This is a genomic window from Micromonospora sp. NPDC023956, from assembly GCF_040639195.1.
Lineage (GTDB): Bacteria > Actinomycetota > Actinomycetes > Mycobacteriales > Micromonosporaceae > Micromonospora.
Genome location: NZ_JBEZZN010000005.1, coordinates 285,139 through 367,876, shown reverse-complemented (window position 1 = coordinate 367,876; position 82,738 = coordinate 285,139). Strand labels below are relative to the sequence as shown.

Below are 82,738 nucleotides of genomic sequence, written 5' to 3'. Positions count from 1 at the left end.
TTTATTTTCGGGCGGGGGGTCGCTGGGCCCTGGGGGCTGCCTGTGGTGGCTATCTCGGTTTTTTTGGGGTTTTTGGTGCTTTTATTTTTGGGTTGGGTGGGCGTGGGTTTGTGGGGGGGCGGCGGGGGCGCGCCCCTCGGGGGGGTGGGCGCGGCGGGGCGGGGGCCCCGCGGGGGTCATCGACCGTCGGTCAGCCGGCCTGCTCGGCGAGCTGGAGGAACTGCCGCTTGGACGCGAGCGCCTGCTCGGCCTCCCGGATCCGCTTGGCGTCCCCGGCGGCCTGGGCACGGGTCAGCCGCTCCTCGGCCTCGGCCACCTGCGCACGCATCTGCGCCAGCAGCGGGTTGTCCTGCGGCGCGGTACGCCGCCACGCGGAGTCCATCGCCTCGCGGACCCGGTCGTCCACCGCCCGCATCCGCCGCTCCAGGCTGGCCGCCGCGTCCCGGGGCACCCGTCCGGCCTCGTGCCACTGTGCCTGGATATCGCGCAGCTTCGCCTGGGTCCCGCGCGGGTCGGCGTTGACGTCCAGCGCCTCGGCCTCGGCCAGCAGGGCCTGCTTGCGCTCCAGGTTGGCGCGCTGCTCGTTGTCCCGGGCCGAGAAGACCTCGCTGCGCCGGGTGAAGAACTCGTCCTGAGCCGCCCGGAACCGTTCCCAGAGCTTCTGCTCGGCCTCCTTGGAGGCGCGCGGCGCGGCCTTCCACTCGGCCATCAGCTCCTTGAGCCGGTTGGCGGTGGCCGCCCACTCGGTCGAGCCCTTGATCGACTCGGCCTCGGCGACCAGCTGCTCCTTGGCGGTCTGCGCCTGCTTGCGCTGCGAGTCCAGGGTGGCGAAGTGCGCGCCCCGGCGCCGGGTGAACCCGTCCCGGGCGGCGGCGAACCGCTTCCACAGCTCACCGTCGGTCTTCTTGTCGACCCCGCGAATGGTCTTCCACTCGTCGAGGATCTCCTTGAGGCGGTCGCCCGCGGTCTTCCAGCCGGTGGACTCGGCGCCGAGCTTCTCGGCCTCCTCGACCAGGGCGGTCTTGCGGGCCACGGCCTCGACCCGCGCCGCGTCGCGGGCGGCCCGTGCCTCCCCGGCCTTCTCCTCGGCGAGCGCGGCGAGCTTGTCCAGCCGGGCGGCGAGCGCGTCGAGGTCCCCGACCACGTGCGCCTCGGCCAGGGAATCCCGGAGCCGGCGGATCGTGGTCAACGATCCGCTGGCGTCGGCCGCACCCGAGTTGAGTCGGGCCGCGGCCAGGTCGACCTCGGTCACCAGGTCGGCGAAGCGGCGGGCGAAGTGGGCCAGCCCCTCCTCCGGTGCTCCGGCCTGCCAGGATCCGACCACCCGCTCGCCCTCGGCGGTCTTGACGTACACGGTGCCGTCCGCGTCCACCCGTCCGAAGGCAGTCCAGTCACTCATGTGCCCATCCTCGTTCTCCCGGCGTCGACGGGGACAGTCCCGTGATCGCCGCCACGGCGCAGCAAGTTTCTCCTCCGGCATTGTCACAGGTCCCACCGGGTCCGCGTCGAGCGCCTATCGCCGACCGTGACCATACGGTGTCCTACCCCGGACCGTCGTCTGTCGACGGTCGGCTTGTCGGTTGTTGACGTACGCTGTACGGTACGGCGTACTACAGCGGCCCGGCGACATCGACCGGGCCCGGCAGGAGGAGGACCGAATGACCCAGGCCCGTTCCCGGATCGTCCCGCCGGCCGATCGGGGTTACGCGCCGGACGCGGAGGACCTCGCCGCGCTGGACGCCTGGTTCCGCCGCTACGACGCGTACGCGGCGGCCGGCGACGTCGCCGGCACGGCGGACATGGCCCTGTTCCCGCTGAACACCGTGACCGACGACTCCTCGGGCGAGGGTTCCGCCCGGCAGCTCGACCGGGAGGAGTACCTGCGGGTGATGGGCGGGGCGCTCGGTGACCCGGGCGACCTGACGATGAACTCCACCCGGACGCCGTACCTGCTCACCCCCGGCCTCGCGGTGGTCTTCACCGAGGCGGAGTTCACCGTCGACGGGCGGTCCCAGCGGGTCCGCTACGCCGACGTGCTGGTCCGGACCGGCGGCGAGTGGCGGTTCCAGACGATGGTCCAGGGCGGTTGGGGCGACCAGGCCGCCTAGCCCGCCCGGACCGTGGCGCGGCCGGTGTTCCCGCGGGCCCCGGGACGCCGACCGCGTGCCGGCCGCTACGGTTGCCGGGTGCCCCTGGTCGCCGCCGCCGTCTGCCCGCACCCGCCGCTGCTCGTGCCCGAGGTCGCCGGAGCCGCCGCCGGTGAACTCGACGGTCTCCGCGCGGCCTGCGACGCGGCGGTCGCCCGACTGCTCGACGCCCGCCCGGAGCAACTCCTGCTGATCGGCTCCGGGCCCCGGACCACCCGGTTCAACCCCGCCGACCACGGCACGCTGCGGCCGTACGGGCTCGACCGGGAGGTCCGGCTGTGGAAGGTGAACTGTGCCGGCGGCCCCCACCTCCCGCTCAGCCTGACCATCGGCGCGTGGCTGGTCGGCCGGTCCGGCACCGGGCTGCCCCGCTTCGCCCACGCGATCGCCGTCGACGCCCCACCCGACGAGTGCGACCGGCTCGGGGCGGAGCTGGCCGGGGCCGCCACCGGACCGAGGACCGCGTTGCTGGTGCTCGGGGACGGTTCGGCGACCCGGGGACGGCAGGCACCCGGCTACGACGACCCACGGGCGCAGCCGTACGACGACCGGGTCGCCACGGCCCTGGCCGACGCGGACACCGCCGCCCTGCGGGACCTGGACCCGGGGCTCTCGACGCAGTTGCGGGCCGCCGGTCGGGCCCCCTGGCAGGTGCTGGCCGGCGCGGTGCGGGCAACCGGCGGTGACTGGCGGGGCGAGCTGACCCACCACACCGCCCCGTACGGCGTGGCCTACCTCGTGGCGACCTGGGAGCGGGTGTGACGGTCGTCGCGGTGGTCGGGCCGACCGCCGCCGGCAAGTCCGCGCTGAGCATCGCCCTCGCCCACGCCCTCGACGGCGAGGTGGTCAACGCCGACTCGATGCAGCTCTACCGGGGCATGGACATCGGCACCGCGAAGCTGACCCCGACCGAGCGCGAGGGGGTGCCGCACCACCTGCTCGACATCTGGCCGGTGACCGAGCCGGCCAGCGTCGCGGAGTACCAGCGGCTCGCCCGCGCGGCGGTCGACGACATCCTCGCCCGGGGAAAGGTGCCGCTGCTGGTCGGCGGTTCCGGCCTCTACGTACGGGCGGTGCTCGAACGGTTCGAGTTCCCCGGCACCGACCCGGAGCTGCGCGGGCGGCTGGAGGCCGAGCTGGCCGCCCTCGGTCCGGCCCCGCTGTACGAACGGCTGCGTGCCACCGACCCGGCCGCCGCCGCCGGCATCCTGCCCGGCAACGGCCGACGGATCGTCCGGGCGCTGGAGGTCGTCGAGCTGACCGGCGCGCCGTTCGCCGCGTCGCTGCCCGAGCCGACCCCGTTCTACCCGTCGGTGCAGCTCGGCGTCGACCTGGACACCGCCGTCCTGGACGAGCGGATCGCCCGGCGGGTGGACCGGATGTGGGCCGACGGGCTGGTCGCCGAGACCCGCGCGCTGGTCGGGGCGGGCCTCCCCGAGGGGCGTACCGCCAGCCGGGCGCTCGGCTACCAGCAGGTGCTCCGGTTCCTGGCCGGTGAGTCGACCGAGGCCGCGGCGCACGACGAGACGATCCGGGCGACCCGGCGGTTCGTCCGGCGGCAGCGCTCCTGGTTCCGCCGCGACCCCCGGGTGCACTGGCTGGACGCCACCGCCCCGGACCTGGCCGAACGCGCCCTGACGGTGGTGCGGGCCGCAGCGCGGTGAGAGCACTGCGGCTCGCCGGGGCGGCTGCGCGATGATGGGGGCGTGGAGTTCACCAAGGGCCATGGCACCGGCAACGACTTCGTGATCCTGCCCGACCCCGACGGGCAGCTGGCGCTGACCCCCGAGCGGGTCGCCGCGCTCTGCGACCGGCGATGCGGCATCGGCGGCGACGGGGTGCTGCGGGTGGTCCGGGCCGCGAAGCATCCGGACGGTGCCGGGCAGGCCGCCGAGGCCGAGTGGTTCATGGACTACTGGAACGCCGACGGTTCCTTCGCCGAGATGTGCGGCAACGGAGCCCGGGTCTTCGTCCGCTACCTCGTCGCCCGGGGGCTCGCCGTCCCGACCGACGGCCTGCTGCCGGTGGCGACCCGGGCCGGCCTGGTCCGGGCCCGCCTCGACGGGGAGACCGTCGCCGTCGAGATGCGCCGCCCGCACCGGTACGACGCCGGGGTGGCCACCCTCGGCGGGCTGACCCTGCCCGGCACCGCCGTCGACGTCGGCAATCCGCACCTGGTCTGCCCGCTGCCGGCCGGGCTGGACCTGGCCGCGCTCGACCTCACCCGGGCGCCCGGGGTCGACCCGGCGCTCTTCCCGGCCGGGGTGAACGTCGAGTTCACCAGCCCGGGTGAGCCGGTCGACGACACCGACGGACACGTGCTGATGCGGGTGTACGAGCGTGGCTCGGCCGAGACGCTCTCCTGCGGCACCGGAGCCTGTGCGGTGGCGGCGGTGGCGCTGCACGACGCCGGTCGGGAGACCGGCGTGGTGGCGGTCGACGTCCCCGGCGGTCGGCTGACGGTCACCATCGAGCCGGACTCCTGCTGGCTCGCCGGCCCCGCCCTCCTGGTGGCCACCGGCACCCTCTGCTGACCCGGCCCTTCCCCCGCCGGTCGACCATGACGTCGACCAGCGGGGGCCGCGGTGGTCAGGGGGTGGCGGAGGAGGCGGCGGCGATCCCGGACAGGTCGGCGGGGCCGGGGTCGGAGCTGGCCGGGGGAGCGGCGGCACCGGGGTTCTGGGCGGCGGCGCGGACGGCGGCGGCCACCGCGGGCGCCACCCGGGAGTCGAACACGCTCGGCACGATCACCGTCGGGTTGATCTTCTCCTCGCCGACCACGTCCGCGATGGCCCGTGCGGCGGCGATCGCCATCTCCTCGGTGAACTCCTCGGCGTGCGCGTCCAGCATGCCCCGGAACACGCCGGGGAAGGCGAGCACGTTGTTGATCTGGTTCGGCTGGTCGGAGCGGCCGGTGGCAACCACGGCGGCGTGCTTGCGGGCCTCCCGGGGGTCGACCTCCGGGTCCGGGTTGGCCAACGCGAAGACGATCGCGTCCTTGGCCATGGTGGCGATGTCCTCGCCGGTGAGCAGGTTCGGCGCGCTCACCCCGATGAAGACGTCCGCGCCGGCGATCGCCCCCCGCAGGTCACCGGAGTAGTTCTCCCGGTTGGTGTTCTCGGCCAGCCACTGCCAGGCCGGGTTGAGGTCGGGCAGCCCACGGTGCAGCGCGCCCTGCCGGTCGTACGCGACGATGTCGCCCACGCCCTGACGCAGCAGCAGCTTCATGATCGCGGTACCCGCCGCGCCGGCGCCGGAGACCACCACCCGGACGTCCGAGAGTTGCTTGCCCACCACGCGCAGGGCGTTGGTCAGCGCGGCGAGCACGCAGATCGCCGTGCCGTGCTGGTCGTCGTGGAAGACCGGGATGTCCAGCAGGTCCCGCAGTCGGGACTCGATCTCGAAGCAGCGCGGCGCGGCGATGTCCTCCAGGTTGATCCCGCCGTACGCCGGCGCGATCGCCCGGACGATGCTGACGATCTCGTCGGTGTCCTGGGTGTCCAGCACCACCGGCCAGGCGTCTACCCCGCCGAACCGCTTGAAGAGCGCGGCCTTGCCCTCCATCACCGGCAGCGAGGCGGCCGGGCCCAGGTTGCCGAGGCCCAGCACGGCGGAGCCGTCGGTCACCACGGCCACCGTGTTGCGCTTGATGGTCAGCCGGCGCGCGTCGGCCGGGTTCTCCGCGATCGCCTGGCAGACCCGGGCCACCCCCGGCGTGTACGCCCGGGACAGCTCGTCCCGGTTGCGCAGCGCCACCTTGGGGGTCACCTCGATCTTGCCGCCCAGGTGCAGGAGGAACGTCCGGTCGGAGACCTTGCGGACGTCCACCCCGTCCAGCGCGCTCAGCGCCGACACCACCTGGTCGGCGTGGCCGGCGTCGGCGGTGTCGCAGGTCAGGTCGACTACCACGTGGGTCGGGTCGGAGTCGACCACGTCCAGCGCGGTGACGATGGCCCCGGCCTCCCCGACGCAGGTGGTGAGCCGCCCGATCGACGACGCGTCGGCGGGCACGGCGATCCGGATGGTGATCGAGAATCCGGCGCTCGGCAGTCGGGTGATGGCCACAGGGTCCCTCCGGTCACGGCTCGGCGGCCCCGAGGCGACGCCGCCCCCGCATTTCTACCGGTTCGCCGGATCGCACCGACACGCGGCCCGGAGGGTGGTGACGCGGGCCGCGCGTGATCGACCGCTGAGCGGGCAAATAGCAGGTGCGGCGGGGCCGTACGCGTGACACGATTGCTTCGTACCGATCAAAACGGACAGGAGAGCGGTTTGCGAGAGCAGCAGGGCTTCGTCCCGGTCGAGGACGAGGAACTCGACGCCACCACCGGCGAGCTGGAACTGGAGGAGCGTCAGGCGCTGCGGCGGGTGCCCGGTCTCTCCACCGAGCTCAGTGACGTCACCGAGGTCGAGTACCGGCAGCTCCGGCTGGAGCGGGTGGTGCTGGTCGGCGTCTGGACCGAGGGCACGGTGACCGACGCGGAGAACTCCCTCACCGAGTTGGCCGCGCTCGCCGAGACCGCCGGCTCCCAGGTGCTGGAGGGGCTGATCCAGCGACGCAACCGCCCGGACCCGGCCACCTACGTCGGGCGGGGCAAGGTCGACGCACTCGGCGCGGTGGTCCTCTCCACCGGGGCCGACACGGTGATCTGCGACGGGGAACTCTCCCCGTCCCAGTTGCGCAACCTGGAACAGCGCACCAAGGTCAAAGTGGTCGACCGGACCGCGTTGATCCTCGACATCTTCGCCCAGCACGCCAAGAGTCGGGAGGGCAAGGCGCAGGTCGAGCTGGCCCAGCTCGAATACCTCCTGCCCCGGCTGCGCGGCTGGGGTGAAACCCTCTCCCGGCAGACCGGTGGTAGCGGTCGCGGTGGCGGTGCCGGCGGCGGCGTGGGCCTGCGTGGTCCCGGTGAGACCAAGCTGGAGACCGACCGGCGGCGGATCCGGCACCGGATCTCCCGGCTGCGCCGCGAGATCAAGGCCATGCGGACGGTACGCCAGACCAAGCGAGCCCGCCGCACCCGCAACGCGGTGCCCGCGGTGGCCATCGCCGGCTACACCAACGCCGGCAAGTCCAGCCTGCTCAACCGGCTGACCGGCGCGGGGGTGCTGGTCGAGAACGCGCTCTTCGCCACCCTCGACCCGACCACCCGGCGGGCCACCGCCGCCGACGGTCGCCTCTACACCCTCTCCGACACGGTCGGCTTCGTCCGGCACCTGCCGCACCAGATCGTCGAGGCGTTCCGCTCGACGCTGGAGGAGGTGGCCGAATCGGACCTGGTGGTGCACGTGGTCGACGGCACCCACCCCGACCCGGAGGAGCAGGTGCGGGCGGTTCGCGAGGTGCTCGCCGAGGTCGGCGCCGACCGGCTCCCCGAACTGCTGGCGGTCAACAAGACCGACGCCGCCGACGAGGAGACGCTGCTGCGACTCAAGCGTGCCTGGCCGGACGCGATCTTCGTCTCCGCCCACTCCGGGCGGGGGATCGAGGAACTGCGCGCCGCCATCGAGGCGCGGCTGCCCCATCCGGCGGTCGAGATCCGGGCGGTGCTGCCGTACGACCGGGGTGACCTGGTCGCCCGGGTGCACCGGCAGGGCGAGGTGCTCAGCACGGCCCACCTTCCGGAGGGGACGTTGCTGCACGTCCGGGTGGATGCGGCACTCGCCGCCGAGCTGGCCCCGTTCGAGTCGGCGGAGAAGACGGTCGCCGCACGTCGTCCGTAAGGGGCCGGCGGGTCGTCCGAATGGTGAGCGGAACATGCGACACTGAGCCCATGCGGCGCGCGGTTTCCTCGATCACGGTTGCCTTCGGCCTGCTCACGGTCACCGTGGGAATCGCCGGGGCGGCGGTCGCCGCCCCGGCCCCGTCCGCCCCGGACACCGCACCGGCGGCTGGCAAGAAGCGTTGCGCGGTCACCGACGAGAAGCTCCGCGAACTCTCCGGGCTGGTCGTGACCAAGAACGGCTACATCGTGGTCAACGACAGCACGGAGATCGACAGCCACAAGCGGGTCTTCTACCTGAACGCGACGTGTGAGGTCACCAAGGGCGTCCGGTACTCCGGCCAGGGGCCACTGGACCCGGAGGACCTGGCCCTCTCCCCGGACGGCAAGACGCTCTGGATCGCCGACATCGGTGACAACGTCACCAGCACCAAGCGGCGCGAGCGGGTGGCGCTGTGGAGCATGCCGGCCAGCGGCTCGGAGGAGCCCGAACTGCACCGGGTCGCCTACCCGGAGCGCAAGCCGCACGACGCCGAGGCACTGCTGATCGGGGACGACGGCAAGCCCCTGATCATCACGAAGACGCTCAGCGGCAAGGCGGAGATCTTCACCCCGACGGCGGCGCTCAGGACCAACAATGCCGAGCCGGTGCCGATGCAGAAGGTCGGCGAGGTCGCTCTGCCCAGGACCACCACCGCCAACGTGCTCCAGGGGCCCGGCCGGATCGCGATCACCGGGGCGGCCCGCTCACCCGACGGCAGCCGGGTGGTGCTGCGCACCTATGCCGACGCCTTCGAGTACGACGTGGCCGGCGGCGACCTCGTGGCCGCCCTGACCAAGGGCGAACCCCGGGTCACCCCGCTGGCCGACCCGTTCGGCGAGGCGATCTCCTACACCCCCGACGGCAAGCTCTTCGTCACCGTCTCCGACGCCGGCGAGCTGGGCGAGGACGCGAACGTCGACATCCTGGCGTACCCGCCGTCGACCAAGGGCGCCACGCCGGTGGCCGGGAAGCCGAAGGCCAAGGAGGCGGCCGGGGGCTCCCTGTTGGACGGGCTCAGCCTGGACGACATCACGTATCTGATCGCGGCGGTCGGTGCACTCGGCGCGCTGCTGGTCGGGGCGGGGATCGTCGGCATCGTCCGGGCCCGGCGCCGGCCACCGGCGGCGTCCCGGCGCGATCCGCAGGTCAGTGGCGAACTGCCCGCCCGTGACGAGGTCGACCGCCGTGACGGCGGCCGACCCGGTGTCCCGCCGCCGGGTCGGGAGCCGCAGCGGGGCGCGGTCTACGGTGGCCCGCCGGCCGCCACCGGTGGTCGTCCGGCCGGTCGGGCCGGCGGGGGGAACGTCTACGGCGGTGCCGCCCCACCGGCCGGGGGCGCGGTCTACGGTGGCCAGGGCGGTGCGAACGTGTACGGCGGCCCCCCCGGCGCCCCGCCCGGCGGCGGACGCGGCGGCTACCGGGACGGCGGTGGCCGGGGCCCCTCGGGCGGTCGGGGCGGTTACGGCGGCGAGGGTGCGTACGGTGGCGGCGGGTACGGCGGGGGTCGGGCCGAGCCGCCGCGCCGGGGTGCGCCCGGTCGACGACGGGACGAGCCGGACGAGTACCGTCGCCGGGGCGGACCCGACCCGGAGGGACACGGTCGCGCCAACGGTCCGGGCCACGACTACCGGGGCACCCGGTACTGACACACCGACGGCGCGGTTCTGGTGGTCGGCCACCGCTGACCGGGGCACCGCGCGGTGCCCCGGAAGCACCCGGACGACGGCGGCGACCAGTGCCGCAGCCGTCCGACCGGGGTCAGATGCGCCGGAGCACCGCCACGACGCGCCCCATGATGGTGGCGTCGTCGCCGGGAATCGGGTCGAAGGCCGGGTTCTGCGGCATCAGCCAGACGTGGCCGTCGCGTCGGCGGTAGGTCTTGACGGTCGCCTCGCCGTCGAGCATGGCGGCCACGATCTCGCCGCTGTCGGCGGTCGGCTGCTGCCGGACCACGACCCAGTCGCCGTCACAGATGGCGGCGTCGAGCATCGAGTCGCCCTTGACCTGGAGCATGAAGACCTCGCCCTCGCCCACCAGCTCGCGGGGGAGGGGGAAGATGTCCTCGACGGCCTGCTCGGCGAGGATCGGCCCACCGGCGGCGATCCGGCCCAGCATCGGCACGTACGCCGGCGTGGGACGCTGCGAGCGGGTCGCCTCGTCGTCGATCATGTCGCTGGGCGGGCGGACGTCCACCGCGCGGGGGCGGTTCGGGTCGCGCCGCAGGAAACCCTTCCGCTCCAACTCCTTGAGCTGGTACGCGACGCTGGACGGGGAGACCAGCCCGACCGCCTCGCCGATCTCCCGCACGCTGGGTGGGTAACCGTGGCGGTCCACCCAGTCCCGGATGAACTCCAGGATCCGCCGCTGGCGGGCGGTCAGGTCGACGGTGGCCGGGTCGGGGAAGGCGCTGACCACCGGCGTGACCGGGCGCACGGCGGGCTGCCCCGTCCGGCTGCGCGCGGCCCGACGGCGGGTGGCCGGTGGCCCCGCCTCGGCGATCTGCTGCGGGGGCTTCGGCCGGCTGGCCCGGTCCTCGGTCGACACGTCCGTCCTCCCTGGTCGGCGCTGGGTGCCTCGGCGGCTCGTGGTGCGTACGGACGAGCGGGGCCGCCTCGACGGCAGGCCCGCGCCCGGTTGTTCCCGACCGTATAGGTGGGATGGGTCATTTTCAAACGTCTGTACGACCTGATTCCGGCGTGTCGCCGGGAAATCCGTCCCTCCGGCGGGTCGGTTTCTGTTTAATGGTACGCCCAGTCGAACTCATGTTCGATTCTCGAGTGGTTCGGGGGTAACCGACGGCGCGTCCGGGCGTTGGACGTGGGGAGTCCCGCGTGACGCGCCGGACACCCCGGTCCAACTTGACCACCGTCGGTCCGCAGCATACGGTCGACCCCTAGATGTAGTAGTCACATGGGTGTAAGTCGCCTATAGGTTGGGTTCGACTACCGACCGCACTTCTCGTTCGCGCCCACGGCGGCCGGCCATCGACCGATGGTTCCGCCGTGATCACGCGTGTCCGGGAACGGGGCGCGACCGCGATCGATGAAGGAGGTGCGGCGATGCGGTGCCCGTACTGCCGGCACGCCGACTCCCGGGTGGTCGACTCGCGGGAGGCCGACGACGGCCAGCTGATCCGGCGTCGCCGGGCCTGCCCGGAATGTGGCAAGCGGTTCACCACGGTCGAGGAGGCAGTCCTCGCCGTGGTGAAACGGAGCGGGGTGACCGAGCCGTTCAGCCGCACGAAGATCATCGGTGGGGTCCGCAAGGCCTGCCAGGGGCGGCCGGTCGACGAGGACTCGATCGCCCTGCTGGCGCAGAAGGTCGAGGAGACCGTGCGGGCCAAGGGCGCGGCGGAGCTGCCGAGTCACGAGGTGGGGCTGGCGATCCTGGGCCCGCTGCGGGACCTGGACGAGGTGGCCTACCTCCGCTTCGCCAGCGTCTACCGGTCGTTCGACTCGCTGGCCGACTTCGAGCGCGAGATCGAGACGCTGCGGGCGGCGGCGCGCGCCCGGACCGGCGTCGGGGGCGACCCGGACGGGGCCACCGCCGCGGCCGGGGCGGGCGACCGCACCAACTGATTTTTTTCCAACGGGTACGTGACGACGCGCGGTCGGGTGGCCGCGCAGACGAGGGGGCGGATGAGATGGCGGGGGACGGCGTGACAGCGAGTCGGACGCGGACGGCGAAGAGCGGCGGGGCGGCGACCGGGCTGAAGGTCGACCGGGTGTGGACCACCGAGGGGGTGCACCCGTACGACGAGGTGACCTGGGAGCGCCGGGACGTCGTGATGACGAACTGGCGGGACGGCTCGATCAACTTCGAGCAGCGCGGGGTCGAGTACCCGGAGTCCTGGAGCGTCAACGCGGCCAACATCGTGACCACGAAGTACTTCCGGGGCGCGGTGGGCACGCAGGAGCGGGAGTGGTCGCTCAAGCAGCTCATCGACCGGGTGGTCGGCAGCTACCGGGCCGCCGGTGAGAAGTACGGCTACTTCGCGAGCCCGGCCGACGCCGAGGTCTTCGCCCACGAGCTGACCTGGATGCTGCTGCACCAGGTGTTCAGCTTCAACTCGCCGGTCTGGTTCAACGTCGGCACGCCGTCGCCGCAGCAGGTCAGCGCGTGCTTCATCCTGGCCGTCGACGACTCGATGGACTCGATCCTCGACTGGTACAAGGAGGAGGGGCTGATCTTCAAGGGCGGCTCCGGTTCCGGGGTGAACCTCTCCCGGATCCGCTCCTCCCGGGAGCTGCTCTCCTCCGGTGGCAACGCCTCCGGCCCGGTCAGCTTCATGCGCGGCGCGGACGCCTCGGCCGGCACCATCAAGTCCGGCGGCGCCACCCGGCGCGCGGCGAAGATGGTCATCCTCGACGTGGACCACCCGGACATCCAGGAGTTCGTGGTCACCAAGGCGCGCGAGGAGGACAAGATCCGCGCGCTGCGGGACGCCGGGTTCGACATGGACCTCGGCGGCGCCGACATCGTCAGCGTGCAGTACCAGAACGCCAACAACTCGGTCCGGGTCTCCGACGAGTTCATGACTGCGGTGGAGAACGACGGCGGGTTCGACCTGCGGGGCCGGCTGGACGGGGCGACGATCGAGACGGTCGAGGCGAAGCAGCTCTTCCGGTCCATCGCCCACGCCGCCTGGGAGTGCGCCGACCCCGGCCTCCAGTACGACGACACGATCAACGACTGGCACACCTGCCCGGAGACCGGGCGGATCACCGCCTCGAACCCGTGCTCGGAGTACCTGCACCTGGACAACTCGTCCTGCAACCTGGCCTCGCTGAACCTGATGAAGTTCCTCCGCGCGGACGGGGGCTTCGAGGTGGAGAAGTTCGTCCGCTCGGTCGAGCTGGTCATCACCGCGATGGACATCTCGATCTGCTTCGCCGACTTCCCCACCGAGAAGATCGGCGAGACCACCCGCGCCTACCGTCAGCTCGGCATCGGGTACGCCAACCTCGGCGCCCTGCTGATGGCCTCCGGCATGCCGTACGACTCGGACCAGGGGCGCTCGCTGGCCGCCGCGATCACCTCGCTGATGACCGGCACGGCGTACCGCCGCTCGGCCGAGCTGGCCGGCATCGTCGGCCCGTACGACGGCTACGCCCGCAACGCCGAGCCGCACAAGCGGGTGATGCGCAAGCACGCCGCCGCCAACGACGAGATCAAGCCGAGCGGCACCGTCGCCACCGCGGTCGTCCGGGAGGCGACCCGGCAGTGGACCCAGGGCAACAAGGTCGGCGACCGGAACGGCTGGCGGAACGCGCAGGCCAGCGTGCTCGCCCCCACCGGCACCATCGGCCTGATGATGGACTGCGACACCACCGGCGTCGAGCCCGACCTGGCGCTGGTGAAGTTCAAGAAGCTGGTCGGCGGCGGCTCGATGCAGATCGTCAACCAGACGGTCCCCCGCGCCCTGCGCAGCCTCGGCTACCCGGAGGAGCAGGTCGAGGCGATCGTCGAGCACATCGCCGACCACGGTCACGTGGTGGACGCCCCCGGCCTCAAGCCGGAGCACTACCCGGTCTTCGACTGCGCCATGGGCGAGCGCTCCATCGCCCCGATGGGGCACGTACGGATGATGGCGGCCGTCCAGCCGTTCATCTCCGGCGCGATCTCCAAGACGGTGAACATGCCGGAGGCGGCCACCGTCGAGGACGTCGAGAAGATCTACTTCGAGGGCTGGAAGCTCGGCCTCAAGGCGCTGGCGATCTACCGGGACAACTGCAAGGTCGGCCAGCCGCTCTCGGTGGCCAAGCCGAACAAGGGTGCCGAGGCCGCGTCGACCGAGGTCGAGAAGGTCGTGGAGAAGGTCGTCGAGTACCGCCCGGTGCGCAAGCGGCTGCCGAAGAAGCGTCCGTCCCAGACGGTCAGCTTCTCCGTCGGCGGCGCCGAGGGGTACCTCACCGCGTCGTCGTACCCGGACGACGGCCTGGGCGAGGTCTTCCTCAAGATGTCCAAGCAGGGTTCCACGCTGGCCGGGGTGATGGACGCCTTCTCGGTGGCCATCTCCATCGGCCTCCAGTACGGCGTCCCGCTGGAGACGTACGTCAGCAAGTTCACCAACATGCGGTTCGAGCCGGCCGGGATGACCGACGACCCGGACGTGCGGATCGCCGCCTCGGTGATGGACTACATCTTCCGTCGCCTGGCGCTGGACTTCCTGCCCTACGACAACCGCGCCGAGCTGGGCATCTTCACCGCCGCCGAGCGGACCGCCCAGATGCGGGCCGAGGCGGAGGCGGCCGAGGGCGGTGCGGACCTCACCGCGATGGCCGCCTCCGCCCCGGTCGAGAACCGGCCCGAGCCGGCGGCCGGGCCGGTCGCCGAGGCCGCCGTCGCCAAGCCGGCGCCGTCGGTCGGTTCCTCCACCGAGCTGCTGGAGGCCGTGATCGGCAAGGCCGCCGACGCGCCGCTCTGCTTCACCTGCGGTACGAAGATGCGCCCCGCCGGCAGCTGCTACGTCTGCGAGGGCTGCGGCTCCACCAGCGGCTGTAGCTGACAGGGCCGCGAGTTGCCTTCAATGCACCATTCGGCCTGAGTGGCAACATGACGTAGTCGCACGTCAGGAGGGGGGTCCGGAGATGTCCGGGATCCCCCTCCTGCGTCCTTGAGTAGGGAAAACGCGACGGTCAAGCCGTGTGTGCAGTTGTGCGGCGGCTGGTTTCTGTCTTGCCGACGATGAGACCCGCTGGTTAAGTCGGCTATGGCTGGGTTGTTTCTCTTACGTAACTCACGGGTAGGTGATTCTGATCATAGGGTGCCCTCTGAACTCCAAGCGGAGCTGCGAAGTTGCCAATGGGTCGGCTCTGGCCAGGTCTTTCCTCGTCTGCATGGAAAACTAACTATTTGTTGGTGGTGTCAGCGGCTGTCCATGCCTCGGTACCATCGCCCAATGGGCAAGCGCAGCCGTCCTCGGCGATCGGGGCGGAAAGCCTTCAGTCGCACTCGTGCATCTCGCCTTGTCAACGCTGCCGCCGGATCAAAAGATGGTTCCGATGCGAGTGCCGTTGGCGTCGATGGATCGTCGGCTGGCAAGCGATCCAACAGGCTCACTGCCTGGATGGCCGTGGGGACACTTGTTGTCAACGCCCTGATGCTTCACGTGGCCTGTAGTAATGGTCGGAGCACTGAGCGGTCCGCCACTGTCAGCGAGCGGGCTCTTCGTGACCAGCAGGCCGCGACGAGGGACCAGGTCGACACGAACCGCGTTGAGCGGGAGCGCAACGAGCGTGAGTTGCGTGAGGTGAGCCAGAAGGACGCTGCGCTCATATCTGTCGAGATATCTGGATATCGGCAGATGGACCGCCTTGTTGTTGATAACAACACCCAGATCGTGCTCGTCAACCGCTCAAAGGCTGACGCTTTCCACGTTACGCTGACAATTGAACACGACGATCAGCGCGATGATGACGGGGTGCCGAAGGGCCACGCCCGATTCGGTGTTCCCGGCATCGTTTCCGCCTGTAGCGTCCGAACGTTCAACCTGCCAGTTGACCTGCACCGCAGCGAGCAGCATCCCGGGCTCCGCGGTCAGGTGCTCCATGCCATCGACCCGCTGGTCTATTTCATTCAGGCGGGCTCCCGGTGGCAGTACCATCAGAAGTCCGGTGGGTACCGTTTGAAGCTTACCCCTGGCGTGCAGGCCGATGATCGAGATCGGGACGCTAACGATGTCGGCGATCTGGTAGAGATTGGCTCGCGTCGGCTGTCGGATTGTCAGAAATAGCCGATCCTGCTGTAGTGACGCGGTCGCTGGACAGGAAGATCAGGCTGTAAGTGACACCTGGCTCCCGGATCGCCGAGTGTCGGGGTACTTCCCGCGCAGACAGTTGGTAGCTCAATGCGCGCCCGGAGTTTTCATCCACCGTGAGAACATGTCGGTTCTTGCCTTCGTCGCCGGTGGTGATGGCGAGGCCAGAGCGCCCGAGCGGGTCGCTCGCACTCCGACAGATCCCGAGCGCGGTGCTGTCGGCGACGACCTGGAGCAGACTGGATCGTTGCCGGGGCCGTAGCGTGTGGTATCTGTACATCTCGGACGCTGCCGACAGGACGGCGTGCGGGCCGTTCTCGACCGGGTCCTGGGCGGCCAGCTGTCGGGCGAGCTTCTCAGGCTCCTCGCTTGGATCGGGTACCGGTATGGCTAGCTCTCCCGGCTCGTATCGCACTGAACGGGGTGGGACGGCGGCGAAGCTGGTCAACCATCCCGACGTCTGGAGTGCGTCAAGGGACAGCGAGGGCAGGGTGCGGATCTCGCGCCGTCCCGAGCGGTCGGACGCCCACCAGGTCTGCTCCTCGAGCATCTGTGGCGGTGGATCCGGTACTGGACTTGTCGTGTCCCTGAACCAGACGAGTGATCGGATGTGAGCGTAGCGGCCTCCGCCTGTCGGTTCTTTGATCTGGCCCACCCGACTCGCCAACTGCCGCAGGTGGCTCTGAGCTGTCGCGTCGGTCAGCGGGGCGCACTGCTCCGACGGGGCGGCCGAGGAACCGGGTGGCGAGTGCCTGTCGGCCTCGACACGAGGGTGGCCCGGAGAGCCGCAACCGCTCAGCGTTCCGGTCGATGCCAGAGCGAGCATGGTGGCCAGCAGCGTGGCGTGGTGAGGGCGGACCAGGCGCCGGTCGCCCGAAACATTCGCCACCTTCGTCCCCCCGGTAGTCGGCAGCTCGTCTGCACACCCTGTCCTACCCGATCGCCAACTGTCAATCATCGGAAGGTGTTACGCCAGTAGACGTCCACCTGGTCCGGGGGTGTCGCACCGCCGGTCCGATGCTGCGAGGTGGAGCCGTGGATCTTTCTGTTCAGGGGCATCGGGGAGACGTCCTCAGATCGTTGATCTTCCGGCGTCGTGGGCCTGGAGATGAATGAACAAACTTCATCCGGAAGTGCAAAGCGCAGCTGGGCGACGATTGACGGGCGTCGGTATAGTCAGAACATCGGCTGTTACCGTTCTGATCTACAATAGGTGATCACGGTGCCGCAGTCTGGTCGAGTCCTGCAACATTCCGAGATTGGTATTGGAGTGTGGTGGAAGAATGTCCAGAACACCCAGGTGGCCAAATGCCGCTACTCTCGCGATCGTGCTGTTGCTTTCCTTCGGTACCGCGTCTCCGTCAGCACTGGCCAGCCCCTCCGACCAGGCCCGGCAGCAGAGAATCGAGGCGCATCTGAAGGCGTATCCGGGTGGAATCCAGATCAATGCAAACGAGATCAGCTACGCCGGACGATCGTTCGTCATGTCCTTCGAGCGGTCAGTGCGGTCGCTGCAGGGTGCTGATTGCCCGTCGGGCATGGTGTGTTACTACGAAGGTAGGAACTTCGGCTACCCCCGGGGTCGATACTCCGGCTGCTCCTGGCTGGATTTGGCTAGTCTCGGCTGGAACGATCGAATGGAGTCGGTGCACTACAACGCTCCGACGGGGACGGCGTACTTCTGGAACCATGGATCGGTGGATAGTCACGCCTACGACTCGTTGCTCTTTCGATACGGCACTGGCAATCGAATCGACGCCGACCTCAGCCCCAACTTGAACAAGGCTGATCATGTCGAGAGAAGATGCTGAAGCACGCAGGGAAGGCCCCCGTTGTCGTGGAGCCCGTCAGCGTCGTGCGGGCCCGGTAACCGGCGCTCCCGGTGGTACGGGCGACCGGCCCGCCGCTGGCGTCAGGTGCCCCGACCGACCGGCGGCGGCCCCTACACTCGCCACGTGCCTGGGAAGCCACTACCTCTGGCGGCGCGGTCGTTGACCGAGCCGCACCCGGCGCGGCTGGCGCCTGACCATCCGGACCGGGAACGGATCCTCGCCGCGCACGCCGCCGCACTGGCCGCCGGTGCGGCCGGCTACCCCGACCCGTCGACCGGGCTCTTCGTGCTCACCGCCGGGTTCCTCGCCCGGCGCGGCACCTGCTGTGGGCGCGGCTGCCGGCACTGCCCGTACGTCACCGACTGACCCGGACGGCCCGCCACGCGCCGACCGTCCGGAATGCGACGACTCAGCCGGCGGCGACGAACACCCGGGAGGCGACCTCACGGGGGAGGCGGATCTTCTCACCCGAGCGGTCGATGGTGACCGCGTCCCGTTCCTGGGCGACGGTGACCCTGGCGCCCGGGTCCACCCCGGCGGCGTGCAGTTGGCGCAGCACGTCCGCGTCGGTCTGCACGCTCTCGCAGATCCGCCGCACGGTCACCGTGCCGACCAGACCGGGGAAGGCCAGGTTGCGTTCGCCCTCGGCCACCTCGACGGTGGGCTGCTCCGGCGGACCCAGCTCATCCAACCCCGGAATGGGGTTGCCGTAAGGGGAGCGGGTGGGGCGGTTGAGCAGGTCGTACACCCGCTTCTCCACCGCGTCGCTCATCACGTGCTCCCACCGGCAGGCCTCCTGGTGGGCCTCCTCGTAGGGCATACCGATCACGTTGACCAGCAGCAGTTCGGCGAGGCGGTGCTTGCGCATCACCGACACCGCCGTGTTGCGCCCCAGCGCGGTCAGCGTGAGATGCCGGTCGCCCTCGACGGTGAGCAGCCCGTCGCGTTCCATCCGGGCGACGGTCTGGCTGACGGTCGGACCGCTCTGGTGCAGCCGCTCGGCGATCCGCGCGCGCAGCGGCGGCACCCCCTCCTCCTCGAGTTCGAGAATGGTGCGTAGGTACATTTCGGTCGTGTCGACCAGGTCGTGCCGGCCCATCTACCTCCACCTCTCCTCGGAGGTAGCCACGCCCTTGGTCGTGTCGACCGGATCATGTTTCACGTCGCAGGTCCTCCCGAAGACCGATGCTACCTCGGTAACCGGCCGACGACCGCTGGCGAACCGCCGGTCAGGACGACGCGATGGGGTTAACTGGACGCCATGTCCGGTACCGATGATCTGCTGGTCGAGGCGGCGGAGCTGGCCGTCGAGATCGGTCACGACCGCCCGCCCGTCCTGCTCGACGTCCGCTGGCGGCTCGCCGGCCCGCCCGGCCGGGCCGACCACGCCGCCGGGCACCTACCCGGCGCGGTCTTCGTCGACCTGGACACCGAGCTCTGCGGCCCGCCCGGTCCCGCCGGGCGGCACCCGCTGCCCGACCCGGCCGTGCTCCAGGTGGCGCTGCGTCGGGCCGGCGTCCGGCAGGGGCACCCGGTGGTGGTGTACGACGGCGGTGACGGGATGGCCGCCGCGCGGGCCTGGTGGACGCTGCGCTGGGCCGGACACCGTCCGGTCCGGCTGCTGCACGGGGGCTTCCCGGCCTGGGTGGCCGCCGGCCTGCCGGTCGACACCGACGTCCCCGTCCCCACGCCCGGTGACGTCACCGTCCGTCCCGGTGGGCTGCCGGTGCTCGACGCCGACGCCGCCGCCCGACTGGCCGCCACCGACCGGGCGGTGCTGCTCGACGTGCGCGCCGCCCCCCGCTACCGGGGCGAGACCGAGCCGATCGACCCGGTGGCCGGGCACGTCCCCGGCGCGACGAACCTGCCCGCCCCGGAGTACGTCACCGAGGGGCGCTTCCCCGCCGCCGCCGCGCTGCGGGACCGGTTCACCGCCGCCGGGGTGACCGACGGCTGGCCGGTCGGCGCGTACTGCGGTTCCGGGGTGACCGCCGCCCAGACGGTGCTGGCGCTGCACCTCGCCGGCCGGACCGACGCGGCCCTGTACGTCGGCTCGTGGAGCGACTGGGTGGCCGACCCGGACCGACCGGTCGCCACCGGGGCGCAACCGGGACGGTGACCGCCCCACCACCGGCGGCGGGGGCCGCCCCGCCCGCGTGCGACGATGGCCGCATGGCCGACGACACGGTGGTGGTCTGGGACGAGGCGCTGCTCGCCTACGACCTCGGTGACCATCCCCTCGATCCGGTACGGGTGGAGTTGACCGTCGCCCTCGCCCGCGAACTGGGCGTGCTGGACCGGCCCGGGGTGCGTCTGGTGCGCCCCGCGCCGGCCGACGAGGCGCTGCTGACCCGGGTGCACCGGGCGGACTACCTGGACGCGGTCCGGGCGGCCCCGCACGACCCGTTCTTCTCCGGGTACGGCCTGGGCACCTCCGATAATCCGGTCTTCGAGGGCATGCACGAGTCCAGCGCGCTGGTGGCCGGCGCGACCGTGGCCGCCGCCGAGGCGGTCTGGCGCGGCGAGGCCCGGCGCGCGGTCAACGTGGCCGGCGGGCTGCATCACGCCATGGCCGGGCGGGCCGCCGGTTTCTGCGTCTACAACGACCCGGCGGTGGCCATCGCCCGCCTGCTCGACCTCGGCGCGGAGCGGATCGCCTACGTCGACGTGGACGTGCACCACGGCGACGGGGTGCAGCAGATCTTCTGGGACGAGCCCCGGGTGTTGACGGTCAGCCTGCACGAGACGCCGCTCGCGCTCTTCCCCGGTACCGGTTTCCCCGACGAGACGGGTGGCCCGGCGGCGCCGGGCAGCGCGGTGAACCTGCCACTGCCGCCGGGCACCGACGACGCCGGTTGGCAGCGGGCGTTCCACGCGGTCGTGCCGTCGGTGCTGCGCACGTTCCGCCCCCAGGTGCTCGTCAGCCAGTGCGGTGCCGACGGGCACCGGCTCGACCCCCTGGCCGACCTGCGGCTCAGCGTCGACGGGCAACGGGCCACCTACCTGGCGCTGCGGGCGCTCGCCGACGAGCTGTGCGAGGGCCGCTGGGTGGCCACCGGCGGCGGGGGTTACGCCCTGGTCGAGGTGGTGCCCCGGGCCTGGACTCACCTGCTGGCGGTGGCCACCGGCGACCCGGTCGACCCGGCCACCCCCACCCCACCGGCCTGGCGGGCACTGGCCGCCGCCCGCCGTCCGGGCCGGGAGGTGCCGTTACGGATGGGCGACGGCGTGGACCCGTCGCACGAGCCGTGGCAACCGACCGGTGAGCCCGACGCCGTGGACCGGGCCGTCGCCGCCACCCGCCGCGCGGTCTTCCCGCTGTTCGGGCTCGACCCGCACGACCCGAGAGACTGACCGCGCGACCCGCGCGACCGGGCGTGCGACCGAGAGACTGAACCACCCGGGGAGGTACCGGACGTGACCACGGTGGACCCGCCGGTGGACGTGCTGCTCAGCGACGGTACGACCGTCCAGTTGCGGCCTATCCACCCGGACGACGCGCCGGGCATCGTGGCGATGCACTCCCGCTTCTCCGAGCGCACCCGCTACCTGCGCTACTTCTCCCCGTACCCGCGCATCCCGGACCGGGACCTGCGCCGTTTCGTGTACGTCGACCACCACGACCGGGAGGCGTTCGTGGTGCTGGCCGGCGACCGGATCGTCGCGGTCGGCCGGTACGAGCGGCTCGGCCCCCGCTCACCCGACGCCGAGGTGGCGTTCGTGGTGGAGGACGCCTACCAGGGCCGGGGCATCGGTTCGGTGCTGCTGGAGCATCTCGCCGAGGCGGCCGGACGGGCCGGCATCACCTCCTTCGTCGCCGAGGTGCTCCCGGCCAACGGGGCGATGCTGCGGGTCTTCGCCGATTTCGGCTACCAGGTGCAGCGGCAGTTCGCCGACGGCGTGGTGCACCTGAGTTTCCCGATCGCCCCGACCGAGCAGACCCTCCAGGTGCAGCGGGGCCGGGAACAGCGCACCGAGGCCCGGTCGATCGCCCGGCTGCTCGCCCCGCGCGGGGTGGCCGTCTACGGCGCCAGCGCCACCGGGCAGGGCGTCGGCGCGGCGGTGCTCGGCCACCTGCGTGACCTCGGGTTCGTCGGGGCGGTCGTCCCGGTGCACCCCGGTGCCGCCACGGTCGCCGGGCTGCCCGCGTACCCGTCGGCGGCCGACGCCGGTCAGCCGGTGGACCTGGCGGTCGTCGCGGTCGCCCCGGAGGCGGTGCCGGCCGTGGTGGCCGACGCGGCCCTCGCCGGGGCGCACGGCCTGGTGGTGATCTCCGCCGGATTCGCCGAGGCCGGCGCGGCGGGGGCGGCGGCGCAGCGGGCCCTGGTCCGCCAGGCACACGCGGCGGGAATGCGGGTGGTCGGCCCGAACTGCCTGGGCATCGCCAACACCGACCCGGCGGTACGCCTCAACGCCACCCTCGCCCCGGTCCTGCCGCCGGCCGGGCGGGTCGGCTTCTTCAGCCAGTCCGGCGCGTTCGGGGTGGCCCTGCTCGCCGAGGCGGACCGGCGCGGCCTGGGGCTGTCCAGCTTCGTCTCCGCCGGCAACCGGGCCGACGTCTCCGGCAACGACCTGCTCCAGTACTGGCAGGACGACCCGGCCACCGACGTGATCATGCTCTACCTGGAGACCTTCGGGAACCCGCGCAAGTTCGCCCGGCTGACCCGACGGATCGGCCGGTCCAAGCCGGTGGTGGCGCTCGCCTCCCCGGCCCGCCCGGCCGCCCTGCCCAATGGTCCGGACGCGGTGGCGGTCAGTGCGCTCTTCGCCCAGTCCGGTGTGATCCGGGTGGACACCGTGGCCGAACTCCTCGACGTCGGGGTGCTGTTGGCCAAGCAGCCGCTGCCCGCCGGTCGACGGGTCGGCGTGGTCGGCAACTCCTCCGCGCTGACCGTGCTCGCCGCCACCGCCTGCGCGGCGCACGGGCTCGACGTCGCGGTCGGCTACCCGCGCCACGTCGGACCGCAGGCGGGGGCGAGCGAGTTCGCCCTGGCCCTGACCCGTACCGCCGCCGACGAGCGGGTCGACGCGCTGGTCGCGGCCTTCGCCCCACCGCTGCCCGGACAGCTGGCCGACAGCGACGCCGACTTCGCCGCCGCGCTCTCCGCCGTGTTGGACGCGGGCAAACCGGTGGTGGCGACGTTCCTGGCCGGCGGACTCCCCGCCGACGTGCCGGCCTACTCCGGGGTGGAGGAGGCGGTCCGGGCGCTGGCCCGGGTCACCACGTACGCGGACTGGCTGCGCCGGCCACCGGGCACCCTGCCCGCACTGCCCGACGTCGACACCGCCGCAGCCGAGGTGGCGATCCGCGCCGACGGCTCCGACCAGGCCGCCCGGCTGCTCGCCGCGTACGGCGTCGAGGTGGTCGACTCGGTGCCGGTGCGCTCCGCCGACGAGGCCGTCGAGGCCGCCGGACGGCTCGGCCTCCCGGTGGCGCTGAAGGCGGCGGCCGCCGGGCTGCGGCACCGTCTCGACCTCGGTGCGGTCCGCCTCGACCTGGCCGACCCGGTCGCGGTACGCCGGGCGTACGACGAACTGGCGGCGGTCTTCGGCGCGGACGCCCTGGTGCAGGCGATGGTGCCGCCGGGGGTGGCGTGTGTGGTGGAGCTGGTGGAGGATCCGACGTTCGGGCCGCTGGTCGGCTTCGGCCTGGGCGGGGTCGCCACCGAGTTGCTCGGTGACCGGGCCTGGCGCGCGGTCCCGCTGACCGATCGGGACGCCCGCGAGCTGGTCGACGAGCCGCGCGCGGCCCCGCTGCTGCGCGGCTACCGGGGTGCCGAGCCGGTCGACCGGGACGCCCTGGTCGACCTGCTGCTCCGGGTCGGCCGGCTCGCCGACGACCAGCCCCGGCTCCGGGCGCTCACCCTGAATCCGGTGCTGGTCCGCGCCGACGGCATCTCGGTGCTGCACGCCACCGCCCGGATCGGTGCCGCCACCACCCGCCCCGACACCGGCCCCCGCCGGATCTGACCGGGCCGGCGCCGCCGGCCTCCCTCGCATCGACGTCCGGTTCGGCGGTCGCGGTCATTCCCCGCCGGGCACGGCCGAGGGCCCCGGCGAACCGCCGGGGCCCTCGTGTGGTGCCGATTCAGCTCGCGTACGCCTCCAGCCGCTGCGCCCGCTCCGGGTCGCGGAGCTTGAGCAGGGTCACCTTCTCGATCTGCCGGATGCGCTCCCGGGAGAGACCGAACTCCCGGCCGACCTCGTCGAGGGTGCGCTGCCGGCCGTCGTCGAGGCCGAACCGGAGCCGGATCACCGCCTCCTCCCGCTGCGAGAGGGTGGCCAGCACGATCCGGACCTCCTGGCGGAGCTGCCCGTTGGCGATCTGGTCGCCGGGCTCCTGCCGAGGGTCGACGGCGGCGACGAAGTCACCGAGGGCGCTCTCGCCGTCCTCGCCGACGGCCTGGTCCAGGCTGACCGGCTCCCGGTCGTACGAGATCAGCTCGATGACCTGGAACTCCGGCACGCCGAGGGTGACCGCGACCTCGGCGACGGTGGGCTCGCGACCCAGCGAGACCGACAGCTCACGGCGGACCCGGACCATCCGGTTGACCTGCTCGACCATGTGCACCGGGATGCGGATGGTGCGGGCCTGGTCGGCCATGGCGCGGGTGATGGCCTGGCGGATCCACCAGGTGGCGTAGGTGGAGAACTTGTAGCCCTTGGTGTAGTCGAACTTCTCGACGGCGCGGATCAGGCCGAGGTTGCCCTCCTGGATGAGGTCGAGGAAGGCCATGCCCCGCCCGGTGTACCGCTTGGCGATGCTGACCACCAGCCGCAGGTTCGCCTCCAGCAGGTGATCCTTGGCGGCGCGGCCCTCGGCCGCGACGACCTTCAGGTCCGCCCGGAGTTGGGCGGAGACCGGAGTGCAGGTGGCGAGCTTCTCCTCGGCGAAGAGGCCGGCCTCGATCCGCTTGGAGAGCTCGACCTCCTGGGCGGCGGTGAGCAGCTTGGTCCGTCCGATGCCGTTGAGGTACGCCCGGACCAGGTCGGTCGACGTGCCGCGCTCGTCGGTGGCGTCCAGGTCCACCAGGGTCTCCACGGACGCGTGGTCGTCGGTGTCGGTCGTGGCCGGGGTCATCGGGTGCTCGCTCATCTGCAGAACCATCTCTGTCGCCTCCCCGCGTCAACTTCGCGCGTACCGGGCCAGTGGCGCCGGTGACACACAGCTTGCCGTGAGGCGCGTGAAACGGGAGTGAGGCGATCGGGGAACCGACAGGAACAGCCGACGAACGTGTGGCGGTGATTGCGCTGGCCGGTTACGTTGCCACCGGTCGGCCAGTCGGGCGACCACGACAAGGTAACCGGAGGTCGGTGTGGTCTTCAAGAAACTCATGCAGGCGATGGGCGTGGGCGGTCCGTCGGTCGAGACGGTGCTCGCCAACCCCAACTGCCGGCCGGGCGGCCACCTGGAGGGGCGGATCCAGGTGCTCGGTGGGGACCATGCGACGGACGTCGAGTACCTGGCGCTCGGACTGGTCACCCGGGTCGAGGTGGAGAGCGGCGACAGCGAGTACGAAACCACCCAGGAGTTCCACCGCCAGCAGGTCACCGGCCCGTTCCGGCTGGAGGCCGGGCAGCGGTACGACGTGCCGTTCCGCTTCGAGGTGCCGTGGGAGACCCCGCTCACCACCCTCTACGGGCAGCACCTGCACGGCATGACCATGGGCCTGCGTACCGAGCTGGAGGTGGCTCGGGCGGTCGACAAGGGCGACCTGGACGCGGTGGCGGTGCACCCGCTGCCGGCCCAGGAGCAGATCCTCCAGGCGCTGCTGCGGCTGGGCTTCCGGTTCGCCCGCGCCGACGTGGAACGGGGCCGGATCTACGGCGTGCAGCAGCACCTGCCGTTCTACCAGGAGATCGAGTTCTACCCCGCGCCGCAGTACGCCAGCGGGATGAACCAGCTCGAACTGACCTTCGTCACCACCCCGCAGCACATCCAGGTGGTCCTGGAGATGGACAAGCGGGGTGGCCTGTTCACCGAGGGACGGGACGCGTTCGGCCGGTTCACCGTCGACCACGCGACCGCCGGGCAGACCGACTGGCCCGCCCAGATCGACGGTTGGCTCCGCCAGTCCCTCCAGCGGCGCGGTCTCTTCTTCTGACCGACGGCGGGGCGGCGCAGGTTCGCGACGCCAGGTCCGACTGGGCGGGGTCACGCCGTGGCGTGACCCCGCCAGCCGTACCGACGCCCCGGGTGCCGCTGACCGGGTGCACCCGGTCAGAGGTCGAGGAGGATCGTGCGGGGGCCGACGTTGACGCTCTCGACCAGCATGTGGGCGCGGAAGCGGCCGGTGGCGACCGTGGCACCCCTCGACCGCAGCGCCTCGACGACCTCGGTGACGAGCGGCTCGGCCACCTCGGCGGGGGCGGCGGCGGTCCAACTGGGCCGGCGGCCCTTGCGGGCGTCGCCGTAGAGGGTGAACTGACTGACCACCAGGACCGGTGCCCCGGTCTCCGCCGCGGACCGCTCCTCGTCGAGGATGCGCAGCTCGTGGAGCTTGCGGGCCATCGTCCGGGCGGTCTCCGGGGTGTCGGTGTGGGTCACCCCGAGCAGCACCAGCAGGCCGTCGGTGACCGCCCCGACCACCTCGCCGTCCACCGTGACGCTGGCCCGGCCGACCGTCTGCACCACCGCCCGCATCAGGCGGTCACCGGCTCGACGAAGCCCCGCTCGACCAGGTGCGCCACGAGCGGGCCGGCCGCCTCGGCCAACTCGTCGGTGGCGACGTCGTGCGCGGCGGCCAGCAGGGCGAGCTGGTCGCGCAGCGGCAGCCGGCCGTCCGCGCCCCCGACCAGGGCCAGCACCAGGGGGTCGATCTCCTCGCTCCACCGCAGCCCGTGCGGTGCGGCCAGCACCTGCCGGTCCACCGCCCAGCCCTCGTCGCCCATGGTCGCCTCCTGCCGCAGCTGCAACCCCTCGGCCGCCCGGTACCGGTGCGCGAGCAGCCCTGCGGCGTCGTGGGCGCGCAGCCAGTCCTGCCGGTCGAACCAACCGGCGACGTGGTCACCCATCGGTGGCTCGACCCGCTGCCGCAGGTCCTCCACCCGGACCACCGGATCGTCGTGGCCGCCGTTGCGCAGGCTGACGATGCCGAAGCCGACCGCCTCGACCCGGTGCGCGTCGAACCAGTCCAGCCAGGCGGCCATCCGGTGCGGGTCGGGGGTCTCGCCGACGTCGGTCAGCCACAGGTTGACGTACGCCATCGGGTCGGCCACCTCGCGCTGGACCACCCAGGCGTCCAGCCCGGTGCCGGCGAACCAACCGGTGACCCGTTCACCCCAGTCCTCGCCGGTGACGTGCACCCAGTTCGCCAGGTACTGCATCGTGCCGCCCTCGGTGAGCAGCCCGGGGGCAGCGGCGGCCAGCTCCGCGCCGACCGCGTCGCCGACCCGGCCGGAGTCCCGGTAGACGTGGGTGGTCGTACCCGGCCCGACCACGAACGGGGGGTTGCTCACCACCAGGTCGAAGCGGCGACCGGCGACCGGGGCCACCAGGTCACCCCGGAGCAGTTCCCAGTCCAGCCCGTTGAGCGCGGCGGTGGTGGCCGCGAAGCGCAGCGCCCGTGCCGAGAGGTCGGTGGCGGTGACCCGGCGGGCGTGGGTGGACAGGTGCAGGGCCTGGACGCCGGAACCGGTGCCGAGGTCGAGGGCGGTCTCCACCGGCCGACGGACCGTCGCGCCGAGCAGGGTCTGCGTCGCCCCACCCACGCCGAGCACGTGCTCGGCGTGCAACGGACCGGGCCGGGCGCTGGCCGGCAGGTCGGCGAGCACCCACCAGTCGTCCCCGTACGGCTCCAGGTCGATGCCGGCGCGCAGGCCGCCGCCGGACCGCTCGACCAGGCCGGCGGCGAGGGCCTCGGCCACGGTCAGTGGGGCGAGGGCGGCGGCGACCGGCCCCTCCGGCTCGACCTGTTCGCAGATGAACAGGCGGACCAGCGTGCCGAGCCGGTCCCGGTCCTCGGTCGCGCGCAGGGCGGCCCGGTGGTCGTTGCGGCCCATCGCCGCGGTGGCCTGCGGTCCGAGCCGGGCGGCGACACCGGCGGCGGTGAAACCGGCGCTGGTCAGCGCGGTGCGCAACCGGTCGATCCCGGCGGGGGAGAGCAGCATGTCGTCTTCGTCCACCTCGCCATCCTGCCTGCCCGGCGGGACGGCACCGGCACCACCCACGACATCCGGTGGGAACCGTCGCTTCCGTCGCGGGCCGGTCCGGTAGGTCGCGCCGGTCGGCGGGGCCCGGCCGGGCAGGATGAGCCGTATGACGCTCTCGCTGCCCATCGACCCCGAGGCCAACCGGCTGCTCAACCACGATCCGCTGGCCCTGCTCGTCGGCATGGTCCTGGACCAGCAGATTCCGCTGGAGAAGGCGTTCACCTCGCCGTACGTGCTGGCGCAGCGGCTGGGGCACCCGCCGGACGCCCGGGAGCTGGCGGCGTACGACCCGGAGGGGCTGGTCGAGGTCTTCGCCCGCCCGCCGGCGCTGCACCGGTTCCCGAAGGCCATGGCGACCCGGGTGCAGGAGGTGTGCCGGGTGCTCGTCGAGCGGTACGACGGGGACGCCGCCCGGATCTGGACCGACGTCGCGGACGGTGGCGAGCTGCTCCGCCGCCTCACCGACCTGCCCGGGTTCGGCCGGCAGAAGGCACAGATCTTCCTGGCCCTGCTCGGCAAGCGCCTCGACGTCCACCCGACGGGCTGGCGGGAGGCGGCCGGCGGGTACGGCGACGCGGACGCGTACCGGTCGGTGGCCGACATCACCGACGAGGTGTCCCTGCGCCGGGTGCGGGAGTACAAGCAGCAGCAGAAGGCGGCGGTCCGGGCGGCGAAGGACTGACCCGCCCCCGCCCTCGGGCAGGGCCGACCCGATCGCGGCCCGGGGCGGCGGGGCAATCCCTTGCGTCGATTGTCGCCGTCACCGGTGGCGAGGTGACAGGATGGATCGAATCCCTCGAGGAGGTCGTGTGAAGCGACAGGCGTACGAGCCGATCCTGATCACCGACGCCCCGCGCAGCCAGGACGACCAGCTCACCAGCCGTCAGCGACGGTACGTCGCGATGATGTCCGTCCGGGCGGCCTGCCTGGTCGTGGGGGCCGTCCTGGTCGGGGCACAGGCCCCGCTGCTCTGGCTGTGGCTGCCGCTCTGCGGCGTCGGCATGGTGCTCATCCCCTGGCTGGCGGTGCTGATCGCCAACGACCGGCCGCCGAAGGAGGAGCACCGGTTGTTCCACCGGCCGTCGCGCCGCGAGGCACCCCCGCCGCGCAGCCTCGCCGCCACCGAGGAGCGCCCGCACCGGGTCATCGACGCCGAACTCTGAGGTCCGGCCTCATCGGGTCGGCCGCGCGCCGATCCCGCTGACCGCCCGAGCGCCCAGGTCCCCGGCGCGGGCCAGCGCCGCCGTCGGGGTCGCCCCGGTCAGCCAGCCGGCGAGCAGCCCGGCCGCGAAGGCGTCCCCGGCTCCGGTGACGTCGACCACCGTCACCCGCCGGGCCGGTGCCGATGTCACCGTGCCGTCCGGTCCGGCCCACACCGCCCCCGCCGACCCGCACTTGACCACCACGTGCCGGGCCGTGGCGGCCAGCGTCCGGGCCCGCTCGGCCGGATCGGCGCCGCCGGCGAGCACCTCCGCCTCGTCCGAGTTGACCAGGAGCAGGTCGACGTCGCGTACCCAGTCGAGGAAGACCGCCGCACCGATCCGCCGCAGCGGCGCCGCGGACGCCGCGTCGACGCTGGTGGTGAGTCCGGCCGCGCGCGCGGCGGCCAGCGCCGTTCGTCCCGCGTCGCGGGTGGCGGCGTCCAGCAGGGGGTACGCCGACAGGTGCAGGTGCCGCGCGTCCGGCACCCCGGCCAGGGCGGCGCGCACCCACGCGCCGGTCAGCTCCTCGTTCGCCCCGCGCTCGGTGAGCATGGTCCGCTCCTCGTCCGAGGCGAGCACCACCACGCTGCCGGTCGGTCGGTCGCCGTGTGCGGTGACCGCGCAGTCCACCCCGACGCGGGTCAGCTCGACGACGCGCGCCCGCCCGGCCTCGTCGTCGCCGACCGCCCCGACCAGGGTGACCGGTACGCCCACCTCGGCCAGCCAGGCGGCGGTGTTGGCGCCCTGCCCGCCCCCGGTGACCCGGATCGCGGCCGGGGTGTCCGAACCGGTCGCCAGCGGACCGGCGACCACCGCGACCACGTCGGTCACGATGTCGCCGACCACGACCACCCGACCCGCACGGCTCATCCGGCGACGGTCCCGGCGGCGGCCACCGCGATCCGTCCGGCCAGGTCCGCGTTGCGCAGGATGATCCGGACGTTCACCGCCAGGCTCGCCCCCTCGGTGGCCGCGTGGAAGTGGGCGAGCAGGTACGGGGTGACCGCCTTGCCGGTCACCCCGTCCCGGTCGAGCAGGGCCAGTCCGTCGGCGAGGGTGCGGTCGTGCAGGTCCCGGTCGAGTTGCTCGTCGACGGGGAGCGGGTTGGCCACCACGAGTCCACCGTCGTGCAGGCCGTGCGCGGCGCGGGCGGCCAGCACCGCCGCCACCTGCTCGGGCGAGTCGACCGACCAGTCCAGGTCGAAGCCGCCGTCGGTGACGAAGAAGCCCGGGAAACGGTGGGTGCGGTAGCCCACCACCCCGACGCCGAGCGTCTCCATCCGCTCCAGGGTCGCCCCGACGTCGAGGATCGACTTGACCCCGGCGCAGACCACCGCGACCGGGGTGCGGGCCAGGGTGGTCAGGTCGGCCGACTCGTCGAAGGACTGCCCGGCGTCCCGGTGCACCCCACCGAGCCCGCCGGTGGCGAAGACCCGGATCCCCGACGCGGCGGCCACCGCGCTGGTCGCGGCGACCGTCGTGGCGCCGTCCGCGCCGCTCGCCGCCGCCACCGCCAGGTCGCGTACCGACAGCTTCGCCACGCCGTCGGCGGTGGCCAGCCGGGTCAGTTCGGTGTCGTCCAGCCCCACCACCAGCCGGCCGCCCACCATGCCGATGGTCGCCGGCACCGCGCCCGCGTCCCGTACCGTCTGTTCGATCTGCCGGGCCACCCGCAGGTTGTCCGGCCGGGGCAGGCCGTGCGAGACGATGGTGCTCTCCAGGGCGACCACCGGCCGCCCGTCCCGCAGTGCCTCGGCCACCTCGTCACCGTGTTGAATGTGAAAGTCGGTCACGCCGTCACCGTACGGTGCGGGTCCATGGCATCTCCGGTGGACCGTGCGGAAGTGACCTGCCAAACTGAAAAGTTGGAGGTGTGGCATGAGCACAGAGGTTCTCGAGCGTCCGGAACTGAAGGACGCCGACACCGGTCCCGAGATGTTCCACTACGTGCGGAAGGAGAAGATCGCCGAGAGCGCCGTCATGGGTACGTTCGTGATCGCGCTCTGCGGGGAGACGTTTCCGGTGACCAAGGCGGCCAAGCCGGGTTCCCCGGTCTGTCCCGCGTGCAAGGAGATCTACGACTCCTGGGCCGACTGACCCTGGGCGGCCCGCCCGGCCGCCCACGTAGCCTGCCGCAGTGACCCCCTCCACCGCCCTGCTCCTGGCCGACCTGGTCGGCGTGGCCGTCTTCGCCGCCTCCGGGGCCTCCGCCGCGGTGGCCAAACGGCTCGACCTCTTCGGTGTCCTGTTCGTCGGCTTCGTGGCCGCCCTCGGGGGTGGCATCCTCCGGGACCTCGTCGTCGACGAGGTCCCACCCCTCGCCTTCGCCGACTGGCGGTACGCCGCCACCGCCGTGGTCACCGCGGCGATCGTGTTCCGGTGGCACCCACACCTGGCCCGGCTCCGGACCACCGTGCTGGTGCTGGACGCGGCCGGACTGGCCCTGTTCACCGTCACCGGCACGCTCCGCGCCCTGGACGCGCAGGTGCCGCCGGTCGGTGCGTGCCTGGTCGGCATGCTGACCGGGATCGGCGGCGGCCTCGGGCGGGACCTGCTCACCGGGGAGATCCCGGTCGTGCTGCGCCGGGAGATCTACGCCGTCGCCGCCCTGGTCGGGGCAACCGCCGTGGTGGCGTTGGACGGCTTCGGCAGCACCGGCCCGGCCCCGCTGACCGCCGCGGCGCTCCTGGTCTTCGGACTCCGCCTGGTCGCCCTGCGCCGACGCTGGTCCGCCCCGGTGCCGGCCCTGCGCCCCCCACCCCACCCCGACGACCCACCCGCCTCCTGACCGCCGAGCCCCAAGGTGGGCGTGGTCGCCGGGAGAGCCGACGCCGGGGCCGGTTCGGGGGTGACCGGCGGCGCGCGTGGTGTCGCCGGGCAGCCGCCGGGGTGTCCTGGTTATGCTGATCCGGCCTTCGCGGCATCCGACGCGGAGGCGTTTTCATGGGCGGCGGTACCCGTGGCCCCCGGCCGGGTTCCGCCTGCGGCGGTCGGACGGACCTACGGCGGTCGGAGAGGAGCGGTCGGGTGCCTGCCCCGTTGCCCGCGATCGAGACGTTCCCGCCCCTGCGCGCCTGGCAGCGCAAGGCTCTGGTGGTGTACCTGCGCCGCCGGGATCCCGACTTCACGGCGGTCGCCACCCCCGGCGCGGGCAAGACCACCTTCGCCCTGCGGATCGCCGCGGAGTTGCTCGTCGACGGCACCGTCGACGCGGTCACCGTGGTCGCCCCGACCGAGCACCTGAAGACCCAGTGGGCGCTGGCGGCGGCCCGGGTGGGCATCCAGCTCGACGCCGCCTTCCGCAACGCCGACCTGCACTCCTCTGCCGACTTCCACGGCGCGGTGGTCACCTACGCGCAGGTCGGCATGGCCCCGCACGTGCACAAGCGGCGCACCCTGACGCGCCGGACCCTGGTCATCCTCGACGAGATCCACCACGCCGGGGACTCGCGTTCCTGGGGTGACGGGGTGAAGGCGGCCTTCGAGCCGGCGGTGCGCCGCTTGATGCTCACCGGCACGCCCTTCCGCTCCGACGACAACCCCATCCCGTTCGTCACCTACGAGCGGGGCGGGGACGGCCTGCTGCGCTCCCGCGCCGACTCGGTCTACGGCTACTCCGACGCGCTCCGCGACGGCGTGGTCCGGCCGGTGCTCTTCCTGGCGTATTCGGGGGAGACCCGGTGGCGCACCAACGCCGGGGACGAACTCGCCGCCCGGCTGGGCGAGCCGATGACCCAGGATCTCGTCGCGCAGGCCTGGCGGACCGCCCTCGACCCGGCCGGTGACTGGATGCCGCAGGTTCTGCGCGCCGCGGACGCCCGGCTGACCGTACTGCGCAAGGCGGGGATGGTGGACGCCGGTGGCCTGGTGATCGCCAGTGACCAGCAGTCCGCCCGTTCGTACGCCAAGCTGATCGAACAGGTCACCGGCGAGAAGGCGGCGGTGGTCCTCTCCGACGACGTCGGCGCCTCGGCCCGGATCGCCACCTTCGCCGGGTCCGACCAGCGGTGGATGGTCGCGGTGCGGATGGTCTCCGAGGGGGTCGACATTCCTCGCCTGGCGGTCGGCGTCTACGCGACCAGTGCCAGCACCCCGCTGTACTTCGCCCAGGCGATCGGACGGTTCGTCCGGGCCCGCCGTCCCGGGGAGACCGCCTCGGTCTTCCTGCCGAGCGTGCCGCACCTGCTCGGGCTGGCCAGCGAGATGGAGGCCGAACGCGACCACGTGCTCGGCAAGCCCAAGGAGCGGGAGGGCTTCGACGACGACCTGCTGGAGCGGGCCCAGCGGGACGACCAGGCCAGTGGTGAGTTGGAGAAACGCTTCACCGCGCTCTCCGCCACCGCCGAGCTGGACCAGGTGATCTTCGACGGCGCCTCGTTCGGCACCGCCGCCCAGGCGGGAACCCCCGAGGAGGAGGAGTACCTCGGCCTGCCCGGTCTGCTCACCGCCGACCAGGTCTCGCTGCTGCTGAGCAAGCGACAGGCGGACCAACTCGCCGCCCAGCGCCGCCGGGCCGCCACGCGTACCGTCGAGCCGGCCCCCACCGCCCCGCCACCTCCGCCGATGAACGCCGCCCAGCGTCGGGTGGCCCTCCGGCGGCAGCTCAACGCGCTGGTGGCGGCCCGGCACCATCGCACCGGCCAGCCGCACGGCAAGATCCACGCGGAGCTACGCCGGCTCTGCGGCGGACCGCCGAGCGCCCAGGCCACCATCGAGCAGCTCGAGGAACGTATCGCCACCGTCCAGACGCTCTGACCGGTTGTGCACGCCGCGCGCCGACAGCCCGGCAGGTCCACCACCGGCTCCCCCCGACATCGCGGCGGTGTCCGGTCCGGCCGGGGCGCGTGGGTGCTGGGCGGATGCACGGGCGGGGAACACGCGGTGCGGCGGGGGCTGCCGGCTCGCAGCGTACGGACGGTTCCAGCGGACGGTGCACGGCTCCGGACGCCCGGCGGGAGCACCTGACCCCACCGGCCGGCTCCGGGCGTCAGCGGGCTGCTGAGGTGGCCCGAAGAGCCGTCGTGTCACCTGGCTCGGCTCGCACGTCGTCGCCGGTGGGAGCGGCCCGGCGACCGGACGGGGCCGGACAGACGAGAGGACCGGAAGCCCTCAGGGCTTCCGGTCCTGTCATATGTCGCTCTTGCGGTCTAGTTCGCCATCAGGTCGGCACCGCGCCAGGTGAACTCCGGGTCCGTCGCGTACCGCACGGTGATCTTCACGAGATCCTCCGCGTACTTGTTCGCGTGGTGCCCACAGAACACCAGTTCGCTCCCACCAGCCAGAGTGATGCGGAGCTTGCCGGCAGCATTGCAGCGGTCGCACCGTTCATCGGCGGCTGGGGGAGCCACCGTCTCGGGCGGCGGCGTGAGGGTCGGGGTCATCGCCTTCCTCCTCTGGTCGTCACCGATGAACACTCTCGTCGGTCATTGCTCACCTATCGTGCAACACCCTTGCCGGGCTCTGCCTTCCCAGTGTGCCCGCGGGGGACCGGGGTCACACCTGGGAGACAGTGTGCCGTGCACCAAGGGTGCCACGTCAACGATCACAATCGTGCAACCGCCCCGTCGCCGGGGCGTGTTGTACGTGTGGTGATCAAACCGACACCGTTTGTTGACGGAACTGCTCAGTCCAGGTAGTCGCGGAGGACCTGGGACCGGGACGGGTGGCGGAGCTTCGACATCGTCTTGGACTCGATCTGCCGGATGCGTTCCCGGGTCACCCCGTACACCTGGCCGATCTCGTCCAGCGTCCGGGGCTGACCGTCGGTCAGGCCGAAGCGCAGCCGGACCACGCCCGCCTCCCGCTCGGAGAGCGTCTGCAGAACCTGCTGGAGCTGGTCCTGCAACAGCGAGAACGACACCGCGTCGACCGCGACCACGGCCTCCGAGTCCTCGATGAAGTCACCGAGCTGACTGTCCCCCTCGTCACCGATCGTCTGGTCCAGGGAGATCGGCTCCCGAGCGTACTGCTGGATCTCCAGCACCTTCTCGGGTGTGATGTCCATCTCCTTGGCCAGCTCCTCCGGCGTGGGCTCGCGGCCCAGGTCCTGGAGCAGCTCGCGCTGGATGCGGCCGAGCTTGTTGATCACTTCGACCATGTGCACCGGGATGCGGATGGTGCGGGCCTGGTCGGCCATGGCGCGGGTGATGGCCTGGCGGATCCACCAGGTGGCGTAGGTGGAGAACTTGTAGCCCTTGGTGTAGTCGAACTTCTCGACGGCGCGGATCAGGCCGAGGTTGCCCTCCTGGATGAGGTCGAGGAAGGCCATGCCCCGCCCGGTGTACCGCTTGGCGAGGGAGACCACCAGCCGCAGGTTCGCCTCCAGCAGGTGGTTCTTGGCCCGCTCACCGTCCCGGGAGATCCAGCCCAGGTCGCGCTGCATGTCGCGGTTGAACTTCTCCTCGCCCTCCTCGGCGGCGCGCAGCCGCTCGGCGGCGTAGAGCCCGGCCTCGATCCGCTTGGCGAGTTCCACCTCCTGCTCGGCGTTGAGCAGCGGAACCTTGCCGATCTGCTTGAGGTAGGCCCGGACGGAGTCGGCGGAGGCGGTGAGCTCGGCGTCCCGCCGTGCCTGCTTGAGGGCCTCGGACTCCTCGTCGTCCCACTCGAAGTCGTTCTCGCTGGCGGAACTGGCCGCGTCGGCCTCGGCGGCCCGGGTCAGTTCGGCCGGCTCCTCGACCACCACGTCCTCGATCGCGGCGGCGAGTTCCTCGGGGTCGATGTCGCCTTCGGGCCCCTCGCCGCCCTTGGCCTTGCCGGCGGCCTTGGCCGGCGTGCCGGGGGCGCCGGGCACCGCGACCGCCGCCTTGGTGGCCCGGGTCGCCTTGGCGGCCTTGGCCGGTGCCGCCTTGGCGGCACCCTCCGCGGTCGCGCCGGCCGCCTTGCGGGGGGTGGCCTTGCGCGGGGCCGGCGTGGTCTCCTCGGCGGAGGGGGCCTGCTTCGGCGCCGGGGCGGCCGTCTTCTTGGTGGTCTTGGCGGTGGTGGCCCGGGACGCCGGTGTGGCCGACCGGGCGGCGGAGACCCGGCGGCGGGTGCTCGCCGAACCGTCGACCACCACGGTCACGCCCGCGTCGGAGAGCGCGCGCAGGATCTTCTTGGCCTGGGCCGGAGTCACCTCAGCGGACTCGACGGTGCGCGCGAGCTGGGCCGACGTCAACTGGCCGCCGGCGCTCTGCGCGTGGGCGATCAGCGTGTCGGTGAGCGAGCGTACGTCGGCGCCGGTGTGGCGGGGTTCTGTCACGAATGACCTTCCGGAGGCGATGAGCGAGCACGGCCGGGTTCGCTCGGCGCAGCATGGGGCACCGCGTCGGGCGATGTGGTTGAGGAACCCCCGTGTCCCGGGCCGGCCGGTCGTCTGGCGGTCCGTGGCGCGTGGGCAGGGGTGAATTGTAACGCCGTCTGCGGCGATCATCCTGCGCCGCACGGCGTACCGGCGGCCGGGGGCCGCGAAATTGGCGAACTTGTGGACTTTGTAAGGATGATACTCGCGGGCGCATCGGGACGTTCCGAACGGGCGGAAGGGGACACCATGGGTGCGGCGAGGCCGGCGGAACTGCTCGAGATCGCCGTCGGGGTGGTCCGGTCGGCGGCCGCGACCGCCCACCGGATGTGGGGTGAGGGGGTCGCGGCGGTCGCGACCAAGAGCACCGCCACCGACGTGGTGACCGCCGCCGACCGGGCGGTGGAACGGCAGGTCACCGAGGAACTGCGCCGGCTGCGCCCCACCGACACGGTGCTGGGTGAGGAGTACGGCGCGGGCCCGGCGGGGTCCGTCGGCGGGGTCCGGTGGATCGTCGACCCGATCGACGGCACCGTCAACTACCTCTACGGCCTGCCGTACCACGCGGTGTCCCTGGCGGCCGAGGTCGACGGCCGGGTGGTCGCCGGCGTGGTCCGCAACATCGCCACCGGGGACGAGTGGACCGCCACCCTGGGCGGCGGCGCGTACCGGGAGGGCCGCCGGCTGCGCGGGTCCACCGAGACCGATCTCGGTCAGGCGCTGGTGGCCACCGGCTTCGGCTACGCCCCGGCCCGCCGGGCGCACCAGGCGCAGGTGGTCGCCGCGTTGATCCCGCACGTACGGGACATCCGCCGGCTGGGGGCCGCCGCGCTCGACCTCTGCCTGGCCGCCGAGGGGCGGGTGGACGCGTACTACGAGAAGGGGCTGGCCGCCTGGGACATGGCCGCCGGCGCCCTGGTCGCCGCCGAGGCGGGACTACGCGTCACCGGTCTGGACGGGCGGGACCCCGGCCCGGACATGCTGGTCGCGGCGCCACCCGCCCTGCACACCGCGCTGCACGACCGCCTCGCCGACCTGGACGCCTCCGGCGGGCCGTGACGCCCGCCGTCCCCGGTGGCGGCCCGGCGGTGCCGTACGGAAGCCCGGGGCGGGTCCCGTACGGCACCGGGCCGGTCGTCGGCCCGTCGACGAACGGCTAGTCGTCGACCGGCGCCGGGCAGGTGTTCTCCGGAGCCTGCGGCGAACCGAGGTCGCCGAGGGACTGGTTGACCTCGGTGGTGGTGGCGAGCTGCTGGAACGAGGTGCCGATCACCACGTCCACCACGTCGTCCTCGCGCTTGGCGTCGTACTCGTAGACGGCCTGGTTGAGGAAGTACGCGCGGAGCAGGTGGGCCGAGCCGACACCCTTCGGCCCGTACCGCAGGGCGGCGACCTCGTCGACGGCGCGCTTCTGCGGGTCGTTGGTGGCCTTCTTCACCTGGAACCGCCGGTTGCGGAAGTCGTCCGCGACACTGGTGGCCAGGCCCGCCTTCTCGGTGGCGTTGTAGACGTTGATCTTCACGTCCTTGGACTCGCGCAGGGTGACGTCGGCCAGCGGCCACCCCGCCGGGCAGCCCTTCGCGGTGCCGGCGTCGCTCTGGCTGTCCTTGACCAGTGCCACGACCGTGAAGACCAGCGCGAAGGCCGCCAGCAGACCGACGACAACGAGTGCTCGCACTCGCGCAAAGCTCATCTGGGCGCTCCCCCGGGAGAGGTGGACGAGGACGGCCCACGACGGGGCGGCCGTACGGACGGGCCGTCGGGTACGCCGCTGAGGTTATCGGTTGTCCGGCGGACGCGTGGAAACAGCCGGACATGCCGGCGTGCCGACCGGCGAGAGGGTAGGACTACCCCTATCTTCGTGTCGCCTGAGTCACATTGGGAACATCTTTGGGGACGAGGGCGTACATCCGTGCCATGAGAGCGGTATACATGCCTCGCTTAGAGGGGGGTAAGGTACCGCGCTCACTGGGGGACGTTCCTCTGGCAAGCCCCGATCCGACCAGCCGTCGGGTCGGGTGACCGACACTGTGGTGGCCGGCCAGCGGAACCGGGACAGCGTCGTCCGGCGTGACAACCGGGTAGCGACCATATCGAAATGGGAGAGTGAAACCGATGGCCACCGACTACGACGCCCCGCGTCGCGACGAGGTCGACCTCGGCGAGGACAGCCTGGAAGAGCTCAAGGCCCGGCGGGTCGACTCACAGTCGGGCGCCGTGGACGTCGACGAGGCCGAGGTGGCCGAGAGCTTCGAGCTGCCCGGTGCCGATCTGGCCGACGAGGAACTGACAGTCAAGGTGCTACCGATGCAGCAGGACGAGTTCCGGTGTGCCCGCTGCTTCCTGGTCCACCACCGCAGTCAGCTCGCGACCGAGCGCAACGGGGAACTGATCTGCCGCGAGTGCGTCTGACCGTGTCCCGCGACGCCTCCGGAGGAGCCGTCGCGGGGCGCGATCGTCGTGCGCCGGTGTGCGGGAACTGCTTCACTCGGGGACGGTACGAGTGGTTCCCGGACGGCGGACGACGCGGGAGGGCGACGGTATGAACGGACGTGGGGCGGAGCCGACCCCGGAGCCGGCGACCACGACGGGGTCGGGCCCCTCGCCCGACGGTGGGCCAGTGGGCCCCTCGCCCGACAGCGGACCGGTGGGCTCGTCGCCCGACGGCGGACCAGGGGGGCGATCGCCCGACGGTGGACCGGTGGGCCCGTCGACCGGCGACGACCTGGGGGCGACCGTCGCGGCGCTGACCGCCGACGACCTTCCTCCCGCCCGGCGTCGACAGCTGCTGACCCGGCTGGTCGGTCAGGCCCGCGCCCGGGGTCTGGCCGACCTGTTCAAGCCCCGCGCCGCCCTGCGCTGGATGACCGAGACGGTCGGTGAGATCGCGCCGTACGTGCCCGTGCGGGATCTGGCCACCCTGCGCCGCCACCACGACGGACTGGACGACGAGGCGCTCGCCGAACGCCTGATCCGCAACGCCTCACGGGCGACGGCCGGGGTGGGGGCGGCCGGAGGCGGCGTCGCCGCCGTGGAGTGGGCGGTGGCCCCGACCCTGCTCTCCGCGCCGGTGCTGTTGGCCGCCGAGACGGTCGCCGTGGTGGCGATCGAGCTGAAGCTGATCGGCGAGCTGCACGAGGTCTACGGTGTCCCGCTACCGACCGGCGGCACCCCGCGCACGGTGGCGTTGCTGCACTCCTGGGCCAGCCAGCGGGGCATCAACCCGATGGCGCCCGGCGTCGGGGTGGCGGCGGTGCTCGGCACGGCGGCCCGGCGGGAACTGCGGGACAGCCTGCTCAAGCGCTTCGGCCGCAACCTGACCACGCTCGGGCCGTTCCTGACCGGCGCGGCGGTGGCCAGCTACCTCAACCGGCGGGCGACCCGTTCGGTGGGTGACCAGGTCCGCGCCGACCTGCGCTGGCAGCGCCGAGGGCTGCCCGGCCTGCCGCCGATCGCGTCCTGACCGACAGCCGGAGTCAGTCGCCGGTCGGGTCGGCTTCGGCGGAGACGGTCTCCCGCCGGCCGGCGGCGGTGTCCCTCGCCGTCAGCAGGGCCGCCGCGAGCCGCACCGGGTGCCGGGTGCTCACCACCCAGAACGGGGTCGGGTCGGCCGGGTCGTCCAGCAGCACCTGCACCGCCCCGCCGATCCACGGTCGCTGCACCACGAAGGCGAGCGGGTCGGCGCCGACGCCGAGCACCTCGCGCCGGCCTTCCGCGTCCAGTGGCACCACGTCGGCCACGAAACGCACCGGCAGCCGGGCGTCGTCCACCCGCAGCTCGCCGTCGTCGACCGCGACGCGGATCCGTCCCAGCCACCACAGCCCGGCGACGGTGGCCGGCAGGAGCACCACGAACGGCAGCCAGGCCCGCAGACCGGGGGCGCCCATCCAGATCTCGACGGCGAGCAGCACCGCGACCGCGAGACCGCCCAGCCAGAGCCACCACGGCAGGGTGAGCCGCTCGGCGTACGTCCCGGGCGGGCTGGGCGGGGAGGAGGGCGACAGACTCACACTCCGAGGGTACGGCGCGGCGCGGGCGTCGGAACCGGCAGGATGGCAGGGTCACCGGAGCGAACCGGAGGAAGAGGCGAGACGTGAAGGACCCCGTACCCGTACCCGTACGGCAGCTCGATCCGCAGCTGCCGCTGCCGGCGTACGCCCATCCCGGCGACGCCGGGGCCGACCTGGTGGCGGCCGTCGACGTCGAGCTGGCGCCGGGCGGGCGGGCGCTGGTGCCCACCGGCGTGGCCCTGGCGTTGCCCGACGGGTACGTCGGCCTGGTGCACCCGCGCTCCGGACTCGCCGCCCGACTCGGCGTGACGGTGCTGAACGCTCCCGGTACGGTCGACGCCGGCTACCGGGGTGAGATCATGGTCAACCTGATCAACCACGATCGGGTGAGCCCGGCGCGGATCTCCCGTGGCGATCGGATCGCGCAGCTCGTTGTGCAGCGGGTGGCGCGGGCCGATTTCCATCCGGTGACCGCGCTGCCGGACTCGCGCCGTGGGGCCGGTGGACACGGATCGACCGGCGGGCACGCCGGCCTCGTCCCGCCGCCGGCCGACGGTGGGGCGGGCGACCAGACGGAAGAGGTGGCACGGTGAGTGCGAACAGCGGAGGGTGGGCGCAGTGATCTTCTCCCGAAAGCGGGCCGGTTCCGAGCGGCAGGCCCGCGACGAGCGGGCCGCCGAGCCCCGGGTCGGGCAGGACACCGACGAGCCGACCGGGCGCACGTCCGGGGGCCCGTACGACATCTCCGAGGCGCCCGACGGCGTCCAGCGGCTCGACCTGGGCAGCCTGCACATCCCGGCGGTGCCCGGGGTGGAGGTGCGGGTGCAGGCCGACCCGCAGGGCGTGGTCCAGCAGGTCGTCCTGGTGCACGAGCAGAACGCCCTCCAGCTCGGCGTCTTCGCCGCGCCGCGCAGCGACGGCATCTGGGACGAGGTGCGCGAGGAGATCCGGCAGTCGCTGTTCAACGACGGGGCCGCCGCCCAGGAGGTGGCGGGGGAGTACGGCACCGAGCTGCGGGCCCGCCTGCGCACCCCGGACGGCATCACGGACCTGCGGTTCATCGGCGTGGACGGCCCGCGCTGGATGGTCCGGGGGGTCTTCCAGGGCGCGGCGGCACTCGACCCGGCGGCGGCCGGTCCGCTCGCCGAGTGCCTCGACGGCCTGGTGGTCGACCGGGGACAGGAGGCGAAGCCGGTGCGGGAGCCACTGCCGTTGCGGCTGCCCCGCGAGGTCGCCGAGCAGCAGCAGGCGCAGGCCGCGTCCGACGGCTCCGGCGAGGCCTGACCGACGCCGGCGGTGACCGGCGGCACCGGGAACCCCGACCCTCGGCGTACGCTGACGGGTACGGGTCCCGGTGCCGGACCCGCCCCGGGTACCGGTCCGCCGGTCGGCGTGGAGAGGGTGACGCGGAGGTCATGGTGACCGACGAGGGTCGGGTGTCGCTGCGTCGCCTGCTGCGCCGGTTCACCGCCGACGAGGCGGAGATCGAGGCGCAGGAGCTGCGCCGGGAGAGCGCCCAGAGCGGCGGGACGCCCGCACGGCAGTGCCAGCGTGGACAGGTCGTCTCGGTGTCCGGCCGGTTGCGTACCGTGGTGTACACGCCCCGGACCAACCTGCCGACGCTGGAGGCCGACCTCTACGACGGCAGCGACGTGGTGACCCTGGTCTGGCTCGGCCGCCGGCACATCGCCGGCATCGAGCCGGGCCGGCACCTCACCGCACGGGGGCGGGTGGCCGTGCGGGACGACCGCAAAGTCATCTACAACCCGTACTACGACCTCGAGTCGCCACGGTGACGGGCTCGCGAGCGGAGGACGTACCGATGACCACTGGGCAGCAGCCGGCCGCTCCGCCCCGGGACGACTCACCGGACGAGGAGCGCCTGCCGACCCTCGCCGAGCAGATGGCCGACCAGCTCGGCGGCTGGCGCGGGCTGGTGGAGTCCAGCGTGCCGGTGGTCGTCTTCGTGGCGGCCAACATCGTCACCGACCTGCGTCCGGCGATCATCGCGTCGGTCGGGGTGGCGCTGGTGATCGCCGTGCTGCGGCTGGTCCAGCGCCGGCCGGTCCGGCACGCGGTCAACGGCCTCTTCGGCGTCGGGATCGGCGCGGCGATCGCCTGGCGCACCGGCGACGAGAAGACCTTCTACCTGCCCGGCATCCTCTACGGCATCGCGTACGGTCTGGTGCTGCTCGGCTCGGCCGCCATCCGGCAGCCGCTGGTCGGGTGGATCTGGTCGGTGCTGGCCGCGGGTGGCCGCGCCGACTGGCGGCACGATCCCCGGCTGGTGCGCACCTTCACCTGGCTGACCGCGCTCTGGGGCGTGGTCTGGCTGGCCAAGGTGGGTGTGCAGGCCGCCTTCTACCTCGCCGACATGGACACCGCGCTGGGCATCGCCCGGCTGGCGCTCGGCTACCCGCCGTACGCGCTGCTGCTGCTGATCACCGTCTGGGTGGTCCGCCGGGTGACCCGGGAGCCCGCCGCCCCCACCGCCTGAGCGCCCGCCCGCCGGCAGCGCCGTCGGAACGGGCGCCGGCCCCGTGGGGTGCCACGTCGGACCGGGTGGCTCCCGGTCGCGGCTCAGCGGCCGTTGCGGGTGCGTTCGACGCTGTCCGGGCCGAGCACCACCGCGCGGACCGAGTCCTCGACCTCGGCGGTGCAGACGAAGACCAGCTCGTCGCCGGCCTCGATCGTGTCGTCGGGGGTGGGCACCAGCACCCGCCGGCCGCGCACGATGGCCACCAGCGCGCTGTCCCGGGGCAGCGGGACGTCCCGCAGCGGCTGCCCGACGTAGGGGGCGGCCGGCGGCAGGGTGATCTCGACCAGGTTCGCCTCGCCCTGCCGGAAGGTCATCAGCCGGACCAGGTCGCCGACGGTGACCGCCTCCTCGACCAGGGCGGCCATCACCCGCGGCTTGCTCACCGCGACGTCGACCCCCCACTGCTCGGTGAAGAGCCACTCGTTCTCGGCGCGGTTGACCCGGGCGACCACCCGGGGCACCGCGAACTCCGTCTTGGCCAGCAGGGAGACCACCAGGTTGACCTTGTCGTCGCCGGTCGCCGCGACCACCACGTCGCAGCCGGCGATCTCGGCCTCCTCCAGGCTGCTCAGCTCGCACGCGTCCGCCAGCACCCAGTCGGCGCCCGGTACCCGGTCCGGGCGGAGCATCCGGGGCTGGCGCTCGATGAGCATCACCTGGTGGCCGTTGTCGATGAGTTCCTGGGCGATCGAGCGGCCCACGTTGCCCGCCCCGGCGATGGCGATGCGCATGCTCAGTGCCCTCCTTCCGGCGGGGCCACGGCCACCGCCGTCACCGCCGCCGCGATGTCGTCGGTGACCAGCATGAAGAGTTGGTCACCCTCCTGCACCACGGTGGAGGCGGTGGGGAGCGTGCCGATACCGAAGCGGGTCAGGTACGCGGTGCGCGCCCCGGTCACCTCCTCGAGGGTGCGCAGCGGTCGGCCGATCCACTCCTTGTGCGTCGGCACCTCGATGATCGACACCGTGCTGGTCGGGTCGCGGAAGATCTCCACGTTCCCCTCGGGGATCAGGTGCCGCAGCATCCGGTCCGCGGTCCACCGGACGGTGGCGACGGTGGGGATGCCGAGGCGTTCGTAGACCTGGGCCCGGCGCTGGTCGTAGATCCGGGCGGCGACCCGGGCCACGCCGAACGTCTCCCGGGCCAGCCGGGCCGAGATGATGTTGGAGTTGTCGCCGCTGGAGACCGCCGCGAAGGCGTCCGCCCGCTCGATGCCGGCCTGACGCAGCACGTCCCCGTCGAACCCGGCGCCGGTCACGGTGACCCCGGCGAAGTCCGGGCTGAGCCGCCGGAAGGCGTCGGCGTCCTGGTCGATGACGGCCACCGAGTGACCGCGCGACTCCAGGTTCTGGGCGAGGGTGGAGCCGACCCGGCCGCACCCCATGATCACGACATGCACGGCGTCCCTCCCGACGGTGCGCGGTCAACCCGCCCCGACGGGCGTGGTCGTCTGCGAGCCTGCCACGTTCGTCGCTCCGGCGCGGAGGAGACGGTACCCCGGACCGGCCCGCGCGGTGGTCGGGCACCCCGGGGTGGACCACCCGGTCTGGCCGTACGCTTAGCGGTTGTGGCCAGTCCCACCTCGCTGCTGAAGCGACTCCTCGTCGGTCGTCCGTTCCGGTCCGACCGACTCCAGCACACACTGTTGCCGAAGCGCATCGCCCTGCCGGTCTTCGCCTCCGACGCGCTCTCCAGCGTCGCGTACGCCCCCGACGAGATCCTGCTGACCCTCTCCATCGCGGGCGCGTCGGCGTACCTCTTCTCCCCGTGGATCGCCTTCGCGGTGGTCGTGGTGATGCTCACCGTGGTCGCCAGCTACCGGCAGACCGTGCACGCCTACCCCTCCGGCGGCGGTGACTACGAGGTGGCCACGGTGAACCTCGGCCCCCGCTTCGGCATCGGGGTGGCCAGCGCGCTGCTGGTCGACTACGTGCTGACCGTCGCGGTCTCGGTCTCCTCCGGGGTGGCCAACCTGGGCTCGGTGATCCCGTTCGTCGCCACCCACAAGGTGCTCGTCGCGGTGACCGCGGTGGTGCTGCTCACCGCGATCAACCTGCGCGGGCTGCGCGAGTCGGGCACGGCCTTCGCCGTCCCCACCTACGGCTTCATCATCGTCGTCGTCGGCATGATCCTCACCGGCCTGGTCCGGGTCTTCGTGCTCGGCCACGACCTCCGCGCGCCCAGCGCCGACCTGGAGATCGTCGCCGAGTGGAGCGACATGACCGGCTGGGCCATGGCCTTCCTGCTGCTGCGCAGCTTCTCCTCCGGCTGCGCCGCGCTCACCGGCGTGGAGGCGATCTCCAACGGGGTGCCGGCGTTCAAGCGGCCGAAGAGCCGCAACGCGGCCACCACCCTGCTGCTGCTCGGCACGGTCTCGGTGACCATGCTGGTCGGCATCGTCTGGCTGGCCCGGCTGACCGGACTCCAGTTCGTCGAGGACCCGGACCTGCAGATCGTCGCCGGCCCCGAGGGGTACGTCCAGAAGACGGTGGCCGCCCAGCTCGGTGAGACGATCTTTGGCTCCGGGTCGGTGCTGCTCTTCGTGGTGGTCGGGGCGACCGCCCTGATCCTCTTCCTGGCCGCGAACACCGCCTTCAACGGTTTCCCGGTGCTCGGTTCGATCCTCGCCCAGGACCGCTTCCTGCCCCGGCAGCTGCACACCCGGGGCGACCGGCTGGCCTTCTCCAACGGCATCGTCTTCCTGGCCGTCTTCGCGATCGTGCTGATCGTCGGTTTCCAGGCCGAGGTGACGAAGCTCATCCAGCTCTACATCGTCGGGGTGTTCGTCTCCTTCACCCTCTCCCAGGCGGGCATGATCCGGCACTGGAACCGGCTGCTGCGTACCGAGCGGGACGCCCAGGCCCGTCGCCGGATGGTCCGCTCCCGCGCGATCAACGGTTTCGGCATGGTGTTGACCGCGACCGTGCTGGTCATCGTGCTGGTCACCAAGTTCCTCCTCGGCGCCTGGATCGCCATCGCCGCGATGGCGGTGATCTACGGGCTGATGGTCGCCATCCGGCGGCACTACGACCGGGTCGCCGTCGAGCTGACGCCGGACGAGGGCCGACCCGTGCTGCCCGCCCGCAACCACGCCATCGTGCTGGTCAGCAAGCTGCACCAGCCGACCCTGCGGGCGGTGGCGTACGCGCAGGCCACCCGGCCGGACTCGCTGACCGCGGTGACGGTCAACGTGGACGACAAGGACACCCGGGAACTCCAGGCCGAGTGGGAACGGCGGGCGGTGCCGGTGCCGCTGACCGTGGTCGACTCGCCGTACCGGGAGATCACCCGGCCGATCCTGAACTTCGTCGCCTCCACCCGCCGGGAGTCGCCCCGCGACGTGGTCACCGTCTTCATCCCCGAGTACGTGGTCGGCCGCTGGTGGGAGAACCTGCTGCACAACCAGAGCGCGCTGCGGCTGAAGACCCGCCTGCTCTTCGAGCCGGGAGTGATGGTGACCAGCGTGCCCTGGCAGCTCGCCTCGTCCCGGGGCAAGGACCTGACCCGGTTCGACGCGACGCTCAGCCGGAGGCCGGCGCGGGGGCCCCGGGTGGCCCCGCGCAGTACGCTGCCGCCGACCGTCCCGCCGGTGCCCACGGCGGCACCCGGCGAGGGCGGCGACCGGGGACGGGAGGCCGGCGATGAGTGACGTCGACGTCGAGGTGGAGGGCGCAGGGATGGAGCCGGAGGTCGCCGGGCAGGACGTTCGGACCGGGCCGGAGGAGGCCGAACGGATCGAGCTGACCGTCGGGGCGGTCGCCCCGGGCGGGCACTGCGTGGCGCGACTCGACGGGCAGGTGGTCTTCGTCCGGCACGCGCTCCCCGGGGAGCGCGTGGTCGCCGAGGTCACCGAGGTGCACCGGGGGTTCCTCCGGGCCGACGCGGTGACCGTGCTCCAGGCCGCGCCGCAGCGGGTCGAGCCACCCTGCCCGTACGCCGGGCCGGGCCGGTGTGGCGGCTGCGACCTGCAACACGTCGCGCCGCAGACGCAGCGGGAGTGGAAGGCGGCGGTGGTGCGCGAGCAGCTCACCCGGCTCGGTGGCCTCACCGACGCGGAGGTGGACGCGCTCGACCCGCAGGTCGCGCCGCTGCCCGGCGGCCCGCTGGGCTGGCGTTCCCGGGTCCGCTACACGGTGGACGCAGCCGGTCGGGCCGGGCTGCTCAAGCACCGTTCGCACGAGGTCGTCCCGATCGACCGCTGCCTGATCGCCCACCCGGCCGTCCAGGAGCTGCCGGTGCTGGCGACCGGCTGGCCGGCGGCCGAGACGGTGGAGGTGGTCGCCTCCACCGGCGGGGACGTCACCGTCACCGCGGTCGCCGAGGGGGTCACCACCCCGGTACGCGGCCCGGACCCGGTTCACGAGGTGGCCGCCGGCCGGGACTGGACCCTGCCGGTCGCCGCCTTCTGGCAGGTTCACCCGGCTGCGGCGGACACCCTGGTCACGACCGTGCTGGAGCTGCTCGGGCCCCGCCCCGGCGAGACCGCCTGGGACCTCTACGGCGGGGCCGGGCTCTTCGCCGCCGCGCTCGCCGGTCGGGTCGGGCCGCGCGGCCGGGTCACCCTGGTCGAGGCGGCCGCCGACGGCGTCCGGGCGGCCCGGGAGAACCTGGCCGACACCGACCGGGTCGAGGTGGTGCCGGCCCGGGTGGAGACCGCCCTGGCCCGCCGCCGGATCACCGGCCCGGTCGACGTGGTGGTCCTCGACCCGCCGCGCTCCGGCGCGGGCGCGCGGGTGGTCCGCGACCTGGTCGCCGCCGGCCCGCGCGCGGTGGCGTACGTGGCCTGCGACCCGGCCGCCTTCGCCCGCGACGTGCGCACCTTCGCCGCCGCCGGGTGGCGGCTGGCCGACCTGCGCGGGTTCGACCTCTTCCCGATGACCCAGCACGTCGAGCTGGTCGGGTTGCTGCTGCCGCCGGCCGGGGAGGGCTGAGCCGTGCTACGGATCGTGGGACTGATGTCCGGTACCTCGTACGACGGGGTGGACGTGGCCGCCGCCGAGTTCGCGGTGGAGGGGGAGACGCTGCTGCTGCGCCCGCTCGGCCACCGGGGGATCGACTACGACGACGAGCTGCGTGCCGCCGTCGGGGCGGCGCTGCCACCGAACGCGACCACCGTCGAGGCGGTCTGCCGGCTGGACAACCGGCTCGGCGAGGTGTTCGCCGAGGCGGCGGCGGTCGGGGTGGAGCTGGCCGGTGGCCGGGCCGACCTGGTCGTCTCGCCGGGCCAGACGGTCTTCCACTGGGTGCAGGAGGGGCGGGCCCTCGGCACCCTGCAACTGGGCAGCCCGGCGCGGGTGGCCGCCCGGGTGGGCGTACCGGTGCTCAGCGACCTGCGCAGCGCGGACGTCGTCGCCGGCGGGCAGGGCGCGCCCCTGGTGCCGGCGTTCGACGCGCTGCTGCTCGCCGACGCGGCGGCCACCGGGCCCCGGGCCGCGCTGAACCTGGGCGGCATCGCCAACCTCACGGTGGTCGCCCCCGGCACGCCCCCGGTCGGGTACGACATCGGGCCGGCCAACGCGCTGCTCGACGCGGCGGCCCGCCGGTTCCTCGACGCGCCCTGCGACGCGGGCGGCGCGCGGGCCGCCGCCGGTCGGGTGCACCCCGACCTGCTGGCGTCGCTGCTCGCCGAGCCCTACTACGCCGCCGCGCCGCCGAAGTCGACCGGAAAGGAGCTCTTCCACGCCGGTTACCTGGACGACCGGCTCGCCGCGCTGGGCGGGCCGGTGCCCGTCGACGACCTGTTCGCCACGCTGACCGAACTGACCGCCCGGACCGTGGCCGCCGAGTGCGACCGGCACCGGGTGGAGGAGGTGGTCGCCGCCGGGGGCGGGGTGCGCAACCCCACCCTCCTGGGCCGGCTGGCCGCCCTCGGCGAGGGGCGCTGGCGGCTGCGCACCACCGACGAGCTGGGGGTGCCCGCGCAGGCCAAGGAGGCGTACGCGTTCGCCCTGCTGGGCTGGCTCTCCTGGCACGGCCTGCCCGGGGCGGTGCCCTCGGTCACCGGGGCGCGGCGGGCCGCGGTGCTGGGGTCGTGGACCCCGTCCGGGCCGCCCCGCGCCACCGTCGCCACCCCGGCCCCGCGTCGGCTGCGGGTGGTCGAGCACCGGTCCGGCCCCGATGCGGCCCGGACTGCGGACTGGGCGACGGCCGATAGACTCGTCTCCCATGAGTGTTGAAGAGGACACGGCCAACCACGGCCGGCTACTGGCCACGGTGCACGGTCCGCAGGACGTCAAGCGGATGTCCGCCGAGGAACTGGACATCCTCGCCGCCGAGATCCGGGACTTCCTGATCGCCAAGGTCTCCCGCACCGGCGGGCACGTCGGCCCCAACCTCGGCGTGGTGGAGCTGACCATCGCCATGCACCGGGTCTTCGACTCCCCCCGGGACCGGCTCCTGTTCGACACCGGCCACCAGGCGTACGTGCACAAGATCCTCACCGGCCGGCAGGCGGGCTTCGACCGGCTCCGCCAGCGCGGCGGCCTCTCCGGGTACCCGAGCCAGGCGGAGAGCGAGCACGACCTGATCGAGAACTCGCACGCCTCCACCGCCCTCTCCTACGCCGACGGCCTGGCCAAGGCGTACAAGCTCCGGGGCGAGCAGCGCAGTGTGGTCGCCGTGGTCGGCGACGGGGCGCTGACCGGCGGCATGTGCTGGGAGGCGCTGAACAACATCGCCACCGCCGGCAACCCGCTGGTGATCGTGGTCAACGACAACGGCCGGTCGTACGCGCCGACCATCGGCGGGCTCGCCGACCACCTCTCGTCGCTGCGGCTCAACCCCGGCTACGAGAAGATCCTGGACACCGTCAAGGACGCCCTCGGCTCGACCCCGCTGGTCGGCCGGCCGATGTACGAGGTGCTGCACGCGGTCAAGAAGGGCATCAAGGACGCGGTCGCCCCGCAGGCGATGTTCGAGGACCTCGGCATCAAGTACGTCGGCCCGGTCGACGGGCACGACCGGGACGCGGTCGAGTCCGCGCTGCGGGCGGCGAAGAACTTCGGCGGTCCGGTGATCGTGCACGCGGTGACCCGCAAGGGCTACGGCTACCGCCCCGCCGAGGAGGACGAGGCGGACTGTTTCCACGGCCCCGGTGCGTTCGACGTGGCGACCGGCAAGCTGGTCGCCGCGCCGTCGGTGAAGTGGACCCACGTCTTCGCCGACGAGCTGGTCGCGATCGCCGACGAGCGGCCTGACGTGGTGGGCATCACCGCCGCCATGGCCGAGCCGACCGGCATCGCCAAGCTCGCCCGCAAGCACCCCCACCGGGTGTACGACGTCGGCATCGCCGAGCAGCACGCGGCCACCTCGGCGGCCGGGCTGGCGCTCGGTGGCCTGCACCCGGTGGTGGCGGTCTACGCGACCTTCCTCAACCGGGCCTTCGACCAGGTCCTCCTCGACGTGGCGATGCACAAGCTCCCGGTCACCTTCGTGCTGGACCGGGCCGGCGTCACCGGTCCGGACGGTCCCAGCCACTACGGCCTGTGGGACATGTCGGTCTTCGGGGTGGTGCCGGGCCTGCGGATCGCCGCACCCCGGGACGCCGCCACGCTCCGCGAGGAGCTGCGCGAGGCGGTCGCCGTGGACGACGGCCCGACCATCGTCCGCTTCCCGACCGGCACGGTCGCCGCCGACCTGCCCGCCGTGCGCCGGGTCGGCCCGGTGGACGTGCTGGCCGAGTCGGCCCGTACCGACGTGCTGCTGGTCGCGGTCGGCTCCTTCGGCCAGCTCGGCATGGAGGTCGCCACCCGGGTCGCCGAGCAGGGCTACGGGGTGACCGTGGTCGACCCGCGCTGGGTGCGGCCGGTTCCGGCGGAACTGGTCGAGCTGGCCGCCGCGCACCGGCTCGTGGTCACCGTGGAGGACGGCGTCCGCACCGGCGGGGTCGGCAACGCGCTGGCCCAGGCGCTGCGCGACGCCGACGTCCGGGTCCCGCTGCGGGACCTCGGCGTACCGGCCGACTGGCACCCGCACGGCACCCGGGCGCAGATCCTCGCCGACCTGGGCCTGACCGCGCAGGACGTGGCCCGCGACGTCACCGGTTGGATCTCCGGCATCGACTCCGAGCCGGTCGAGCCGGTCCGGCTCGCCGCCGGCAAGCCCGCCGCACAGAACTGACACCCGGCCGGCCGGCATCCCCACCCGGGATGCCGGCCGCCGCGTCTGCGGCGGGAGGGGTCAGCGACCGCTGACCGAGCGGTAGTACGTGCGCTCGGCGTTGGTCAGGCTGAAGGTCCTGGTGGACTCCGGTTGCGGCACGACCACCAGCCCGGGACGGTCCACCAGCCGTCGGGTGCCCGGCGGGGTGGAGAGCGAGGTCGTCCGGCTGGCCCGCCAGCTCAGCACCACCAGCGGCTGTCCCGGCACCGGCAGCACGTACGTCTGGAGAGTGCTGGTCCGGTCGGCGGAGGAGACCACGGTCGGACCCCCGCCGGGGGAGCGGTGCACCAGGGCGGTCATCGGCCCGGCCTCGCTCAACCAGCTGAGCTGCTTCAACTCGGCCGGCGCGCCGCCGTCGAGGGTGATCTCGCCGAGCACCCGGGTGGTGACCTGTTCCATCGGCCAGGAGCGCGGCACCGACTGCGGTGCCTCCCGGTCCCGCAGCCGACGGGGGACGCTGGCGAAGGGGCCGTCCTCACCGGCGAGCTGGCAGGTGTCCAACCCGAGCAGGGCCCGCTGCCCGGCGCCGGACTCGTCACGCACCAGCGGGTAGCGGGGCGGCGCGGTGGCCGTACCCAGGTCGAGCAGGCGGTCCGCGGCCCGGCCGCGCGGCACCGACTCGGTGGCCCGCAGCGTGGCGGTCAGCGGGACGGCCGCGCAGGCCGGCACGGCGACCGGCCCGGTCAGACCGTCGGTGACGGCCAGTGCCCGCCCGTCCGGTCCGCGCAGGCGTTCCACCCGGGCGGAGGTGAGGTAGCGGCGCTCGTCACCGAGCTGCACCGGCAGGACGTCGGCGTAGACCAGGTAGCCCGGGTCGGTGTACTCGACGGCACGGGTGACCGCGTACCGCGAACCGTCGCCGGTGAGTTGGAGCAGCCAGGAGGCGCTCTCCCCGGGGACGTCGGCGGCGACCAGCGCCAGCCGCGTCCCGCCGACCTCGCCCGACCAGAGGATGCCCGAGGTGGGCAGGTGGACCCGGTCGTCGACCGGTGAGCGCCAGTCGCGGACCGCCCCGGTCACCGCCGCCGTCGCGTCGGCGTCGGCGGCCAGACCGCCCCGTGCCGGCCAGACCGCCAGGCCGCCGTCGAGGGAGTCGTAGCCGACCGGGAGCCGCGTCTGCTGCCGCTGGGCCACCGGTCCGCAGCCGGTCGTCACCAGGGCCAGCGCCAGCAGCGCCGTGGCCGTCCTGCCGCGCCAGCGGACTGAAGCCACGTGTACGCCCCCGATCGTTCCGCCCGCTCCGGAAGCCACATGGTACGAGATGTCCGATCGCCCCCGGCCGGCGCCTCGACTCACCGGCCACGGGCGCCGGACGGCGGCCGTGCGGCGCCCGCCCCGGGCGTCGCCGCCGTTTTCGTGGCTTTTCTCAGCTCCGGTAGACTCCGCCGACTGTGACGCCTGCCGTGCCCCGTGGGGTATCCACGCTGGAATCCGCCACCGCCGGCCCGGAGAACGGCCCGACAGCGGCGACCGGGCAGGCCACCGCCCGGTCGGTCGACGAACGGACGCGCGACGAGGGGCGGCTCGACGGGACCACGGGCGACGGCGACCCGACGGCCATCCGGACGGACGCGGACGACACGGACGACACGGACGCCCCGGGCGCCCTGGCGGGGACCGCCACCGCCCGGCGGCGACGCTGGCCCACCTGGCGGCGCGACGTCGGCGTCTTCGGCCTCTTCCTGCTCGCCGCGATCTGGGTGACCAGCCAGATCTGGGTCGACCCGGCCGGCCGGGTGGCCTCGCTCTACAGCAGCGACCCGGCCCAGGTGCAGTTCTTTCTCGCCCACTCGGTCCGGGTGGTGCTGCACGGCGAGTTCCCGTTCTACACCGAGCAGTTCAACTACCCCGACGGGGTCAACCTGATGGCCAACACGGCCATCCTGGCGCTCGGCATCCCGATGGTGCCGATCACGCTGCTCTTCGGCCCGGCGGTGACCTTCGTGGTGCTGGTCACCCTCGCCCTGGCCGGCACCGCCTGGACGTGGTACCACGTGCTCTCCCGGCACGTGGTGCGGACGCCGCTGGCCGCCGTGGTGGGCGGCTGGTTCTGCGGGTTCTCCCCGGCCATGCTCTCGCACGCCAACTGGCACCCCAACATCATCTCCCAGTGGCTGCTGCCGTTCATCGTCTGGCGGGTGCTGGTCATCACCCGCTCGCGGCGTCCCGTCCGGGACGGGGTGATCCTGGCGCTGCTGGTCACCTGGCAGGCGTTCATCAACGAGGAGATCCTGCTCTTCACCGCGATGGCCTGTGGCATCTTCCTGATCGCCGTGGTCGCCCAACGGCGGGACCTCTGGTCGGCCGCCTGGCGGCCGATGGCGGTGGCGCTCGGGGTCTGCACCCTGGTCGCCGGGTCGTTGCTGGCGTACCCGCTCTACGTCCAGTTCGGCGGCCCGATGGCGTACCACGGGCTCAGCGACGCGGTCCGCGACTACGGCAACGACATCGCGGCGTTCGTCACGCCGGGCTCGCCGACCCTCGGCGGCAACGAGCGGGCCAACGCCAACCTGGCTCCGAACTACTCGGAGGAGAACGCCTTCTTCGGCTGGAGCCTGGCGCTGATCACCGTCGGCATCGTGCTCTGGCTGCGTCGGGAACTGGTCGTCCGGGCGCTCGCGGTCACCGGCGTCTTCTACGCCGTGCTCTCGCTCGGGGAGCGGGTCTCCTGGTGGGACCGGGACCTCTTCACCGGGCCGTGGGAATGGCTGGTCCGCCTGCCGCTGCTGGACGCGGTGGTGCCCACCCGGTTCGGCATGATCACGACGGTGGTGATCGGCGTGCTGCTCGCCATCGCCGTCGAGCGGGCCTGGACGACCATGCCGCTGGCCCAGCACACCCGCACCCTGGTCGGGGCCGGACTGGTCATGGCGCTGCTGCCGATCGCCCCGATGCCGCTGAAGGTGACCAGCCGCCCGCCGGTGCCGGACTTCATCACCTCCGACCATTGGCGCCGGTACGTCGCCACGGAGCAGACCCTGGTGCCGGTGCCGATCCCGAGCATGGGCAACACCCACGGCATGCGCTGGGCCGCCTCGACCAACCTGGACTTCAAGATCCCGGGCGGGTACTTCCTCGCGCCGCGCAACGGCAACACCGGTGACCCGGGCCGGTTCGGGGGACGGCCCAGCGGCGTGGGGGAGATCCTCCAACAGGTGGCGACCACCGGGCGCACCGCGAAGCTGACCGACCGGGAGCGTCGTCGGTCCCTGGACGAGCTGCGGTACTGGCGGGCGGCGATCATGGTGTTGCCGGTCGACCAGAAGAACGTCGAGCCGCTGCGGCAGACCGTCGAGCAGCTCGTCGGCCCGGCCCGGCGGGAACGGGACGTCTGGCTCTGGGACGTCCGTCCGATCACCACCCGCGCCGACTGACCGACCGGCCGGGCCCCCGGCGGCTACGCGGGGCCCGGCGGGCCTGGGTTGCTCAGACCAGCGGGCGGACGTCCCAGAGCCACACGTCGTCCACCCGGCGCGGTTCGCCGAGCAGGCCGGTCATCAGCTCGCGCAGCGCCGCCTCCCGGGGATGCGCGCCGAGCACCACCACCGAGGCCCGCCAGTAGCGCAGGTCCTCGACGGCCCGGCGGCGGTCCTCGGCGGTCAGCTCCGGGGCCGCGCCCTTGTCCATGGTGGAGTAAACGAGCGTGCTGGTCGGCCGGTTCGGTGCGCCGAAGATGCCCTCGTCGTTCGGGCCGGGGCCGATGAAGTAGCCGCCCGGAACGGGGAACTCGTGCCGGGTGAGCGCGCTCCAGCGCAGCGTGGAGAGGCCGTGCACGTTGCTCGGGATGGGCACCGGCACCAGGGTCCGGCCCTCCGGCACGTACGGCCGCCAGGCGCCGGAGGTGATGAACGCCGGCGGCGGGTCGATCTGCTGGGCCGGCAGCGGCCGGGGGACCAGCGGCAGCACCGCCAGCGCGACGGCGGCGCAGCCGACCGGGCGGACCCAGCGGCGGCGGGGCCCGGGAGGAGCCGCCCCGGCGGCGGTGGCGGTGTCCGCCGGCCGGTCGTCGGCACCGGCGGGGACCGGCCGGCCGCTGCGGTCGGCCGCGTCCCAGGCCAGCGCGAGCAGGACGCCGACCGCACCGGTCACCACCAGGGTGAGCCGGGTGGGCATCATCATCTCGACCAGCGGCAGGTCGTCCGGGACGTAGTGCCAGGGGCCGTAGACCTCGGTCTCCACGCCGTTCAGCCGGATCCGGGGGCCGAGTGACGCCACCGTGAAGACCGCCACCAGCACCGCCGCGATCCGCGCTGCCAGCGAACGCCGCCAGAGCAGCACGATCGCCGCCAGCGTCACGAGCACCACCGGCCAGCCGAACCAGGTGTTCTGCTCGGTCAGCCCGATGGTCTTCTCCACCGCCGGGTCCCCGGCCACGGTGTCCCGGGCGAAGGTGACGAAGGCGGCCAGGTCCTCACCCCAGCTGTGGAAGACGCCGCCCTGGAGACCACGGTAGGACTGCGGGCCGTTGAACTGGAACCAGATCGGGTACGCCGTCAGCGCCAGCGCCAGCCCGCCGCCGAGGCCGAGGGCGGCGAGGAAGGTGCCGGCCTGGGCCCGCGCGGACCGCCAGCGCGCCACCGCGTACCCGGCCACGATCACCAGGCAGGCCAGCGCGGTGAGCAGCAGCATCTCCTCGTTGACGAAGATCTGGTACGCGACCAGCAGCCCCAGGGCCACGCCATTGCGCCGCCACCGGCCCGGCTCGCCGAGGCGCAGCACCCGGGCCACGATCAGCGGCAGCAGGAAGTTCGAGACGAAGTTGGGCTGCCCGTTGGCGTGGTGCACGATGCCCGGCGCGAAGCCGAGGAAGGCGCCGCCGACGAACGCCGCCGCCCGGGAGCGGACCAGCCGACGCGAGAGCACCCAGTACGAGGTGGCGGCGGTGGCGGCCAGTGCCCCGCCCAGGTAGAGGGCGTACACCACCTGCGGGCCGAGCAGGAGGGTCAGCGGCGCCAACGGCAGGGTCACCCCGAGCAGCGAGGTGTTCGCCATCATGTTCACCCCGTCCGGGGCGTTCTGCCGTTCGGAGAAGAGCGGGTTCTCCAGGTGGCGCACGGAGTACGCGCCGTGCGAGAAGAGCCACTCGAACCAGCTGTGGTCGGTGGGCAGGTGCGAGGAGACCCGGTTCTCGATGTCCCCCCAGTAGTTCAGGCACACGAGAACACCGAGGAGCACATAGGCTCCGATGGCCAACACGTCGGCACGGACGAACCGGCCGGTCGCCGGTCGGCTGTCCGCCGACGGGTCGGCCGCCGCGGACACGGACGCGGACTTCAACGAGGGGTCTACCACCGGCACAGCCACGACGCGCCATCGTACGCGAGAGGGCTTGTCGCTTTTGCCGGGCCGGGGCCGATCGCGGGCGGGCGGCCGGCGCGTCTCGGCCCCGGCGGTGGCGCAAGGGGCGCGGGGAGGAACGGATGGCGCTGATCGATCTGGGTGAGGTGCGGGACGACCCGGAACCGGCGGTGCGACGGGGCCTCGGGCTGCGACCGCGCTGGCGGTTCGCGCTGGTGCTCGGCCTCGTCCTGGCCACCCTGGCCGGCGCGGCACCGGCACCCCGGCGGCTCTCGGTGACGGTGCCCGGCCGGGCCGGGGCCGAGGCGTTCCTCGCCGGCGACCAGCTGGTGGTGGTCGGTCCCCCCTCGCCGGACCTGCGGGGTGACCGGGACCTGGCCGCCTACGACCTGCCCGAGGAGGGCCGGGCGGCGTCGTCGACGCTGCGGGCCCGCTGGCGGCGGACGGTGCCGGGCGGGCCGAGGATCTGGCCGGCGAGCGCCGCCGCGGGGATCCTCCTGGTGACCAGCAACAGGGGCGGACGGGACGGCCAACTCACCGTCGCCCTGGAGACCGCGACCGGCCGGGAACGCTGGCGCCAGCCCGGCTCGCCGATGCTGACCGAGGGCGGCCGGGTGCTGTTGACCGTCCCGGCCGGGGAGGACGGGCACTCGGTCCGGGTGGTCGACCCGGCGACCGGGGCGGTCCACTGGTCGGTGCCGAGGGCTCCGGAGCGGACCGACTACCGCTTCGCCGCGGAGGGGATCGACCGGCTGGTGTGGACCTTCCCGTCGGGGCGGATCGAGGTGCGGGACGCCGATTCCGGTCAGGTGCTGGCCGCCGCCTCCGTCCCTTCGGACTTCCCGACCGCCGACCTGGGCAGCCAGGTGGTCGACGACCTGCTGCTGGCCGTCCGGGTCGACCCTCCCGCGGTGACCGCCTACGGGCTGGACCGGCTGGAGCGCCGCTGGACGGTCGACCTGCCCTCGGTGGCGTACCTCAGCTCGTGCGGCACGTTGCTGTGCGCCTGGGAACAGGCCGGTGGGGTGCGGATGCTGGACCGGGCGACCGGCCGGACCCGCTGGCACGACCGCCGCTGGGTGTCGGGATTCCCGGTCGGGGACCGGATGGTGGCGACCAGGTCGGTCAGTTCGTTCCGGGACGGGGTCGTCCTGCTGGAGACCGCGACCGGCCGGGAACTCGCCGACCTGGGCAGCTGGAACGGGATGCAGACGCCGGTCGAGGGCGGGCCGCCGATCGCCTCCCGGGAGACCCGGGACCGGAGACTGCTGGTGGCCCAGTTCGACGTGGTGCTCGGCCGCCCCAGGGTCCTGGACGTGCTGCCCGGCACCTACGGTGACTGCCGCTTCTATCCGGAGCTGCTGCTGTGCCAGCAGTTGGACGGCTCGTTCCGCCTCTGGTGGCTGCCGGACTGACCCGGTGCCCGACCGGCCGGCGGAGCCCGCGACCGGGCCGGGCGGGCCGACCGGGCCGGTCGGTCACCAGTTCGGTTGGTCGGGTGGCGGCGGCAGCGGCACCGAGGGCGGGCGGATGACGTACGTCACCCCGCCGCTGCCTCCCTGCCAGGCCGCCGTGAACCGGTGGCGGTCGACGGTACGGCGCACCCCGGCGTCGTCCGAGGCGTACGGGTCGTTGAGCACCGGGTCGCCGTCGGGGGTGAAACCGACCAGCACGATCAGGTGCCCCTTGGTGTCGTAGTCGAGGCCGGGCACGTCCCCGATGCGGAACGCGGCGGAGACCACCAGCGGCACCCCGGCGGTGACGAACCGTTCCGCCTCGGCCAGTGACCGCAGCCGGGTGACGAAGGCGTCCATCCCGTAGCGGCCGGCGTAGGCGGTGTTGAAGGGCCAGTTGCCCGCGCCCCGGTAGGCGTGGTCGTAGCAGTGCCGGGCGGCGTGGTCGACCTGCGGGCGGGGGTCGGTCGGGTCCACCCACGCGTACTCGCCCGGCGCGGGGCCGGCGCCCCAGTAGGCCAGCACCATGGAGACGCAGGTCGGGCTGCACCAGGAGTCCCCGCCGCCGCCCCAGTGCGGGTAGTGCCCGGCGTGCAGCCGCTGGGAGAACATCGGCACCGCCAGCACCCGACCGCGCGCCGCCGGGTCACCCGCCGCCGCGTCCCGTTCCGTCCCGCCGGGCCCGGTCGGTCGGGGGCCCGAGGCGACCGCGCCGATCGTCCGCAGGGTCGGCCCGGGGGTGCTGCCCGCCGGGCGGGCCAGGGTCACCCGCACCTGCCAGCCGGTGGCCTCCGCGCCGGTCACGGTCAGCGTGTCGGTGTCCACCTCGGCCCGCCCGTCCCGCTGTCCGGGTACGGAGGTGCGACGGACCGCCTCGTCGTCGGCGGCCCACCGGGCCAGGACGTACCAGTCGGTGACCGGGGTGTCGTCGGCCCAGCCGCACACCTCCACCTGGATCCAGCAGCCCGGCGGGGTGTCAGCCGTCCAGGAGGGCACCACCTGGTGAACACGGAAGCCGACCGGTACCGGCGGGGATACCCAGTGGCCCACGTCGTACCGGGTGTGCACGCCGGTGTGCGGATCGGTGTACTCCAGCCGGGAGGGCGGTCCGCCCAGGACCAGCCCGCCGTCGTCGGGGCGGACGCCGAGCGCCGTGCCGTCGTCGACGTCCGCCGGGAACCGGAAGACGCGGTAGCGGACGTCCCGATCCTGCGTCGCTGCGGTCATCACCGTCCGATCCGTAGAGATGTTTCGTGCAGCATCGCGTACCCGAAGATTCTTTGCAATGCCTCCCGGTGGGGGCGACGGGACCGCCCGGGGCAGCCGCGACGACCTCGCGTTTGGCGGCCGACACTAGGTTGTGGTGGGCAGCAGCGAGGAGGCCGGGAATGCGGGTACTGGTGGTCGAGGACGAGCGCAACCTCGCCGACGCGATCGCGCGGGGACTACGGCGTCGGGGCATGGCCGTCGACGTCGCGTACGACGGGGACGCCGGTCACGAGATGGCCTTCGTCACCCGGTACGACGTGGTCATCCTCGACCGTGACCTGCCCGGCGTGCACGGCGACCAGATCTGCGCCGAGCTGGCCGCCTCCGGCACCCTCACCCGGGTGCTGATGCTCACCGCCAGCGGCACCGTCTCCGACCGGGTGGAGGGGCTCCAGCTTGGGGCCGACGACTACCTGCCCAAACCGTTCGCCTTCGACGAGCTGGTCGCCCGGGTCCAGGCGCTCGGCCGGCGGGCCACCCCGCCCGCCCCGCCGGTGCTGGAACTGGCCGACCTGGTCCTCGACCCGGCCCGACGGGTGGTCACCCGGGGCGGCACGTCGGTCGACCTGACCAACAAGGAGTTCGGCGTCCTCTGCGAGCTGCTCAAGGCCCGGGGCGCGGTGGTCTCCAGCGAGGAGCTGCTGGAACGGGTCTGGGACGCCAACACCGACCCGTTCACCACCATCGTCCGGGTCACCGTGATGACCCTGCGCAAGAAGCTCGGTGACCCGCCGCTGATCGAGACGGTGGTCGGGGCCGGCTACCGGACCGCCGGAGACCTGTCGTGACCCTCTACCTCACCCGCCGCCCCCGGTTGCGGCCCACCCTGCGACTACGGCTGACCCTGCTCAACGGCATCCTGCTGGTCGGGGCCGGGGCGATCCTCGTCCTGCTGGCCTGGTTGCTGGTGCGCGACGCGCTGCGGCCCACCGACGAGCTGCTCCCCGGCACCACCGTGGTGCTCGCCGACGGCCGCACCCTGGACGCCGGGCAGTGGCAGCGGCAACTGGTCGACGCCGCGTCCCGGGAACTGCTCGCCAAGGGCCTGGTCGCCCTGCTGGCGATCAGCGTGGTCGCGGTGGCCGGCGCGTACGCCGTGGCCGGCCGGGCGCTGCGCCCGCTGCACCAGGTCACCTCCACCGCCCGGCGGCTCGGCGAGGCCACCCTCGACCAGCGGATCGGGTACTCCGGGGCGGACGACGAGGTGGCCGAGCTGGCCAAGACCTTCGACGCGATGCTGGACCGCATCGCCGAGGCGTTCGAGGCGCAGAAGCGGTTCGTCGCCAACGCCTCGCACGAGCTGCGCACACCGCTGGCGGTGATGCGGACCGAGATCGACGTGACGCTCACCGACGACGAGGCGGACGTGGCCGAGTTCCGCCGGATGGCCACCGTCGTGCGGGACGCGTCCGAGCGGGCCAACGGCCTGGTCGACGCGCTGCTGGTGCTGGCGCGCAGCGAGGCCCAGGCGGGGCGGCGGCTCGGTCGCAAGACCGAGTGCGACCTGGCCGACGGCACCGCCGCCGCGCTGTCGGCGGTCCGTCGGGAGGTGGAGCGGATCAAGCTGCGGGTGGAGACCGCGTTGGAGCCCGCCCCGGTGGTCGGCGACCCCGGCCTGCTCGGTCGGCTCGCCGGCAACCTGATCGAGAACGCGGTGCGCTACAACCACCTGCACGGCCGGCTCTGGGTGCGGACCGGCTCCGACGGGCAGGAGTCCTGGCTGGTGGTCGGCAACACCGGTTTCGAGGTGGACCAGGCCGACGTGCCGGGGCTGTTCGAGCCGTTCCGGCGCGGCGGGCGGGAACGGACCGGGGCGCGCGGCTCCGGGCTGGGACTCTCCATCGTCCGGGCGGTCTGCGACGCGCACCGCGGCAGCGTCCGGGTGGTCGCCCAGCCGGGCGGTGGCCTGGAGGTCACGGTGACCCTGCCGGCGGCGGACGCCACCCCGGTGGTCAGCGCCACCGCCGTGGTCACCACCGCCGCCCTGCCGGGCACCGGAGTCGCCGCGACGACCGACTGACTGACGGCGGCGGTAATACGTTTGCGCCGGCCAGCGAGGGCCTGGCATGATCGCCCGGTCAGCCCGAGCAGGGAAGGGAGGTGCGGTCGATGTCCATCATTGTCATTCCCGCGCCTCGCCGCCGGCACCGCTGACAGTCGACTCACGCGGGGCGCGTTCCATCCTCGTACGGAGGAAACCGTGAGTTCTAAAGTTCGCAGCGTCACCATCGACTGCCACGACACGTACGCCCTCGCCGGGTTCTGGGCGGAGGTCTACGGCTGTTCCCGTCAGCCGGACGACTTCCCCGGGGACCCGGAGGCGATGCTGCTGCCGCCGGGCAGTCCGATGGTGATCTTCGTCCAGGTGCCGGAGGGCAAGACGGTGAAGAACCGGGTGCACCTGTGCCTGGAGCCGGCCGACCGGAACCGGGACGCCGAGGTGGCCCGACTGCTCGCCCTCGGCGCCAGCCAGGTGGACGACCGGCGGCAGCCGGACGGCACCGGCTGGGTCGTCCTGGCCGACCCGGAGGGCAACGAGTTCTGCGTGCTGCGCAGCACCGCCGAGCGGGCCGCCACGGCCTGACCCGGACGTGGCAGGGGCCCCTCCCGCACGGGAGGGGCCCCTGCCACCCGACTCAGTCGCGCTGCTCGATGGCGGCGCGGATGGTGCCGAACTCCTTCTCGGCCTCCTTGCCGGTCTTGAAGTAGATGACCACCATGCCGAGGCTGCCCCGGTCGGCCCAGACGCAGATGCCGAGCTTGACGCCCTCGGAGGAACCGTCGCCGCACTTGGCGTCGCCGCCGAGCGGTCCCGCCTCCACGGCGACCATGTTGCTGGCGCCGAGGTTGCCGGAAACGGCGCTGATCGCGTCGTTCAGCTCCTTCTGCGGGTCGGCGATCAGGCCGGACACCCCGACGATCATGACCAGGTCGTTCTTGGCCGGGTCGCCGTAGAACGCGCCGACCGTGCTGGTCGCCTCCGGCACGTCCTTCTTGATCTCGGCGGCCATCTGCTCCGACGCGGTCACCAGCGTCGGCTCGGTGACCTTGGCCCGGCCGTTGAGCGTCTCCGGGGCGACCACCCGGGTCTTGGTGGCCTCCACGACCTCGCCGACGTCGTCCTTGACGGTGGCCCAGATGGCGATGCCACCACCGACGCAGAGCACCAGCACCACGGCAAGGACGATCAGCAGGATCTTGCCGACGCCGGACTTCTTCTTCGGCGGGGGCGCGAACCCGGCCGCCATCGGGTCGGCCCCGTGCGGCTGGCTGCCGTAGCCGGGCGAGTCGGACGGCTGGGGGGTGGCAGAGCCGTACTCCGGCTGCGAGGGGTGGTGCGGCTGGGACATCGGTGCTCCAGATCTCAGGAATGGACGCGTGATCCTAACCAGCCGCACCGACATGACCGTTGCCCCGATGGGCTGCTCCACCGTCCGGCGGCCGGCGCGCCCACCCGAACGAAACGGGGGTCGACACGCCGTGACGACGTGTCGACCCCCGGTGGTCGGGCCGGATCAGCCGGGCAGGCTCGCCGCCCCGCGCGGCAGGAAGCGCCGCCCGGTGACCCGCTCCGAGGTGCCGGTCCGGTCCAGGTACGGCGTCACGCCGCCCAGGTGGAACGGCCAGCCGGCGCCGAGGATCATGCACAGGTCGATGTCCTGCGCCTCGGCCACCACACCCTCGTCGAGCATCAGCCGGATCTCCTGGGCCAGCGCGTCCAGCGCGTTCTGGCGGACCTGCTCGGCGGTCAGCGGAGCGTCCCCGACCACCAGCAGCTTCGCCACCTCGGGGTTCACCTCGTCGTCCACCATCACCGGCTGGCCCGACTCGGCGATCCGCTTGAGGTTGTCGCTGAGCCCGAACCGGTCCGGGAAGGCCGCGTGCAGGGTGCCACCGACGTGGTGGGCGACCGCCGGGCCGACCAGCTGGAGCAGGGCCAGCGGACGCATCGGCAGGCCCAGCGGGTCCAGCGCGCTGTCGGCCACCTCCAGCGGGGTACCCGCGTCCACGGCCGAGAAGATCTCCCCGAGGAAGCGGGTGAGCAGCCGGTTGACCACGAACGCCGGGGCGTCGGCGACCAGTACGCAGGACTTGCGCAGCTGCTTGCCGACGGCGAACGCGGTGGCCAGGGTGGCGTCGTCGGTGCGCTCGCCCCGGACGATCTCCAGCAGCGGCAGCACCGCGACCGGGTTGAAGAAGTGGAAGCCCACCACCCGCTCGGGGTGCTCCAGGTCGGCGGCCATCGCGGTCACCGAGAGCGAGGAGGTGTTGGTGGCCAGCACCGTCTCCGGCGAGACGATCTTCTCCAGCTCGGCCCACACCTGCTTCTTGACGCCCAGGTCCTCGAAGACCGCCTCGATGACGACGTCGGCGTCGGCGAAGACGCCCTTGTCGACCGAACCGGAGACCAGGCCGTACAGCTTGGCGGCCGTGCCGGCGTCCATCCGGCCCTTGGACACCTGCTTCTCGATCTGAGCGTGCACGTAGCCGACGCCCTTGTCCACCCGGGACTGGTCCAGGTCCGTCATCACCACGGGCACCTGGAGACGGCGGGCGAACAACAGCGCGAGCTGGCTGGCCATCAGGCCGGCACCGACGATGCCGACCTTGGTGACCTCGCGGGCCAGCCCCTTGTCCGGCGCGCCGACCGGCCGCTTGGCCCGCCGCTGCACCAGGTCGAAGGCGTACAGGCCGCTGCGCAGTTCCTCGGAGAAGACCAGGTCGGCCAGGGCCTCGTCCTCGGCGGCGGTGCCGGCGGCGAAGTCGGCCTCCTTGGCCAGCGCCAGCAGCTCCAGGGCCTTGTTCGCGGCCGGGACCGCACCGTGCAGCCGCTGGTCGAGCATCTGCCGGGCGAAGAAGAGCACGCCGTCCCACATCTCCCGGTCGACGTCCGGCCGGGACACGGTGAGCTCACCCCGCACCACGCTGGCGGCCCACTCCAGGGAGCGCTCGAGGAAGTCGGCCGGCTCCAGCAGCACGTCCGCGATGCCCATCTGCGCGGCCTGCTTCGGCTTGAGCATCTTGTTCTGCATCAGCGGGTTCTGGAGGACCACCTGGGTGGCGGCCGGGATGCCGATCAGGTTGGGCAGGAGTTGGGTGCCGCCCCACCCGGGGACCAGGCCCAGCGACACCTCGGGCAGGGCCAGGGCCGCCGCGCCGCCGGAGAGCGTCCGGTAGTGGCAGTGCAGGGCCAGCTCCAGACCGCCCCCCATGGCCGCGCCGTTGACGAAGGCGAAGGTCGGGACGTCGCTGTCCTTCAGCCGGGCGAAGACCCGGTGGCCGAGCCGGCCGATCTCCAGCGCCTGCTCCCGGTCGGCGATCTGCGGCAGGCTGACCAGGTCCGCGCCCACGCAGAAGACGTACGGCTTGCCGGTGACCGCGACGAACGCCGGGTTCGCGGCCAGCGCGGCGGTGATCGCCTCGTCCAGGCTGGTCAGACCGCCCGGTCCGAGGGTGTTCGGCTTGGTGTGGTCGAAGCCGTTGTCGAGCGTGATCAGGGCGGCCGGCCGGTCCAGACCGGGCACGTTCACCTGACGCAGCAGCGCCTTCGTGACCACCTCGTTCGCCGCGGCGAGCGTGCTCACTTGTCTCCACCCTCCCGCTGAGCCTGCTGGCTGGACCCCGTCCAGTGTGGGTTCTCCCAGATGACCGTGCCGCCCATGCCGATGCCGATGCACATCGCGGTGACGCCGTAGCGGACCTCGGGGTGCTCGGCGAACTGCCGGGCGAGCTGGGTCATCAGCCGTACGCCCGACGAGGCGAGCGGGTGACCGATGGCGATCGCGCCGCCCCACGGGTTGACCCGGGGGTCGTCGTCGGCGATGCCGAAGTGGTCGAGGAAGGCGAGCACCTGCACGGCGAACGCCTCGTTCAGCTCGAACAGCCCGATGTCGTCGATGCTCAGCCCGGCGATGCGCAGGGCCTTCTCCGTCGAGGGGATCGGGCCGACGCCCATCACCTCCGGCTCGACGCCGACGAAGCCGTACGACACCAGCCGCATGGCGACCGGCAGCCCCAGCTCGCGGGCGGTGGACTCGGCCGCGATCAGGCTGGCGGTGGCGCCGTCGTTCAGGCCGGCGGCGTTGCCCGCGGTGACCCGGCCGTGCGGACGGAACGGGGTCTTCAGGGTGGCGAGCTTCTCCAGCGAGGTGTCCCGGGGCGCCTCGTCCACCGTGGCCAGACCCCAGCCACCCGCCTCGTCGCGGATCGCGACCGGGACCAGGTCGGGCTGGAGCCGGCCGTTGGCGTACGCCTTGGCGGTCTTCTGCTGCGAGGCCAACGCGAACGCGTCGGCGCGCTCCTTGCTGACCTGCGGGACCCGGTCGTGCAGGTTCTCCGCGGTGGCCCCCATCACCAGGGCGGACGGGTCGACCAGCTTCTCGGCGAGGATGCGCGGGTTCGGGTCGACGCCCTCGCCCATCGGGTGCCGGCCCATGTGCTCCACGCCCCCGGCGATGGCGACGTCGTACGCGCCCATCGCGATGCCCCCGGCGACGGTGGTCACCGCGGTCATCGCACCCGCGCACATCCGGTCGATGGCGTAGCCGGGCACGGTCTTCGGCAGACCGGACAGCAGGGCGGCGGTCCGGCCGATGGTCAGGCCCTGGTCGCCGATCTGGGTGGTGGCGGCGATGGCCACCTCCTCGACCCGCTCCGGCGGTAGCTGCGGGTTGCGCCGCAGCAGTTCCCGGATACAGCGGATGACCAGGTCGTCGGCGCGGGTGTTGGCGTACATGCCACCCGCCTTGCCGAACGGGGTGCGGACGCCGTCGACGAAGACGACTTCCCTGACTTCACGGGGCACTGGAGCCTCCTTTTCGACCATGCTTCGGCCTGCGCGCCGACCGGCGGCACGCCGGACCGAACGAAGGTCGCCGGCACGGGCGTGGTGCTTCGCATGCTACTCACCGGTAACCAGACGTGCCCGTGCCCTCCGTGTGTCCCACACCACACCCACCCCGGTGCCCCGGGGTGGGTGTGCGCCGTCAGGGCGTGGGCAGGACGGCGGTCAGCTCCGGCACCAGCAGGCCGACCTGCCAGTCCCGGGCGCCGAACCCGCGCAGGGTTTCGGTCACCGTCTCCTCGGTGATCTCGTCCGGCGGGGTCCAGGCCAACCGGCGGACCGAGTCCGGGGTGATCAGGTTCTCCGGCGGCAGGCGGTGCTCCCCGGCGATCCGGACCACCACCTCGCGGCACCGGGCCAGTCGGGCCGCGGCCACCGGGTCCCGTTCCGCCCACCGGTGCGGCGGCGGCGGACCCTCCACCACGGCGCTGACCGGGAGGGCGTCCTCGGGCAGCTGCCGGGCGTCCTCCAACGCCGTCAGCCAGGTGCGGGCCAGCCGGCGTACCGACCGGCCACCGAAGCCGGGCAGGGTCAGCAGCGTCTTCTCGTCCTTCGGATCCAGCTCGGCGGCGGCGATGATCGCCGAGTCGGGGAGCACCCGCCCGGGGGCGGCGTCCCGGCGGGCGGCGATCTGGTCCCGGGCGTACCACATCGACCGGACCCGCGCCTGGGCCCGTGCGCCGCGCAGCCGGTGGATGCCGGAGGTACGCCGCCAGGGCTCGGCCCGCACCCGGGGCGGCCGTGCCCCGGCGGCCACCAGCGCCGCGAACTCCTCCGCCGCCCACTCCTGCTTGCCCTGCCGCGCCAGCTCCGCGGCGAGCGCGTCGCGGAGATCCACGAGGAGTTCCACGTCCAGGGCGGCGTAGGTCAACCAGGACTCCGGCAGCGGCCGGCTCGACCAGTCCGCCGCCGAGTGGTGCTTCTCCAGGGTGTAGCCCAGCAGATGTTCGGTCAGCGCGGCCAGGCCGACCCGCTCGAAACCGGCCAGCCGCGCGGCCAGTTCGGTGTCGAACAGCCGGCGCGGGCGCAGCCCCAACTCGGCCAGGCAGGGCAGATCCTGGCTCGCCGCGTGGAGCACCCACTCGGCCGGGCCGATCACCGCGTCGAGGGCGGACAGGTCGGGCAGGGGCAACGGATCGATCAGGACGGTGCCGGCGCCGCCGCGGCGCAGCTGGACCAGGTACGCCCGCTGGCTGTAGCGGTATCCGGAGGCACGTTCCGCGTCGATGGCCACCGGTCCGGTGCCCGCCGCGAACCGGGCCACCACCTCGGCCAGCGCGGCAGATGTGGCCACCGGTGGGGGGGTGCCCTCCCGGGGCGCGGTCAGGGGTACGGGCTGCTCGTCGGTCGCTTCGGTCCCCGCGTCCGTCGGCTCCGGCGCGGCCGGTGGCGGGTGCTGCGGTTCGTTTCCCGGTCGGCGTTCGGCGGCCCGACGGCGCAGGGGTGGTTCGTCGGTCACCTGACAACCCTAGTGCGCGCGGCGATCCGCCGCGCAGCCTCCTCCGGTGCGTGTCGGCGGCCGGTACGGTACCGCCGGGCCAGGGGTGGACAGCAGGGGAGACAATGTCGTTCCGGGCCGGTACGGTCCATCGGGCCCACCGCCGGCGATGTGCCGGCGGCAGGGTCGCGGGCAGGCGCTCAGCGGGGAGGACGTGGCAATCATGACGGCTGGGTACGGGCCGCAGGACGGTGGACCGGTCGGGCCGGCACCCGGATCCGGTGACCACGGAGGTCGACCGGGTCCGTTGCCACCACGGATGGAGCCGCCCCGCACGGCGGTGGGCGGTTGGCCCGCGTCCGGTGCCCCGGTCCCCGGCCAACCACCGGCGGGTGGACATCCGGGTGCCCCGCCGTCCGGCTACGCGTCCGCGCCACCCCCGGTGCCCACTCCCCGGGGCACCTGGCCGACCACCGGTGATCCCGGCCCGGCGCCGGCCCCGCCGCACCCGGCCACCGGACAGCAGCCGGCACCCGCCCCGGGCCCCTGGTCGCCCGGCCAGCCGCCGGCCGCCTCCGGTCCGGCCTTCCCGGGCAGCACCCAGCCGGGCGACGTGACCACCGGCCGGCAGCGCTCCGGCTGGCTGCCCCGGGCCGCCCTGCTGCTGGCGTTGCTGCTGGTCCTGGTCTCCGGCGTCCAGGCGTACCAGATCCACGTGCTCAACGACCGGCTCGGCGACACCCGACAGGACCTGAGCACCGCGCAGGACCGCGACGGCGTCCGCCTCGACGGTCTGGAGCAGCGGGCGGAGGAACTGGAGAAGCAGGCCGGCACGGTGTTCAACCCGGAGGACATCGCCGACACGGTGCTGCGCAGCGTCTTCCGGGTCCGGGCCGGCACCTCGACCGGCACCGCGTTCGCCGTCGGCAAGCCCAACTCCGAGGGCGGGGCGAACCTGTTCACCAACTACCACGTGGTCGAGTCGCTCTGGACCAGCGGCGAGCGCCAGGTGTTCCTGGAGCGCACCGACCAGCGCTTCCCGGCCACCATCGTCAAGGTCGACGAGCAGAACGACGTCGCACACCTGCGGACGTCCGCCAAGTTCACCGGCCTGGTCACCGCCGCCACCCCGGTGAAGTCCGGGCAGCAGATCGTCGTGGTCGGCGCGCCGCTCGGCCTGACCGACAGTGTCACCACGGGGGTGGTGAGCGCCTTCCGGAAGGCGGAGAACGGCGGCGGTGACGTGATCCAGTTCGACGCTCCGATCAACCCCGGCAACTCCGGGGGCCCGGTCATCAACAGCGCCAAGCAGGTCGTCGGCATCGCCACCGCCAAGGCCCGCAACGCCGAGGGCATCGGCCTGGCCGTGCCGATCAAGACCGCGTGCGACGGCTTCGACATCTGCTGACCGTCCACCGACGCGTCCGTACCCGCCCGGTTCGCCCGCCCAGCCGGAGCCGGACCAGCCTCATTCGGAGGAAGTAGCCATGACCCAGCCACCCACCGGCGGATACCCCCCGCCGGGGTACCCGCAGCAACCGCCGGCCGGCCACGGCGGCGGGCTGTACGGATCCCAGCACGAACCGCACGGGCACGAGCCGACCCAGCAGTTCGGGATCGACCCGACGCTGTCGGCCCAGCCGCCGGCCGGGTACCCGCAGTCCGCGCCGCCGGCCGCCGGATATCCGCAGTCCGCGCCGCCGGCTGCGGGGTACCCGCAGCAGCCCGGCTACCCCGGCGGCTACCCGCAGTCCGCGCCACCGGCCGAGACGGCGGCCCCGGCCGGCTACGGCCCGACCTCCGGCGGCCCGGTGCCCGGCCAGTACACCCCCACCTCCGGCCAGCCGTTCGGCCCGCCGATGTCCGGCCCGCCCGGGTACCCGCCCCCGGCGGCCACCTCCGGCGGGGGCGGCGGCCGCGGCCGGGCGGTGCTCGTGCTGGCGATCGTGGCCGGGCTGCTCTTCGTTCTCGGCGGCGTGATGACCGGGCTCTACCTCAACACCAGCGGTGACCTCGAGCGCACCGAGAAGAACCTGGTCGCCCGCACCACCGACCGGGACACCCGGGTGAAGGAGATCGAGAAGCTCAAGGGCGAACTCCAGACCGCCAAGGACAAGCTGACCGACACCCAGCAGGACCTCACCGGCACCAAGAACGACCGTGACGAGCAGGCCCGGCAGAAGAAGGTCATCGCGAACTGCCTGGAGAAGCTGACCACCGCGCTGGCCGCCGCCGCGGCCAACAACAAGACCGCCTACGACCAGGCCGTCAAGGGTCTCGACGCGGTCTGCGACGAGGCCGAGAAGTACCTCTGACCCACCATCGCGTCCCCGTCGGTCCGCGGGCCGGTCGTCCGATCACGGCGACCGGCCCGCGGACCGACGCGTGCGGGGCGACCGGACACGCCGACGGGGTCATCCGGAGCCGGTGACGACCGGGCGGAGGCCACCGGCCGTCCTGCCCGGCGGGGACGCCAGCCGGTCGTGGCGGATGCGGGCCGGTGGAGGCTGGATGCGGGCCGGTGGTGGCGGAGGTCAGCCGGTGGTGGCGGGCCGGCGGTCGGCCAGCGCGGTCACTCCGGGCGGGGGCAGGCCGGCGGTCGAGGCGAGCAGCGTGCACCAGGCACGCAGGTGCGGGGCGAGGTCGTCGTCGAGCGGGGTCCACGAGGCCCGGATCTCGACGTCCCCGGTGGCCGGTGGACCGGCCAGATCGCCGAACCGGGTGGACATGGTCTGGGTGACCGTGCCGCCGAGCGCCCGGTGACCGGCCTCCTGGGCGTCCAGCGCGTCGGTCAGCCAGGTCCAGCCCACCCCGGGCAGCAGCGGATCGGCGGCGAGGTCGGCCTCCAGGTCCGCGGTGACGTAGCTGACCAGCCGTAGCGTGCCCTGCCACGCCTCGTGCCCGGCCGGGTCGTGCAGCAGGATCAGCCGCCCGGTGGCAACCTCGTCGTCGTCGCGCAGCACGGTGGCGGAGAGGGCGAAGGCGAACGGGGCGAGCCGCTTCGGGGCGCCCACCTCCTCCATCACGATCTCGGGCCGGGTCGCCACCGACCGCAACCCGGCGACCGCGCGGGCGAAGGTCTCCGGGAGCGCGATCGGAGGGGACATGCGGGCAGCCTAAGCCGCCGCCGCACCCGCCCGGCGGACGGCGCGCCGGCACCGCGTCGCTCGTCGCCGCCGCCGGCACCACCCCGGCCACCGTGAACGCGTAGCGTGATCATCCGGTGGCGCGGGTGGACGTGTCCTTCGCAACCCGGGCGACCGGCGGCGCCGGCGGACGTGGCACGATTGCGGCGATGACCACCACCACCACGGGCGGCGCTGCCCGAGACGGAGACACCCGCCCGAGCGCGGGCGGAGCATCCCGTACCGCCGACTCGCCCTTCGTCCGGGCCTGTCGCCGGCGACCCGGCCCGCACACGCCGGTCTGGTTCATGCGCCAGGCCGGGCGCTCGCTGCCGGAGTACCGCGAGATCCGGGCCAACGTGGCGATGCTGGAGTCCTGCCGCCGTCCCGAACTGGTCGCCGAGATCACCCTTCAGCCGGTCCGCCGGCACGGGGTGGACGCGGCGATCCTGTTCAGCGACATCGTGGTGCCGGTCGCGGCGGCCGGCGTCGACCTGGACATCGTCCCCGGTACCGGCCCGGTGGTCGCCGAGCCGGTGCGTGACCGCGCCGACATCGACCGGATCCGTCCGATCACCGTCGAGGACGTCCGGTACGTCGACGAGGCGGTCCGGCTGCTCGTCGGCGAACTCGGCGACACCCCGTTGATCGGATTCGCCGGTGCCCCGTTCACCCTGGCCAGCTACCTGGTCGAGGGGGGCCCGTCGCGGACCCACGCCAGGACCAAGGCGCTGATGTACGGCGATCCCGACCTGTGGCACGCGCTCTGCGGGCGGCTCGCCGAGGTGACGCTTGCGTTCCTGCGCGTCCAGATCGCCGCCGGGGTCTCCGCGGTACAGCTCTTCGACTCGTGGGCCGGCGCGCTGTCGGAAGCCGACTACCGCCGCTACGTACAGCCGCACTCGGCGATGGTGCTGGCCGGGCTGGCCGACGCCGGGGTGCCCCGGATCCACTTCGGAGTCGGCACCGCCGAGCTGCTGACCGCGATGGGGGAGGCCGGCGCCGACGTGGTCGGCGTGGACTGGCGTACCCCGCTGGACGTCGCCACGAAGCGGATCGGACCGGACCGCGCGGTCCAGGGCAACCTCGACCCGTGCCTGCTCTTCGCCCCCTGGCCGGTGGTCGAGGCCGAGGTGCGGCGCATCCTCGACGAGGGCCGGGCCGCCCCCGGTCACGTCTTCAACCTCGGTCACGGCGTCCTGCCGGAGACCGATCCCGACGTGCTGACCCGGGTGGTCGCGCTGGTGCACGAGGTGTCCGCGCGGCCCGTGGACTGACCGGAGGCGACGATGCGACGACCGTGGCGGATCGCGGTCATCGGCGGTGGGATCACCGGGCTGGCCGCCGCCGTCCGGTTGCGCGACCGCGCCCCCGCCGGCACCGAGGTCACCGTGTACGAGCAGTCCGGCGCACCCGGTGGCAAGCTGCGCACCGGCAGCCTGGCCGGCGGGCCGGTGGAGTTCGGTGCGGAGTCGTTCCTGATGCGCGACCCGGCCGGCGGTGAGTCCGCCGCGGTGACCCTGGTCCGCCGGCTCGGACTCGCCGCCGAGATCGTGCACCCGACCGTCGGGCAGGCCGCGCTCGCCGTCGACGGGGGGCTGCGCCCGATCCCGGCCGGCACGCTGGTCGGCGTACCGGGAAATCTGGACACGGTGGCGGCGGTGGCCGAACCGACCGCGGCGGCCGACGCCGACGGCGGCAAGCCGCTGCTCGGCCCGAACGAGGACGTGGCGGTCGGCGCGCTGGTCCGCGCCCGCCTCGGCGATCAGGTGGTGGACCGACTGGTCGACCCGATGCTCGGCGGCGTCTACGCCGGCCGCGCCGACGACCTGTCGCTGGTCACCACCATGCCGGCGCTGGCCCGCGCGGCCCGGGTGGAACACACGCTCACCGGGGCGGTCCGGGCGGCGCAGGCCGCCGCGCCCCGCGCGCCCGGCGCACCGGTCTTCGGCGCGCTGGCCGGCGGGATGAGCCGGCTGGTCGAGGCGGCGGCGACGGCCAGCGGGGCGACGCTGCGGCTCGGCGCGACGGTCCGGGACGTCACCCCGCTGGGCGGGGGGTGGCGGCTGACCGTGGGCCCCACCCGGGATCCGGAGTCCGTGGAGGTCGACGCGGTGGTGCTGGCCGTGCCGGCCCGTCCGGCGGCGCGACTGCTCGCCGGTACGGCTCCGGCGGTGGCCACCGGAGTCGGCGGACTGGACTACGCCAGCGTCGCCCTGGTCACCCTGGCCCTGTCCGAGCCGGCGCTGCCCGCCCTCTCCGGATTCCTGGTGCCCGGCACCGAGGGACTGCTGATCAAGGCGGCCACCTTCTTCACCACCAAGTGGGGGCACCTGCGCCGGCCGGACGGGGTGGCGCTGGTGCGCGCCTCGGTCGGCCGGTACGGCGAGGAACGGCAGGTGCAGCTCGCCGACGCCGACCTGGTCGCCACCGTGCACCGGGAGCTGTCCGGGGTGCTCGGCACGACGCTGCCCACGTCGCTGGCCAGCCACGTGCAACGGTGGGGTGGGGCGCTGCCGCAGTACACCCCCGGGCACGCCGACCGGGTCGCGGCGGCCCGGACGGCGCTCCGGGCGGCCCACCCGACGTTGACCCTGGCCGGGGCCGGGTACGACGGGGTCGGCATCCCGGTCTGCGTGCGGTCCGGCGAAACGGCGGCCGAAGAGATCATCAGTGCACTGGGAGGACCGGCGACATGACCGAGCAGACCGAGCAGACCAACGCGGCCCGGCTGCGGGAGCTGAACGACAGCATCCGCTACACCATGTGGTCGGTGTTCCGGGCCACCAGCCCGCTGCCGGCCCTGCGGGACAACGTCGTCGCCGAGGCCGAGGCCCTCGTCGAGGAGCTGGCCGGTAAGGACGTCGTGGTCCGGGGCACCTACGACGTCTCCGGGCTGCGCGCCGACGCCGACCTGATGCTCTGGTGGCACTCCACCTCCAGCGACGACCTCCAGGACGCGTACGGCCGGTTCCGGCGCACCGCGCTGGGGCGGACGATGACCCCGGTCTGGTCGCAGATGGCCCTGCACCGGCCGGCGGAGTTCAACAAGAGCCACATCCCGGCCTTCCTGGCCGGCGAACAGGCGCGGGCGTACATCTGCGTCTACCCGTTCGTCCGCTCCTACGAGTGGTACCTGCTGCCGGACGCCGAGCGGCGGGAGCTGCTCGCCGAGCACGGCCGGATGGCCCGTGGCTACCCGGACGTGCGGGCCAACACCGTCGCCTCGTTCGCCCTCGGCGACTACGAGTGGATGCTCGCCTTCGAGGCGGACGAGCTGCACCGGATCGTGGACCTGATGCGGGACCTGCGCGCCTCCCGGGCCCGCCGGCACGTCCGCGAGGAGGTCCCCTTCTACACCGGCCGCCGCCGCTCGCTCGCGGACATCGTGGCCGCCCTGCCCTGACGGGCCCGCCCTGCCCTGACCGGCCGGACCGCCCAGCCCTGACCGGCCGGACCGCCCAGCCCTGACCGGCCGGCTCGACCGGTCAGGGCCGGTGCCGGCCTGCGGGCATCCGGCTGCGCCGGCCGCCCGGGGTACGGTCAGGGCGTGGGTTCGCGGCGCATCGGGGTGTGCGGGATGCCGTCCTCGACGTACCCGGGTCCGCTGACGGTGAAGCCGTACCGGGCGTAGAACCCGACCAGGTGCGACTGCGCCTCCAGCACGCACGGCCGGTGCCCGACCACCACCAGCGCCTCGCTCATCAGCCGCCCGGCGTGCCCGCCGCCGCGCGCCGCCGGGGCCACCACGACCCGGCCGATCCGCTCCACGCCGCCGGGGTCGGCCAGGATCCGCAGGTACGCCACCGGCACGCCCTCCTCGGCCAGCCAGAGGTGCCGGGTGCCCGGCTCGACGTCCCGCCCGTCCAGTTCCGGGTAGGCGCACGCCTGCTCGACCACGAACACGTCGATGCGCAGTCTCAGCAGGTCGTGGAAGGTACGGGCGTCCAGGTCAGCGAAGGAGGCGACCCGGACGACGGTGCTGCGCGGCAACATCCCGCCAGGCTAGTGCCTGGCCCCGGGGGAGGTGAGCGGACGTACCCGGGAGTGGTCGTGGGGTCGGAACCGCCGCTGAGCGGGCCGCCGTCACCTAGCCGACGGCTCGACTCGGACACCAGCGAATGTCGCCAAGCGGACGCCTTCGCAGTCCGGCAACAATCGACAACCAGCATTGTGCGTAGGAAAGTCCGAATTCGTGGCGTCGAAGGAGGTTCCATGAGCACTGCCCTGACCACCGGTAGCTGGTCGACCCTGAGCGTGAGCCCGCCGAATCTGAACGGACTGGGTACCGAGCACGTCCGGTGGGGCATCCCGGCCGGCGCCGGCCAGAGCGGATACGTCTTCCGCGGCGGCTCCGTCGAGGTGCGGACCGACGGCACCGAGTTCACCCTCGGCACGTACACGCACGAGAACTTCCCCGTCATCGCCATGGCGGATCGTCAGTTCGACGTGGGCCTGGTCGTGCGGGTGGCCTTCGAGGACGGCACCGAGGCGAACTTCAGCTTCCGCTTCCACCACAACGAGACGCCGAACGACGGGCCGACGCCGGACGACGTGGTCGACCTGCCGACGTTCGTCTCGCCGGAGACCGTGACGATCGACGGGGTCGAGTACGGCGTGGTGATCAGCGGCTTCAAACGGGGCGGTCAGGTCGTCCGGACCTTCGTCAGCCCGGAGAACGGCGTGAACAGCGCGGACATCGTCGCGATCTTCGCCCGTGCCGGTCTCCCGGACGTGGTCATCACCACCGTGCGCAACCGGGGCGACGTGAAGTACACCCAGGCGGACGAGTACGTCGAGATCGTGAACCGGGGCACCGTGGCCGCGAACATCAGCGGTTGGACGCTCGGCGCCGACGACGCCGGCCAGGACTTCACGTTCCCGCCCGGCACCGTGTTGCAGCCGGGGCAGCGGATCAGGATCTACACCAACCAGCAGCACCCCGAGTGGGGCGGCTTCTCCTACGGCAGCGGACGGCCGATCTGGAACGACAAGGGCGACCGCGCGGAACTGCGCGGACCCGGCGGCGAGGTGGTCTCCGAGTACGGGTACGGCTCGCGGGCGTCGACCACGCCCTGACGGGCCGCGCCGGACGTGACCACCGCGTGACCGGCGGCAGTCGGTGCGGCACGACGGTCCCGTGGTGGTCGGGCACGGGCGCGACCGGCGGTGACCGGCCCGACGGTGGAGGCGAAACCACCCCGGACCCCGGCACCGCCGGTGTGCCGTGGCCACTGTCCGTCAGGCCGGGCGGGCACCGACCGCGTCGCTGATCGCGGCGGCCCGCTCGCCCTCGACGGTACGGGCACAGTGCGCCGAGCAGAAGAACCGGCCGGACACCTCGACGCCGTGCCCGACGACCTTCAGTCGGCAGTGCTCGCAGACCGGCGCCAGCTTGTGCACCGCACACTCGAACGAGTCGAAGGTGTGCGAGTCGCCGCTGACCGTCCGGACCTCGAACGCCATCCAGTAGTCGTTGCCGCAGACCTCACAGGTCGCCATCGCGGTACCCCCCACCGACAGTCATGCCCTGAGGGTGCGGCATCGGACGACTCGTGGTGACGGAACCGCCCGAAGTGCGCCCTCTCGGGTGACGTGTCGTGCGGGGCGGCTCAGCCCTGGCGCGGCTCCAGCCGGATGGAGACCGAGTTGACGCAGTGCCGGGTGTCCTTCGGGGTGAAGCCCTCGCCGTGGAAGACGTGCCCCAGGTGGCTGTCGCAGCGCGCGCAGCGGATCTCGACACGTCGCATGCCGAGGGTGTTGTCCGGGATCTCCTTGACCGCGCCGGGCAGCGCGTCGTCGAAGCTCGGCCAGCCGCAGTGCGAGTCGAACTTGGTGTCGCTGGAGAAGAGTTCCACGCCACAGGCGCGGCAGTGGTAGACGCCGGGGGTCTTGGTCTCGACGTACTCACCGGTCCACGGGCGCTCGGTGCCGGCCTGACGCAGCACCCGGAACTCCTCCGGACTGAGTCGGACCCGCCACTCGTCGTCGGTGCGGGGCAGTTCGCTCTCGGAAAGACTCACCCGTCAAGAATAGGCCGGCTGTCACAGGTGTGACATATGGTCGCGGCATGGGTGGCACGAAGCCAGCGGCCGTCGAGATCGAGGTGGCCGGGCACACCGTACGGCTGAGCAGCCCGGACCGGGTGATCTACCCGGCCCGGGGGTTCACCAAGGCCGACGTCTTCCACTACTACCTCGCCGTGGGCGACGGGATCATGCGGGCGCTGCGGCACCGCCCCACCACCCTGCAACGCTTCCCCGAGGGCGTCGAGGGGGAGATGTTCTTCCAGAAGCGGGTGCCGGCCCGGGGCGTGCCGCCGTGGGTCGAGACGACGCGGATCAGCTTCCCCAGCGGCCGGAGCGCCGACGAACTCTGCCCGGCCGACCTGGCCCACGTCGCCTGGGCGGCGCAGATGGGCACCATCGTCTTCCACCCCTGGCCGGTGCGCGCCGCCGACGTGGACCGGCCCGACGAACTCCGCGTCGACCTGGATCCGCAGCCGGGCACCGACTTCGCCGACGCGGTGACGGCGGCCGGCGAGCTGCGGGCCCTCCTCGACGAACTCGGCGCGACGGGCTGGCCGAAGACCTCCGGCGGCCGGGGCGTCCACGTCTACCTGCGCATCGAGCCGCGCTGGACGTTCACCGAGGTGCGCCGGGCCACCATCGCCCTGGCCCGGGAACTGGAGCGCCGGCGTCCCGACCTGATCACTACGGCCTGGTGGAAGGAGGAACGCGGGGCGCACGTCTTCGTCGACTACAACCAGATGGCCCGGGACCGGACGATCGCCTGCGCGTACTCGCTGCGGGCCAACGGCCGGGCCACCGTCTCCACCCCGGTCGACTGGGCCGAGCTGCCCGACGTCGACCCGGACGACTTCCACCTCGGCAGTGTGCCGGCCCGGCTGGCCGAGCGGGGCGACCCGCACGCCGGCATCGACGACCGCCCGTGGGACATCACCCCGCTGCTGGAGTGGGCCGACCGGGACGACGCCGCCGGCTCGGGGGACCTGCCGTACCCGCCGGACCACCCGAAGATGCCCGGCGAGCCCCGGCGGGTGCAGCCGTCCCGGGCCCGACCGGAGACCGACTGAACGCGGGCGGGCGCCGCCGGCGGTGACGGGCCTCAGCGGTCGTCGGGAAGCGCCCCGGAGACCGCGATCAGCACGCAGCCGAGCAGCGCCAGGGCGGTGCCCGCACCCGGCCGGGCCGAGGACATCCCGGCCTCCTGCCGGTACGGGTCGTTCGCCACGAAGTACCAGATCGCCCCGATCGAGCTGCCACAGCCGAGCGTCGTGGCGATCGACCAGCCCCGACTCGCCTCCCGCCAGGGCCGCCGGGCCGTGCCGGTACGCAGCAGCGACGGCACCGCCAGCAGGGCTCCGACCAGCGCGAAGGGCAGCGCGACGAAGACCAGGTCGAGGCTGGTGTCCACCTCGACCCGGTCCGGGTACTCCCGCCGCCAGGACGGCAGCAGGACCGCGACCGCGACCGTCGCCCAGCCGGCGGCCAGGAGCAGCACCCCCAGGCCTCGCCAGCGTGCCCGGGGCGGCCCCGCGACGGCCGGACGAGTGGGCGCCGACCAGATGCCCACCAGACAGGCCAGCAGTGCCCCGGCGGCGGGGAGCAGCGCCGGCCCGGGTTGGGTGAACACCGGGCCCCGGCCGGTGTCGAACGGGGGGTCGAGGGTCCGTACCAGCGACACGGCGATCACCGCGAGCAGCACCACGAGGACCACCGCCAGGGCGGTGCCGACCAGCCGGAGCAAGCGCTGCGGCCGTCCGGTCGCCACCGTCACCGCCCGGGTCACCACCAGCAGCGTGGTCGCCCCGACCAGCCAGGGCCCGGCCACCGCGCCCACCGCCGCCACCTTCTGCTCGAGCGTGGCGGCGACGACCGGGTCGCCGGTGACCGTACGCCAGCGGGTGAACGCGGCGGTGACCAGCAGCGCGGCGGCGAACACCAGCCAGGCCGCGGGAGGCAGCCGCGCCGTCCACGTCGCCGGTGTCAGCCGAGCCCGCCGTGCCATGGCGGTGAATCTAGTGCAGCACCGACCGGTCGCGCCTCCTCCGCCGGTGTGCCCGGCGCGGTGCCCGGTGTGCCCGGCGTCCGGTGCGGGTGCGGGCGTCCGTTGGGTGTGCGGTGCCCCCTTCGGGCTAGTGGGGTGCGCCTGCTCCCGTCCGGGGTGGGAGAGAAGACCGGCTGCCCGTCTGTGCGGGCAGCTCCACAGCGTCGGTGGAGGCACAATCTCGCCGGGAGCCGGGAGCCGGGAGCCGGGAGCCGGGAGCCGGGAGCCGGGAGCCGGGAGCCGGGAGCCGTCAGAGCGGCAGTTTCATCCCCTCGTGGCTGGCGGCGAACCCGAGGCCGAGGTAGAACCGGTGCGCGTCGGCCCGGCGCTTGTCCGTGGTGAGCTGCACCAGCGCGCAGCCCCGCTCCCGGGCGCGGTCGATCACCCAGGTCATCAGGGCCCGCCCGATCCCCGATCCCCGGCGGTCCGTGCGTACCCGGACGGACTCGACCAGGGCGCGTTCCGCGCCGTGCCGGCCCAGTCCGGGGATGTAGGTGACCTGGAGGCAGCCGACCACCTCGCCGCCCTGCTCGGCGACGACGAGTTCGTTACGGGGGTCGGCGGCGATGTCCGCGAAGGCCCGCTCGTACGCCCCGTCGACCACGGCGGCCTCCCGGTCGCGGCCGAGGAGATCGTCGGCGAGCAGGGCGACCACCGCGGGCAGGTCGGCCCGGACCGCTGTCCGGAACACCAGGTCAGGCATGCCGTCGAGGATGGCACAGCCGGCGGGCCGGGCCGTGGCGGGGCCGGCGACGGTCAGCGCGCCGGGCAGCGCAACCCGTCCCGGGGGACGGTCAGGTCGATCAGGTAGGCGTCGACGGCCTCGGTGACGCAGGTGGTCTGCGGGTAGGCGGTGTGCCCCTCGCCCTCCCAGGTGAGCACCCGCCCCACCCCGAGCATCGCGGCCAACGCCGGTGTCTGCTCGTAGGGGGTGGCCGGGTCGCCGGTGGTGCCCACCACCAGGATCGGTGGCGCGCCGTCGGCCTTCCCGGTCGGGTACGGGTCGGGCCGGGCGGGCCACTTCGCGCAGGTCAGCAACCCCACTGCCAGTGCCGGCCCGAAGAGCGGGTACGCCCTGCGCCACTGCCCCTGGAGCTGGCGGATCCGTTCGAGGCTCGGCCGCTCCTCGTCGTCCACGCAGTTGACCGCCAGGTTGGCGTCGAACAGGTTGCTGTAGGTGCCGTCCGGGTTCCGTCCGGCGTACGCGTCGGCGAGGCGGAACACCCCGGCCGGGTCGCCGTCGGTCACCTGGTCGATCGCGCGGGCCAGTTCCTGCCAGCCCTGCTCGGTGTAGAGGGAGGAGATGACCGCGTAGAAGACCCAGCCGGCGGTGGCCTCCCGCCCGTCCGCGCCCCGGACCGGGGAGACCCGGGCCTTGTCGATGGCCGAGGTCACCGCGGCCCGCGCGTCCGGAGCGAGCGGGCAGCGGTCGGCGTTGGCGGAACACCAGCGGACGAAGTTGTCGAAGGCCCGCTCGAAGCCCTTCGCCTGGCTCTCCGAGGCGGCGACCGCCCCCTGGCGGGGGTCGATGGCGCCGTCGAGCACCAGCGCGCGGACCCGCTCCGGGAAGCGCTGCGCGTAGACCGCGCCGAGCAGGGTGCCGTAGGAGTACCCCAGGTAGGTCAGCTTCTCGTCGCCGACGGCGGCGCGTACCACGTCCATGTCCAGGGCGGCCTGCTCGGTGCCGTACAGCGACAGCTGGTCGCCGTACCTCGCCCCGCAGGCCTGGCCGATCCGCTGGTTGAGGGCGACCAGCCGGTCGAAGGCGGCGGTGGACTCCGGGTCGGGGTCGTAGCCGAAGCTGGCCTCGAGGTCGGCGTCGGAGATGCACTCGACCGGGCTGGACCGGGAAACTCCGCGCGGGTCGAAGCCGACGATGTCGAACCGCTCGGTCACCGCGGCCGGCAGCCCGCCGAGCTGCTCGCCGAAGGAGAGGTAGACCGCCGTGTCGACCCCGGAGCCACCCGGTCCACCCGGGTTGACCAGCAGCGACCCGATCCGGTCCCGCTGCTTGGTGGAGCGCGCCCGCAGCAGCGCGATCTCGAAGGTCCCGTCGCCGCCGGGAGTGGCGCTGGCCGACTCGCCCGTGGTGTTCCACCGCCGCGGTACGGCGATCCGGGCGCACTCGTACCGCATGCCCGGCGCGGTGCGTCCGGCCACCTGCTCGGCGGTCTCGGGGCAGGCGCGCCACTGGGGAGGCGCGCCCAGTGGGGCCACCGAGGCCTCCCCCTCCACCTCGGCGCGGGGGGCGAACGCCGGCAGGGTGCAGCCGGTGGCGACCAGGGCCGCCGCGACGAACCCGGCCAGCGCGAAGCGGCCCCGGCGGAACCGGGACGGGTCGGGGATGCGGCTCACGGCCTGCCCTCCAGGATCGTGTCGGCGTCAGTTCGGCTCGGTCGTCGGCACCGGATCGCCGCGCAGCACCTGGTCGACGTCGAAGCGGACCGGGCGTTCCAGTTGGTCGTACCCGCAGGAACGTGGGTCGCGGTCGGGCCGCCACCGGACGAACCGGGCGGTGTGCCGGAACCGGTCGCCCTCCATGGCGTCGTAGCCGACCTCGACCACCAGCTCCGGGCGCAGCGGTTCCCACTCCAGGTTCTTGCCGCCGGTCCAGCGGCTCACCCCGCCCGGGATCCGCTGGCCCCGCTCGTGGTCGCCGTGCGCCCACGGGTGGTCGTCGCCGACGTCCCGGTACGGTTCCAGCTCCGTCAGCAGCTCCTGGCGGCGGGCCATGGTGAACGAGGCGGAGACCCCGACGTGGTGCAGCGTGCCCTGCGTGTCGTAGAGGCCGAGCAGCAGCGAGCCGACCACCGGTCCGGACTTGTGCCAGCGGAAGCCGGCCACCACCACGTCGGCGGTACGGGCGTGCTTGACCTTGAACATGAGCCGCTTGCCCGGCTCGTACGGCAGGTCCGCCGGCTTGGCGATCAACCCGTCCAGCCCGGCGCCCTCGAAGATGTCGAACCAGCGGCGCGCGGTGTCCGCGTCGGTGGTGACCGGGGTGACGTGCACCGGTGGGCGTACCCCGGCCAGCGCGGCCTCCAGCCGGGCCCGGCGCTGCGGGTAGGGCAGGTCGAGCAGGGCCTCGTCGTCGATCGCCAGCAGGTCGAAGGCGACGAAGTCGGCGGGGGTGGTCTCGGCGAGCATCCGCACCCGGGACGCGGCCGGGTGGATCCGCTGGGCGAGCAGCTCGAAGTCGAGCCGGGGCTGCCCGTCGGGGCCGTCGCGCCGGATCACCACCAACTCCCCGTCGACCGCGCAGCGCTCCGGCAGCTGCCGGCGGGCCTGCTCGACCACCTCGGGGAAGTAGCGGGTCATGGTCTTGCCGCCCCGGCTGGCCAGCTCGACCTCGTCGCCGTCCCGGAAGACGATGCAGCGGAACCCGTCCCACTTCGGTTCGTACGTCATCCCCCCGTCGGTGGGGATCCGGGCGACGCTCTTGGCCAGCATCGGCTCGACCGGCGGGTTCAACGGCAGCTCCACGGCGACCAGTCAACCAGACGGGACCGACACCGGTGAGGCAGATCACGCCGCGCGTCCGGTGGCGTCTGTCCCGCCCCGGGGCCCTCCGTCACCCGTGGCCGATCCAGGAAAGCGCAGGTCAGAGCTACCGTCGCCGGGTGCGCGAGTTCGTCTGCGGCTGCTGCGGGCGCTGGCGGGTCAGTGTGGAGCTGATCGGGGGCCGGTACCGGTACCGGCTGGTGCGTCGGTACCGCCCGGAGTTCGGCGGCGGCAAGGACGTCCTCGGCGAGGCCGGATCGGTCACCGAACTGGCGGACCTGCTGGCCCGGCGTACCCCGCTGACCCTGGCCGACCTGCGCGAGGCGGCCTGAGCCGCCGGCCCGGCCCGCGCCGGTCGTACGCTTGCCGGGTCCGCGTCCAGTCCGGAGGTGCCCGTGCCGCTGACCTATCCGCACGTGGGAGCGACCCGGACCGGCAGCCTGCCAGCGGGCTGGCGGCACGTGCGGCACCGGGTGCGGCTTCCCGACGGCTCCTTCGCCGTCGCGGGCGAAGCCGTGCTCAGCTGGCGGCTGCACCGCGCCGCCGGGGTCCGGATCACCGCCGACGCGCCGCGCGCCGCGCCCGGCGTCGCCGTGACCTCCGGGCTGGGCGTCGGCCCGCTGCGGCTCGACGCCCCGTGCGAGGTGGTCTGGGTCGCCGACGACGACCGCCGGGCCGGTTTCGGGTACGGCACGCTGCCCGGTCACCCGGCCTCCGGCGAGGAGGCGTTCGTGGTGGAACGGGACGACGCGGGCCGGGTCTGGTTCGAGATCCGCGCGTTCAGCCGCCCGCAGCGCTGGATCATGCGCGCCGCCGGCCCCGCCGCTCGGCTCTTCCAGCACGGGTACGCCCGCTGGCTGGCGGCCACCCTGCGTCGGCTCTGCGCCCGCGCCGCC

General features: G+C 73.3%; 75 protein-coding genes (1 of these 75 cut by a window edge). 45 read left to right on the top strand and 30 right to left on the bottom strand.

Going from position 1 to position 82,738, the window contains the following annotated elements; genetic code table 11:
* Window positions 1-190: 190 nt before the first annotated feature.
* Complete coding sequence (locus tag AB0F58_RS13860) at window positions 191-1,399, bottom strand: DUF349 domain-containing protein (protein WP_357142429.1); 1,209 nt, start codon at window positions 1,397-1,399, stop codon at window positions 191-193.
* A 259-nt stretch (window positions 1,400-1,658) separates the two neighbouring features.
* Here AB0F58_RS13860 and AB0F58_RS13855 point away from each other — a divergent pair, with 259 nt between their 5' ends.
* The 4 genes from AB0F58_RS13855 to dapF all read left to right on the top strand — a co-directional run bounded on the left by AB0F58_RS13855 (window position 1,659) and on the right by dapF (window position 4,681).
* Window positions 1,659-2,108, top strand: coding sequence for a hypothetical protein (locus AB0F58_RS13855; protein ID WP_357142428.1), 450 nt, complete (start codon window positions 1,659-1,661; stop codon window positions 2,106-2,108).
* A gap of 78 nt (window positions 2,109-2,186) precedes the next feature.
* Window positions 2,187-2,909: a class III extradiol dioxygenase subunit B-like domain-containing protein gene (locus AB0F58_RS13850; protein WP_357142427.1), complete on the top strand. Its 723-nt coding sequence runs from the start codon at window positions 2,187-2,189 to the stop codon at window positions 2,907-2,909.
* Complete coding sequence (gene miaA / locus AB0F58_RS13845; protein WP_357142426.1) at window positions 2,906-3,811, top strand: tRNA (adenosine(37)-N6)-dimethylallyltransferase MiaA; 906 nt, start codon at window positions 2,906-2,908, stop codon at window positions 3,809-3,811. Before AB0F58_RS13850 ends, miaA begins: the two co-directional genes overlap by 4 nt.
* 42 nt (window positions 3,812-3,853) lie before the next feature.
* Entirely contained in the window at window positions 3,854-4,681 is an 828-nt protein-coding gene (dapF, locus tag AB0F58_RS13840; protein WP_357142425.1) for a diaminopimelate epimerase, read from the top strand.
* A gap of 55 nt (window positions 4,682-4,736) precedes the next feature.
* Here the strand turns inward: dapF and AB0F58_RS13835 are convergent, their stop codons facing one another.
* On the bottom strand, window positions 4,737-6,212 hold the full coding sequence (locus tag AB0F58_RS13835; protein ID WP_357142424.1) for an NAD-dependent malic enzyme: 1,476 nt from the start codon (window positions 6,210-6,212) through the stop codon (window positions 4,737-4,739).
* 207 nt (window positions 6,213-6,419) lie between these two features.
* Here AB0F58_RS13835 and hflX point away from each other — a divergent pair, with 207 nt between their 5' ends.
* Complete coding sequence (gene hflX, locus AB0F58_RS13830; protein ID WP_357142423.1) at window positions 6,420-7,871, top strand: GTPase HflX; 1,452 nt, start codon at window positions 6,420-6,422, stop codon at window positions 7,869-7,871.
* Between the two features lie 50 nt (window positions 7,872-7,921).
* Entirely contained in the window at window positions 7,922-9,559 is a 1,638-nt protein-coding gene (locus AB0F58_RS13825) for a hypothetical protein (protein ID WP_357142422.1), read from the top strand.
* Window positions 9,560-9,671: 112 nt separating this feature from the next.
* On the opposite strand, the gene lexA is transcribed toward AB0F58_RS13825, so the two are convergent.
* Window positions 9,672-10,457, bottom strand: coding sequence for a transcriptional repressor LexA (lexA, locus tag AB0F58_RS13820; protein WP_357142421.1), 786 nt, complete (start codon window positions 10,455-10,457; stop codon window positions 9,672-9,674).
* A 515-nt stretch (window positions 10,458-10,972) separates the two neighbouring features.
* Between lexA and nrdR the strand changes: the two genes are divergently transcribed.
* The 5 genes from nrdR to AB0F58_RS13795 all read left to right on the top strand — a co-directional run bounded on the left by nrdR (window position 10,973) and on the right by AB0F58_RS13795 (window position 17,870).
* The gene (gene nrdR, locus AB0F58_RS13815; RefSeq protein ID WP_357142445.1) at window positions 10,973-11,491 is read left to right on the top strand and encodes a transcriptional regulator NrdR; all 519 of its coding nucleotides are present in this window, start codon (window positions 10,973-10,975) and stop codon (window positions 11,489-11,491) included.
* Between the two features lie 65 nt (window positions 11,492-11,556).
* On the top strand, window positions 11,557-14,421 hold the full coding sequence (locus AB0F58_RS13810) for a vitamin B12-dependent ribonucleotide reductase (protein WP_357142420.1): 2,865 nt from the start codon (window positions 11,557-11,559) through the stop codon (window positions 14,419-14,421).
* A 393-nt stretch (window positions 14,422-14,814) separates the two neighbouring features.
* Window positions 14,815-15,648, top strand: a complete 834-nt coding sequence (locus AB0F58_RS13805; RefSeq protein ID WP_357142419.1) for a hypothetical protein — start codon at window positions 14,815-14,817, stop codon at window positions 15,646-15,648.
* A 1,352-nt stretch (window positions 15,649-17,000) separates the two neighbouring features.
* Window positions 17,001-17,483: a peptidase inhibitor family I36 protein gene (locus tag AB0F58_RS13800; RefSeq protein ID WP_357142418.1), complete on the top strand. Its 483-nt coding sequence runs from the start codon at window positions 17,001-17,003 to the stop codon at window positions 17,481-17,483.
* Between the two features lie 144 nt (window positions 17,484-17,627).
* Window positions 17,628-17,870: a DUF5522 domain-containing protein gene (locus tag AB0F58_RS13795; protein WP_357142417.1), complete on the top strand. Its 243-nt coding sequence runs from the start codon at window positions 17,628-17,630 to the stop codon at window positions 17,868-17,870.
* 43 nt (window positions 17,871-17,913) lie between these two features.
* Here AB0F58_RS13795 and AB0F58_RS13790 read toward each other — a convergent pair whose 3' ends face one another.
* Complete coding sequence (locus tag AB0F58_RS13790) at window positions 17,914-18,603, bottom strand: metal-dependent transcriptional regulator (protein ID WP_357142416.1); 690 nt, start codon at window positions 18,601-18,603, stop codon at window positions 17,914-17,916.
* A 162-nt stretch (window positions 18,604-18,765) separates the two neighbouring features.
* Here AB0F58_RS13790 and AB0F58_RS13785 point away from each other — a divergent pair, with 162 nt between their 5' ends.
* The 3 genes from AB0F58_RS13785 (at window position 18,766) to AB0F58_RS13775 (ending at window position 23,474) form a co-directional block, all read left to right on the top strand.
* Window positions 18,766-19,623, top strand: coding sequence for a sulfurtransferase (locus tag AB0F58_RS13785; protein ID WP_357142415.1), 858 nt, complete (start codon window positions 18,766-18,768; stop codon window positions 19,621-19,623).
* A 53-nt stretch (window positions 19,624-19,676) separates the two neighbouring features.
* Entirely contained in the window at window positions 19,677-20,858 is a 1,182-nt protein-coding gene (locus AB0F58_RS13780) for an acetoin utilization protein AcuC (protein WP_357142414.1), read from the top strand.
* Between the two features lie 63 nt (window positions 20,859-20,921).
* Entirely contained in the window at window positions 20,922-23,474 is a 2,553-nt protein-coding gene (locus AB0F58_RS13775) for a GNAT family N-acetyltransferase (RefSeq protein WP_357142413.1), read from the top strand.
* A gap of 118 nt (window positions 23,475-23,592) precedes the next feature.
* On the opposite strand, the gene sigB is transcribed toward AB0F58_RS13775, so the two are convergent.
* Window positions 23,593-24,600 (bottom strand): RNA polymerase sigma factor SigB, encoded by a 1,008-nt coding sequence (sigB, locus tag AB0F58_RS13770; protein ID WP_357142412.1) that lies wholly within the window; start codon window positions 24,598-24,600, stop codon window positions 23,593-23,595.
* A gap of 220 nt (window positions 24,601-24,820) precedes the next feature.
* On the opposite strand from sigB, the gene AB0F58_RS13765 reads away from it, so the two are divergent.
* On the top strand, window positions 24,821-25,609 hold the full coding sequence (locus AB0F58_RS13765; protein ID WP_357142411.1) for a sporulation protein: 789 nt from the start codon (window positions 24,821-24,823) through the stop codon (window positions 25,607-25,609).
* 116 nt (window positions 25,610-25,725) lie between these two features.
* Here the strand turns inward: AB0F58_RS13765 and dtd are convergent, their stop codons facing one another.
* The gene (gene dtd, locus AB0F58_RS13760) at window positions 25,726-26,148 is read right to left on the bottom strand and encodes a D-aminoacyl-tRNA deacylase (protein ID WP_357142410.1); all 423 of its coding nucleotides are present in this window, start codon (window positions 26,146-26,148) and stop codon (window positions 25,726-25,728) included.
* Complete coding sequence (locus AB0F58_RS13755; RefSeq protein ID WP_357142409.1) at window positions 26,148-27,629, bottom strand: methyltransferase; 1,482 nt, start codon at window positions 27,627-27,629, stop codon at window positions 26,148-26,150. Before AB0F58_RS13755 ends, dtd begins: the two co-directional genes overlap by 1 nt.
* A gap of 124 nt (window positions 27,630-27,753) precedes the next feature.
* Between AB0F58_RS13755 and AB0F58_RS13750 the strand changes: the two genes are divergently transcribed.
* Both AB0F58_RS13750 and AB0F58_RS13745 read left to right on the top strand, forming a co-directional pair.
* Complete coding sequence (locus AB0F58_RS13750) at window positions 27,754-28,338, top strand: HhH-GPD-type base excision DNA repair protein (RefSeq protein WP_357142408.1); 585 nt, start codon at window positions 27,754-27,756, stop codon at window positions 28,336-28,338.
* 127 nt (window positions 28,339-28,465) lie between these two features.
* Window positions 28,466-28,819: a DUF3099 domain-containing protein gene (locus AB0F58_RS13745; protein WP_357142407.1), complete on the top strand. Its 354-nt coding sequence runs from the start codon at window positions 28,466-28,468 to the stop codon at window positions 28,817-28,819.
* A 9-nt stretch (window positions 28,820-28,828) separates the two neighbouring features.
* On the opposite strand, the gene AB0F58_RS13740 is transcribed toward AB0F58_RS13745, so the two are convergent.
* Both AB0F58_RS13740 and AB0F58_RS13735 read right to left on the bottom strand, forming a co-directional pair.
* Window positions 28,829-29,728 carry a PfkB family carbohydrate kinase gene (locus AB0F58_RS13740; protein WP_357142406.1) on the bottom strand — a complete coding sequence of 300 codons (900 nt, stop codon included), beginning with the start codon at window positions 29,726-29,728 and terminating at the stop codon, window positions 28,829-28,831.
* Window positions 29,725-30,651 (bottom strand): pseudouridine-5'-phosphate glycosidase, encoded by a 927-nt coding sequence (locus AB0F58_RS13735; RefSeq protein ID WP_357142405.1) that lies wholly within the window; start codon window positions 30,649-30,651, stop codon window positions 29,725-29,727. The genes AB0F58_RS13740 and AB0F58_RS13735 overlap by 4 nt, the downstream gene beginning before the upstream one ends.
* Window positions 30,652-30,736: 85 nt before the next feature.
* Here AB0F58_RS13735 and AB0F58_RS13730 point away from each other — a divergent pair, with 85 nt between their 5' ends.
* From AB0F58_RS13730 to AB0F58_RS13720, 3 genes are all read left to right on the top strand, one after another.
* On the top strand, window positions 30,737-30,955 hold the full coding sequence (locus tag AB0F58_RS13730) for a DUF3039 domain-containing protein (protein WP_357142404.1): 219 nt from the start codon (window positions 30,737-30,739) through the stop codon (window positions 30,953-30,955).
* Window positions 30,956-30,995: 40 nt separating this feature from the next.
* Window positions 30,996-31,646 carry a TRIC cation channel family protein gene (locus AB0F58_RS13725; protein WP_357142403.1) on the top strand — a complete coding sequence of 217 codons (651 nt, stop codon included), beginning with the start codon at window positions 30,996-30,998 and terminating at the stop codon, window positions 31,644-31,646.
* A gap of 239 nt (window positions 31,647-31,885) precedes the next feature.
* A complete protein-coding gene (locus AB0F58_RS13720) occupies window positions 31,886-33,613 on the top strand; it encodes a DEAD/DEAH box helicase (protein WP_357142402.1) in 1,728 nt (575 codons plus the stop codon).
* 392 nt (window positions 33,614-34,005) lie between these two features.
* Here the strand turns inward: AB0F58_RS13720 and AB0F58_RS13715 are convergent, their stop codons facing one another.
* Together AB0F58_RS13715 and AB0F58_RS13710 are read right to left on the bottom strand one after the other, a co-directional pair.
* Window positions 34,006-34,239 (bottom strand): hypothetical protein, encoded by a 234-nt coding sequence (locus tag AB0F58_RS13715; protein ID WP_091463143.1) that lies wholly within the window; start codon window positions 34,237-34,239, stop codon window positions 34,006-34,008.
* Window positions 34,240-34,481: 242 nt separating this feature from the next.
* On the bottom strand, window positions 34,482-36,095 hold the full coding sequence (locus AB0F58_RS13710) for an RNA polymerase sigma factor (RefSeq protein ID WP_357142401.1): 1,614 nt from the start codon (window positions 36,093-36,095) through the stop codon (window positions 34,482-34,484).
* Window positions 36,096-36,383: 288 nt separating this feature from the next.
* On the opposite strand from AB0F58_RS13710, the gene AB0F58_RS13705 reads away from it, so the two are divergent.
* Window positions 36,384-37,193, top strand: coding sequence for an inositol monophosphatase family protein (locus tag AB0F58_RS13705; RefSeq protein WP_357142400.1), 810 nt, complete (start codon window positions 36,384-36,386; stop codon window positions 37,191-37,193).
* 97 nt (window positions 37,194-37,290) lie between these two features.
* On the opposite strand, the gene AB0F58_RS13700 is transcribed toward AB0F58_RS13705, so the two are convergent.
* The gene (locus AB0F58_RS13700) at window positions 37,291-37,812 is read right to left on the bottom strand and encodes a LytR C-terminal domain-containing protein (protein ID WP_357142399.1); all 522 of its coding nucleotides are present in this window, start codon (window positions 37,810-37,812) and stop codon (window positions 37,291-37,293) included.
* Window positions 37,813-38,249: 437 nt separating this feature from the next.
* Between AB0F58_RS13700 and AB0F58_RS13695 the strand changes: the two genes are divergently transcribed.
* Together AB0F58_RS13695 and AB0F58_RS13690 are read left to right on the top strand one after the other, a co-directional pair.
* Window positions 38,250-38,546 carry a DUF4193 domain-containing protein gene (locus AB0F58_RS13695; RefSeq protein ID WP_088980060.1) on the top strand — a complete coding sequence of 99 codons (297 nt, stop codon included), beginning with the start codon at window positions 38,250-38,252 and terminating at the stop codon, window positions 38,544-38,546.
* A gap of 289 nt (window positions 38,547-38,835) precedes the next feature.
* Window positions 38,836-39,597, top strand: a complete 762-nt coding sequence (locus AB0F58_RS13690; protein ID WP_357142398.1) for a hypothetical protein — start codon at window positions 38,836-38,838, stop codon at window positions 39,595-39,597.
* Between the two features lie 13 nt (window positions 39,598-39,610).
* Here the strand turns inward: AB0F58_RS13690 and AB0F58_RS13685 are convergent, their stop codons facing one another.
* On the bottom strand, window positions 39,611-40,138 hold the full coding sequence (locus AB0F58_RS13685) for a DUF3093 domain-containing protein (protein ID WP_357142444.1): 528 nt from the start codon (window positions 40,136-40,138) through the stop codon (window positions 39,611-39,613).
* Between the two features lie 89 nt (window positions 40,139-40,227).
* Between AB0F58_RS13685 and dut the strand changes: the two genes are divergently transcribed.
* From dut to AB0F58_RS13665, 4 genes are all read left to right on the top strand, one after another.
* Complete coding sequence (gene dut, locus AB0F58_RS13680; RefSeq protein ID WP_357142397.1) at window positions 40,228-40,737, top strand: dUTP diphosphatase; 510 nt, start codon at window positions 40,228-40,230, stop codon at window positions 40,735-40,737.
* 25 nt (window positions 40,738-40,762) lie between these two features.
* Entirely contained in the window at window positions 40,763-41,428 is a 666-nt protein-coding gene (locus tag AB0F58_RS13675; RefSeq protein WP_357142396.1) for a DUF3710 domain-containing protein, read from the top strand.
* A 131-nt stretch (window positions 41,429-41,559) separates the two neighbouring features.
* On the top strand, window positions 41,560-41,940 hold the full coding sequence (locus AB0F58_RS13670) for an OB-fold nucleic acid binding domain-containing protein (RefSeq protein ID WP_357142395.1): 381 nt from the start codon (window positions 41,560-41,562) through the stop codon (window positions 41,938-41,940).
* 26 nt (window positions 41,941-41,966) lie between these two features.
* The gene (locus AB0F58_RS13665; protein WP_357142394.1) at window positions 41,967-42,641 is read left to right on the top strand and encodes a DUF3159 domain-containing protein; all 675 of its coding nucleotides are present in this window, start codon (window positions 41,967-41,969) and stop codon (window positions 42,639-42,641) included.
* A gap of 83 nt (window positions 42,642-42,724) precedes the next feature.
* On the opposite strand, the gene AB0F58_RS13660 is transcribed toward AB0F58_RS13665, so the two are convergent.
* Window positions 42,725-43,414, bottom strand: coding sequence for a TrkA family potassium uptake protein (locus AB0F58_RS13660; RefSeq protein ID WP_357142393.1), 690 nt, complete (start codon window positions 43,412-43,414; stop codon window positions 42,725-42,727).
* Window positions 43,415-43,416: 2 nt separating this feature from the next.
* Window positions 43,417-44,082, bottom strand: coding sequence for a TrkA family potassium uptake protein (locus tag AB0F58_RS13655; RefSeq protein WP_357142392.1), 666 nt, complete (start codon window positions 44,080-44,082; stop codon window positions 43,417-43,419).
* Between the two features lie 168 nt (window positions 44,083-44,250).
* Between AB0F58_RS13655 and AB0F58_RS13650 the strand changes: the two genes are divergently transcribed.
* From AB0F58_RS13650 to dxs, 4 genes are read left to right on the top strand one after another with little or no spacing between them, the layout of a single operon-like run.
* Window positions 44,251-46,332 (top strand): APC family permease, encoded by a 2,082-nt coding sequence (locus tag AB0F58_RS13650; protein WP_357142391.1) that lies wholly within the window; start codon window positions 44,251-44,253, stop codon window positions 46,330-46,332.
* 28 nt (window positions 46,333-46,360) lie between these two features.
* Window positions 46,361-47,614 (top strand): TRAM domain-containing protein, encoded by a 1,254-nt coding sequence (locus tag AB0F58_RS13645; protein WP_357142443.1) that lies wholly within the window; start codon window positions 46,361-46,363, stop codon window positions 47,612-47,614.
* 3 nt (window positions 47,615-47,617) lie between these two features.
* A complete protein-coding gene (locus AB0F58_RS13640; RefSeq protein WP_357142390.1) occupies window positions 47,618-48,859 on the top strand; it encodes an anhydro-N-acetylmuramic acid kinase in 1,242 nt (413 codons plus the stop codon).
* Entirely contained in the window at window positions 48,849-50,801 is a 1,953-nt protein-coding gene (dxs, locus tag AB0F58_RS13635; protein ID WP_357142389.1) for a 1-deoxy-D-xylulose-5-phosphate synthase, read from the top strand. Before AB0F58_RS13640 ends, dxs begins: the two co-directional genes overlap by 11 nt.
* A gap of 60 nt (window positions 50,802-50,861) precedes the next feature.
* Here the strand turns inward: dxs and AB0F58_RS13630 are convergent, their stop codons facing one another.
* Window positions 50,862-52,013 carry a hypothetical protein gene (locus tag AB0F58_RS13630; RefSeq protein ID WP_357142442.1) on the bottom strand — a complete coding sequence of 384 codons (1,152 nt, stop codon included), beginning with the start codon at window positions 52,011-52,013 and terminating at the stop codon, window positions 50,862-50,864.
* A 437-nt stretch (window positions 52,014-52,450) separates the two neighbouring features.
* Between AB0F58_RS13630 and AB0F58_RS13625 the strand changes: the two genes are divergently transcribed.
* Window positions 52,451-54,217, top strand: coding sequence for a hypothetical protein (locus AB0F58_RS13625; RefSeq protein WP_357142441.1), 1,767 nt, complete (start codon window positions 52,451-52,453; stop codon window positions 54,215-54,217).
* Window positions 54,218-54,269: 52 nt separating this feature from the next.
* Here the strand turns inward: AB0F58_RS13625 and AB0F58_RS13620 are convergent, their stop codons facing one another.
* Window positions 54,270-56,105, bottom strand: coding sequence for a hypothetical protein (locus AB0F58_RS13620; protein ID WP_357142440.1), 1,836 nt, complete (start codon window positions 56,103-56,105; stop codon window positions 54,270-54,272).
* 158 nt (window positions 56,106-56,263) lie between these two features.
* On the opposite strand from AB0F58_RS13620, the gene AB0F58_RS13615 reads away from it, so the two are divergent.
* A complete protein-coding gene (locus AB0F58_RS13615) occupies window positions 56,264-57,556 on the top strand; it encodes a PQQ-binding-like beta-propeller repeat protein (RefSeq protein WP_357142388.1) in 1,293 nt (430 codons plus the stop codon).
* 63 nt (window positions 57,557-57,619) lie between these two features.
* Here the strand turns inward: AB0F58_RS13615 and AB0F58_RS13610 are convergent, their stop codons facing one another.
* Window positions 57,620-58,822 (bottom strand): C39 family peptidase, encoded by a 1,203-nt coding sequence (locus tag AB0F58_RS13610; RefSeq protein ID WP_357142387.1) that lies wholly within the window; start codon window positions 58,820-58,822, stop codon window positions 57,620-57,622.
* 161 nt (window positions 58,823-58,983) lie between these two features.
* On the opposite strand from AB0F58_RS13610, the gene AB0F58_RS13605 reads away from it, so the two are divergent.
* The 3 genes from AB0F58_RS13605 to AB0F58_RS13595 all read left to right on the top strand — a co-directional run bounded on the left by AB0F58_RS13605 (window position 58,984) and on the right by AB0F58_RS13595 (window position 61,448).
* Window positions 58,984-59,652 (top strand): response regulator transcription factor, encoded by a 669-nt coding sequence (locus AB0F58_RS13605; RefSeq protein ID WP_357142386.1) that lies wholly within the window; start codon window positions 58,984-58,986, stop codon window positions 59,650-59,652.
* Window positions 59,649-60,884: a HAMP domain-containing sensor histidine kinase gene (locus tag AB0F58_RS13600; RefSeq protein WP_357142385.1), complete on the top strand. Its 1,236-nt coding sequence runs from the start codon at window positions 59,649-59,651 to the stop codon at window positions 60,882-60,884. Before AB0F58_RS13605 ends, AB0F58_RS13600 begins: the two co-directional genes overlap by 4 nt.
* A 180-nt stretch (window positions 60,885-61,064) precedes the next feature.
* A complete protein-coding gene (locus AB0F58_RS13595; protein ID WP_357142384.1) occupies window positions 61,065-61,448 on the top strand; it encodes a VOC family protein in 384 nt (127 codons plus the stop codon).
* Between the two features lie 52 nt (window positions 61,449-61,500).
* Here the strand turns inward: AB0F58_RS13595 and AB0F58_RS13590 are convergent, their stop codons facing one another.
* The 4 genes from AB0F58_RS13590 to AB0F58_RS13575 form a co-directional block, all read right to left on the bottom strand.
* Entirely contained in the window at window positions 61,501-62,214 is a 714-nt protein-coding gene (locus tag AB0F58_RS13590; RefSeq protein ID WP_357142383.1) for a hypothetical protein, read from the bottom strand.
* A gap of 165 nt (window positions 62,215-62,379) precedes the next feature.
* Entirely contained in the window at window positions 62,380-64,449 is a 2,070-nt protein-coding gene (locus AB0F58_RS13585) for a 3-hydroxyacyl-CoA dehydrogenase NAD-binding domain-containing protein (protein ID WP_357142382.1), read from the bottom strand.
* The gene (locus tag AB0F58_RS13580; protein WP_357142381.1) at window positions 64,446-65,669 is read right to left on the bottom strand and encodes a thiolase family protein; all 1,224 of its coding nucleotides are present in this window, start codon (window positions 65,667-65,669) and stop codon (window positions 64,446-64,448) included. Before AB0F58_RS13580 ends, AB0F58_RS13585 begins: the two co-directional genes overlap by 4 nt.
* Window positions 65,670-65,850: 181 nt before the next feature.
* Window positions 65,851-67,167, bottom strand: coding sequence for a ribonuclease D (locus AB0F58_RS13575; RefSeq protein WP_357142380.1), 1,317 nt, complete (start codon window positions 67,165-67,167; stop codon window positions 65,851-65,853).
* A 298-nt stretch (window positions 67,168-67,465) separates the two neighbouring features.
* Here AB0F58_RS13575 and AB0F58_RS13570 point away from each other — a divergent pair, with 298 nt between their 5' ends.
* Both AB0F58_RS13570 and AB0F58_RS13565 read left to right on the top strand, forming a co-directional pair.
* The gene (locus AB0F58_RS13570) at window positions 67,466-68,554 is read left to right on the top strand and encodes a trypsin-like peptidase domain-containing protein (RefSeq protein ID WP_357142379.1); all 1,089 of its coding nucleotides are present in this window, start codon (window positions 67,466-67,468) and stop codon (window positions 68,552-68,554) included.
* Window positions 68,555-68,633: 79 nt separating this feature from the next.
* Window positions 68,634-69,461, top strand: coding sequence for a hypothetical protein (locus AB0F58_RS13565; protein ID WP_357142378.1), 828 nt, complete (start codon window positions 68,634-68,636; stop codon window positions 69,459-69,461).
* Window positions 69,462-69,680: 219 nt separating this feature from the next.
* Here AB0F58_RS13565 and AB0F58_RS13560 read toward each other — a convergent pair whose 3' ends face one another.
* Complete coding sequence (locus AB0F58_RS13560) at window positions 69,681-70,253, bottom strand: DUF3000 domain-containing protein (protein WP_357142377.1); 573 nt, start codon at window positions 70,251-70,253, stop codon at window positions 69,681-69,683.
* A gap of 188 nt (window positions 70,254-70,441) precedes the next feature.
* Between AB0F58_RS13560 and hemE the strand changes: the two genes are divergently transcribed.
* From hemE to hemQ, 3 genes are read left to right on the top strand one after another with little or no spacing between them, the layout of a single operon-like run.
* Window positions 70,442-71,548: a uroporphyrinogen decarboxylase gene (hemE, locus tag AB0F58_RS13555; protein ID WP_357142376.1), complete on the top strand. Its 1,107-nt coding sequence runs from the start codon at window positions 70,442-70,444 to the stop codon at window positions 71,546-71,548.
* 12 nt (window positions 71,549-71,560) lie between these two features.
* The gene (gene hemG / locus AB0F58_RS13550) at window positions 71,561-72,970 is read left to right on the top strand and encodes a protoporphyrinogen oxidase (RefSeq protein ID WP_357142375.1); all 1,410 of its coding nucleotides are present in this window, start codon (window positions 71,561-71,563) and stop codon (window positions 72,968-72,970) included.
* Complete coding sequence (gene hemQ / locus AB0F58_RS13545; RefSeq protein ID WP_357142374.1) at window positions 72,967-73,677, top strand: hydrogen peroxide-dependent heme synthase; 711 nt, start codon at window positions 72,967-72,969, stop codon at window positions 73,675-73,677. The genes hemG and hemQ overlap by 4 nt, the downstream gene beginning before the upstream one ends.
* Window positions 73,678-73,814: 137 nt before the next feature.
* Here the strand turns inward: hemQ and AB0F58_RS13540 are convergent, their stop codons facing one another.
* On the bottom strand, window positions 73,815-74,264 hold the full coding sequence (locus AB0F58_RS13540; RefSeq protein ID WP_357142439.1) for a GNAT family N-acetyltransferase: 450 nt from the start codon (window positions 74,262-74,264) through the stop codon (window positions 73,815-73,817).
* 222 nt (window positions 74,265-74,486) lie between these two features.
* Between AB0F58_RS13540 and AB0F58_RS13535 the strand changes: the two genes are divergently transcribed.
* Window positions 74,487-75,350 carry a lamin tail domain-containing protein gene (locus AB0F58_RS13535; protein ID WP_357142373.1) on the top strand — a complete coding sequence of 288 codons (864 nt, stop codon included), beginning with the start codon at window positions 74,487-74,489 and terminating at the stop codon, window positions 75,348-75,350.
* 162 nt (window positions 75,351-75,512) lie between these two features.
* On the opposite strand, the gene AB0F58_RS13530 is transcribed toward AB0F58_RS13535, so the two are convergent.
* Together AB0F58_RS13530 and msrB are read right to left on the bottom strand one after the other, a co-directional pair.
* Complete coding sequence (locus AB0F58_RS13530) at window positions 75,513-75,773, bottom strand: Prokaryotic metallothionein (protein ID WP_357142372.1); 261 nt, start codon at window positions 75,771-75,773, stop codon at window positions 75,513-75,515.
* 110 nt (window positions 75,774-75,883) lie between these two features.
* A complete protein-coding gene (gene msrB, locus AB0F58_RS13525; RefSeq protein WP_357142371.1) occupies window positions 75,884-76,294 on the bottom strand; it encodes a peptide-methionine (R)-S-oxide reductase MsrB in 411 nt (136 codons plus the stop codon).
* A gap of 47 nt (window positions 76,295-76,341) precedes the next feature.
* Between msrB and ligD the strand changes: the two genes are divergently transcribed.
* Window positions 76,342-77,367: a non-homologous end-joining DNA ligase gene (gene ligD, locus AB0F58_RS13520; protein WP_357142370.1), complete on the top strand. Its 1,026-nt coding sequence runs from the start codon at window positions 76,342-76,344 to the stop codon at window positions 77,365-77,367.
* Window positions 77,368-77,399: 32 nt separating this feature from the next.
* Here the strand turns inward: ligD and AB0F58_RS13515 are convergent, their stop codons facing one another.
* The 4 genes from AB0F58_RS13515 to AB0F58_RS13500 form a co-directional block, all read right to left on the bottom strand.
* Window positions 77,400-78,302, bottom strand: a complete 903-nt coding sequence (locus AB0F58_RS13515) for a hypothetical protein (RefSeq protein ID WP_357142369.1) — start codon at window positions 78,300-78,302, stop codon at window positions 77,400-77,402.
* Between the two features lie 289 nt (window positions 78,303-78,591).
* A complete protein-coding gene (locus tag AB0F58_RS13510; RefSeq protein WP_357142368.1) occupies window positions 78,592-79,044 on the bottom strand; it encodes a GNAT family N-acetyltransferase in 453 nt (150 codons plus the stop codon).
* A 53-nt stretch (window positions 79,045-79,097) separates the two neighbouring features.
* Window positions 79,098-80,696 carry an alpha/beta hydrolase gene (locus AB0F58_RS13505; protein WP_357142367.1) on the bottom strand — a complete coding sequence of 533 codons (1,599 nt, stop codon included), beginning with the start codon at window positions 80,694-80,696 and terminating at the stop codon, window positions 79,098-79,100.
* A gap of 27 nt (window positions 80,697-80,723) precedes the next feature.
* A complete protein-coding gene (locus AB0F58_RS13500) occupies window positions 80,724-81,824 on the bottom strand; it encodes an ATP-dependent DNA ligase (RefSeq protein ID WP_357142366.1) in 1,101 nt (366 codons plus the stop codon).
* Window positions 81,825-81,961: 137 nt separating this feature from the next.
* On the opposite strand from AB0F58_RS13500, the gene AB0F58_RS13495 reads away from it, so the two are divergent.
* Together AB0F58_RS13495 and AB0F58_RS13490 are read left to right on the top strand one after the other, a co-directional pair.
* Window positions 81,962-82,174 (top strand): hypothetical protein, encoded by a 213-nt coding sequence (locus AB0F58_RS13495; RefSeq protein ID WP_357142365.1) that lies wholly within the window; start codon window positions 81,962-81,964, stop codon window positions 82,172-82,174.
* A 57-nt stretch (window positions 82,175-82,231) separates the two neighbouring features.
* Window positions 82,232-82,738, top strand: the 5' portion of a protein-coding gene (locus AB0F58_RS13490) for a DUF1990 domain-containing protein (RefSeq protein ID WP_357142364.1). Its footprint extends 3 nt past the window's final position; 507 of the gene's 510 nt are visible here — the first part of the coding sequence; the start codon lies at window positions 82,232-82,234; its stop codon lies off the right edge, out of view.

What these genes read in the sequence shown, in the direction of transcription:
- AB0F58_RS13860 (WP_357142429.1), bottom strand. Translation starts at nt 1,399, where the DNA reads ATGAGTGACTGGACTGCCTTCGGACGGGTGGACGCGGACGGCACCGTG.
- AB0F58_RS13855 (WP_357142428.1), top strand. Translation starts at nt 1,659, where the DNA reads ATGACCCAGGCCCGTTCCCGGATCGTCCCGCCGGCCGATCGGGGTTAC.
- AB0F58_RS13825 (WP_357142422.1), top strand. Translation starts at nt 7,922, where the DNA reads ATGCGGCGCGCGGTTTCCTCGATCACGGTTGCCTTCGGCCTGCTCACG.
- nrdR (WP_357142445.1), top strand. Translation starts at nt 10,973, where the DNA reads ATGCGGTGCCCGTACTGCCGGCACGCCGACTCCCGGGTGGTCGACTCG.
- AB0F58_RS13810 (WP_357142420.1), top strand. Translation starts at nt 11,557, where the DNA reads ATGGCGGGGGACGGCGTGACAGCGAGTCGGACGCGGACGGCGAAGAGC.
- AB0F58_RS13805 (WP_357142419.1), top strand. Translation starts at nt 14,815, where the DNA reads ATGGGCAAGCGCAGCCGTCCTCGGCGATCGGGGCGGAAAGCCTTCAGT.
- AB0F58_RS13790 (WP_357142416.1), bottom strand. Translation starts at nt 18,603, where the DNA reads ATGGGCCGGCACGACCTGGTCGACACGACCGAAATGTACCTACGCACC.
- AB0F58_RS13785 (WP_357142415.1), top strand. Translation starts at nt 18,766, where the DNA reads ATGTCCGGTACCGATGATCTGCTGGTCGAGGCGGCGGAGCTGGCCGTC.
- AB0F58_RS13780 (WP_357142414.1), top strand. Translation starts at nt 19,677, where the DNA reads ATGGCCGACGACACGGTGGTGGTCTGGGACGAGGCGCTGCTCGCCTAC.
- sigB (WP_357142412.1), bottom strand. Translation starts at nt 24,600, where the DNA reads ATGAGCGAGCACCCGATGACCCCGGCCACGACCGACACCGACGACCAC.
- dtd (WP_357142410.1), bottom strand. Translation starts at nt 26,148, where the DNA reads ATGCGGGCGGTGGTGCAGACGGTCGGCCGGGCCAGCGTCACGGTGGAC.
- AB0F58_RS13750 (WP_357142408.1), top strand. Translation starts at nt 27,754, where the DNA reads ATGAGCCGTATGACGCTCTCGCTGCCCATCGACCCCGAGGCCAACCGG.
- AB0F58_RS13740 (WP_357142406.1), bottom strand. Translation starts at nt 29,728, where the DNA reads ATGAGCCGTGCGGGTCGGGTGGTCGTGGTCGGCGACATCGTGACCGAC.
- AB0F58_RS13730 (WP_357142404.1), top strand. Translation starts at nt 30,737, where the DNA reads ATGAGCACAGAGGTTCTCGAGCGTCCGGAACTGAAGGACGCCGACACC.
- AB0F58_RS13715 (WP_091463143.1), bottom strand. Translation starts at nt 34,239, where the DNA reads ATGACCCCGACCCTCACGCCGCCGCCCGAGACGGTGGCTCCCCCAGCC.
- AB0F58_RS13705 (WP_357142400.1), top strand. Translation starts at nt 36,384, where the DNA reads ATGGGTGCGGCGAGGCCGGCGGAACTGCTCGAGATCGCCGTCGGGGTG.
- AB0F58_RS13695 (WP_088980060.1), top strand. Translation starts at nt 38,250, where the DNA reads ATGGCCACCGACTACGACGCCCCGCGTCGCGACGAGGTCGACCTCGGC.
- AB0F58_RS13670 (WP_357142395.1), top strand. Translation starts at nt 41,560, where the DNA reads ATGGTGACCGACGAGGGTCGGGTGTCGCTGCGTCGCCTGCTGCGCCGG.
- AB0F58_RS13665 (WP_357142394.1), top strand. Translation starts at nt 41,967, where the DNA reads ATGACCACTGGGCAGCAGCCGGCCGCTCCGCCCCGGGACGACTCACCG.
- AB0F58_RS13660 (WP_357142393.1), bottom strand. Translation starts at nt 43,414, where the DNA reads ATGCGCATCGCCATCGCCGGGGCGGGCAACGTGGGCCGCTCGATCGCC.
- AB0F58_RS13645 (WP_357142443.1), top strand. Translation starts at nt 46,361, where the DNA reads ATGGAGCCGGAGGTCGCCGGGCAGGACGTTCGGACCGGGCCGGAGGAG.
- dxs (WP_357142389.1), top strand. Translation starts at nt 48,849, where the DNA reads ATGAGTGTTGAAGAGGACACGGCCAACCACGGCCGGCTACTGGCCACG.
- AB0F58_RS13615 (WP_357142388.1), top strand. Translation starts at nt 56,264, where the DNA reads ATGGCGCTGATCGATCTGGGTGAGGTGCGGGACGACCCGGAACCGGCG.
- AB0F58_RS13610 (WP_357142387.1), bottom strand. Translation starts at nt 58,822, where the DNA reads ATGACCGCAGCGACGCAGGATCGGGACGTCCGCTACCGCGTCTTCCGG.
- AB0F58_RS13605 (WP_357142386.1), top strand. Translation starts at nt 58,984, where the DNA reads ATGCGGGTACTGGTGGTCGAGGACGAGCGCAACCTCGCCGACGCGATC.
- AB0F58_RS13590 (WP_357142383.1), bottom strand. Translation starts at nt 62,214, where the DNA reads ATGTCCCAGCCGCACCACCCCTCGCAGCCGGAGTACGGCTCTGCCACC.
- AB0F58_RS13570 (WP_357142379.1), top strand. Translation starts at nt 67,466, where the DNA reads ATGGAGCCGCCCCGCACGGCGGTGGGCGGTTGGCCCGCGTCCGGTGCC.
- AB0F58_RS13565 (WP_357142378.1), top strand. Translation starts at nt 68,634, where the DNA reads ATGACCCAGCCACCCACCGGCGGATACCCCCCGCCGGGGTACCCGCAG.
- AB0F58_RS13560 (WP_357142377.1), bottom strand. Translation starts at nt 70,253, where the DNA reads ATGTCCCCTCCGATCGCGCTCCCGGAGACCTTCGCCCGCGCGGTCGCC.
- hemE (WP_357142376.1), top strand. Translation starts at nt 70,442, where the DNA reads ATGACCACCACCACCACGGGCGGCGCTGCCCGAGACGGAGACACCCGC.
- hemG (WP_357142375.1), top strand. Translation starts at nt 71,561, where the DNA reads ATGCGACGACCGTGGCGGATCGCGGTCATCGGCGGTGGGATCACCGGG.
- hemQ (WP_357142374.1), top strand. Translation starts at nt 72,967, where the DNA reads ATGACCGAGCAGACCGAGCAGACCAACGCGGCCCGGCTGCGGGAGCTG.
- AB0F58_RS13535 (WP_357142373.1), top strand. Translation starts at nt 74,487, where the DNA reads ATGAGCACTGCCCTGACCACCGGTAGCTGGTCGACCCTGAGCGTGAGC.
- AB0F58_RS13530 (WP_357142372.1), bottom strand. Translation starts at nt 75,773, where the DNA reads ATGGCGACCTGTGAGGTCTGCGGCAACGACTACTGGATGGCGTTCGAG.
- ligD (WP_357142370.1), top strand. Translation starts at nt 76,342, where the DNA reads ATGGGTGGCACGAAGCCAGCGGCCGTCGAGATCGAGGTGGCCGGGCAC.
- AB0F58_RS13515 (WP_357142369.1), bottom strand. Translation starts at nt 78,302, where the DNA reads ATGGCACGGCGGGCTCGGCTGACACCGGCGACGTGGACGGCGCGGCTG.
- AB0F58_RS13510 (WP_357142368.1), bottom strand. Translation starts at nt 79,044, where the DNA reads ATGCCTGACCTGGTGTTCCGGACAGCGGTCCGGGCCGACCTGCCCGCG.